Genomic DNA, 115,343 nt, shown 5'->3' with positions numbered 1-115,343 from the left:
GCTGAGGCCTTCAACAGTAACCATACCTTGCGGATTCAGGTAAATGGTATCGGCATAAGTAGCAAGCAGATATTGGTACTGATTGTAATAATTGCCAATAGCGATAATCGGCTTACCACTTTTCTTAAAGTCTTCAAGATGACGGCCTACGGTTTGAAGTTTAGTAATTCCACCGGGAGCCAGATCCGCCAGATCCAATACCAGCGCTTTGATGCGTTTATCGTTGGCGGCACTGTCGATAGTATAAAGCACATCATTGAGCAACAACTCACCATTGGCATCGCGGTCTTGACGCTGTTTCATCAGCGCATCTAGCGGGTCAATCTCTTGTTTCTGATCGACCAGACGGCCTGCCAGATTGAGTACCAGCGCCGAACCATCATCTACCTTGACTTCGTCATTACTGAACAACGCTACCACGAACGCGATCAGTAACAAAAAAAACAGTGGGAAGAACACTAAGTTCAGCACCAACTTACGAATAAAATTGATGACATTCCATATCAATATCAACGTATTTTTGGTTGTCAGAGGTTTCGCGGACATAACCTTTCCTTATTCCTTCGAGTAGGGCAATGCTAACCGAATTTTGGCCCTTGAGCGAAATACATTTGTAAATGATCTTATACATCCACCTAGTTAAAACATGACGATAATGGCCGCTTGAGCTTGAGTCAGGCTCGGGTTATGCTGGATTAAAACACACGTTTAAATAGGGTATTTGAATGGCGGTGCAAAGGCGGATGCTGGAACCATTGGATCTTGGGTTTACTCGCTTGAAAAATCGGGTAGTCATGGGGTCAATGCATACCGGACTGGAGGAGGAGAAAGGCGGCTTTGACAAACTGGCCGCTTTTTATCGTGAGCGGGCGCTAGGCGGCGTTGGTTTGATTGTCACCGGCGGCATTTCACCCAACTTTCGCGGGCGGCTCACCCCCAATGCCACACAGCTGAGTTTCCCTTGGCAAGTGGGTAAACACCGGATAGTCACGCGGGCCGTCCATGATACTGGCAGTAAAATCTGTATGCAGCTACTGCATGCTGGGCGCTATGCTTATCATCCATTTTCCGTTGCACCTTCCAAACTGAAATCCCCCATCACCCCCTTTACCCCCAAGGCCATGTCCGCCCGGCAAGTGCGCAAGACTATCCGAGATTTCGGCAGTAGCGCCAGATTAGCGCAAAAGGCCGGATATGATGGTGTGGAAATCATGGGTTCAGAAGGCTATCTAATCAATCAGTTCATCTGCAGTCGCACCAACCACCGCACGGACGAATATGGCGGCAGCTTTGATAATCGCAGTCGCATTGCAATCGATATCGTTGAGGAGGTTCGCCGCCGCGTTGGTAGCGATTTTATCGTGATCTTTCGCTTATCCATGTTGGATTTGGTTGAGCAAGGCTCTAGCTGGGAAGAGGTGGTATTACTCGCAAAGCGGTTGGAAATGGCGGGAGTGACATTGATCAATACCGGCATTGGTTGGCATGAAGCCCGTATTCCAACCATTGCCACTAGCGTACCTCGGGCCGCATTCAGTTGGGTTACCGCTAAATTGCGACAAGAGGTGTCAATTCCGTTGATCGCCACTAACCGTATCAATATGCCCGCGGTTATTGAACAGATTTTAGACAGCGGTCAAGCCGATATGGTATCAATGGCGCGGCCATTGCTCGCAGATCCTGAGTTTGTTAACAAGGCAGCAGCAATGCAGGATGAGGCGATTAATACCTGTATTGGCTGTAATCAAGCTTGTCTTGATCACACATTCAAATTGCAGCGCGCCACTTGTTTGGTGAACCCTCGCGCTGCATATGAAAAAGAATTGAATTTTATAAAAGCTTATACGCCGAAAAAACTGGCGGTTGTCGGCGCCGGTCCTGCGGGAATGGCGTTTGCCGTGTATGCAGCGCAGCGTGGGCACCAAGTCACACTTTTTGAAGCCCGTAATGAAATTGGCGGCCAATTTAATCTGGCAAAAGAGATCCCTGGTAAAGAGGAATTTAGTGAAACCCTACGTTACTTTCGTTACCAATTCGCGCATCTGCAGGTCGAGCTTAAATTGAATACACCGGTTACGGCAGCGTTGTTGGCACAGCATGATTTTGATGAACTGGTACTCGCTGCTGGCGTCATTCCCAGACAGCTGCAGCTACCAGGATTTGATAGCCCTAACGTGATCAGTTATCAGCAGCTATTACGTGGAGAAGCCCGTGCCGGTAGCAAGGTGGCCATTATTGGCGCCGGTGGTATTGGCTTTGATGTGGCACAGTTTTTAGGTGAAGCCAAGTCGGCCACGCTAAATCCCGCCAGATGGTATCAGCGTTGGGGAATAGACACCGCCTATCAGCAGCGGGGGGGGCTGTTAACGGAAAAGGCAAGAGAAGCTCCACCACGGCAGTTGTGGTTGTTGCAGCGTAAACCAGGGACTCCGGGCAAAACACTGGGAAAGACTACTGGTTGGATCCATCGGGCCATGCTTAAGCTGCATGGGGTAGAAACGCTGTCAGGGGTGAGTTACCAGCGTTTTGATGATGAAGGCTTGCACATTGTGGTTGAGGGGAAAGAACGAGTGCTGCCGGTTGATACTGTAGTGGTCTGTGCGGGGCAAGAATCAAATCTGGCACTGCTGCCTGAATTGCAACAACTGGGTAAACCGCTGCACATCATCGGTGGGGCTAAACTCGCGGCAGAACTGGATGCCAAACGGGCGATCCGCGATGGTGCCGAGTTGGCAATGCGGATCTAGATAACGGAAACCTTCGCAGCAGTAGGGTCTTCCTCAAGGAAGACCCTACTGCTGGCTTTAAGCGTGCCGTTTTTCTCTCAGCAAGGGCATTTCTGCGCCGTTGCAGGACAATTCAAGATCCAGATCGTCATTTGGCACACAGCAACAGGGCAAACACTCGTCTGGTGCCAGTTCCGCTAGCGGTTCGATAAGGTAACGCACTGAACCGCTACGGATCTTAGTCCGACAGCAACCACAGTAACCACTGCGACACTCAGAGAATATTCTGACTTTTTTAGCTTCCAATACCTGCAGCAACGTCTGTGACTGTTGCTGCCAGTTCCACAGCAACAGCGGTTCGCCTTGCAGCAACACTATTGGTCGCTTTTTAAAGATCAAAGTCTGAGAACTCATTTTCATCCACGGCTGAATCAATCTGTCCTACCAGATAAGAGGACACTTCCACTTCCTGTGGCGCGACTTGAACAGCGTCACTTTCTAGCCAGTTTTTCATCCACGGCAATGGATTGCTGCGCTCTGGATAAGGTAACGGCAGGTTGACGGCTTTCATCCGCTGATTGGTAATATATTCCACATATTGGATGAGGATGGTTTCATTAAGCCCAATCATCGAGCCGTCTTTAAAGAGATACTTGGCCCAGTCTTTTTCCTGTTCAGCCGCTCGCAGAAATAGCTCATATGCTTGCTGATGGCATTCTTTGGCAATTTCCCCCATCTCTGCATCATCGCGCCCAGCTTGCATCAGATTGATGATGTGTTGGGTACCATTAAGGTGCAGCGCTTCATCACGAGCGATCAAGCGGATAATCTTGGCATTACCCTCCATGAGCTTGCGCTCAGCAAAGGCAAACGAACAGGCAAAGCTGACATAGAAACGAATTGCTTCCAGCGCATTGACAGACATCATGCACAAATACAGGGCTTTTTTAATGTCACGACTGGTCACAGAAAGTTGCTTACCGGCGATGGTAAACACGCCTTCACCATGCAGATGATACACTTGGGTCAGTTGGATCAGGTGGTCATAATAGTCTGCAATGTCAGTCGCTCGCTTGAGAATTTCCTGATTCACCACAATGTCTTCAAACACAACGGAAGGATCATTCACAATGTTGCGAATAATGTGGGTGTAAGAACGGCTGTGAATCGTCTCTGAAAAAGACCAGGTTTCAATCCAAGTTTCTAGCTCTGGCAATGACACCAGCGGCAGAAATGCCACGTTAGGTGAACGGCCTTGAATAGAGTCCAGCAGCGTCTGGTACTTCAGGTTAGACAGAAAAATGTGCTTTTCATGCTCCGGCAATTGCGCAAAATCAATCTTATCGCGAGAGACATCCACTTCTTCTGGGCGCCAGAAGAACGACAGCTGTTTTTCAATCAGTTTTTCAAACAGTTCGTATTTTTGTTGGTCATAACGAGCCACGTTTACCGCCTGACCGAAAAACATCGGTTCACGGGTGGCATCATTGGGTGTTTGACAGAAAATTGAATAAGCCATGTTTCATTCGTCCAAACAAAGGGGCCGACAGGCCCCGATTCACCTTAAATCTTACAAGCACCACCGGCGCAGCCGTCATCTTCTTTTTCAACACTGAGGTCATCGTGCCGATCAGAAGCACCATCACGGGTATTGTGATAGTACAGGGTTTTTACCCCAAGTTTGTAGGCGGTCAGCAAATCTTTGAGTAAGGTTTGCATTGGCACTTTGCCACTATCATATTTTGACGGATCGTAGTTGGTATTAGCCGAGATAGACTGATCGATAAATTTCTGCATGATGCCCACCAGTTGCAGATAGCCATCATTGCTAGGCATCTGCCATAACAACTCGTATTTATGTTTGAGCTTTTCGTAATCCGGTACCACTTGCTTCAATTGACCGTCTTTACTGGCCTTAACGCTGATCAAACCGCGAGGAGGTTCAATGCCATTGGTGGCATTGGAGATCTGCGATGAGGTTTCAGAGGGCATCAGCGCCGACAATGTAGAGTTACGCAAGCCATATTGCTTGATGTCAGCCCGCAGTTGTTCCCAGTCAAGATGCAAAGGTTCACTGCAAATTTTATCCAAATCACGCTTATAGGTATCAACGGGCAGAATACCCTGGGCATAGGTGGTTTCGTTAAACAGAGGGCAAGCGCCTTTCTCTTTTGCTAAAACCATAGAGGCCTTAAGCAAGTAGTACTGGAAAGCTTCAAAGGTACGATGGGTCAGGGCATTTGCACTACCATCAGAATATTTCACACCATGTTTGGCCAAGTAGTTAGCGAAGTTGATCACGCCAATCCCCAGCGTGCGCCGATTCATTGAGGCAGAGCGCGCAGCAGGAATAGGGTAGTCCTGATAATCCAGCAGGTTATCAAGAGCGCGAACCGCCAGATCCGCCAGCTTTTCCATCTCTTCAAGATTTTCGATAGCACCAAGATTCAGTGCTGATAAAGTACACAGCGCGATTTCACCGTTAGCGTCATTAACATCATTCAACGGTTTAGTTGGCAGCGCGATTTCCAGACATAGATTTGACTGCCGAACCGGCGCTACATGTGGATCAAAGGGACTATGGGTGTTGCAATGATCCACGTTCTGGATATAGATACGGCCAGTAGAGGCGCGCTCCTGCATCATCAATGAGAACAGCTCAACCGCACGTAAAGAGCGTTTACGGATAGTGTCATCCTGCTCATATTTAACATACAAGCGTTCAAATTCATCCTGATCAGCAAAGAATGCATCGTAGAGACCGGGAACATCGGATGGGCTGAACAAGGTGATATTTTCACCCTTGATCAAACGCTGGTACATCAGCTTGTTGATCTGGACTCCGTAATCCAAATGGCGGATACGGTTGTCTTCAACACCGCGGTTGTTTTTCAGCACCAGCAGTGATTCTACTTCCAAGTGCCACAATGGATAGAACAGGGTCGCGGCACCACCCCGTACGCCTCCTTGAGAACAGGATTTTACCGCGGTTTGGAAATGTTTGAAGAACGGAATGCAGCCAGTGTGGAAGGCTTCGCCACCGCGGATTGGACTGCCAAGTGCGCGAATGCGGCCGGCATTAATACCGATCCCTGCGCGCTGACTGACATATTTAACAATGGCAGATGAGGTGGCATTGATGGAATCTAAGCTGTCGCCACATTCGATAAGCACACAGGAGCTGAACTGGCGAGTCGGGGTACGGACGCCAGACATAATGGGGGTTGGCAGCGATATTTTAAAAGTGGAAACCGCATCGTAGAAATCTTTGATGTACTGCAGACGATTGTGACGCGGATAACCCGAAAACAGGCAAGCGGCTACCAGCATATAGAGAAACTGAGCACTTTCATAAACTTCATGGGTGACCCGGTTTTGTACCAGATATTTACCTTCCAGCTGTTTCACTGCGGCATAAGAGAAGGTCATATCGCGCCAATGGTCGATATAGCTATCCATCAAATCCAGCTCTTCTAGACTGTAATCTTCTAGGATATGACGGTCATATTTGCCCATTTCCACCAGCTTGCTGACATGCTCTGCAAGTTTGGGTGGTTCAAACTGGCCGAAAGCCTTTTTGCGTAAATGGAAGATGGCCAAACGCGCTGCTAGGAATTGATAATCAGGGGCATCAGGCGAGATCAAATCTGCTGCGGCTTTAATGATGGTTTCATGGATAATCTCGGTAGGAATACCATCGTAAAACTGCAGATGCGCTCGCAATTCAACTTCGGATACCGACACATTAGCCAAACCGTCGGCGGCCCAAGTGATCACACGATGGATCTTGTCGAGATCAATATTCTCTCTTTCGCCACTACGTTTGGTGACAGTCATATTGCTATTCATTGAAGATAGGCCCTGGTTTTATCATTAATGACGATGGCGCACACCATCAAAACGTCCTTTGTACAACAATCCATCGGCAACTGCTGAACGCTGTATTTAGAGATTCTGAGCAGTCTTTCACTGCCGCATTATGGTATTGCGACTAGTGGCTAGGATTGTTACCTACACACAATATGTGGTGTTTTTGTATTTACAGAGTAACAAGATAGTGAGGCTAGCAACGTTTTGCAAGTGACGATTCGGGGCATATGTTGTGGATATCTCCCCATTCGTTCCCTGACAGATGCGACAAACGCCGTCAATATAGGGATTTGCGACTTTTGTTTAAAATACCAGCAATCAGATTTAAGCAGCGCGATTGCTAAAATATGCAGCGATCGTTAACGATCTATTACGCTGTCTCCGGTAAGAATTGCCGTTAAGTGTGTAGGGTGTTGCAGCATCATATCGGCATGCCACAGTTGCGGGTTATCGTTGGTATTAATGTAGCCCCACAGCGCTGCCGCCGATGGCATATTGGCGGCTTTGGCGGCAATAATGTCGCGCTCGGCATCACCAACGTACAAGATATTATCTGGGTGGGTTTGCAATTGCTGCGCTGCCAGCAACATCGGTGCTGGGTGTGGTTTGCGAAAACGGGTGGTGTCAGCACTGATGACCGATTGCAGTTGATCTAGCAATCCGAGTCTTGATAACAGCGGTTTAGTAAATATCGCCGGCTTATTGGTGACTACGCCTATCGCAATACTATATGTCTTAGCAATGGATAAGAGCTCCGCAAGCCCATCAAACAGGGTTGCCTCCGTACCATTAATAAGTTGATAGTGTTGTAACATTACCTCTCTGAGTGACTCCAGTCGTGGCTCATCTGCATGGGGTACCGCCGCTCTCAGCATCGCCAGTGAGCCGTTCGATGCCTGAGCGCGTAGCGCTGCATAATCAACAGCGCTTTCTATGGCGTTTTGTGCCAATGTGGCATGTACCGCCGCGATCAGATCCGGCGCGGTATCGACTAACGTCCCATCAAGATCAAACAGTAATGCTGACACTGGGCTAGATCGCATGATGTTAGTCCACCCGCTGGCACGCAATCATGTAATTCACTTCCACGCTTGGGGTATAACTAAAGATACCGTTAAGCGGATTGTACTTGATACCTACGGCATCACGGCAGAGCAGGTCGGTATGCTCCACCATTGCTATCAGCTCAGACGGGCGCAGAAACTTACTGTGAACATGGGTGCCAACGGGTAACATTTTCAACAGATATTCGGCACCAACGATGGTTTGCACCCAAGACATCAGATTACGGTTAATGGTCGAGAAAAATACCCAGCCTTGTGGCTTTACCATGGCGCAACAGGCGTTAATAACGGATTGCGGTTCAGGCACATGCTCCAGCATTTCCATACAGGTTATCACGTCATAATAGGCGTGATGGCTAGCGGCATGCTCTTCGGCGGTCTGTTGTTGATAATTGACGGTAACCGCGGATTCCAGCGCATGTAACTTGGCTATTTCAAGAGGTTCATGCCCCATATCAAGACCAGTGACGTTAGCCCCTATTTTGGCCATGCTTTCTGAAAGAATGCCACCACCACAACCAACATCCAGTACCTGCTTCTGAAATATACCTCCAGCTTTCAAGTCGATGTAATTCAGTCGTAGTGGGTTAAGTTCATGCAGTGGTTTAAATTCACCTTGAGGATCCCACCAACCAGCAGCCATGTTTTCAAATTTGGCAATTTCTTGTGGATCGACGTTGGCATTTTCTTGCATGGCAATACCTTAAAAACGAGTAAGAAGACGCGCCATTATAACCACAGTTACACCGGCCGTGGGTACGTTGATTTGTGTGCGCTGATGGTTTTCCTAAAGCAGCATTCAACAACTGGTTATAAATTACTCAACTCAGTGGAATTTATGCAAATTTTGCTATTTTTGGGCGGTATTGCGAGAGGATGATGTAAATGTTGTGTGCAGACCGCTTTCAGGTCTTCCGAGGGCGGAGAACTGTGTTAGAATGCCCCATTACGTTAGTAGGGCTCGACAATGACATGGAACAAAAGTTGTCAGCTTAATATAAGGGGATCGAGCAGTTTATGACTGATCAGGCTTTATCCATTTCGCCAATCAACATTGAAGACGAACTAAGAAATTCCTACCTTGATTATGCCATGAGTGTAATCGTGGGCCGGGCCTTGCCAGACGTTCGAGACGGTTTGAAACCGGTTCATCGTCGCGTGCTATTTGCGATGAACGAGCTGAAAAACGACTGGAACAAACCTTATAAAAAGTCCGCCCGTGTGGTCGGTGACGTTATCGGTAAATATCACCCCCATGGTGACAGCGCGGTATACGACACTATCGTACGTATGGCGCAACCATTCTCACTGCGTTATACCTTGGTTGATGGTCAGGGTAACTTCGGCTCCATCGATGGTGATGCCGCGGCAGCGATGCGTTACACAGAAATTCGTATGCAGCGTTTGGCTCATCATCTGCTGGCCGATCTCGACAAAGAAACCGTCGATTTCGTGCCCAACTACGATGGTACTGAACAGATCCCAGAAGTATTGCCAACCCGTATTCCTAACCTGTTGGTCAATGGCTCCTCAGGTATCGCGGTGGGGATGGCCACCAATATTCCACCCCATAATCTGACTGAAGTCGTTAATGCGTGTTTGGCATTAATTGTTAATCCGGATCTTTCGATAGAAGAACTGATTGAATGCATCCCTGGCCCTGACTTCCCAACCGCAGCCATTATCAATGGACGAAAAGGGATTGAAGAAGCCTACCGTACTGGTCGTGGCAAAGTCATTATGCGCGCCCGTGCTAACTTCGAAACTGAAGATAACGGTCGTGAACGCATTATCGTGACCGAAATCCCTTATCAGGTGAATAAAGCTCGCCTGATCGAAAAAATTGCCGAGCTGGTGAAAGACAAAAAGATTGAAGGGATTAGTGGACTGCGTGACGAATCCGATAAGGATGGGATGCGGATCGTTATCGAAGTCAAGCGCGGTGAAGTCGGGGAAGTGATACTGAACAATCTGTATGCCCAGACGCAGATGCAGTGTTCTTTCGGTATCAATATGGTGGCTTTAGTAAATGGCCAGCCAAAACTGTTTAATATCAAGGAGATGCTGGAAGCTTTTATCCTGCATCGCCGTGAAGTGGTTACCCGCCGTACCGTATTTGAACTGCGTAAAGCCCGCGAGCGCGCCCATATTCTGGAAGCATTAGCGGTTGCACTAGCGAACATTGATCCCATCATTGAACTGATCAAAAACTCTCCTAGCCCAAGCGATGCTAAACAACGCCTGACCGAACAGGGATGGGCTTTGGGCAATGTACAGGCCATGCTAGAGAAAGCCGGAGATGATGCTGCACGCCCAGAATGGCTGGAGCCACAGTTCGGTATCCATGAAGGGCTGTATTTCCTGACCGAACAGCAAGCTCAAGCTATTTTGGATCTGCGTTTACAGAAACTGACTGGGCTAGAACACGAAAAAATCCTTCAGGAATACGAAGAACTGCTGCAGACCATCGCGGGGTTGCTGCATATTCTGCATAGTTCCGAACGTCTGATGGAAGTGATCAAAGAAGAGCTGGAAGAGGTATTAACCCAATTCGGTGATGCGCGCCGTACCGAAATTAATGAATCTGCCGCTGATATCAGCCTGGAAGATTTGATTAACGAAGAAGATGTGGTGGTTACCCTGTCACATCTAGGCTACGCCAAGTATCAACCGTTAACCGACTATCAAGCTCAGCGCCGCGGTGGTAAGGGGAAAGCCGCCACCAGGGTGAAAGATGAGGACTTTGTCGAAAAACTGTTGATTGCCAACACCCACGACACCATTTTGTGCTTCTCTGACTTTGGTAAATTGTATTGGTTGAAGGTTTATCAATTACCATTGGCCAGCCGTCAGGCCAGAGGTCGCCCGATTGTGAACTTGTTACCGCTGGAAGGTGAAGAACGTATCACCGCTATTCTGCCGGTGCGGGAATACGAAGAGGGTAAATATATTATTATGGCCACTTCCAACGGCACGGTGAAGAAAACAGCGCTAACCGAATACAGTCGCCCACGCAGTAACGGCATTATCGCGGTGAACCTCAAAGAAGGCGACCAGCTGATTGGTGTCGACATTACGGATGGCAACAACGAAATCATGTTGTTCTCTGATGCTGGCAAGGTTGTACGCTTTAAAGAAGCAGAAGAGTCACCGATAACTGACGAAGATGGTAATCCAGTATTGGATGAAAACGGCGAAGTGCAGATTAGCTTCAAAGGCGTGCGGCCGATGGGACGTACTGCCACTGGGGTTCGCGGTATTGCGCTGGAAGCTGGGCAGAAAGTCGTTTCATTGATCGTGCCTCACAGCGATGACGCTATTCTTACCGTTACCGCCAATGGTTTTGGAAAACGCACTGCGTTAGATGAGTATCCGGCGAAGAGTCGCGCTACCAAAGGGGTGGTTTCAATTAAAGTCACCGATCGTAACGGCCCGGTAGTGGGGGCGGTACAAGCGGCAGAAAATGATGAAATCATGCTGATCAGCGATAAAGGTACACTGGTGAGAACTCCCGTGTCTGGGGTGTCATTGATCGGCCGAAATACCCAGGGCGTGACCATTATCCGTACCGCTGAAGACGAAACAGTGGTCGGACTGCAGCGCATTGACGAAATTCAGTCTGAGGACGATGATATCCCTGAAGATACCGATGCCGAAGGCATTACCGACGCACCGGAGCTTGAAGGCGACACCGCCGAGGATGAAGATACCGCAGAATAATCTGTGAAAGTTGAAAACGGGCGTCCTCAGTGACGCTCGTTTTGTCTCTATGCTTTTTATGGCCCAAGGAGAAAATGAGTGAGCACCGTTTATAATTTTTGTGCCGGCCCGGCAATGTTGCCCCCACCGGTAATGGCTAAAGCACAAGCCGAGTTGCTTGATTGGCAGGGGCAGGGAGTATCGGTGATGGAAGTCAGTCATCGCGGTGCCCCATTTATTGCCCTTGCCAAAGCATCCGAAGCCGATTTACGGGAACTCATGAATATCCCCGATAACTACCATGTATTGTTTATGCACGGTGGTGGTCGAGGCCAGTTTGCGGCAGTGGTGAATAATTTTCTTGGCAATAACGGTAAGGCGCTTTATTTACTCAGTGGTCAATGGTCAAAATCAGCAGCAGACGAAGCCGTACGTTTAGTGGGCGAAGCGCAGATTGACACCATAGAAATGGTCTCTAAAGTCAATGGATTAAACCAGGTTACTTTACCGGAACTCAATGGCCCAACAACACAATATCGTTACGTCCATTACTGCCCGAATGAAACGGTTGATGGTATCGAAATATTTGAAGAGATTGATGCTCCTTGGCCCGTTATTGCAGATATGTCATCAACGATCATGTCTCGCCAGGTGGATGTCAGTAAGTTCGGTATGATCTACGCGGGTGCGCAAAAAAATATTGGGCCATCAGGGCTGAGCATCGTCATTGTCAGAAAAGATCTGTTGCAACTGCCGCCCGTCAATCCGTCTTCTATTATGGATTACCGCATTGCCGCTGCACACGATTCCATGTTCAATACTCCGCCAACTTTTGCCTGGTATCTAGCGGCAGAAGTCTTTAAGTGGTTGCAACAGTTAGGTGGCGTGGCGGCCATTGAAACACAGAATAAACAGAAAGCTGAATTGCTGTATCAATGTATTGATGAGTTAGCGTTCTACAAGAATGGTGTGGCGCCACAAAATCGCTCGCGCATGAATGTCACTTTTCAGCTGCAGGATGAAGCATTGAATAAGGATTTCTTGGCGGACGCTGAAGCTCTCGGACTGGTTGCGCTGAAAGGACATCGTATTGTTGGTGGCATGAGAGCTAGCATCTATAACGCGATGCCATTGGCAGGAGTGCAAAAGTTGGTTGATTTTATGCGTGCGTTTGCCGAAAAGCACACAGCCTAAATATGCCCAGATAGCAAAAAAGCGACTGCATGCAGTCGCTTTTTTTGTCAGCGCGGCTTAAAGGATTGCCGCTATTGATTGCGCCAGATAATCCACATTGTCTTCAGTGATCCCCGCTACACTCATCCGGCTTGAACCCACCATGTAAATCCCATAATCGCGTTTTAGCTGTTCAACTTGTTCTGGCGAAATCCCTAAAAATGAGAACATCCCTTTCTGCTGTGCAATAAAACTGAAATCGCGGGTCACCCCCGCGGCTTTGATTCTATCGACCAGCATCGCTCGGTTACCGTTGATACGATTACGCATGACCGCCAGTTCTTCCAGCCATTGCTGAGACAGCTCTTCGGAACTCAAAATTGTTTCTACCAGCGCGGCACCATGCGCAGGTGGCATCGAATAATTGGCTCTAATGGCATGCAGCATGACTGACAGTGCAATATCCGCTTTTGCGGAATCTTGGGTAATGACCGCACAAGCGCCAATACGCTCACGGTACAGTCCAAAGTTTTTTGAACAGGAAGCGCACAGCAACATGGCATCGACCGCAGCAGCCATTTTGCGAACGCCATAGGCATCTCGCTCAAGGCTGTCGCCAAAACCTTGGTATGCCATATCAATCAACGGTGTAAATCCGCGTTCAACTGCTACGGCTACTACCTGATCCCATTGGGCTTCCGTCAGATCTTGTCCTGTCGGATTGTGGCAACAGGCATGCAACAACACTACATCATTACCGCCTAATTGCCGCAACGCAGCCAGCATCTCTTCAAATTTTAGCTGATTGTTTTGCTGATCATAATAGGGATAATTCTCCACTTTCAGTCCGGCACTTTTGAACAGGCTGACGTGGTTTGCCCAGGTAGGATCGCTAACCCACATGGTAGCATCCGGGTTGCAACGCTTGATGAAATCGGCGGCTACTTTTAACGAGCCAGTGCCTCCCGGGGTGGAGACGCTACGCACTCGGTTCTGTTCGATGACAGAGTGATCGGCACCAAAAGCCAAATGACAGATGAGTCGGTTAAATTTTTCGCTGCCCGCAGGTCCAATATAAACTTTGGTCGTTTCTGTTGCTGTACGCAGACGTTCTGCCGTTTTTACGCAAGCAAGGATAGGTGTGTTTCCCTGCGGATCTTTATAAACGCCCACACCCAAATCGACCTTTACAGGGCGAGGATCGTCACGAAATTGGCTCAACAGTCCCAGGATCGGGTCGGCAGGCATTGCTTGTAAATGGTTAAACATTGGCACTTCTGTCGTGGTAAGGATAAGTTGGACTAGCATAGCGGCATTTGCTGGCGATGTTAATTCTCCTCAGCACTGTTGTTGTACTGAATCGTAAACACAGGGTTTATTTTCTGAAAACGATAAAACAACGTTAATTTAATGCCGTTGATGCTGGAATTTTACGCAACGTCGAACAAAGATGCTGCAGCATGACGTAAAACGGTTGAACTGCCGTAATCAATCAGTCAATTTATGTCATCAGATTTTCGCCAAGGTCTGTGTGGCAACAACACATCAGAAGATATTGGGGGCGAATGCCATAACGCTCATGCTTGGCGTTCGCATAACAGTTTCCGAGCAGAATACTGCAGTCAATCAAGATAGTTAACTATGAAAGAATTACATCTAGCACACGTTGCTCACTTCAGTGGTGAAGTGAATATTCCCGGCTCAAAAAGCATTTCCAATCGGGCCTTATTACTTGCCGCATTGGCGAAAGGCAAAACTGAACTCACTAATCTGCTGGATTCAGATGATATCCGTCATATGTTAGCCGCACTATCCAAACTTGGTATCGAATATCAGTTATCTGCAGATAAAACCCGGTGTGTTGTCAACGGCAATGCTGGTCCATTCTCAGCCACGGCACCACTGACATTGTTTCTCGGCAATGCTGGCACCGCCATGCGACCATTATGTGCGGCGCTCACATTAAGTGTCGGGCAGTTTGACTTGACCGGAGAACCACGCATGGAAGAGCGTCCAATTGGCGATCTGGTGGATGCATTGCGGCAATTAGGTGCCGATATTGAGTATCTTAAAAATCCCCATTATCCGCCGCTACGGATCAACGGCACCGGTTTGACTGGCGGTACGGTAAAAATAGCCGGTAGCTTGTCCAGCCAGTTTCTCACAGCACTACTGATGGTGGCCCCGCTGGCACAGTCCGCGGTAACGATTGAAGTACAGGGGGAGTTGGTCTCAAAACCTTATATTGATATTACGCTGGCGTTGATGCAAAAGTTTGGTGTTGCAGTAAAGCATCATAACTATCAGCGATTTGATATCGCGGCCGGGCAACAATACATCGCGCCCGGAAAACTGTTAGTGGAAGGCGACGCTTCTTCGGCTTCTTATTTTCTTGCCGCAGGCGCTATTGCTGGCGGAGTGGTTAAGGTTACCGGGGTTGGCAGGCAAAGCATTCAGGGCGATGTAAAATTTGCCGACGCATTAGCCACTATGGGGGCAAAGATTGAATGGGGCGATGATTTTATCATTGCGCGAGGCAGCCAATTACAAGGGATTGACATGGATATGAACCATATCCCCGATGCTGCTATGACCATTGCCACGACAGCAATATTTGCCACAGGGAAGACTCGCCTGAGCAACATCTATAACTGGCGTATCAAAGAAACAGACCGTTTAGCGGCGATGGCAACCGAATTACGCAAAATTGGGGCAGAGGTGGAAGAAGGCCATGACTATATCTGCATTACGCCGCCGAAGCAGGTGCTTCATGCCGCGATAGATACTTATAACGATCATCGGATGGCGATGTGTTTCTCACTGTTGGCATTTGCTGATTGCGGGGTAACAATCCGCGATCCGGACTGCACCTCGAAAACCTTTCCTGGCTATTTCAGCCAATTTGCCGCTTTGTCACGCTAACGTAACAGCATCTGTGATTTGTTTGCGAAATTTCGCCATTCTTGTGGGTCGTATTCATGTATAATACGGCCCGCTTAATTCCCAAGCCCTGTCTTGCATGCTTGGGAACGACACTACACTGTGGAGGATTCTATGTCTGAACGGGCGCCTGTCGTCACTATTGATGGCCCCAGCGGAGCGGGAAAAGGAACCATCAGCCAGATGTTGGCTACCCGGTTAGGATGGAAGCTGCTTGATAGCGGCGCTATCTACCGTGTGCTGGCACTTGCTGCAATTCATCACGATGTGGAGCTGGATAATGAAGAAGCCATTACCTTGCTCGCTACCCACCTTGATGTGCAATTTCTGGCCGCCACTGATAAAGAAGCCACTAAAGTTGTACTCGAAGGTGAAGATGTCACCAACAGTATTCGCTCTCAGGAATGTTCTGATGCCGCCTCCCGAGTCGCGGCCTTTCCGCGGGTACGCGAGGCCCTATTACGGCGCCAACGGGCATTTAATGTTGCCCCAGGGTTAATTGCCGATGGTCGAGATATGGGGACCGTGGTTTTCCCCAATGCCCCCGCCAAATTGTTTTTAACCGCAACGGCGGAAGAACGCGCGCAGCGGCGCTATAATCAGTTGCGAGACAAGGGCTTTGATGTTAACATCGAACGCCTTTTAACCGAGATTAAAGAGCGTGATTTCAGAGACATGAATCGCGCTGTTGCGCCGTTAGTACCAGCAGATGATGCGCTGGTGATTGACACAACCGGTCTTGGCATAGAAGCCGTGTTTCAGCAAGCGCTGAAACACATTGAAGAGAAATTATCCGCCACAGGTGTTTGATACCTGTGGATTTTAGTATCTCCGGCAAGGATGCAGGAGATTAGTGAACTGACCCCATGCTCAGGATGTAGTATGGCTTTAATTTTAAAGTAATTAACATGACTGAATCTTTTGCTGATCTGTTTGAACAATCCCTTCAACAACTGGAATTTCGTCCAGGTTCTATCGTTCGCGGTACTGTTGTTGCCATCGAAAACGGCATGGTACTGGTTGACGCTGGCCTGAAATCAGAAAGCCCAATTCCTGCCGAGCAGTTCAAGAACGCCCAAGGCGAGCTGGAAATTGCTGTAGGTGACCAAGTTGACGTAGCGCTGGATAGCGTAGAAGACGGTTTTGGTGAAACCCAACTGTCTCGTGAAAAAGCTAAGCGCCATGAAGCCTGGATCGTTCTGGAAAAAGCCTACGAAGAAAATGCCACCGTTATCGGCATTATCAACGGTAAGGTTAAAGGCGGTTTCACTGTTGAATTGAATGGTATCCGTGCATTCCTGCCAGGTTCACTGGTTGATGTTCGTCCAGTACGCGACACTGCGCACCTGGAAAACAAAGAATTGGAATTCAAGGTTATCAAACTGGATCAGAAACGTAACAACGTAGTGGTTTCTCGCCGCGCCGTTATCGAATCTGAAAGCAGCGCTGAACGTGACGCCCTGTTGGAAAACCTGCAGGAAGGTCAAGCAGTTAAAGGTATCGTTAAAAATCTGACAGACTACGGTGCATTCGTGGATCTGGGTGGTGTTGACGGTCTGCTGCACATCACTGACATGGCATGGAAACGCGTTAAGCATCCATCTGAAATCGTCAATGTTGGTGACGAAATCACTGTTAAAGTGCTGAAATATGACCGTGAACGTACTCGTGTTTCACTGGGTCTGAAACAACTGGGTGAAGACCCATGGTTGGAAATCAGCAAACGTTACCCAGAAAACACCAAGCTGACTGGTCGTGTGACTAACTTGACCGATTATGGCTGCTTCGTTGAAATCGAAGAAGGTGTTGAAGGTCTGGTACACGTATCTGAAATGGATTGGACCAACAAGAACATCCACCCATCCAAGGTTGTTAGCCTGGGTGATGAAGTGGAAGTTCTGGTACTGGATATCGACGAAGAACGTCGTCGTATTTCTCTGGGTCTGAAACAGTGTAAGACTAACCCATGGGAAGACTTCTCCAACCGTTATGCCAAGGGCGATAAAGTTACTGGTAAGATCAAATCTATCACTGACTTTGGTATCTTCATTGGTCTGGACGGTGGCATCGATGGTCTGGTTCATCTGTCTGACATCTCTTGGAACAACAATGGCGAAGAAGCTGTTGGTGAATACAAGAAAGGTGATGAAATCACTGCTGTTGTACTGTCAGTTGACCCAGAACGTGAACGTATCAGCTTGGGTGTAAAACAGACTGAAGACGATCCTTTCAATGCCTACTTGGCAGATAAGAAGAAAGGTTCTATTGTAAACGGTACAGTAACTGCTGTTGATGCCAAAGGCGTGACTGTAGAACTGGCGGACACTGTTGAAGGTTACATCCGTGTAGCTGATATTAGCCGTGAACGTATCGAAGATGCTTCTACCGTATACAATGTAGGTGATAGCATTGAAGCCAAGTTTATGGGTGTGGATCGTAAGAACCGTGCCATCAGCTTGTCAATTCGTGCGAAAGACGAAGCCGAAGAGAAAGAAGTAATGGCAAACCTGAATAAGCAGGAAGATGTCGTTATGACTAACGCTATGGCTGAAGCATTCAAGGCAGCCCGCAAATAATGAACCTTGATGGCAGGGGCTCAGCTCCTGCCCGTTGGTGCCAGTGTTTGGCTTAAAATAGGGGTAGCGAGGATGACAAAATCCGAACTGATCGAAAAACTCGCAGCAGAGCAAACGCAGCTGTCAGCGAAAGATGTGGAAAATGCCATCAAAGAGATGTTGGAGCAAATGGCGAAGACATTGGAAAGCGGTGATCGCATCGAAATCCGTGGCTTTGGCAGTTTCTCACTACACTATCGTGCGCCTCGTGTAGGACGTAATCCTAAAACCGGGACTTCTGTCGAACTCGATGGTAAGTATGTGCCGCACTTTAAGCCCGGCAAAGAGCTGCGCGAACGGGTAGACGCCACTATCGTTTAATTATTGCTGGTATCAAAAGCCTCCTTAACTGGGGGCTTTTTTATATCTGAGCTAAGGCAATGCTGGTCAGTTCCAGCAAATTACTGGATAATCAGAGCATTGAATGCGACGATTCATGGAGTCGAATGTGAAGTCATTTATAGCCACAATTGTCCTCGCGCTGCTGTTTGTGTTGGCGTTGGTATTTGGTTCCCGTAATGAACAGATGGTTACCATTAGTTATTTTGTTGCACAGGGCGAATATCGTCTGCCGATGGTCCTAGCTGTGGTGTTTTTAGCGGGTTTTTTGGTGAGTTGGATCATCGCTTTCTTTTACATTATCCGTCTGAAACTATCACTGAAAAGTGCTCGGAAAAAGCTTATGTCCTTAACTGCTACCCAACAGGAGCACGACGCCTGATATGTTGGAACTGCTTTTTTTGCTGTTGCCTATTGCTGCCGCTTATGGCTGGTATATGGGGCGGCGCAACCTGAGACAAAAGCAGAATCTCAAGCAGAAGCAGTTGAGCCGTGACTATTTCACTGGCCTCAATTTTCTATTGTCCAACGAATCTGACAAAGCGGTAGATCTGTTCATCAGCATGCTGGATGTAGATGATGAAACCATTGACACTCATCTATCGTTGGGCTCTTTATTCCGCAAGCGTGGTGAAGTTGATCGCGCTATTCGCATTCATCAAAACCTGATTGCCAGGCCATCACTCGCTACTGAACAACGGGACTTGGCGATGATGGAACTTGGCAGGGACTATCTTGCCGCCGGTTTTTATGACCGGGCAGAGGAAATCTTTCTTAATCTGGCAGGACAGGAAGATCACTCAGAAGACGCCGAGAAAGAGCTTATTGCTATTTATCAAATGACCAAAGAATGGCAAAAAGCTATCGATATCACGCGCCGTTTACCCCGTAAGAGCCAGCAATCGTTGAAACCAGTTATTGCGCATTTTTACTGCCAGTTAGCGGAAGAAAACGAAGATAAAAACTCACAGATTAAACTGTTGCGACAGGCACTCAAACAAGATTGCGCATGCGGCAGGGCATTGCTGGCACTCTCCAAAATATATCTTGAATTTAAACAGTATGACGAGGTGCACCAGACATTAGAACAACTCTGTACCGCGGATGCAGAGTTATTCGCCGATGCCTTGCCTTTTGCCAAGCGCTTGCTCAAAGCAACTGGCGATAATCATTATTACCAACAGTTGTTGGTCAGTGCGATTGAGAAGGGTGCCGGAGCTTCGGTCATTGTCGCACTGGCGTTGCATATGTTGGACGCCGGTGATGTAAAAGGTGCCGAATCTCTGGTGCTTGACGCATTATATCGTCATCCAACAATGCGCGGTTTCCAGTTATTGATGCAGATGCATATTCGTCAAGCGGAGAAAGGGCAGGCGCGTGACAGTCTGGCGATGCTGGAGCAGTTGGTTGAACAACAGATCCGTTTCCGTCCCAGTTATCGTTGCCGTGAATGCGGCTTTCCGTCACATACCCTTTACTGGCATTGTCCTTCCTGCAAAAATTGGGGCAGCATTAAGCGTATTCGTGGTCTGGATGGTGAATGAGCCATCAAAACTGTTCAGTTGGAGTTCAAATGTTGGAAAATCCCATTGTAGTGGCACTTGATTTTGATAATAAATTTAAGGCACTACAGCTTGTTGATAAACTTGATCCCAGTCTTTGCCGGTTAAAAATTGGCAAAGAGATGTTTACATTGTTCGGGCCTGATTTGGTAAAAGAGATCCAGAATCGTGGCTTTGATGTGTTTCTCGATCTGAAATTCCACGATATTCCAAATACGGTTGCCAAGGCCGTAACTGCCGCTGCGGAGTTGGGCGTGTGGATGGTAAATGTGCACGCCAGTGGTGGCTTTGCCATGATGGAAGCGGCCCGCAAGGCCTTATTACCTTATGGTGAAAATGCACCATTATTAATTGCAGTAACGGTGCTTACCTCTATGAGCAGCGATGAACTCCAATTAGTTGGAGTTCATGCCTCTGCTGCCGAACAGGTTACCCGATTAGCGCAATTGAGTTTTGATGCAGGTTTGAATGGCGTTGTTTGCTCAGCACAAGAAGCTCATACACTAAAGCACCGTTTGGGGGAAGATTTTAAGCTGGTGACACCTGGTATCCGGCCGCAAGGTAGTGATGTTGGCGACCAAAAACGTATTATGACGCCTAAGAGCGCATTAGATGCCGGTGCTGACTATCTGGTTATCGGCCGCCCGATTACTCAGGCCGCTGAACCTTTGGCAGCGCTCGAAGCAATATATCAGTCCATCCGCTAAGGAGTATTTATGGCTAATGCACTCCAAGAGCAATTGTTGAAAGCTGGGCTTACCAGCAAACAGAAGATAAAAGATGTTAAAACCCAGAAAAAACGCAACCGTAAGGCCAACGTTGATGATGGCAGTGAAGCCCTGAAACAACAGGTGGCAATACAAAAAGCGGAGCAGGCAAAACGTGATAAACAACTGAATGAACAACGTTTTGCGGAAGCAAGCGAGAAAGGCCTGGTACGGAGCTTGATCACTGAAATTAAGAAGCAGGCCATTCGCTTACCGAGCGATGGTGAAATCAAGTTTAACTATACACTGCTTAATAAAATCTACCCGTTATATATTACTAATACACTGCAACAACAGTTGCTTAGTGGAAAGTTAGGTATCGTACGCTTAGAAGATCATAGCTATCTGGTTCCTCATCGATTGGCGGAGCGGGTTAACCTGTTGGTTCCCGATTGGGTCGGTTATTTATGGCGAGCCGATACTGACGGACTGCAACCTAAAGATGAAGAAGATCCCTATGCGGATTATGTTATCCCTGATGATCTCATGTGGTAATGAAGAAAGGCTCCATCAGGAGCCTTTTTTACGCCAAGAAATTGCAAATAATGCAATTTTTGTCATTACTTTTCGATGTAGCAACAATCCTCAATAAAATTAGGGATAACCCCAAAAAAATCTCATTTTGTAAAACCCTTAAGCTTAGAGTAGATTATGCGCCTCAAAAACGCCGATAGCGGCGTCATTCAGGTGTTATGTAAGGGTTTATATAGTGGAACTCACTCTCTACGTGAAATTCTTTCTAGGCCTTCTGGCAATTATCAATCCCATCGGGCTGCTACCAGTATTTGTTAGTCTCACTAGCCATCAAACTGCAGCAGAACGGGAACAAACAGCTAAAGTTGCCAATTTTGCGGTAGTAATTATTTTGCTGAGCACTATTGTTGCTGGGCAGTTAATCCTGAATATGTTCAGTATTTCCCTGTCAGCATTTCGTATCGCTGGCGGCACGCTGATTGCTATTATCGCAATGTCGATGTTGCAGGGGAAACTCAGTGAAGTTAAACGTAACCCTGAAGAAGATCGCGAAGCATCCATGATGGACTCTGTAGCAGTAGTGCCCTTAGCCCTGCCATTGATGGCTGGCCCTGGTGCCATCAGCTCAGTGATTGTTTTTGCCGCCGAGCACAAAGGCGTCTTAAACCTGTTAGCAATGTCATTAACTGTGGTGCTGTTTGGTTTACTCAGCTATGCACTTTTTCGTATGGCTAGCGTCATCAACAAATTGTTAGGGAAGACCGGCATCAACGTTATTACCCGCTTAATGGGGTTATTGATGTTGTCCATAGGCATTGAAGTGATGGCTGCCGGTCTTAAAGGACTATTTCCCCACTTGTTAGGCTGATGCCTATATGTGGCTAAACTCCATCAATGACGCTGCCCGAGGGCTGAATAACTGCTGATGCAGTCGGGCAGCAAATTCATCGGTCATTCCGGCAATATAATCGGCTATGACCCGCAAACTATTACCGCCATGCTGCTGTGCTGTCTGCCAACGCTCCTGCGTATTAAACGGCAATAGACGCAGCGGATCAGAGGCGAGCGCTTCAAATAGTTCCATCACTATCTGCTGGCCTTTATATTCGAGCATCTGGATTTCAGGTTTTCGTACCACAAACATCAAGACAAACTGTTTGAGGATCTCCAACATCTCATCATACGGGGCCTCAAGAACAGCCTGGTAGCGCAGCAGTGGCTCGGTAAATAGGTTGTTTTCTCTCACGCAAATTGCGGTTACCAGTGCATTGACCAAAGTACCGATAGCATCTTTGCGGCGGTAATGTTTGCTAGAAAACAGCCTGCCGTCGATATTATCCAGTTGCTCTTTGATCCAAGGGTCTTGCAGGCAGGACAAACGGGGAGCAACAAATTCCAACCATTGCTCACGACTGACAATGCCCATGACGATGGCATCTTCCAGATCATGTACCGCATAGGCGATATCATCTGCTAATTCCATAATGGTACTGTCAAAGGATTTATACAGCGTGCGCTGATGCCCACCAGTACTGGCTTGGCTGCTACGAATAAACTCAGCACGGTCGTGAGCTGTCAAAGGTGCTAGGACCCAGTTAAATACTGCGGCGTCATCATTAAAGATGGCTTTAACTGGTGGCCATTGGCTCGGTTTTAACTGGCGATAATTACTCACCGCTGGTTGCGCATATTTTTGTCGCAGTGATTCCGCTAACGCGGGATATTTCATCACCCCCAACAAGGTTCTGCGCGTCAGGTTCATGCCATAATGTTCAGTATAAGGCTCAAGCTTAGTCAGAATGCGAAATGTCTGTCCGTTGCCTTCAAAGCCCCCGTGATCACGCATCATGTAATTCAGAGCTGTTTCTCCGCCATGACCATAGGGCGGATGACCAATGTCATGGGCCAAACATAGCGCTTCAATCAGACTCATTGAATCGAGCCACGTCAACATTTCTGGGAAACGTTGTTTCAATTGCGCCGCAATACCGGTACCTATTTGTGATACTTCCAGTGAATGCGTAAGTCGGGTGCGATAAAAGTCGTTCATGCCGACGCCCAGCACCTGTGTTTTTGCTTGCAGTCGGCGAAAGGCTGCCGAGTGCATGATCCGCGCCCGATCGCGTTGAAAGGGTGACCGGTAATCATTGCGACGCTGGCTCTGATCGCGTTCCCGGCGTTCTAACCAAGGAGAAGTTTCCATCTAAAGATTCCCTGTTACAACAACTGATTAATTTGATCTAAATCGAGGGTAAAACTGGGAATAAATGCTTGTCGAAAATACTGTACTGCGGGATCTGGATTGTTATCCAGCATCTGTTCAAGCCGTCGTTTAGCCGAGTTGAACTCACTATTACCCGCATGTTTTTCTTCCAAGCATTTAAGATAAGCACATAGCGTATCGGCAGACTTCACCAAGCGCTGGTACTCAACATCATTATCATGGCTGATGAATAAGCTACGATAATCCTCCCGGAAGATTTCCGGCACCATCTGCAGCAGCCGTTCTTCGGCAATTGCTTCGATTTTCTTATATTCGGTCTCAATATCTTTATTAAAATATTTCACTGGTGTAGGTAAATCGCCCGTCAACACTTCGCTGGCATCGTGGAATATTGCCAGTGTAGCTGCGCGTTCAGGAGAATAATGTCCCTGATATAAGCGATTGCTGATAATTGCCAGCGCATGCGCAACCATGGCGACTTGCAGTGAATGCTCCTGCACATTTTCCTGACGGATGTTGTGCATTAAAGGCCAACGTTGGATTAACTTCATTCTGGCGAGGTGGGCAAACAGATGACTCATCTTTTCCTCTTTGATGACTCACAGAATATCCACTACTGTAACGCAAGCGGGCGGTGAATGGCAGTTGCGAAGATAACAATAGTCAGAAGCCGTGACTTGCACGGCTTCTTCATCAGCTTATTGATGGTAATGGCTCAAAAAGTCACCAAAAGCGAACAAGGCTTTTTGGAGATCTTCTTTATAAGGCAGGAACACCACGCGCAGATGATCCGGTGCCGCCCAATTGAAGGCCGTTCCTTGCACCAATAGGATTTTTTTCTCTTTCAATAAATCCAGCACTAACCGTTCATCATCACGAATACTAAAACGCTTAGCGTCGAGTTTCGGAAAGGCATACATCGCCCCCATAGGCTTTTTACAGCTGACCCCAGGGATTTGATTCAGCAGGTCATAACAGGTATCGCGCTGAATCGTCAGTCGGCCTTGCGGTGCTGTCAGTTCATTAATACTCTGGTATCCACCCAAAGCGGTCTGAATACCATGCTGGTTGGGCACATTGGCACAAAGCCGCATGGACGACAGCATTTCCAACCCTTCAATGTAACTCTTGGCCGCTTTAAGATTACCAGAGAGCATCATCCAGCCGATACGAAATCCAGCGGCCCGATAGGCTTTTGATAATCCGTTAAAAGTGACGGTCAGGATGTCATCAGATAAACTTGCCGCGTAAGTATGGTGAGCATCGTCATACAGAATTTTGTCGTAAATCTCATCAGCAAACAGAATTAATGAGTGCTCACGGCAAATCTCTACAATTTCCAACAACAATTCACGGGGATACACGGCCCCGGTAGGATTGTTGGGATTGATAATCACCAGTCCTCTAGTGCGCGGCGTAATTTTACTGCGGATATCATCTAAGTCGGGGAACCAGTCGGCTTCTTCATCACAGATGTAATGCCGCGCTTTACCGCCAGCAAGATTCACCGCAGCGGTCCACAACGGATAGTCGGGTGAGGGCAGCAATACCTCATCATCAGCGTTTAGTAATCCCTGCATGGACATCATAATAAGTTCGGACACACCATTACCAATATACACGTCTTCAATATCCACCCCGTGGATACCTTTAGACTGATAATGCTGCACGATTGCCTTACGGGCAGAAAACAGGCCTTTTGATTCACAATAACCCTGAGAAGATGGCAGGTTCAGGATCACATCACGGACAATTTCTTCAGGAGCATCAAAGCCAAAGACGGCAGGGTTCCCAATATTGAGCTTGAGGATTCGGTGACCTTCATCTTCCAGGCGGCGGGCTTCCTTATGAACTGGACCACGAATGTCATAACAAACACTGTCCAGTTTATGGGATTTAATTACGGGCCGCATATTACCTCGAAGTTGATGGTTTAAAACAATTAGATTGGACGAAGAACAATAGCGAATTTCACCCCATTAAAAAAGAGGGAAATAAAAAAATATCTATATTTTTCAGTCGATTTATCCGTAAAAAAGAAGCATGAAATAATATAGCGATACAAAAAACTGATATTTTTGTTACTTGACATATTTTTCACTTAAAAACTGCCATTGTTGCCCACAAATCAATATTCGTTTACAGCGGATAAATATCTACTAACCAAGCGAGTTATGTTGTCAGTTTAGAGTCCCTAAAAACGATGCTAATAACATGAATTAACTTGTAAAGGGGACATTTCAGTCACAGCTTGAGCAGTTGAGGACGTTAGCATAGATATTTGGTTGACTAGAATTCATAAGCGATTTATTTTCAGCCAGATGTTATTGGAATGGTGTCCGAACAGCTACGACTGAGCTAAAGGCAAAAACCTCCCAGACAGTTAACAGGTGCGATGCAAGTAGAACAAAGCACCTTGGACTATTGGCCATATGGCCGTTTACTTTTGAGGACCTAAGTGCATGTCTGAGCCGACAGCGTTAAGTCTTATTCCCCCTATTGTGGTGCTGGTCTTTGCCATCTGGCTAAGACGGCCCATTCTGGCGTTAATCATCGGTGCTGTTACCGGCTTGTTGTTGGTTGATCCAGCAGAAGTACTCAATAGCTTTGCCGATGCATCATTGAAGGTAATGGGTGATGAAACGATTGGCTGGTTGATCCTCGTTTGCGGTAGTTTTGGGGCGTTAATTGCCTTGTTAGTCCGTACCGGCGGGGCGTTGGCGTTTGGGCGCAATGCGATGCGTTTTGCCACAGGCCCCAGATCATCGCTATTGATGACCTTTGTGCTGGGTATTGTGATCTTCATTGATGATTACCTAAATGCGCTGACCGTTGGCGAAACCATGAAACGGGTCACCGATAGGTTTAAAATTTCTCGAGAAATGCTGGCCTATATCGTTGATTCTACCGCGGCTCCGGTATGCGTTATCGTACCATTGTCGACCTGGGCGGTGTTTTTTGGTGGTTTGTTGGTTGATAACGGCGTAGCCGCCAAAGGTGAGGGGATCCATGTCTACATGCAGGCGATCCCTTATATGCTATATGCCTGGTTAGCGGTATTGATGGTATTGTTCGTCGCTGCTGGTATCGTGCCAGCCATTGGCCCGATGAAAAAAGCCGAACTTGCCGCCAAGGCGGGCACACCAGCCAAAGCGCAAGTTGATCTTGATGAGGTATTAACGTCTGACGAGTATGCACTTAAAGCCATTGAAGAAGAGTTCGAGAATGCGGATAAGCAAGGCAAGCTGCATAACTTTTTAGTGCCTATGTTGTTACTGGTGGCTTTTACTGTTTATTTCGATATTGATGTCTGGAAAGGATTACTGGCCACGCTGGTCGTTACCATTCCTTATTATGCCGTGCAGCGCTTAATGCCGCTGGCCGAAATGATGGACCAGATGATTGATGGCTTTAAAAGTATGTTGCCGGCTATTGGTACTGTGATTGCCGCATTTGTTTTTAAGGATGTGTGCGATCAATTAATGCTGCCACAGTATGTGATTAATGTGCTCAGCCCTTATATGACCGCGCAAATGCTGCCAGCGCTGGTATTTGCAGCGATGGCCATTTTGGCGTTTGCTACTGGTTCGAGTTGGGGGATTTTTGCGGTAACGATCCCCATCGTGATGCCGCTGGCAAAATCGGTAGATGCTGATATTCCATTGGTAATCGGGGCGTTGTTATCCGCCTCATCTTTTGGCAGTCAGGCATGCTTTTACTCCGATTCCACAGTACTGGCAGCACAAGGTTCCGGCTGCAATCTCGTCAGTCATGCAGTCACTCAGTTACCCTATGCCTTAATCGCTGCGGTCATCGCTTTTTTCGGGTTTATTTTGATAGCCTGATAATTGGATTTATGCGAGAGGTTCATATGAACCTCTCGGTTTTCCCCAATAAAAAAGCCAGCAATTTGCTGGCTTTTTCAAATTTGGTCCCGATTACACGCGTTTTTTGAATTCGCCAGTACGGGTATCGATTTCGATCTTGTCGCCTTCTTTAACGAAATCAGCAACCATGATTTCCATGTCGGTACCGATCAGTTTAGCTGGCTTCATTACTTTACCTGTGGTGTCGCCACGGGCAGCAGGTTCAGTGTAACCCACTTCACGAACGATAGTGGTTGGCAGTTCTACAGAGATAGCCTTACCGTTGTAGAAAGTCACCTGACAAACTTCTTCCATACCATCAACGATAAAGTTGATAGCATCGCCCATGTTTTCGGCTTCTACATCGTACTGGTTGTACTCAGCATCCATGAAAACATACATTGGGTCGGCGAAGTAGGAGTAGGTACATTCGAGACGTTCCAACTGGATGTCATCCAGTTTGTCGTCAGCTTTGAACACAGTTTCAGTACCTGAACCTAACAACAGGTTCTTCAGTTTCATTTTACAAACTGCGGCGTTACGGCCTGATTTGTTGTATTCGGTCTTCAGTACAACCATTGGGTTGCCATCAACCATGATCACGTTACCTGCGCGGATTTCCTGAGCAGTTTTCATTACGTAGATTCCTATATTTCACGGTTTTTCAGTTCAGCGCAGCATCTTAGCGGTTTTCAACCATTTTCACTAGCCTGTTTGCAAGATCTGCGTCATTTATTGCGTCAACCGGCCATTGTTTCGCATGTTGCGACAACGGCCCATTGACAAGACCCAATTTTTGCCAGTAATGGCAAACTGCCGGGCCATCTTGTTGATTAAAAGCGAGATTAAGCTGTTGCCAAGCTTCTGCCACGGCTGGAGCGAGATTATGGCAATATCGGCGCATAAAAGCATCCAATTTTATCAGATGTGCATCTTCTTGTTGCGGATAGATATGCCAGATAAAAGGTTTCGCAGCCCACTGCGCGCGCAGAAACGAATCTTCTCCCCGTACGATGTTGAAATCACAACTCCATAGCAGTTGGTCATATCCTTGCTGATCTGTCATAGGCAGTGCATGAATATGAAGATTGTTAATCAAATAACTACTTGGGACAGATGTCGTTACATTACTTTGAGTGTTAAGCCATTGTTTAACGGCGGCTAAGCCTTTACCGCGAGGCACCAGCAGATGCAGCTTGGTAGGGGTATCGCGCCATAGCGCTAATAAGTGATTAAGTGCGGCGTTTTCGTAGCAAAATAGGCTGACGACCATCTCATCAGCGTTGATGTCGGTGAGTCCATAAGATTGCCACAAAGATAATTTGGTTTGTTGAAGGCTCTGCCAACGTTCACGTTTATCAAACAGCCCTTGCTCGCAAATCAAACCACCTGATTTGGCGGTGAAGCCTGGAAAGTAAAAAATCTTTTTGACACCGGGAAGTGCTGGCGAACTCAAGCCGTGACAGTCATCAATCCAGGATTCTGCACTGAGATATTCGAGATTAAACCAGATTGGCGGCGAAGGCAGTTGTGGCAATACTTGCTGTATTTCATCAGGCAATTCACAAGCGAATGCCTCAATAAGCACTGTACCAGGGAGCCATTGCTGCGGTAATGGTTGCGTCCAATGAATGACGGTGACCCCGTAAAATTGTTGAGTCAGTGCCGTTGGAGCGAGTTCCGGTAAGATATGGGCAAAACTCAATAGGTCATCAACCCACAGATTGATATCCAAGTTGTACTCATTTGCCAGCTGTCGTGCCAGACGCCAGGTAACGCCGATGTCACCGTAATTATCGACGACGGTACAAAAGATATCCCAATGTCGTTGAATGGATTGCATGCGTAATTCACCTATAAAAAAGGCGGCACTGTCGCCGCCTTTATCGAAATAGGGGATAAATCAGTCTTCTAACTCGGCCAGACACATTTCGTCGTAGATCTGCTTAACCCAAGCATCTACACGTTCTTCGGTCAACTCTGGCTGACGATCTTCGTCAATCCCTAAGCCGACAAAGTGCTTATCATCCACCAACGCTTTAGACGCTTCAAATTCATAGCCCGCTGTTGGCCAATGACCGATGATAATGGCACCACGTGGCTCGATAATGTCACGTAAAGTCCCCATCGCATCAAGGAAATACTCTGCGTAATCCTCCTGATCGCCGCAGCCGAAGATTGCGACCAGTTTGTCGGTGAAGTCGATCTTTTCCAATTCTGGGAAAAAGTCATCCCAATCACACTGAGACTCACCGTAATACCACGTCGGAATGCCGAGGATCAGCAGATCATAGGCGGCGATATCATCTTTGGTACTCTTGGCGATATCTTTCACCTCAACCATCTTCTCACCCAGTTTTTTCTGGATCATTTTGGCTACAGCTTCGGTGTTACCGGTGTCGCTTCCGAAAAAAAGACCTACAGTTGCCATCGTCTTTCCTTTAATTCAACTAACTAAATTCGTTATACAATCCTGATCCACTATACTTCGAAAATGCTGCTAACACTCTGTTGTAAAATATGCTCGATCAGTTGACTGCGGCTGATGTTACTGGCCGACGCCTGTTCGTTCAAGGCATCATACAAATCTTGTGACACCTTTAACTCTATTCTTTTTAATCCTTTTTCCCTGTCCCGTTTCACCTGATTACGTTTATTCACCCGTAACTGCTGGTCTCGGGGAAGGGGATTACTTCGCGGACGGCCCCGACGCTTCTCATTGGCAAAAAGGTCGATGGTCGTTCTGTCAGATGATTCTTTTGCCATTTATTTGTTCTTTTCATCGGACATCTCGGTCCGAATTTTAACTTGCTGCTGTTGGTAGTCCAACCTGTATTCCATCGCCCGTGGTTGAAAACCAGTACAATCATCCGAAATGACCATGAAAGTCCTTAGAGGTTCCTTCACTATTAACGGAATGTGCGCTCGGGCATAAAAGAGGCGCGACTATAGCATATTGACAATGGTGCCGCTATATCACGGTCACCGCTTCATTGCCCCGAAACATGCTCATTGATGAACTCATGTACAATGCGGTTAAATACCGTTGGCTTTTGTGCATGTAGCCAGTGACCAGTGCCTGCAATAGTTTTGGATACCGCATGAGGAAATTGCTGCACAATTGCTTCTCGATAATCGGCGTTAACATAGGTTGGGTCTGCACTGTGTAGCAACAGAATCGGCCCTGAAAATGTCAGAAAACCGGGCGCTGAGGGTGAATTAAACCAACCAATAATCTGCGGATAACTGTGGATTAATCCGGGCAAATTCAGTTTCCACTCAAATCCTGCGTCATTACGCCGCAGACTTTTCAGCAAAAACTGGGCGGTGGCTTCGTCAACACCTTGATTCAAGAGATGTTGCAGTGCAACCCGGCGGTCTTGGGCGTCCAACGGCAAACTCGTCATGGCAGCAAAGACTTTGTCATGCCGATTGTTATAGGCAACCGGCGCAATATCGGCAGCAACCACAGATAGCACGCGTTCTGGCGCGATTAAGGCAGTTGCCATGGCAATCTTGCCCCCCATGGAATGGCCGACCAGATGCGCTTGTTTAATCTGCAATTGATCTAATAACGCCACCAGCATGTTTGCGACTGTGGGGTAATCCATGTATTCGAGATGTTCGCTACGCCCGTGATTAGGGCAATCCACGCGGATCACGCGGTAGTCGGATGCCAGATCATTGCCTAACGCCTTGAGGTTGTCTCCATCACCGAATAAGCCATGGATGAGGACGACAGGTATCCCATGACCACTTTCGCTAAAAAACATCATTTCTCCTATATTCGGCAATATCTGCAGTGCCGTGGCGAAATACATAGGCACCAAAGACAAAAATTTTGCGGCAAAGCTCACATCATTACAAGCGCCGCTGCTTTCTGCAGCAACAGTTGGTCGCTTTTCAGGCAGGTATGCCTAAAGTGCCAAGCCAGCAAAGTATTTCAGCGTTTTTTCAGCGATTTGCTCTTTTCCCTAGACGGGTTTGTGGCATACTTTTGCCCTGAACGATCGCGCTGGATCGTACCACTTGCTGGGCCTTTTCAGCACCAAATGACAGGAATCATGGCATGAAATATATTGAAGTGGACGAAGAACTATATCGCTTTATTGCCGGAAAGACCGAACGTATCGGCGAAAGCGCTTCGGATATTTTGCGGCGTTTATTAGGGCTGGAATCAGTTAATCTGGAGACGGAAACCCCACCCGTCGCCGTTAGTCATCCGGGCATGGAATCTTCCTATGTTCCCAACAATCTGCCCCCTGTTTCTGATGTTGTCGATTTTGAACAACTGTATGTGCCTAGCGTACTGGAAAGCCAGAAGGGTGCAGTAGGACGTTTTCTGTTTGTGCTTGAAGCGCTTTATCAGCAAATGCCGCAACAGTTTGAAAAAGTGTTGCAGGTTCAGGGCCGGGACAGGTTGTATTTTGCAACATCGAAAGAAGCGTTGTTGTCAGCCAGTCAATCTGCTAATCCTAAGGAGATTGGTAATAGCGGTTATTGGGTTACCACCAATAATAACACGGCTAAAAAACGCGCTATTTTGCTGGAAGCGCTGGAAAAACTTGGTTGTGGTGCTATTCGCGCCAACGCCATTGCCGATGCAGCATTACCATCAGCCTAAACAGCGTAGCACAGTTAACTGACAAGGAGAGCAACCGTGGCAATCCATGAACGTGCAGGCAAACAGGCACAACAGCGTGACCTGGTCAATATTCCTAAATTGATGAGTTTTTATTATCGGTTGATCCCCGATGTTGAAAACCCGGCACAACAGGTGAGTTTTGGTACTTCTGGACATCGGGGCTCAGCCTTTAGCAGTAGTTTTAACCAGAATCATATCTGGGCGATAACACAGGCCATTGTCGATTATCGTCAACAGCAGGGGATTCATGGCACGCTGTTTTTGGGAATGGACACCCATGCGCTGTCGCAGGCTGCTTACGTTTCTGCTTTGGAAGTCTTATTGGCAAACGAAGTGCAAGTGGTGGTGCAGCAAAATGAAAGTTTTACACCGACGCCTGTGGTTTCCCAAGCAATTGTCGCTGCTAACGTTGGTAAAGCAAAAGATGACAGCAACCGCTGCGACGGCATCATTATTACGCCATCCCATAATCCGCCGCAGGATGGTGGTATCAAGTATAATCCACCCCATGGTGGTCCGGCAGAGGCCGCGGTGACGAACTGGATAGAGTCCCGCGCCAACCAATATCTACAACGCCGATTGGAAGGGATTAAAAAGCTCAATTATGGTACGGCAGCAGCCATCGGTTTGATTAAGCAGCAGGATCTCATCACGCCTTACGTTAGAGCTTTGGAACAGGTCATTGATATGGCCGCCATTGCAAAGGCTGGGGTGAATATTGGTGTAGATCCGTTGGGGGGCTCCGGCATCTATTATTGGGAAAAAATTGCCGAAACTTATGGGCTTAAGATCACGCTGGTAAACGATAAAGTTGACCCAACATTCGGTTTTATGCCATTGGACAAAGACGGCAAAATTCGCATGGATTGTTCATCACCATACGCCATGGCTGGGTTGCTGAGACATCAGAACGAATATGATGTCTGTATTGGTAATGATCCTGACTATGATCGTCACGGTATTGTGTGCCCGGGCAGTGGATTAATGAACCCTAATCACTATCTAGCGGTGGCGATTGACTATCTGTTGAGCCATCGGCCGCAATGGTCAGCCGAACTAAAGATTGGCAAAACGCTGGTATCCAGCGCACTTATTGACAAAATTGTCGCCTCTCATGGCCGGGTTTTGTGTGAGGTACCGGTTGGCTTTAAATGGTTTGTCGATGGTTTGGCTGATGCCAGTTTTGCCTTCGGTGGTGAAGAAAGTGCCGGTGCAGCATTCCTAAAACGCGATGGAACAACCTGGTGTACCGATAAAGACGGTATCATTCTGGGCTTGTTGGCGGCGGAAATTATTGCGGTTACCGGAAAATCACCTGCTGAGCGCTATGAAGAGTTAGTGGCAGAATTCGGCCGTAGTTATTATCGGCGCATTGACAGTCCAATCAATGCTAAGCAAAAAGCGCGTTTTAGCCGCTTGAATGCCGATACGCTAGGCGCTGACACCATTGCAGGTGATAAAATTGAAACCGTTCTGACCCATGCGCCGGGTAACAATGCCGCTATCGGTGGTATCAAGGTCACCATCGCAAACGGTTGGTTTGCCGCGAGGCCTTCAGGCACTGAAGCGCTATTTAAAATCTATGCCGAAAGCTTTATCAGTGAACAGCATCTGGACCGGTTAATGAGTGACGCGCAACAGGTGATAAAACAAGCCTTGAAAGGCTAACACTGAGTTATCACTGCAGCCCAAAAACGCACTCAATGATTAGAGTGCGTTTTTATGTGCCGTCTCAATTAATATTCAATGTGGCAACTGGGCAAATCATTCTTACGGATATAATCCTGATGGTATTCTTCTGCTTTGTGGAAGGTTTGCGCGGGGACAATTTCGGTGACAATTTGCCGTAAGCCCCATTTACCACTGCGCATCAACGCCAGTTTTGATGCTTCTGCCTGTTGTTTCTGCTCTTTATCGTGGAAAAACACCACACTGCGGTACTGGGTTCCCATGTCAGCCCCTTGTTGGTTAAGGCTGGTAGGGTTGTGGTTTTTCCAAAATACCTGCAGCAAATCATCATAACTGACTTGCGACGCGTCATATTCAACCTGTACCACTTCCGCATGCCCGGTGGTGCCTTTTTTGACTTGCTCATAGGTTACCGCATTATCGCCACCGCCCATATAACCACTGGTGGCGTTAATCACCCCAGGCACTTGTCGGAAAAAATACTCGACGCCCCAAAAACAACCGGCGCCAAAGGTTGCAATCGCCATAATATAACCCTTATTAGATGTCTAGATGGCTAAAATTATCTTCGAAGCTGCGCGAGCTTGCAATAGCGGGGAAATAATAAGTCATAACGACTTGCCATTAACCACTGTGATAGCATGCAGTAGTAAGGCATCATTGATTTAAGGAGTAAACCGTGCTGCAGCCATTACTGCAACAGGCGAATTTTCTAGCACTGACCCTTGCCAATCCTCTGTTTATGGCGGCCGAACAAGGCGTTATTGCGGATCACACGCAAGTCGAGATCTGGGATAGCGGCGTCTTGGTTTTTACACCACTGACCGCTGAACCAACGAGCGACATCGTTTTGTCGAGTGGTATTCATGGCAATGAAACCGCCCCCATAGAACTCTGCAACCAACTAATCCGCGCCATTCTCCAGCAGCATTTACTGTTGCGACAAAGAGTGATGTTTATCTTCGGTAATCCAATGGCGATGATTAACGGTACACGTTTTGTGACAGAGAACCTCAATCGTTTGTTCAATGGTGAACATGCTAATCCGAATGTTCTGACAAATGGTGAGCGCGCGCGTGCGGCAAAATTAGAGAGTTATATGCAGCAGTTCTTTACCGCAACTGGCCGAAAGCGATTTCATTACGATCTGCATACGGCTATCCGTGGTTCGCGTCATGAGCGCTTTGCTGTGTGTCCTTATCGGCCGGATAAACCTCATTTGAAACAACAAATTGCATTTTTAAGTGCCGCCGGGATTGAAGCGTTTCTGATGCATCATGAACCTACCACCACTTTCAGTTATGCCTCGTCAGCCAATTATCAGGCAGAAGCCTTCACCGTAGAGTTGGGGAAAGTTATGCCTTTTGGCCAAAATGATTTAACCCGACTGGCAGCACTGCGCGCCATGCTGATGGCGTTGCTTGCTGAAACAGCAACTCCAACGCCAGATTTTGCCGCCGATAAGCAAGTGCTTTATCGGGTGTGTCGCTCCATTACCAAACACTTTGCCGACTTCGCTTTTACCTTTGATAAAGATCTGCCCAACTTCACGCAATTTGCCCAAGGTGAAGTACTAGCCCATGAAAATGGTCAGGCTATTGTAGCGGAACAAGAAGGTGAGGCGATTGTGTTTCCTAACGCGCAGATCCCCATTGGTCAACGTGCCGCGCTGTGTGTGGTGGCCGATCCTGGTATTCCGTTAGCCTAATGTAAAGCTAGATATACGCGCTATAGCAATCAAAGTTGATGATAGCCGGATCACAGAGATTGCCAGCCGCTTAAAGTTAACCTAGTGTGCTGGACGAGTATAAGAACCAATAGCAGAACGATTCTGCCTAAACAGAATGAAAGAGCACATCATGAGCAACCCTACGTTTACCCAACAGGTTGTCCATCGTGCAACGTTTCTGGAACGGAATTCGCTGAATATTCCGATCCTGAAATTGTTGCAAGCAGATGGCACCACCTTCGAAAACGCTGTGCTTCCACAGGTTGATGAAGCGCTGTCGCGAAAAATTTTTGATACCTGTGTTTTTATCAGAACGCTGGATGAACGCATGTTGGCAGCGCAGCGTCAAGGACGCATCAGTTTCTATATGACCTGCACAGGTGAAGAAGCTGCTGTCATCGGCAGCGCTGCGGCACTGGAGCCTGAAGATATCATCTTGGCGCAATATCGTGAGCATGCAGCGCTGCGTTATCGTGGGTTCACCACCGAGCAGTTCATGCATCAGATGTTCAGTAATGAAAAAGATCTGGGCAAAGGGCGACAGATGCCGATCCACTACGGCTGCCAGCAACTGCACTTTCAGACAATTTCTTCCCCGCTAGCAACGCAGATCCCGCAGGCATCTGGTGTCGGCTACTCCTTAAAAATGCAGGGTAAGCGCAATGTTGCCATCTGTTATTTTGGTGAAGGTGCGGCATCTGAAGGTGACTTTCATGCAGGCCTGAATATGGCGGCGGTTCATAAAGTTCCGGTAATTTTCTTCTGTCGCAACAATGGTTACGCGATTTCTACGCCCACTGACGAACAATATGCCGGCAACGGTATTGCCAGTCGCGGCTTGGGTTATGGCATGCACACCATTCGTGTCGATGGTAACGATATGTTGGCCGTCCTGGCTGCCACACAGCAGGCCAGAGCTTGGGCCATAGAACATAGTGCTCCGGTGTTGATTGAAGCCATGACCTACCGTTTGGGGGCTCATTCATCTTCAGATGATCCGTCTGGATATCGCTCAAAAGATGAAGAAGCACGCTGGCAGCAGCACGATCCGGTCAAACGCTTTAAATTATGGCTGATCAATAAAGGCTGGCTCACAGAAGATGATGATGCCGAACTGCAAAGCCGTTACCGCCAAGAGGTGCTGGATGCGTTGAAGGTCGCAGAAAAAGTGCCCGCGCCCAAGCTTGACGAAATAATTGAGGATGTTTACGACGTGCCAACCGCAAACCTGAAAAAGCAGCTTGAGGAATTAAAAGCGCATGTAGCTAAATATCCCAAGGCTTATCCCAAGTCATCAGGGAGGTTATAAGCATGGCTAAGATGAATATGCTGCAAGCCATCAATAACGCACTGACGCTGGCGATGACGGCCGATGACAAGATGCTGGTATTTGGTGAGGATGTTGGTCATTTTGGTGGAGTGTTCCGCGCAACCTCTGGGTTGCAGGATAAATTTGGCAAAGAGCGTTGCTTCAACACACCGTTGACAGAGCAGGGCATTGCCGGGTTTGCTAATGGTCTGGCGTCCAACGGCATGACGCCTGTCGCGGAAATCCAGTTTGCCGATTATATATTCCCGGCATTTGATCAGATAGTGAATGAGTCGGCGAAGTTCCGCTATCGTAGTGGCAACCAGTTCAATGTCGGCGGCCTGACGTTCCGTACACCTTACGGTGGTGGTATTGCCGGAGGTCATTACCATTCGCAATCACCAGAAGCCTATTTTACTCAGGTAGCGGGGCTTAAAGTGGTAGTGCCGCGCAATGCTTACCAAGCCAAAGGTCTGTTGTTATCAGCCATTCATGATCCCAACCCGGTGATATTCTTCGAACCCAAACGGCTATACCGTGCCTCAGTGAATGATGTACCGGAAGAGGCCTACGAGTTGCCGCTCGGGAAAGCAGAAGTCGTGCGCGAGGGCGCCAATATTACGTTGTTGGCGTGGGGCGCACAGGTGGAAGTTATCGAAAAAGCGGCTGAAATGGCGCAGGAAGTTAACATCGACTGCGAAGTGATCGATTTGAAAACGCTCGCACCGTGGGATGTCGAAACCGTTGCAGCCTCCGTGCGTAAGACCGGTCGGTTGCTGATCAACCATGAAGCACCGTTAACCGGAGGCTTTGCCGGTGAGATTGCTGCAACAATCCAGCAGGAATGCTTTTTGTATCTGGAGTCCCCCATTGCCCGCGTGTGTGGGCTGGATACTCCATACCCATTGATCCATGAGAAGGAATATATGCCGGATGCGCTGAAAACCTTCGAAGCTATCAAAGCCTCGGTGAACTTCTAGGAGTGGCGCATGATTAAGGATTTTATTTTGCCGGATATCGGCGAAGGTGTTGTTGAATGTGAGCTGATGGAGTGGTTGGTAGCCGAAGGCGAACGGGTTGAAGAAGATCAACCGGTATGTGAAGTCATGACCGACAAAGCCTTGGTACAAATTCCAGCACCATTTCCAGGTGTGATAGCCAAACTCTATTATGCCAAGGGCGAAATAGCCAAAGTGCATTCGCCTTTATATGCCGTCGCCATGGACGAAACCGGTTTTACCGAGCCTGCCACGCCAGTGCCAGCGGCCGAGCAAGTAAAACCTGCGACTGCCGGTAAACAGGTAGAAGATTTTCTGTTGCCTGATATTGGTGAAGGCATCGTGGAATGTGATCTGGTAGATTGGCTCGTCGCTGAGGGCGATCTGATTGAAGAAGATCAACCCATCTGCGATGTGATGACTGACAAAGCTCTAGTGCAGATCCCCGCGATAAAGCCTGGCAAAGTGGTCAAGTTGTACTACGAAAAAGGGCAGGTAGCTAAGGTACACGCGCCTCTGTTTGCCATCGAAACTGACGCAGAGTTCGAGACCTCGTCCCCGGATACTGGAGAGCCAACGGCAGCGGTTATCAGTAACACGCCCACAGCGCCAGTGGCGCAGGGTAAAGCACTTGCCAGCCCGGCGGTGCGTCGTTTGGCGCGCTCTCTTGATGTCAACCTCGCGGAGGTTCCTGGTAGTGGCAAACACGGACGGGTTTATAAAGAAGATATTGAACGCTATGTAAAGGGCGCTTCATCTCAGCCACAACCGGTTGCGATGACGGATACTCCACCAACAGTTGCAGCGCCGACAATAACCGACCCAGTAACCGCCGATAAAGTGGTGCCCATTAAAGGGGTTCAGGCGGTCATGGCGCGGCAGATGATGGATTCAGTATCCACTATTCCTCATTTTACCTATTGTGAGGAGCTGGATATTACTGAGTTGGTGGCTTTAAGAGAGCAACTTAAGCAGAAGTACGCCTCGGATAGTCTGAAGCTGACTATGATGCCATTCTTCATGAAAGCGTTGTCCCTAGCGTTGCTGCAATTTCCTGTCGTTAACAGCCGGGTCAATGCTGAATGTACTGAACTGACTTATTTGTCGCGCCATAACATTGGCATGGCGGTGGATTCAAAAGTGGGCTTGCTGGTACCGAACATTAAGGATGTACAGGCGAAGTCCATTTTGGACATCGCGGCCGAGATTACGCGGCTGACAGAGGCCGCCCGCAGTGGTCGAGTCACCCCGGCAGATCTGAAAGACGGCACTATCTCTATTTCCAATATCGGTGCACTTGGCGGGACAGTGGCAACGCCGCTTATCAACAAACCGGAAGTGGCCATTGTGGCCTTAGGGAAATTGCAGGTGTTGCCAAGGTTTAATGCTAAGGGTGACGTGGAAGCCCGTAAGATCATGCAGGTTAGTTGGTCTGGTGATCACCGAGTGATTGATGGTGGCACGATTGCGCGTTTCTGTAATTTGTGGAAACAGTATCTTGAACAACCGCAAGAAATGTTACTGGCAATGAAATAACCAATAGAAGCCCCGAAAGGGGCTTTTCTCTTTTAGTTAGCGACATACCACTTTGGTCTGAGTAAAGCTGGTTGAGTCACAAAATGGTTACCGAATAATGACGTTTTCCGTATAATAACCGGACAAATTATCGTCCAGTTGTACATTATGCAAAGGTTAGCCATAAACAATTCATATCACTATCCTTTTCCACCGAAACCAGTGTCATTGAGCGATGTTGAAAAACACCGTTATCGAGAACAGATAAAACAACTGTTAAAGCAGAAAAACGCCGTGTTGGTTGCCCACTACTACACCGATCCTGAGATCCAGGCGTTGGCTGAAGCAACCGGTGGCTGTGTTTCTGATTCCCTAGAAATGGCCCGTTTTGGCAAGGAACATCCCGCAACCACCTTAATTGTGGCGGGGGTTAAGTTTATGGGAGAAACCGCAAAGATTCTCAGTCCTGAAAAAACAGTATTGATGCCAACACTAGAGGCGACCTGTTCATTGGATGTGGGATGTCCTGTCGATGACTTCAGCGCCTTTTGTGATGCGCACCCAGATTATACGGTGGTGGTCTATGCTAATACCTCAGCAGCGGTTAAAGCCCGAGCTGACTGGGTGGTTACCTCCAGTATTGCGCTAGACGTGGTTGAATATTTAGACAGTCTGGGGAAAAAAATCATCTGGGGGCCAGATCGTCATCTCGGTGGCTATATCCAGAAGCAAACTGGCGCCGACATGCTCCTGTGGCAAGGTGAATGTGTCGTACATGATGAATTTAAGGCAAATGCCCTCCGGCAATTGAAAATACAATATCCCGACGCTGCCATTCTGGTACATCCAGAATCTCCCGCCAGCGTTGTGGAAATGGCTGATGCAGTTGGCTCTACCAGCCAGCTTATCAGCGCCTCGCAAACCTTACCCAATCCTCAATTCATTGTGGCCACAGACAAAGGCATTTTCTACAAGATGCAACAGGCAGTACCAGGCAAACAGTTGATCGAGGCCCCGACAGGCGGGCAGGGCGCGACATGCCGCAGTTGTGCCCACTGTCCTTGGATGGCCATGAATGGACTTCGGGCAATAGCTGATGCACTGACAGCCACTCAACCACATAACCACGAGGTTTTCGTTGAAGAAGCTCAGCGGCAACAGGCGTTACTGCCACTGACACGAATGCTAAATTTTGCCGCAAAACTAAAATTGCAGATTAAAGGTAATGCTTGATCTAAATTCTTGCGTTAACTGCCCGGTTTATCCGGGTTTTTTATCTCAAAATTTCAAAACCCTGTTGCTTAAAGCTGTCTATACTGAATGCAATAAAAATACTCACTCGATAGCAAGACCAGAGGAGCTATTATGTCTTGGCAATGGATTGGCAATCTTCCACTTCGGTTTAAATTTCTGTTAGTTATCGTCCCTTCGTATCTGTTTGCCATCATTTTTGGTTGTGTACTGGTATTTCAGTTTTTGTCACAAGCAAACAGTGCCAGCCAAGTTATTGCTTTGAGCGAATTGGCAAAGGTGAATAGCAATTTAGTGCATGAACTGCAAAAAGAGCGAGGAATGAGCGCAGGCTTTATCGGTGCCAGTGGCAAGGCTTTTGCTGATAAATTGCCAGAACAGCAACAGTCTACCGACAAAGCGCTTCAGGCGTTCCGAACATTTATCAGCAGCCATGAATTACCTAAGAGCTTTGCTAATGATTTAAACGAAGTGAACAGTCAACTAAGCAAACTGCAAACCATACGCAGCCAAGTTTCAGCACTGACGATAAGCGTTGCGGACGAAGTCGCCTATTATACCCACCTCAATGAGTTGTTGTTATCTATCGTCGATGACACCGTCAAAGCCGGCAGTGATAAAGCCATCGCGGTGAATGCCGCCGCCTTTTCTGCATATCTACAGATGAAAGAGCGAGCCGGTATTGAACGCGCCATTCTCAGTTCTACATTTGGACAGCAGGGATTTAAAGACCGCGTATACACTCGATTTGTTACTTTGGTAGCCGAACAAAGCAGCTTTCAGCAAAGGTTTATGGCGTTGACCAATAGTGCTATGTTGGCACGTTACAAGACCTTGCTGCAGCAACCCGCCATTGCGGAGGTAGAACGTTACCGCACGGTCGCCTTCAATCAACAAGCCGCAGAGATAGCAAAGGAATCACCGGAAGCGTGGTTTGCCGCATCGACTAAACGTATCGAATTGATGCACGATTTTGAAATCACGCTTTCCGATAATCTCATAAGTAAAACCAACTTGCTGCACCGGCAGCTTCTTACACAAAGCTGGCTATTGGGCAGTGGGATGCTCAGTGGTGTATTGTTAGCTGGACTGTTATCACTTTTAGTGCAGCGTTTTATCAGTCGAGGGCTTCACAAAATTCATCTTGGAATGACAACAGCCCGCAAAGAATTTGATCTGTGCCAACGAATAGAACTTCACAGCACCGATGAACTAGGGTCTGTCGCCGCAGCATTCAACGAGATGATGACGGATTTTGAACGGATCATTACCAATGTCCGGGCCAGCAGTAAAACACTGCTACATGTGGTTGATACGCTGAAAGCTCACTCATTACAAATCAATAATGATGTAGCGGTGGGCTCAAGTGAAACCGAGCAAGTGGCGTCTGCGATGACTGAAATGAGTTCCACAGTGCAAGAAATTGCCAATAATGCGGTGCAAGTATCCGATGCCTCGCGCCTAGCATCACAGGAAGCGCAAAAAGGCAACGATGAAGTATTGAAAACGGCTGATGCGATGTCGGAGTTGGCGCAAGAAATTGAAATTGCCGCCACCGCTTTTAGACAGTTGGATGGCGATATTCATGGCATTGTCAACGTCCTGGAAGTTATTAATGGTATAGCAGAACAAACTAACTTATTGGCGCTTAATGCGGCTATCGAAGCCGCCCGTGCAGGCGATATGGGACGAGGTTTTGCAGTCGTTGCAGATGAAGTACGCAATCTGGCCCAGCGTTCACAATCATCTACCGAAGATATCCGCAATATGATCGAACGGTTAAAGCGCGGGGCGGTTAAAGCGCTAGAAGCGATATCCAAAGGGCAGTCCATGGCCAACAACAGTGTGACGGAAGCAAAACAGGCCGGCCTAGAGTTACATAAAATTGTGTCTCATGTGGCATTGATCGAAAGCATGAATGAACAGATTGCGGCGGCCACCCATCAGCAGTCAGTGGTTGCAGAAGAGGTCAATCGCAATGCAATGAAGATCAGCGACATCTACCGCAACACGCAACAGATAGCGACAGAGTTCCAAGAGCTTAATGAATTGCTGGTAAAAGAAGCTGACAAAATGGGGAAAGAAGTGAGTCGATTCAAGGTGTCATAGGATTAAAATCAGCAACTTGTTCAGCAAATACCCAAATGGCAAGGTGACTGAGATTTTCGCTTGACCCTCGAAATGCTTTTGCGTAAAGTACCGCTCCGTTGGCCGTTTAGTCGGTAAAAGACTAGCGTCAACAGATGTTGGATGAGCATCAAAAAAACATCTTGTGGTGAGGTGTCCGAGTGGCCGAAGGAGCACGCCTGGAAAGTGTGTATACGGAAACGTATCGAGGGTTCGACTCCCTCCTTCACCGCCATAATTAAAAGACGGGGATCAGTAACTTACTGGTTCCCGTTTTGCTTTTGGGACATTTTTTGGGCAATTTTTAAGCTAAACGCCCAATTTTTCTCTTCTTCTTTTCTATCCTTGCCGATCCCACACATTATAGGTAGGCGCTCCGTATGCAATGCGTACAGCCTTGGGTATCCATAGACAACTATCGGCGATAAATTTCATAAAAATAGCTCCTGCCATCGTTTGTCTGATGTATTTTTAATAAAAAATGACTATTGATATACTGAATTCAGTTTTTTTGATAATTTTTTGAAAAATGTTTATTTATTGGGCGGCTTGCTCACATAATTTATTGATAGAGCTGTTTCGAGATCGCTGCCAGTGGTATAAATACAGCGATTTCCGCCCTACAATAATTCCAGTCATAAGCAGGTATAAAACATGATTTTCCAGCAGATAAGTCAAGCACCAGCCGATCCGATATTAGGTTTGACCGAAGCCTTTAAGAAAGATCCGCGCCAGGAAAAAGTCAACTTAGGTGTAGGTGTGTATAAAGATGAGTCTGGTCTAACACCCGTGCTGAAGTCAGTGAAACTCGCTGAAGCGAAATTGTTGGATACCGAAACATCAAAAACCTATTTAGGTATTGATGGGGTGCAGCTATACAACAAAGTAGTGCAGGAACTGCTTTTTGGTGCCGACAGTAAAATTGTCAAAGAAGGATTAGCGGTAACAGCTCAAGCTCCCGGTGGTACCGGCTCGCTGAGAATAGCAGCTGAATTTGTGGTTAATAACACTAACAGCAAGACAATTTGGGTCAGTAAACCAACTTGGGCCAATCATCAAAACATCTTTGCAGCGGCAGGCCTTTCAATTAGAGAATATGGTTATTACGATGCTGCCAATCAGTCGCTGAACTTCGAGGCGATGGTTGCAGATCTACAACAGGCTACTACCGGAGATTTAGTATTGCTGCATGGCTGCTGTCATAATCCCAGCGGTATTGATCTGTCGGCAGCGCAATGGACTCAAATTGCACAGTTATGTTTTGCTAAACAACTAGTGCCATTGTTTGATTTCGCCTATCAAGGTTTTGGTGATGGTGTTGAAGAAGATGCATTGGGGCTGCGCACGGTTGCAGCAGTAGTACCTGAGTTGTTGGTCGCAAACTCATTTTCAAAAAACTTTGGACTTTACAATGAACGTATTGGTGCAGTCACGCTAGTTGCGCAGGACGCAGCTACCGCGCAAAAAGCGTTCAGTCAAGTAAAGCGTACAATTCGCGCCAACTATTCCAATCCACCCGCACATGGTGGCTTAATCGTCAGCACAGTGTTGACAGATCCAGAGTTAAAAGCCTTGTGGTTAGAAGAAGTTACTACCATGCGGCAGCGCATTGCTGAAATGCGACAACTGTTTGTTGATACTCTGAAAGCCGAAGGGGTTGAGAAAGATTTTAGCTTTATCTGTCAGCAGAAAGGCATGTTCAGCTTTTCGGGTCTGAATAAATCTCAGGTAGAAAGACTGCGTGACGAGTTTGCTATCTATATTGTTGGTTCTGGTCGTATCAGTGTCGCGGGGATGACCAAAACCAATATTCCGGTTATTTGTAAAGCAATTGCCAAAGTACTGTAGCGAGCATAGGACATTCCTGTAAAAGGACGGTATAAACCGTCCTTTTTTTATGTACCAAAGGTCTCTGGAACATCGCAAATTTTGTGAAACCGTATGCCTGATTTATAATCAACTCCGTTTATTAGTCATTTTCAAAGGAGGCTGTTTGAGAACAGGTCGCTTAGGCTCATCTATTCTGGCTATGGCCGTGGTCATTCTTGCGGTATTGACACTACGGGTCATCTTCATTCCTGTGGCTGAGCAAAATGACATAGGGGCACCCCTAGTAAAGAAAAACCGGTTGGGTGTTAACCTGATCCCTGACTTCAGTGCATTTGATGATGTGAGTGCTAAGAAGCAGGCATTTTTTGATTTCCTGCGCCCGGCGGTAAAAAAACAAAACCGCATTATTACAGAGGAAAGGCGCTTTCTGCTGCAGGTGCAGAATCATCTGAAAAATCACAATGTACTTGATGACGCGGAAGTGTATCGGGTACATAAGCTGGCGGATAAATATGAATATGCTATCCGCAATATTGATGCTGCAAGTCTACGGAGTTTGCTGCGACGGGTTGATGTCATTCCTGAGTCCATGGTGTTAATCCAGGCGGCTAATGAGTCAGGTTGGGGCGCATCGCGTTTTGCCAAAGAAGGTTTCAACTTTTTTGGTCAGTGGTGCTTTAAAGAGGGCTGTGGTCTGGTGCCACAGTCACGTGGGCAAGGTCAGGTTCATGAAGTTGCGGTGTTCAATAGTGTTGAAGACTCGGTGGCTTCCTACATGCGCAATTTGAACTCTAACGCTGCATATGGCTTATTCCGCTCAATTCGCGCTGATTTGCGGGCACAAAAGGAACCTCTCAGTGCTGAAAAACTGGTTTATGGTCTGGTAAATTATTCGGAGCGGCAGGACGCCTACATTGATGAATTGTTGGATATGCTGCGCCATAATCAGGAATATTTGGACGACAATAACGGCGTTAGCAGTGCTGTATGACGGCTCTCCAAGCACAAAAAAACCGGCATTAGTTTGCCGGTTTTTTCTTGCCAGAAGGCTTATTTTTGAGCATCTAGATAGCGTTCAGCATCCAGCGCGGCCATACAGCCGGTGCCGGCAGAAGTAATCGCCTGACGATAATACTGATCCATAACATCGCCTGCAGCAAATACCCCAGGAATACTGGTCTGTGTGGCATTGCCATTGATACCGCTGTTAACTTTCAGATAGCCATGATTCATTTCCAGCTGTCCTTCGAAAATAGCCGTATTGGGGCTATGACCGATAGCAACAAATACACCTGCAACGTCAAGATTACTTATCGAACCATCTTTCACGTTTTGCAGCTTGATACCGGTAACGCCCATATCATCACCAAGCACTTCATCTAACGTACTGTCGAGATGTAATACAATGTTGCCGTTTGCCACTTTATCCATCAGCCGATCAATCAAGATCTTTTCTGAGCGGAAGCTGTCGCGGCGATGAATAACGTGAACTTCTGCGGCAATGTTGGACAAATAAAGTGCCTCTTCAACGGCGGTGTTACCACCACCGATCACGGCAACTTTTTGGTTGCGATAAAAGAAGCCATCACATGTGGCACAGGCTGAAACCCCTCTGCCTTTGAAGGCATCTTCTGACGGTAATCCTAGATAGCGAGCAGAAGCTCCGGTCGCAATAATCAACGCATCACAAGTGTATTCAGCATTGTCACCGACCAATCGGAAAGGACGCTGCTGTAGATCAACGTTATTGATATGATCAAAAATAATTTCAGTATTAAACTTCTCTGCATGTTTCTGCATGCGTTCCATCAATAACGGCCCAGTCAGATCGTCAGGATCGCCAGGCCAGTTCTCGACTTCAGTGGTGGTGGTTAACTGACCACCTTGTTGCATACCGGTGATCATCACTGGCTTCAGGTTGGCACGAGCAGCGTAAACCGCGGCGGTGTATCCGGCTGGGCCGGACCCCAGAATAAGCAGATGACAATGTTTAGCTTGGCTCATAAAGTTCTCCATGCCTTCAAAAATTGTCCGCGATTGTAGGTAATTTGACGCGGGTGGTAAAGCGCCATTCCCTGAATAATCAAGATTGCCTCAATCGATAAAAAAGGAGCCAGCAGGCTCCTTCGATTTCATTAAGACTGCCAGATTATTGTAACAGGCTAGTAGGTGCTGTGTACGCCAAACCGTGCGATTCAGCCACTTCCTTGCAGGTCAATTTACCGTGCATTACGTTAAGGCCTGCTAACAGATGTTTGTCATCCAACAACGCTTCCTTGTACCCCATACGAGCCAATTTTAAAATGTAGGGCAGGGTGGCATTATTCAATGCAAAGGTGGATGTTCTGGCAACGGCGCCGGGCATATTAGCAACGCAATAATGCACCACATCGTCCACAATATAGGTGGGATCTTGGTGAGTAGTCGCGTGGGACGTTTCGACACATCCACCCTGATCAATTGCCACGTCAACAATAGCACTGCCAGGTTTCATCCGTTTGACCATCTCTTTGGTAACCAGTTTTGGTGTCTGAGCGCCAGGGATCAACACCCCACCGATGACCAAGTCGGCTTCTAGAACATGGCGTTCGATGGCATCAGCAGTGGAATAGACCGCTTTAACCGCTGAACCAAACTGCATGTTAAGACGTCGCAATGCATCAACAGAGCGATCCAATACCGTCACATCCGCGCCCATGCCAATCGCAATTTGCGCGGCATTGGTGCCCACCATACCGCCGCCAATAATCACTACTTTAGCGGGCTCCACGCCAGGTACACCACCGAGTAACATGCCACGGCCGCCGTGAGATTTTTCAAGTGCCATAGCACCCGCCTGAATTGACATGCGGCCAGCAACTTCTGACATAGGTGCCAATAACGGTAAGCCACCTTTGGCATCAGTCACGGTTTCATAAGCAATACATACAGCACCGCTCTTGAGCAAATCTTCGGTTTGTGCCAAATCTGGCGCAAGATGCAAGTAGGTAAACAGGATCTGATCGTGTCGTAACATCGCACGTTCAATAGCAAGCGGTTCTTTTACTTTTACCACCATTTCAGCAATGGCGAACACTTCCGCAGCGGTATCTAGGATAGAAGCACCCGCTGCAGTATAGTCGTCGTCAGTAAATCCAATGCCAAGACCCGCATTCTTTTCTATATATACCTCATGGCCTTGCATCGTCAGTTCTCGTACGGATGACGGCACCATGCCAACCCGGTATTCATGGTTTTTTATCTCTTTTGGAATACCAATCTTCATTTTTGAGCCTCAACATAAATTTTCCCAGATACGGGAGTAGGATATTTGTTATAATTGCGTACCTGACACTAAACAGTCAGGAACGTCTAGTATAGTCTGGCTTATGCAGTTTATGCTGCTAAACTTTTAACATACGCAACATAAAAAACCGTTTTAGAAATAAAACAAGGTTAAAAACATGGCTGATAATAAAAAAAATTCCATTAAAGATCTCGATCGTATTGATCGCAACATACTTATAGAACTTCAGAACGACGGCCGCATTTCCAATGTTGAATTATCCAAGCGCGTAGGGTTGAGTCCAACCCCTTGCCTTGAAAGGGTAAAAAGACTTGAGAAACAGGGCTTTATTAGTGGTTATACGGCATTGGTTAATCCGCACTATGTGGATGCGTCACTGTTGATATTTGTAGAGATTACGCTAACGCGTGACACTCCGGAAGTGTTCGACAAATTTAACCGCGCAGTACAGTTATTGGACGATATTCAGGAATGCCATCTGGTCTCTGGTGATTTTGACTATTTGTTAAAAACTCGCGTGTCAGATATGTCGGCTTACCGCAAGTTGTTGGGGGAAACCTTATTGAAATTGCCATCTGTGTCTGATACCAGAACGTATGTGGTAATGGAAGAAGTTAAGCAAACCAACCGTATCGCAATTTCTGCCTGATATTAATGATAAAACAGCCGGGATTTGACCCGGCTGTTTTAGTTTATAACGCAACTAAAATGGCTGGCTTAACCGCAGCTGTACCAGTGAATTAACTGTTGATGCATATCTTGTTGATGGCACTGCACATTCAAACAGATTCTGGTATCTTAAGTGCCATTCGTATTTGTTCAGATGGAAGTTTCATTTGTCTCAGGGAAAAAGCGTCAGAACCCTCAGTGGGTTGCAGCGTCTCCAAGAAGGCGGACTTATCCTTTGCTGCATGTTGGCAGTCTACGTATTGCTGGCACTTAGCAGTTTCAATCCGAGTGATCCTGGCTGGAGCCAAACTAATTTTCAGGGCACAGTGAGCAACCTGACAGGGAAGGTTGGCGCTTGGATCGCTGATGTGCTGTTCTATTTTTTTGGCTATACCGCCTTTGTACTGCCGATCGTTATTGCCGCAACGGGCTGGTTGCTGTTTAAGCGCTCACACCAACTGAGTGACATCGACTATTTTTCCGTTGGTCTGCGGTTGGTGGGTTTTTTGCTGATGATGCTGAGTCTTGCCGCCATTGCCAGCATGAATGCCGATGACATCTATGAATTCTCTGCCGGAGGCGTTGCTGGTGATGTTATTTGGCAAGGGATGTTACCGTACTTTAATCAGTTAGGTACTACCTTATTATTGCTGTGTTTTGTTGGTGCGGGCTTTACGTTGATGACGGGCATCAGTTGGATAACCATTGCTGAAATGCTGGGACTTTCAACCTTGTGGTGCCTGAAAAAACTTTGGCATTTCCCTCAATGGTTCCAGCGCCGTGGCGATAGCGATGACACACAGGGTTTTATGTCGGTTGTAGATAAATACCGACAGCGCCGAGACAACGAAGCAGACACTGCTGACGTTGCTGAAAATGACGATGATGAAGATGACGGTGAGCCGTACACCCAACCACGTAAACTACTAGCACGATTTCGTAAAAAGGCGGCTATTGATAACACCGAAGAAGAACATGGCAGAGTGGAGCCACTGATCCATTTTGCTGAACATTCACAAGATGAACTTAGTGATGATGACATTTTCGCAGTCTCTCCAGTTAACGATAATGTCTCAGCGGCAAAGGCCAAGCGGCAACAGCTGCAATCACAAAAAGCCCGAGTGGAAAATGGCATTATCGTGTTGCCAGGACAGGTGCCTGACACCCCTAAAAAAGCGATGGAGCCGTTGCCAAGCGTTGATTTGCTAAACGTGCCTGATCGTAAGAAAAATCCGATTTCAGAGGAGGAGTTACAGCAGGTAGCGCGATTAGTAGAACTGAAACTGGCTGACTTTAATATTGAAGCCAAAGTCGTTGGTGTTTATCCTGGCCCCGTGATCACCCGTTTTGAGTTAGAGCTGGCTCCAGGGATAAAAGCTTCAAAAATTTCAAACCTATCCAAAGACTTAGCACGGTCATTGTTAGCTGAAAGCGTACGTGTGGTCGAGGTTATTCCGGGGAAAGCATATGTTGGACTGGAGTTGCCAAATAAGTTCCGTGAAACCGTATTCCTGCGTGATGTTCTCGATTGTCAGGCGTTCAAAGACAACAAATCGACCCTAACGATGGTGCTTGGGCAGGATATCGCCGGTGAACCTGTCGTCGTAGATTTGGCTAGAATGCCCCATTTGCTCGTTGCGGGCACCACTGGCTCCGGTAAGTCTGTTGGGGTAAACGTCATGATCACCAGTTTGCTGTATAAGTCTGGGCCTGACGATGTACGCTTTATTATGATCGACCCCAAAATGCTGGAACTTTCTGTTTATGAAGGGATCCCGCATCTATTATGTGAAGTCGTTACCGATATGAAGGAAGCCGCCAATGCTCTGCGTTGGTGTGTCGGCGAAATGGAGCGCCGCTACAAGCTAATGTCTGCTGTTGGTGTGCGTAACCTCAAGGGTTATAACGCTAAAGTCGCAGAAGCAAAAGCCGCGGGAGAACCTTTACTCGATCCTTTATGGCGAGAAGGGCAGAGCATGCAGGAAGCCCCAGATGAGTTGGATAAACTACCATCAATTGTGGTGGTGGTTGATGAATTTGCCGATATGATGATGATTGTCGGTAAAAAAGTGGAAGAGTTGATCGCCCGTATCGCGCAAAAGGCCCGAGCGGCAGGCATCCACCTGATTTTGGCGACACAAAGGCCGTCGGTTGATGTGATAACCGGCCTGATTAAAGCGAACATTCCAACCCGCATCGCCTTCCAAGTGTCTTCGCGTATTGACTCTCGGACCATTCTCGATCAGCAAGGCGCGGAAACGCTGTTGGGGATGGGGGATATGTTATATCTGCCACCAGGAACAGGTGTGCCTATTCGTGTTCATGGTGCTTTTATCGGTGATGACGAAGTACACAACGTTGTCGCGGATTGGCATGCCCGCGGTAAGCCACAGTATATTGAAGAGATTTTACAAGGCTCCAGCGACGGTGAACAGGTCTTGTTGCCTGGTGAGGCGGCTGAGGCTGGTGATGAAGAATTTGATGAGCTTTATGATGAAGCTGTGGCTTTTGTAACCGAAACCCGTCGTGGTTCCATCTCCAGCGTGCAACGAAAATTCAAAATTGGTTACAACCGTGCTGCCCGAATCATCGAGCAAATGGAGATGCAGGGCGTTGTTAGCGCGCAGGGCCACAATGGCAACCGTGAAGTTCTCGCGCCGCCACCAAGATAAGCAATTATAGAGGTATTGATGAAAAAATTGTTGTTGTCTGCCTTGCTGTTGACCTGCATGCAGGCGCAGGCACAAACCGCGGAGCAGACGCTTAAAGTCAAACTGGATGCTAATCCGGCGTTAAAAGCCAGTTTTACCCAGACGGTCACAGATATAAATGGTAAGCAAATTCAGTCGGGTAGCGGAACCTTAGCGTTGTCTCAGCCCAATCGTTTTTACTGGCATCTCACACAGCCAGACGAGTCATTGATTGTCGCAGATGGCAAAGATGTATGGATTTATAATCCCTTTGCCGAAGAAGTCAGTGTCCTGGGGCTGCGAGATGCGATTGCGGCGTCGCCAATCACCTTATTAGTACATCGCGATAAAAGCACCTGGGCCAAATTTACTATACGCGCCAAAGGTAAGTGTTTTGATATTCTGCCCAAGGCTGCCGATACTGGCATACAACAGGTTGAAGTGTGTTTTGATGGCAATACATTGACGCGGCTCAGTCTCGATGATACTCAAGGCAATAACAGTGTCTTTGAACTGTCCAACCAGCAGTCATTAACCAATGAAGACAACACATTGTTTTCATTCACGCCTCCTGAAGGGGTGTCTGTGGATGATCAACGTCCACATGATGGCCAGTAACCCATGCCAAGTATGAGTTTTGATTTTGCGCCGGACTTCCGCCCTTTGGCCGCGAGAATGCGGCCAACGGCATTGGCAGATTATATCGGCCAAAAGCATTTATTAGGTGAAGGTCAACCACTACGTAAGGCGTTGGAAGCTGGCAAAGCCCATTCGATGATGTTGTGGGGGCCACCAGGAACTGGCAAAACCACACTGGCAGAACTGATAGCGCAGTACACCAACGCCCATGTTGAAAGAATTTCAGCGGTCACATCTGGCGTGAAAGAAATCCGAGCAGCAATTGAACACGCACAGAATGTGGCGCAATCGCGTGGGCAACGCACGTTGTTGTTTGTGGATGAAGTACATCGTTTCAATAAAAGTCAGCAAGACGCTTTTCTGCCGTTTATTGAAGATGGCACCGTGATTTTTATTGGTGCAACCACCGAAAATCCATCGTTTGAAATCAATAATGCGTTATTGTCCAGAGTCAGGGTTTATCTGATCAATAAACTGGCTGATACAGAAATTGCCGAGCTGGTGCAGCGAGCGCTAACCGATAACGAACGTGGTCTGGGAAAACGTCAACTCACCATACCCGCAAGTGTGTTATCCCAACTGGCGAATGTCGCCGATGGTGATGGCCGTAAGGCGCTGAACCTACTGGAACTGATGAGTGATATGTTGCCTGATGGCGGCGAATTCTCAGAGGAATTGTTGGTACAGGTATCGGGGCAACAGCTGGCACGTTTTGATAAAAATGGCGATCAGTATTACGACCTGATCTCCGCGGTACATAAATCTATCCGCGGTTCTGCACCTGACGCAGCGCTTTACTGGTATTGCAGAATGCTGGAAGGTGGTTGTGATCCGCTATATGTTGGACGGAGGTTATTGGCGATTGCTTCAGAAGATGTTGGTAACGCCGATCCTACAGCGATGACTGTCGCCTTAAATGCTTGGGATTGCTTCCACCGTGTTGGACCAGCTGAGGGCGAACGTGCCATAGCTCAGGCCATCGTTTATCTGGCGCTAGCCCCTAAAAGCAATGCAGTATACACCGCATTTAAAGCGGCTCGGCAATTAGCCAGAGAAAGCGGTAATGAAGCAGTGCCGATGCATCTGAGAAATGCCCCGACAAAATTGTTGGAAGAGTTGGGCGCAGGGAAAGAGTACCGCTATGCCCACGACGAACCCAATGCTTACGCCGCTGGTGAAAACTATTTTCCGGAAGCGTTGAAAAACACTCGCTTTTATCACCCAAGCGAGCGTGGTTTTGAAAAACGCATGGCCGACAAATTACAACAATTACAGTTACTCGATTTGCACAGCGAGCGCAAACGTTATGAATAATCTATTGTGGGTCGCACTTGGCGGCGCAACTGGCGCTGTTTTACGCAATCTTATTTCGTTATTTATGATCCAGCTATTTGGCAGTGCATTTCCTTTTGGTACACTGACAGTTAATGTACTTGGCTCTTTTCTGATGGGAGTCGTCTTCGCACTGGGGCAGTTGAGCCACGTCAGTCCGGAGATAAAAGCGCTGATCGGTGTTGGTTTTCTCGGAGCACTGACCACCTTTTCCACGTTCTCTAATGAAACCTTGCTGCTGATCCAGGGCGGTGAATGGCTCAAGGCATTTTTAAATGTGGTGTTGAATCTGGGGATCTGTCTGTTGATGGTATTCCTAGGGCAGCAACTGATTTTTTCACGCGTTTAATAACTAAAGACAAAAAAGATGTTAGATCCTAAATATCTGCGTAATGAACTTGCCACCACCGCTGAGCGGCTGGCGACCCGTGGTTTTATTCTCGATGTTGACCGGCTAACCCGGCTGGAAGAAAAACGTAAGGCTCTGCAAGTAGAAACTGAAGAGCTGCAGGCCAGTCGCAATGCCATGTCGAAATCGATTGGTCAGGCGAAAGCGAAGGGTGAAGATGTCTCCGAAATCATGGCGCAGGTCAATGATCTCGGTAGTAAGCTCGACACCAAAAAGCAGGAATTGTCGCAGTTATTGGATGAATTGAACGCAATCGCCATGAGCATGCCCAACCTGCCGGATGAATCCGTTCCCGTAGGTACTGATGAATCACAGAACGTTGAAGTGCGCCGTTGGGGTACACCAAGAACTTTTGATTTTCCGATCAAAGATCATGTCGATCTTGGAGAACAGGCCAAAGGCTTGGACTTCAAGAGTGCCGTTAAACTCACTGGGGCCCGTTTTGTGATCATGCAAGGGCAAATCGCCCGACTGCACCGTGCGCTGGCGCAGTTCATGTTGGATCTGCACACCCAGGAACATGGCTATACCGAAACTTATGTGCCGCTGTTGGTTAATGATGCCAGCTTGTTAGGAACAGGTCAGTTACCTAAATTTGCTGATGATCTATTTCACACCAAACCAGCGACCGAAGAAGGTCAGAGCCTGCACTTGATCCCAACGGCTGAAGTACCGCTGACAAACCTAGTACGCGATAGTATTGTTGAAGAAGACGAACTGCCGATTAAACTGACGGCAGAAACCGCGTGTTTCCGTAGTGAAGCTGGTTCTTATGGTAAAGATACTCGTGGTTTGATCCGTCAGCACCAGTTCGACAAAGTGGAATTGGTCAAGCTGGTGAAGCCAGAAACCTCTATGGATGAACTGGAAAGTCTCACCAAAGATGCAGAAACTGTGCTGCAAAAGTTGGGTTTACCGTATCGAGTGATAGTACTTTGTACTGGTGACATGGGCTTTGGCTCATCCAAAACCTATGATATTGAAGTTTGGTTGCCAGCGCAGAACACCTATCGTGAGATCTCTTCCTGCTCCAATATGAAGGATTTCCAGGCGCGACGCATGCAAGCGCGTTATCGCAGTAAAGACGATAAAAAACCGAAGTTGTTGCATACGTTAAACGGCTCAGGTCTCGCCGTTGGCCGGACGCTGGTTGCCGTTCTAGAAAATTACCAGAATGCCGATGGTAGTGTAACCGTACCTGACGTACTGCGGCCATATATGGGTGGGTTGGAAAAAATAGGTTAGTTTTCAGGGTCATATATGAATAATAGCGGGCGCTATCTGCGCTGGCTGACTTATGTGGCCGTGATAGCCGTTTTTACGGTGTTGGCACTGGCAACGATAGGGAAAGCCGCCATTTTGGTTTATCAACATCTTGTGTAAAAAAGCCCCTGCTACAGGGGCTTTTTGTCATTTGATTGTTAGATACACTTGGCTGGTTTTGGCAGACCTGCAATCTTGGTGGCCTGTTTGGCTGGTCCGATAGGAAAGAGGGTATAGAGGTATTTTGAATTACCTTTATCAGGCCCAAGCTTTTGTCCTATCGCCTTAACAAGCACTCGGATCGCCGGACTGGTCTTATACTCTAGATAAAACTCTCTAACAAAATTAATCACTTCCCAGTGCGCATCAGTAAGCAATATCTGTTCGCCATCGGCAATGATAGGTGCTAACGCCGGTTCCCAGTCATTGACATCCAATAAATACCCCTGAGTATCAGTCGCTATCTGTTTTCCATTAAATTCGATCATAATTACCACGAGATTACTTTATGATGTGTTAATGTCAGCGCCACAAATTCCGCATAATCAATTTGCCGAAAACGCGTTAACTGAGTCATTAATCCTCTGGCTTCCACATCAGCCTTCATCAAACAAAGATCATATCCATCCATCGCATTAAGCCAATGCGGCAGCAACGCAGCGGTAACCGCATTCCCTGCCAGCAACAGCGTATCCTTGGGTCCAACAAATCTCAACGCGCAGGCGAGGGCATTGCTTTCTGACGGCGAGCTGCAGATATGATGTAAGATTTTCAAAATACCAGTACCTCATCTACCTGCTCTAATAGTTGACGGATTTGGCCATCATCAGCCACTGTAGCGGGGTAGACCAATGCCGTTTTATCCAGCCCGAAGCCACAGAGCGACACTTCACTGACGATCACCGATGCGACTTCGTACAAATCCAGTGCTTTAAACGTGGCAATATAATCTTTACAGCCAATTAGCTCCGGTTGTTGATTACCCAAAAGATTGAGTACGCCTTCGTCAATAAATATCAGGTGAACCTGTTGTTCATAAGTAGCGGCCATCAACGCGAGATCCAGCGCTTCACGTCCAGCAGCATTACCGTGCGGGCTTTGACGGAATATGATTGCAATCGCTTTCATTAGAAACTCACCACCCGGTCTGCCTGTTCGATGCCCGTTACCAACTCTCCTAGTCCGCCCATAATAAATGGTTCTGCTAGATTATGGCCTGTTCTCCCGTTCTCTTTAGCATCGTCTGCCGACATAATGCCTCGACGCCAAGCGGCAGAAACACAGTTAATCAATGGCACATGATATTGATCTGCTATTTTTTGCCACTCTCGCAGCAGGTCGGTCTCGTCTGAAGCGGGGCAAACTAACGCGTTGGATTGCGTTACGCCATTTCTGAAAAAAAATACGCAATGAATTTGTTCGCCAGCGGCTAATGCCGCTTGGGTAAATTGCAATGCATGCCAACCACTGGCCGGGCCGTAAACCTGACCAGTAACTAAGATGATTAGTTTACTCATAAAATAAAAATGACCCTGATTAACAGGGCCATTCTACCTAAAACTATTACCTTTGGCGCGGACTAATCATCACTACCTGCACCAAGCAAATGCAGCAGGCTAACGAACAGGTTAAGAAAATCCAGATACAAGGAAATCGTAGCGCGAATATAATTGGTCTCACCACCGTTGACGATCCGGCTGGTATCAAACAGGATAAACCCGGTCATCAGTAAGGCCACCCCCGCATTTAACGCCATAAATACCGCGCTATTACCGAGGAAAATATTCACAATACCAGCCACCAGTACCACTACGAGTCCGGCGATCAGGAAACCACGCATAAAGGAAAAATCTTTTTTGGTGGTTAATGCATAACCAGACAAGGCCACAAAAATCGCCGCCGTTAATCCTAATGCCTGCATGATGAGCATTGGGCCATTCGCCATTCCAGCATAATGGTTAAGGATGTAACCCAACGATGCACCTTCCATCCCGGTGAAGGCAAATACCCATAGCAATCCCGCTGCTGATTCTGCTTTACGCAGTGTTACGAACAACAAAATCAGACCACCGATGGATAATCCCAAGGACATTAATGGTGAAATCTGCAACGCCATGGCAATACCAGCACAGACCGCAGAAAACGCCAATGTCATTGCCAGTAACATATAGGTGTTACGTATCATCTTATTGACGACGACACCAGATGCGCGTGAGGGATAAAGGATTTCCTGATTCATATACTTCTCCAAAATACTGTAATCATGCCAGGATATGAACTTTAGACGTTGCTGCTAACCAGCAAGTTCCGCCTGACATATCAACTTGCGCCATTTTATCACATAGTTTCATGAATCTATGCTGAATGTTCATCTATCCAGTAATGACGCAGTTGCTGTTCATCCCCTAAATACTGCAATAGCCATTGCATCGCCGGAGACTGGCAACGGTTGTTCCACACCAATGCACAATCACTGTCCGGTAACGGATTGACGACAGTTTTCTCAATCAAACTACCGGATTTGATAAATCCTTGAGCCAAATGGCGCGGAAGCCAACCGATGCCGAGCCCGGAACGAAATAGATTAACTGCCTGCACCCAATCAGGAACTTGAATTCTTCTTTGTTGTGGTAACACCGAAAATTCACGAGCAACAAATTGCCAGCTAGTGTCCGTCAAACACACTGCAGGATAGGGGAGTAATGCCTCGTCGAGCAGCGGCACATCAATGACGGCTAAGGGATGATCAGCGGCAACTACAAAACACCAATGCAGTTTCCCCATTGATTTAGATAAAAATGGGCCACCAACGGGAATACTAGCGGTAGCGCCCAAGGCCATATCACAGCGACCGCTGACTAAAGACTCCCATACACCATTAAAATTTTCCTTGCGAATGACCAATTCGACATCAGAAAAATGAGCATAAAAATCCCGGATCAGATAAGCCATCCGATCTGCGCGAACCACACTATCAAATGCTATTGACAGTGTTGGACGCCAGCCGTTGGCCACTTTAACAGTGTCCTGTTTCAACACCGCCATTGCCTTCAAAACCTGGCGCGCTTCTTCAACAAAATAGCTCCCTGCAGGCGTTAGAGAAACACTGCGATGATGCCGTTCAAATAGCACTACATCAATTTCGTCTTCAATTTGTTTGATAGCATAACTCACCGCCGAAGGAACTTTGTTCAAATGGTTAGCTGCTGCGGTAAAGCTGCCTAGTTGCGCTACCAGATCGATCAATTCCAAAGATTGTTCCGAGAGCATAGTAGACCGGTCCTTTGAGTCTTTTTGAAGACACAAAGGTAAAATAATAGTGGTAGGTGACACAAGTCATATGGTTAATTTTTGTTATCACTGCAAAATTAATATGCAGCTTGTGCACTGAATGAACAAACGGTATGGACTTATCACAAATTATATTTACAGCCATCCGGGTTGACGCTAATATTTCGGCCGTTCGGAGGGGTGGCAGAGTGGTTTAATGCACCGGTCTTGAAAACCGGCGTGGGTTTACCCCCACCCAGGGTTCAAATCCCTGCTCCTCCGCCAAATTTCTGGAAGCCCGCTGTATCATCTGCAGCGGGCTTTTTTCATTTTTAGCCCTAAAACCCAACCGGTGGTTTTCATTGATAAAGGGCTTTATCTCTATGCCAAATAAGTAGGGTGAATCCGCTTTCATTCCAGGATTGCTTGAGTAAAAGTGATCGCTACATGAGTTTCTAACACACTCTGAAACTTAAGCGGCCCATTTTTTGACTGTGACCTTATATGATCTCGAAACTAAATTTTATTACCATAGACGCGTTTTCTATAAGGTAGGAGCGGAAGGACATGAGCACAGTGGCGGCAATTTTTGATATGGATGGTCTTCTGATTGATTCTGAACCATTTTGGGCGAAAGCGGAGAGAAAGGTGTTTTCATCCATGGGTGTTGAACTGTCAGACCCATTATGTCGTGAAACCGCCACCATGACGACTCGAGACGTTACCGAGTTTTGGTATCAGCGTTTCCCATGGAAACGAAAATCTATTGAAGATGTTGAAAATGATGTCATTGATTGCGTAGATGAATTGATAAGAAAACACGGTGTGCCTATGCCGGGTGCTAAACAGATAATCGATTCCTTTTGTAGCAGAAATTATAAGGTAGGATTATCGACAAACTCTCCCTACCGTTTGATTAACACAGTTTTAGAAAAACTTGATATTGCTCAGTGCTTTGATGGCATTTCGTCATCTGAACATATGGAACATGGTAAGCCACATCCCGCTGTCTATTTCTCAACGTTGCAAAAACTTGGAGTGACTGCGAAACACTGTATTGCTTTTGAAGACTCGGTATCTGGAATGAAAGCTGCAAAAGCCGCCGGCATCAAAACCATTGTTGTACCGCCAACATATGATTTTGATAATCCAGACTATTCCTTGGCTGATAAAAAATGGCGATCTTTGTACGAGTTCATGAAGGAAACCTTATAACGTGTAGCGGTCCTCAGTTGGGAGCGACTAGCCTAATGGTTTCGTGTGTCAACAGTTTACTCAGATCCTGAGCCGCAGGAGACGCATTTGAAGAGACAAGCAGCTTGAGTGCAATGGCTGGAAGTTGTGGAAGATCCAATGTCTTATCAACGCACCGAATGTCATGGGGCTTGCCATGTTCTGTGCGTATGGCAATTCCGAGGTGTGAACGCAAAGCAGCCCAAATTCCCGGCAAACTAGGGGTTGTAACCGCCACTCGCCATCGTTTATTTGCTTGTTCGAGTGCAGTAAGTGCCGATTGTCGAAACAAACAAAGGTGATCAAACAGCACCAAAGGTAATCGCGCATCTGAGCAATCTAGTACAAAATTTTCGTGTGCCATCCAGTGCATAGGTAGCTTGCCGAGTAGATAACCTTCGCGTCCTGAAGCGTTTTCTGGATAGAATGTCATAGCAACATCCAGCCGTCCCGCTCTAATTTCCTCAGCAAGAATATGATTCGGACCGGCCTGAACCTCAACATGAACCCCTGGATGCGTGCGGGAGTATTCAAATAAGGTTGCCGGCATTACATCTTCAAAAAAATCCTGGGGCAGTCCAAGTCGAACGCTAGCCGTAGTGGATGTTGCGCCAAGCGCAAGTGCAGCTTCATCATTGAGTGCGATGATACGTCGTGCATAAGCAACCAACGTCTCGCCCGCAGCGGTGAGAACTAGGGTTCTGCCTTTGCGAACTAACAGTTGACTGCCAGCTTGTTGCTCTAGTTTCTTCAACTGCATGCTGATCGCCGATTGAGAACGCCCGAGTTGTGTAGCTGCACGGGCAAAACTACGGAGGTCAATGCCGGCCACAATAGCGCGAAGCGCATTAATATCGAAATCTGTATTCACTTCATAATTCCAAAACTATAACTTCAAATTTATTCGATTTTAAAAAGTATAAACAGCTGTTAGCATTTCCACACTGGTCAATTGTTCAAAGTAGTGCTGGCGATGGCTGCAGTTTTCTTCATCGGTAGCTTTGGTCCTACAACGTTGAGCCACAGGTATTAGTTCCGAATACCGTTATCCGGTTGCGTCGGCCCAACATTTATTAACCAACTCATTTATGATGAGGAATGAAAGATATGTCTGGTTTATTCATCGTTGGTGGAGGAGCCATTGGGTTTTCTCTCGCAGCTCACCTTAATGCTTCTGGTAAGTTGGCTGAGGTGCTCCGAATACATACTTCTGCGGTAAGTGTTACTCAAAAGATAACCGTAAAGTCCAGTGATGGTTGTGTTCTTGAACAAAGCGTAATATCTAAGCCGCTGTCTTCAATGAGATCGATTAAAGGACTTCTGCTCATAACGGCGAAAGCCAATGCTAATGAATATTTAGCTGACGTTTTATCCAATAATGCAAGTGCAATAGATATAGTGCTTATGCAAAATGGAATTGGTATCGAACGTCCGTTCCTGAATAAAGGTTTTCGTAGTGTATCGCGCTGTGTTGTGTATATCACTGCAGAAAAAATACAAGAGGGCACCTATACAGCTCGCATGGTTAAACCATCGCCGATTGGTTTACTTGAAGGTATTGATGAGAAAACAACTAACATTGCAGACGTAATCAATACTAAAGCGCTGTGTTTTTACAATGCGTCTGATATTCAATATCAAGTTTGGAAAAAGGGCATAATCAATGCGGTGTTCAATTCTATTTGTCCACTGCTAGACACGGATAATGGTATTTTCGATCGTGATGAAGCAATTATGGCGTTAGCGGCAAATGTTGTAAAAGAATGTGTACCCGTTGCAAATCAAGCAGGTATTGAAATTAATCAGGAAGAAATTATTGAGGGAATACATGCTATTAGTAAAATATCAGCTGGACAGTTGATTTCGACGCTTCAGGATATCAAAGCACATCGAGAGACTGAGATGAATTATTTCAATATGGAAATCTGCAGACTTGCAGAAGAGTTGAAGATGAAAACCGATCTTTCTTTAACTCGTGTGTTAGGAGTTTTGACGATAAAAAAAGCAGCGATCGCAATTAACGATTTAAGCGTTGAAAAGTGATTAGGTAGCGCATGGTCTGCATTAGTTCAGATTAAATAATCTGTTCCTGTATCCTGTAGATCACACCGAGCAGAAAACTCAGCGTGAAAGAGTGAACATAACTAGGTATGAGCAGAGAAAAGGTGATTGTAATTGGTTATATGTAATTTAACATAATATACATTGTACGCATTTATAAGTGAGGCTATTTGCGTGCTTAGCTGGATGGCTGTGTGATTTTGGCCGTTGCCAGTGCTGGCCGCTCCGCTGTGCTCAGCCTTCGCTGGCATCGCAGTCAGCACCGGCGACAACATCACTGGCCAACATCTGGGCATACAGTTCAGACGTCAACGGGATGATTTCAACTTCACCGTATTCACTGTGCAGTTATGAGGTCATCTGGTCTTTAGATTTGAACGTATCGCAGCCGACACCTGCGATAAAAGTCTGGATATACCGATTGGCTGAATGTCATCGATGGCAGCAAATATGGCTCAAGACTTCTAGTCAAGATATTTTTGTCTAGGTAAAATACGGTTGATATGTAGCATTCTCGTTGAGGATACAGGAATTGACCATAAACATCATGTACATAATTTTGCCCTTGGTAATGCTGCTGGTGCTTATTGGTTTAGGGCTGCTTTTTTGGCTTAAGGCAGGTGTAAAATCTAAAACTACAGAGTTGATAGAGCCTGATGATGGTTCTAACTCCCTTTCAAAAAAACATGATTTAATAGACAAAAATCATTATTAATCATATATTTATCAGAAATATGGCTTTATAAGTTGGTCTTATTCTCTCCTCACTCTCTCACGTAACCGTTAAGCTTAGTCACAACTTGCATCACGTCGTATTTTCGTAAAGGATTTTATTCGCTGACTGGTAGTGCTGCTGGTTTTTGGTTAACATGGCAGCGGCAGTTTTATACGAGAACGAATATGGCTATTGATAGTAATAAACTCCGCCGTCCTGCAACCGGGGGCTGTGCAATTCATTGTCATGACTGCAGTATGGGGACACTTTGCATCCCGTTTACGCTCAACAACAATGAATTGGATCAGCTCGATAATATTATCGAGCGCAAGAAACCGATTCAAAAAGGCGAGCAATTGTTTAAGTCCGGGGATTCACTGAAGTCTCTGTATGCCATTCGTTCTGGAACCATTAAGAGCTATACCATTACTGAACAAGGTGATGAGCAGATCACCGGATTTCATCTTGCAGGCGATGTTATTGGTTTTGACGGCATTCACGCGCAGCAGCATCAAAGTTTTGCGCAAGCGTTAGAAACATCCATGGTATGCGAAATTCCCTTTAACACCCTAGATGAACTGTCTGGCACCATGCCTAAACTACGACAACAGATCATGCGGATGATGAGTAGTGAAATCATGACAGATCAAAGCATGATCCTACTGCTCAGCAAAAAGAATGCTGAAGAACGGTTAGCTGCTTTCATTGGTAATTTGGCGATTCGTTACGGAAACCGTGGATTTTCTCCGCGTGAATTTCGCTTAAGCATGACTCGTGGTGACATTGGTAACTACTTAGGTCTTACTGTAGAAACTATCAGTCGACTATTAGGCCGTTTTCAAAAATCAGGATTGATTGAAGTTAATGGTAAATACATCACAATTGTTGATTCGTCAGCGCTATACGAACTTGGGGGTATAGCCCACTAACCCTGTAGCCAATATCATTTTTTTGATCTTCAGCAAGACAAATTACCAGTGATAGCACATGATATAGTTGTGTCATCTGGAAAAAGGAAAACCGCCATGATGGACTATAAAAAATTGTTGGTTGTTGTTGATCCCACCTCTGACGTGCAATCTGCCTTAGCAAGAGCGGCTGAGCTTGCTAGTCGCACGAATGCTTCTGTCACAGCGTTCTTATCTATCTTTGATCTCTCATACGAAATGACTTCTATCCTGTCGAACCAGGAACGGGAAGCCATGCGACTCGGTGTTATCAACCAGCGTAAGGCCTGGCTGGCAGATATGATTAAGCCCTATCAGGAAAGGGGGATAGATGTTAAGTCCGAAGTCGTGTGGCATAACCGTCCGTTTGAAAGCATCATCAAATTTGCGATAGAGGGGAAATTTGATCTGCTGGTTAAAGGTACTCATGAACACGACAAGTTAAAGGCGGTTATCTTTACCCCGACAGACTGGCATTTGTTACGTAAGGCCCCCCTGCCCGTGTTATTGGTAAAAGAAAAAGCTTGGCCGTTGGATGGAAAAATTCTATGTGCGGTCAATGTCGCGTCTGAAGATGAAGATCATTTATCGTTGAATGGCAGGATTATTGAACATGCACAGGTGCTAGCTTCTAAGTTTAATGCTGAGGTTCATCTGGTGAATGGCTATCCGGGAACGCCGGTGAATCTGGCAATAGAGCTGCCTGATTTTGATGCCCATACCTACAACGAAACCATCCGTATGCAGCATGAGCAGCGTGTAAACTACCTTGCCAACAATTATGGAATCGATTGCAAGAACTGCCATGTAAAAGAAGGTTTGCCTGAGGATGTGATCCCCGAAGTGGCGGAAAAAATTGATGCTGAACTGGTAATTCTAGGGACTGTTGGTCGAACAGGCTTTTCTGCTGCCCTGATAGGCAACACTGCCGAGCATGTCATTGACTCTATTAATTGTGATTTACTGGCGATTAAACCTGATGGCTACAAGTCGCCGTTGGAAGATTAACCCTTTACGCTAAAAACATTAGCTGGAATAATACGCGCCCTGACTTAAGCAGTAACTGGGCGCGTTTTTTTATGGCTGAAACAACTGAACTCGATAAAAAACAGATAACTCGTCTCAACAAATTACAGAAACGCTTGCGCCGTGAAGTAGGTAGTGCCATTGCCGATTACAATATGATTGAAGAAGGTGATCGGGTAATGTGTTGTTTGTCCGGAGGTAAAGATAGTTATGCTATGTTGGACATTCTGCTTAATCTGCAGCAGCGGGCTCCGGTAAATTTTGAAGTTGTTGCCGTGAATCTTGACCAAAAACAGCCAGGATTCCCGGAAGACATACTACCGGCCTATTTAGATAACCTAAACATCCCCTATCATATTCTCGAGAAAGACACCTATTCCATTGTGAAGGACAAGATCCCTGAGGGGAAAACCACCTGTGCTTTATGCTCGCGCTTGCGTCGAGGGACACTCTATGGTTTTGCACAGCGGATTGGTGCGACCAAAATCGCACTGGGGCATCATCGGGATGACATCATTGAGACGCTGTTTCTCAATATGTTTTATGGCGGCAAAATGAAAGCCATGCCCCCCAAGCTATTATCTGATGATGGTGCAAATGTGGTGATCCGTCCCCTCGCCTATTCCCGAGAAAAAGATATCGCTGAATACGCTAAACTTAAGCGCTTTCCTATTATCCCCTGTAATCTTTGTGGTTCTCAGGAAAATCTTAAGCGAGCCGAAATTAAGAACATGCTCAAAGTATGGGATAAACAGTTCCCTGGTCGCATTGAAACGATTTTCACAGCCATGCAAAACACTGCACCATCGCAAGGCGTGGACCGTAACGCTTTTGATTTTGTATCGCTGCGGCAAGATCCCAATGCCGAAATCTCTGGTGAGGTTGCTGAGGCAGATTTACCCGCATTTGACTTCATGGACGTTGAAAATCGTGGGCGCATTGACCTCGATAAAGCATCGAAGCAGCACCGCATTGATGTGGTAGGAATTTACACGCCTTAACGGTTATCGGTACTAAATTTGCTAATGCAAATTTCTACAAGCAGTAAAAAAGGGACCATTGGTCCCTTTTTAATGCAACAACAACTAATTATTAGTTAATTAGTTTGCCAGTGCTTCTTTCGCTTTTTCTACTAAAGTTGCGAATACAACTTTATCGAATACGGCGATGTCTGCCAAAATCTTACGATCGATTTCGATAGACGCTTTCTTCAGACCGTTGATGAAACGGCTGTAAGACAGACCATTCTGACGAGAAGCCGCATTGATACGTGCAATCCACAGTTGACGGAATTGACGTTTTTTCTGGCGACGGTCACGGTAGGCATACTGACCAGCTTTAGTTACCGCTTGAACCGCTACACGATAAGTACGTGAACGGGCACCGTAGTAACCTTTGGCAAGTTTCAGAACTTTCTTGTGACGAGCACGTGCAGTTACACCACGCTTAACTCTTGGCATCTTTCAATCCTCCTACTAAGCGTATGGCAGCTGGCGTGCGATCATTGGCACGTCGACTTTTGCAACTAAACACTTAGCGCGCAGGTGACGCTTACGCTTGGTGCTCTTCTTGGTCAGAATGTGACGCAGATGGGCTTGTTTGCGTTTGAAACCATTAGCGGTTTTCTTGAAACGCTTAGCCACACCGCGGTCAGTTTTCATTTTTGGCATTACTAAAAACTCCGCATTGGGATAATTAATAAAACGTAAGGCGAGTTTGGAAAAACTTCCTCACTACTTTGTATGCCCTACTATTTTTTCTTCGGCGCCAGCACCATCACAGCCTGACGACCTTCCATTTTCGGGAAAGCCTCCACCACTGCAACTTCATCAAGATCGGCTTTGATACGGTTCAATAGTTCCATACCCAGCCCTTGGTGTGCCAGTTCACGCCCGCGGAAACGCAACGTAACTTTCGCTTTGTCTCCGTCTTCTAGAAAACGAACCAGGTTGCGTAGTTTTACCTGATAGTCGTTTTCATCAGTACCAGGGCGGAATTTGATTTCCTTCACCTGGACCTGTTTCTGCTTCTTCTTCTGTTCTTTTTGGGCCTTCGCCTTGTCGAACAAAAACTTACCGTAGTCCATGATACGGCATACAGGCGGCTCGGCATTTGGGCTAATCTCAACCAGATCTAATCCGGCCTCATCAGCTTGTTCTTGGGCTTGTCTAATACCAACAACTCCAAGAGCCTCTCCTTCAATCCCTACCAATCGTACTTCTGATACGCCGGTAATTTCATCATTGATTCTGTTCGGGGCCGCCTGACGGCCTGCTGTTTTTTTGATCTTTATGACCTATTCCTCCAACAATTCAAGACTACGGAGCGAAATCTGTTTAGTTACTTGGGCTGCAAAAGCCTCTATGCTCATTTTGCCTAAGTCGACCCCGTCCCGGGTGCGTACTGCGACTTCCCGATTTTCCATTTCCTGATCGCCTACAACCAGCAAATAGGGAACCCTTCGCAATGTGTGCTCGCGTATTTTAAAGCCAATCTTCTCATTCCTCAAGTCTTTACAAGCTCTAATGCCATGAGACTTAAAGAAACCAACGACTTCTTCAACGTAATCAGACTGCTTATCCGTGATATTCATCACCACAACCTGTGCAGGTGCCAACCATACTGGGAATTTACCGGCATATTCTTCGATCAAAATACCAATGAAACGCTCAAGCGACCCTAAAATGGCGCGATGGATCATCACCGGCACCTGGCGACTATTATCTTCAGCCACATAAGTTGCGCCCAGACGCCCCGGTAATGCGTAGTCCAACTGTACGGTGCCGCACTGCCATGCACGATCTAGACAGTCATGTAAGGTAAACTCGATCTTAGGACCGTAGAAAGCGCCCTCGCCCGGCAGGATTTCATATTCGATATGGTTGTTGGTCAGTGCCTGTTTTAACGCAGCTTCCGCTCGGTCCCACATCGCATCGTCTCCAATCCGTTTTTCGGGACGAGTGGACAGTTTGACCACAATATTCTGGAAGCCAAATGTCGAATAGATGTCATACACCATCTGGATACAACTGCTTACTTCCTGTTGTACCTGTTCTTCAGCACAGAAAATATGAGCATCATCTTGAGTAAAACCGCGGACCCGCATCAGACCATGCAGGGAGCCTGACGGTTCATTACGGTGGCAGCTACCGAATTCAGCCATGCGCAATGGCAGATCACGATATGACTTAAGCCCTTGATTAAAAATCTGTACATGCCCCGGACAGTTCATGGGCTTAATCGCATATTCACGGTTTTCACTGGAGGTGGTGAACATGGCTTCAGAGTACTTGTCCCAGTGACCAGAGCGCTCCCACAGGACTCGATCCATCATGAATGGACCTTTCACTTCCTGATAATCATATTCATCCAGTTTGGTGCGAACAAAGCGCTCAAGTTCACGGAAAATACTCCAGCCATCATGGTGCCAGAACACCATACCGGGGGCTTCTTCCTGCATATGATACAAATCAAGCTGCTTGCCAATCTTACGATGGTCGCGTTTTGCGGCTTCTTCCAAACGCTGTAAGTACGCCTTGAGAGCCTTTTTATCCCCCCAAGCGGTGCCATAAATACGTTGCAGCATTTTATTGTCGGAATTACCACGCCAGTAAGCTCCGGCAACATTCATCAATTTAAAATTATGACAGAGGCGCATGTTAGGCACATGGGGGCCGCGGCACATATCAGTGTATTCCTGATGATGATACAACGCCGGATGATCGTCCTTGCTGATGTTCTCATCAAGAATCGCCATTTTGTATGGCTCACCTCGTTGCGCAAACGCATCACGCGCTTCTTGCCAACTGACGACGCGCTTGATGACGTCATAATCAGTTTTTGCCAAATCGAGCATCCGCGCTTCCAGCTTGTCCAGATCTTCCTGGGTCAGCTTATGTTCCAAATCCACGTCATAGTAAAAACCGTTGTCGATCACTGGACCAATGGCCATTTTGGTTTCTGGCCACAGCTGTTTAATGGCATGGCCTAACAGGTGCGCACAAGAGTGGCGAATAATCTCCAGCCCTTGTTGATCTTTAGCGGTGATGATAGAGAGTTCAGCGTCTTCGGTAATCAGATCACAAGCATCTTTTAACTGACCATTTACGCGTCCAGCAACACAAGCTTTAGCAAGGCCAGGGCCGATATCGGCAGCAACATCTAGCGTGGAGACAGGATTAGCAAATTCGCGTTTGCTTCCGTCTGGCAGAGTAATTACAGGCATGAATAATCCTTAGTCCAGTGGTGACCCACACGCAGGGCCACTTGGCTGATTCTGTATAAATAAAAGTGAGAACGTGTGCATTTTGCGGAGTAAGACAATACAAGAGCCTTGTGGTCCACAAAACGAACTGATGATTTTAAAGGATAAGCCTTTGCTGGCGCAACTAAATCAGGCCATTTAACTGTAATTAATTAGCACTGTTTTTGTTCATTGATGCCACGGCTTTGATGAGATAAAAGTCAATATAATCGATTAATCATTATTTTGATTTTTATAATATTTCTTATATTTTTTCATTTATAAAATAATTTTGATTAATTCTATTGATATGAAAATTACTATTTAAAGCACAGTTATATGCATCAACTATAATTTAACTGAACTATCCACCGCAAACAGAGAGACTGGCGATGAAACAACAAACCATCTGCTGCCCCCACTGCGGTCACCAACAAACACTTGAACTTGACTCAAGTGCAGGTGATCAGGAGTTTTACAGTGATTGCCGGATATGTTGCAACCCTATCCACATCCGGATGCACATCGATCATCAGCACCAACGCATCGAACTGCATGTCGATGCTGATGATGAGCAATTTTATTAGCTTGTTTTACCCAAGCGCTTTTTGGGCAAGTACCCGTTCTACCGTATCCACGATAGTTTGGGTCTGGCTGTCTACTTCGATATTAAAGTACATTCCGGGCTGATAATCCCCGAGATTAGTCAGACGCAACGTTTCTGGGATCAGATGCAAGCTAAAGCGATTTTGCTGAATGTCGCCAACGGTCAAACTGCAGCCATTAATGCCGATAAATCCTTTATATAGCACGTATTTCATCCATTCTGCCGGAAGTTCAAGCAGCATGTCATAATGGCTGTTAGTGTGGTCAACTTCGATAAGTTTTGCTTGAGTATGGATGTGACCAGATAGGATATGACCTCCAATCTCTTTACCAAATTGCAGTGACCGTTCGATATTAACTTCATCGCCTGCTTGCAAGGTCCCAAGATTTGTTAGCTTTAATGTCTCTTCCATTACATCAAAAAACGCCCTATCATGCCCCACCTGCGTCACGGTCAGGCAAACGCCATTATTGGCTACACTGGCCCCGGTCTGTAATCCTTCCAGTAATGCCGGTGTTAACGCAATCTGCAGGGTGTGTAACCCTGGTTTTTTCTCAACGGCCAGCACCTTGCAGCGGGCCTGAACAATACCTGTAAACATGCTTTTCTCTCTGGTTCAAAGGACAGTGATGACTCAGTCAGCTTTTCACGCCAAACGTATTATTCAATTGGCATTGCCAGTATTGGTGGCACAAGTTACCCAAACCATGATGGGATTTATCGATACTATGATGGCTGGTCGTGTCAGCGCTACCGATATGGCCGCGGTGGCAATAGGCACCAGTTTATGGCTACCGGCAATACTGTTCGTCAATGGGCTGTTGCTGACATTTACTCCGATGATCTCACACCAATTTGGGGCTGGTCACATTGATAAAATTCGACCATTAGCGTACCAAGGCGTCTATATTGCCATAATTGGTGCTATCGGTGTGATGCTGTTTCTCGATTCTGCCAGTTTCATTCTGGATCACATGGCGTTGGAGCCAGCGCTCTATCAGGTAACAGAAAAGTACATTCACGGCATTTTATGGGGGGCACCCGCATTTTTAATTTATCAGGTATTGCGTAGTTGCAGTGAAGGCATCTCCTATACTATGCCTGCGATGATTATTGGCTTTGTCGGTCTGGCGGTTAACATTCCTGCCAATTACATTTTTATTTATGGACAGTTTGGTATGCCTGCCATGGGCGGGGCCGGGTGTGGTGTGGCAACCTCTTTAGTGCTCTGGGCAATGTGTCTGACAATGTTTATTTATATGCAGTGGCATCCCAAATTTAAGGCTATCCGTTTACCCGATGTTTTTCAGCGGCCGCAATGGCACACTATTGTCCAGATGAGCAAGCTCGGCATGCCAGTGGCAATGGCGCTATTTTTTGAAGTGAGCCTATTTTCAATTATCGCGCTGTTGCTTGCACCGCTGGGGGCAAATGTGGTTGCCAGCCATCAAATAGCACTGAATTTTTCCTCCATCGTGTTTATGGTGCCGCTGTCGATTGGTATCGCGGTATCGATTCGGGTTGGCTATTATCTGGGCCGTAACGAACCAGCACAGTCGGCATCTGTTAGTAAAATCGGCTTGATGCTCGGTTTTTCTCTGGCATCTGTTACTGCTTTGCTGACCGTGCTGATGAGAAAAGATATCGCACTGTTATATAACACCAATCCGCAAGTGGTATCTTTGGCATCAGGACTAATGTTTATGGCAGCGTTATATCAGTTATCTGACTCAGTTCAGGTAATTTCTGCTGGTGCACTAAGAGGTTACAAAGATACTCGTAGCGCATTTTATATTACCTTGTTGGCGTATTGGGGCATTGGTATGCCGCTTGGCTACATACTAGCGTATACCGAATGGCTAACTCCAAAACTTGGTGCTTACGGCTTTTGGGGGGGACTCATCGCCGGTTTAACCAGTGCTGCACTGCTTTACGCATGGCGCTTGCGGGTGGTTCAACGTCGGATCCGTCAAGGTAATCTCATTGAATTATGACGTTTTATTAGATTATTTTTGCTAAATAGTGAAAGTTGCACAGCAAATCACCATCCGATAACAAAAAACGTTTTTTCACTTGCCAGGATCTGTAACTGGACTTTAATATAGCGTCCGTCCTGATGTTCATGCATCTGACAATATAACGTACACCCGTAGCTCAGCTGGTTAGAGCACTACCTTGACATGGTAGGGGTCGGTGGTTCGAGTCCACTCGGGTGTACCAAATTGATAAAGTCCAGTCATACACCCGTAGCTCAGCTGGTTAGAGCACTACCTTGACATGGTAGGGGTCGGTGGTTCGAGTCCACTCGGGTGTACCAACACAATTTTCTCTTCCTGTTTCTAAAACATCGATATTGCTGTTTGTAACGTACTGCCGATTCTCCCCCTCGGCTTATTGATGACTCCAGAAATAAAAATGCTGTTTCAGGCACTAGCCTGTGTTGCGCATAATCACTTAAGAGCCAAGATATCAAAAAGATTCCATCTGGTGGACCAACGTATCAATAAGGAAAGCGGATTAGGTCTTTGTCTTCGGGTTATACCGCATGGCTTCGATAAATAACGAAAAAGCCTGCGAACGCTGATGCCGGCTTGGGTAGTACAAATAGTATCCAGGGAATGGCTGACACCAGTCTTTTAAAATCTGTACCAATGACCCATCAGCAAGCTGCTCGCTTATCAAATCGCTTAAGGTATAACATATGCCCATACCGCTTTTTGCGGCTTGCAATGCCGAAATTGTCGTGTTGAGGATTAATGTCCCATTGGGTCGGATATTGCAAACTTCACCGTCCTTTTCAAATTCCCATACCATAAGGCCACCGCTGGTAGGCAATCGCCAGTTAATACAACGATGATATTGCATCAACTCCTTTGGATGCTTGGGCGTACCATGTTTTGCGAGATATTCAGGTGATGCAACAATAGCGCCTTCCATTTCAGGGCCGATGGGCAAAGCAATCATATCTTTTGCCAACATCTCGCCCAGTCGCACGCCAGCATCAAAACGCTCACCAACCAGATCGATCAGGCGGTTATCAGCGTTCAGCTCTATCGTAATATCTGGATACTGCAGCATGAAAGCCTGTACTTTGGGCCACAATATGTAGTCTACGGCGTGCTCTGTGGCCGAAATCCGAATAAACCCCGTTGGTTTATCCCGCAGTTCACTTAGATTTTCCAATTCCTGACTGACATCTTCAAATAAAGGTGCCAATTTGCTGTATAGCCGTTCTCCGGCATAAGTAGTTGATACACTGCGGGTAGTGCGAGAGAGCAAACGGATCCCCAAGCGTTTTTCTAAATTTCGTAAGGTTTGGCTAAGCGCCGATTGGGAAACACCTAGTCGTGCTGCTGCTTTGGTAAAACTGCCTTCGCGGGCCACCCAGATAAAGGCATGAAGGTCGTTAAAGTTTTCCTGAGCCATAATTAATTAGACATACTTATAACTAAATCCCGATTATTCCATCTAATCAAATAACTCACAATATGTAAACTAGCGCCATATCCCACTACTACAACCAACTCCACGAGCTGGTCGTCGGCGAGAGTTTATGATGCGTAATATCCTGATTTTGGGCGCTGCCGGTCTGATAGCACAGCAGGTTATCTATAGATTGCTAGAGCAATTGGATGTGAAACTGACGCTGTTTCTACGCGATGAACAACAGTTGCATCATCTGTCTGGACATCCTCGGATATGTTTATTCGCTGGAGAGGTCGAAGACCAAGAATCCTTATATGGTGCAATGTCCGGCCAGGATCTGGTATATGCCAACTTATGCGGCAATATGGCAGCACATAGTCAAGCGGTGGTGCAAACCATGCGCGATACCGGTATCCGGCGCTTGGTCTTTGTCACCTCTATGGGGGTTTACGACGAAATTCCGGGCGCACCGTTTGGTAGCATTTTGCAACCCTACCGCGATGCCACGCAGATCATTGAGCAGTCTGGACTGGACTACACCATCATCCGCCCGGCATGCCTCAATAACCGGGATGAAATCAGCTATGGCACGACTCAAAAAGGGGAAGCCTTTATTCACCCAGATGCCACCGTATCACGTAAGAGCGTTGCTGATCTCATCGTCCAGGTGATCAGTGCCGATTATCAAAAATATGGTGAAAGCATAGGCGTTCACAAACTGTAATTTTCCAGAGGTCCGAGGGGCCTAGTCATCACCTACTGAATTAACGCTGGCGGCAATAAGCGCCGACAGCAGGGTAACTATTGTCTGTTTGAGAGAGAAAAACTATGAATCCCATCGCTTTAATAACCAGACGTCGGTATCTGACGGCCATGACTGCGATAGCCTTCGCCGTCGGGGCACCAACGGTAATCTCGCTGATGTCACAACAAGCTGCAGCCAACAGTGCTGAAACCATGTCGATGCCCGCCGTAACGGTAACGGCTGTAAACATTGAGCCTCAGAGCTTCATGGAATGGCATCAGTATTCAGGTAATGTTGCCGCTATCCACAATGTAGAGGTACATGCACGAGTATCGGGCATGTTGCAAAAGGTTCATTTTGAAGAAGGCAGTTATGTGCAGCAGGGTCAGTTATTGCTGACGCTGGATCAAGCCCCTTATATTGCCGAAGTTGATCGCGCAGCAGCTAACGTAGCCGCGGCTGCAGCCCAAAGTGCGCAGGCGCATCTTGAGTATCAAAGGTCAAAACGCTTATGGAAACAACAACTCATTGCTGAAACGGCACTGGAGCAATTGAAAAATAATGCCGATGCCGCGTTGGCTAATCTACACGCCGCTAGAGCTGAATTGCAGGTTGCTAAGTTAAATTTATCATACACCGAGATCCATGCCCCTGTGGCCGGACGAATCGGTAAACTGGCCATCACCGAGGGTAATCTAGTGGCGGCGGGCAGTAATACCACTGCCCTCACCTCCATAGTGTCCGTCTCCCCCGTCTATGTGAACTTTGATGTAGACGACGCCACCGCTGCGGCGCTATTGGCCAATATTGACCGCCAACAACCATTGGCAAAGCAACTCGCAGCAATCCCAGTAGAAGTCAGTACCAGCAGTGGTAATAACCTCCGCGGTCAACTGCAGCTTATCAATAACCGCATCGACAGCAGCAGTGGCACTCTCAATATGCGGGCGATTTTTGCAAACGAAGACGAACAGTTAATTCCCGGTCAGTTCGTCAGGTTAAACCTGGGGCAAGCACAGCTGAGTCAAGGCGTGTTGCTGAATGAAAGCGCTATTGGCACCGATCAAGAAAACAAGTTTGTCATGGTGATCAATAGCCAGCAACAAGCAGAATATCGCGCAGTCACCCTCGGGGCTGTTGTCAATGGCAAACGGGTGATCACGGCTGGGCTCAATAGCGGTGATCAAGTGATTGTTAATGGTTTGCAACGGATCCGACCAGGGATGACAGTAACCACCACTCGTGACAATAAGGGTGCATAACCGATGAACATTTCGCGCTTTTTCATCGACCGCCCGATTTTCGCTGGCGTACTGTCGATGTTGATCTTTCTGGCAGGCATTGTATCGCTACCCATGCTACCGATTTCTGAATACCCAGAAGTGGTTCCCCCAACTGTGGTGGTGAAAGCCTCATATCCGGGAGCCAACCCTAAAGTGATTGCTGAGACGGTGGCAGCGCCGCTGGAGGAATCCATCAACGGTGTTGAAGGCATGTTATACATGAACAGCCAGGCAACGACCGACGGGGCTTTAACGCTGAACGTAGTTTTCGCTTTGGGTACTGACCCAGACAAAGCACAACAGCTGGTTCAAAACCGTGTAGCGCAGGCAGAGGCGCGGCTGCCGGAAGATGTACAGCGTCTGGGCGTCTCGACCATCAAAAGCTCTCCAGATCTGACCATGGTTGTACACCTGCTTTCACCCAATGATCGTTATGGGATGGATTATTTGCGCAACTATGCTTTGTTGAATTTGCGTGATCGTCTGGCGCGAATCAAGGGCGTAGGCCAGGTAAGTATTTTTGGTGGTGGCGAATACGCGATGCGGGTCTGGTTAGATCCACAAAAAATGGCGCAACTCGGGTTAGCGGCAGGCGACGTTGTTACCGCTATCCGCCAACAGAATATTCAGGCTGCGGCAGGGACGATAGGCGCTTCTCCGGGACAGCCAGGTATTGCGTTGCAATTATCCGTGAATGCCAAAGGTCGGCTGTCTACGCCAGAAGAGTTTGGCAACATCATCGTCAGAGCCGGGGATGACGGCGCCATCACGCGCCTGAAGGATGTCGCACGCATTGAACTCGGTGCCGCCGACTACTCACTGCGCTCTTTACTGAATAACAAAGCTGCTGTGGGAATAGGCATCAACCAGACACCTGGCGCCAACGCACTGGAAATTTCAGAACAGGTACGCGCGACCATGAAAGAGGCAGCGCTCAACATGCCAGAAGGTGTCAGTTACCGTATTGCTTACGATCCAACACAGTTTGTGCGGGCATCAATCGAATCCGTCATTCATACATTGTTGGAAGCAATATTGTTGGTGGTGCTGGTGGTGGTGCTGTTCTTACAAACCTGGCGCGCCTCAATTATTCCTTTGCTCGCGGTACCGATTTCCATTGTTGGAACCTTTGCCGTACTGAATCTGCTCGGTTTTTCCATCAACGCTTTGAGCCTGTTTGGGCTGGTGCTGGCAATCGGCATCGTGGTGGATGATGCGATTGTGGTAGTGGAAAACGTTGAACGCAATATTGATGCAGGGTTGTCCGCCCGCGATGCAACCTATAAAGCGATGCGAGAAGTTTCTGGTCCGATTATTGCCATTGCCTTAGTGTTGGTTGCCGTGTTTGTGCCGCTAGCGTTTTTTAGCGGTCTGACCGGACAATTTTATCGGCAGTTTGCCGTGACCATTGCGATTTCAACCGTGATATCGGCCTTTAACTCGCTAACGCTGTCGCCGGCATTAGCAGCACTGTTGTTGCGTAGCCATGATGCCCCCAAAGATTGGCTGAGCCGACTGATGGATAAGCTGTTTGGGCGTTTTTTTGCTCTATTCAATCGTATTTTCCATCGTGGCAGTAATAACTATCAGGTTGGTGTTGGACGGGTGTTATCTCACAAAGGTGCCATGATGACGTTGTTTCTGGTATTAGCAGGACTTACCGGACTACTGCTCGACAAAGTGCCGACCGGTTACGTCCCGGCCCAAGACAAACAGTATCTGGTGGGCTTCGCACAGTTACCCGATGGCGCGACATTGGATCGTACCGAAGCCGTTATTCGGCGCATGGGGGAATTGGCAGCTAATAACCCAAACGTTGAAGATACGATAGCATTTCCAGGTCTGTCGATCAGCGGGTTCACCAACAGTCCAAACTCTGGCATCGTGTTTGTAGTACTGAAACCTTTTGCCGAACGGCAACGGGCTGATCAGAGTGGCAATGCGGTTGCTCTGCAACTGAACCAAACTTTCAGTGGTATCCAAGATGCATTCATTGCCATGTTTCCGCCACCACCGGTAATGGGACTAGGCACTACCGGCGGCTTCAAGCTACAGCTGGAAGATCGCGCATCACTCGGTTTTGACCAGATGGACAAAGCAGTTAATGCCTTTATCACCAAGGCAGCCCAGACGCCGGAATTGGCTGGGGTATACAGCAACTGGAAACTGAATGTACCGCAGCTATTTGCCGATGTGGATCGCACCAAAGCACTGCAACTAGGGGTGTCACTCACAGATGTTTTTGATACCTTGTCGGTATATCTCGGCAGTGCCTATGTTAATGATTTCAATACCTTTGGTCGTACTTATACGGTAAGAGTACAAGCCGATGCGCCCTACCGCGCGCGGGCCGAAGACATCGGTAAACTGAAAGTGCGTTCCAAAAATGGTGAAATGATCCCGTTATCGGCGCTGTTGCAGGTAGATGCCAGTTACGGACCTGAGCGAGTGATGCGTTATAACGGCTTCCTGACCGCCGATATCAATGGTGGCCCGGCGGCAGGTTTTTCCTCTGGACAAGCCCAACAAGCGATTGAGCGGATTGCCGAGGAAACATTGCCACACGGCATCAGTTACGAGTGGACTGAGTTGACTTACCAGCAGATCCTCGCAGGTAACTCCGCGATCTGGTTGTTTCCTCTAACCATTCTGCTGGTGTTTTTGGTATTGGCCGCACAATACGAGAGCCTGACACTACCGCTGGCGATTGTACTGATTGTACCGATGAGCGTCCTTGCGGCGATGACAGGTGTTTGGCTGAGTGGCGGTGATAACAACATCTTCACCCAAATAGGTTTGATGGTATTGGTGGGGCTTTCAGCGAAAAATGCCATTCTGATTGTTGAGTTTGCCAGAGAGTTGGAATTTACCGGCCAGTCTCCGTTGCAAGCGGCAATTGAAGCCTGTCGTCTACGATTGCGCCCAATTCTGATGACCTCTATTGCTTTTATCATGGGGGTACTGCCGCTGGTATTATCTCAAGGTGCTGGCGCAGAAATGCGTCAGGCAATGGGAATTGCAGTATTCAGTGGCATGATTGGTGTCACCTTCTTCGGTCTATTCCTGACGCCAGTGTTTTATGTGGTATTACGCAAACTTACCGGTAATCGGCCGCTGCGGTTTCACGGCGAACAACCGCCACTGGTATAAGTTTCCTATGACCAATGCGTTGAAGTAATTTATCCATACTGCAAAACAAGGAGTTCAAAACAAAATAACCTCTAGGTAAGACCGACGACTGACACCACCGCGAACATCGCTTCCCGACACAGATTATCAAGGTGGTGTCAGTCTCTTCCAAATCACAGGATTTTCCATAAACGTCTTATTCGACTTCATGCCTGAATTAATTACTGTCACTTGGGGGAAAATGCGTATGCTTCAAGTTGGCCTACTCTTGCCCCAGTTTCAGCCTGATTACTCTATGCTAAGGCTCAAGATGATAAAAGCTGTTGTTTAGAAGAATTTCCCTACCGCTAACATCAGCGATTTTTCAGGAATACGTTGAGCACACGGCAACCCTGCTAGGCTTTTGTTACGGCGAATGCAGTTATCCAAACAATGTGACCTTTGGTGTATTGTTGTAACATCATCGCTATGAAATCATAAGCGTGGGACTTCCCCTAGATCACGGAGTTGACACCATGAGCCAGCGCAGTATCCGCAATCTGTTTACCCCAAAATCTATCGCCGTTATCGGCGCGTCTAACTCTCCTACCCGCGCTGGCTGTATTATGATGAAAAACCTGCTCGGCAGCGGTTTTGATGGCCCGATCATGCCGGTTAATCCCCATGCCACCTCGGTTATGGGCGTGCTGGCCTATCCCAATATCGAATCACTTCCAGTCAAACCCGATTTGGCCATCATCTGCACTCGGGCGGAGCGCGTACCACAAATTGCCGAAACGTTGGCACAATTTGGTTGTAAAACGGCAGTGATTATTGCCTCGGGTATGACCCAAAGTATTGCCGACGATGGGCAAACACTGGCCCAGAAGATTAAAGACAGCGGTAAACGTTATGGTATGCGGATCCTTGGCCCCAATAGCCTTGGCATGATCCTGCCTAATCTGGGACTGAATGCCAGTCTGGCACACACCAATGCCCAACCAGGGAAAATCGCTTTTGTTTCACAGTCTGCCGCCGTTTGTACCACAGTACTTGATTGGGCGAATAACAAAGGGATTGGTTTTTCATCATTTATTTCGTTAGGCGATGCGAGCGATATCGATTTTGATGAACTGCTCGATTATCTCGGCCGCGATTCCAAGACATCCGCCATTATGCTGTATATCGACTCGATTAACGATCGGCTACGTTTTTTGTCTGCGGCCCGAGCGGCCTCCCGCCATAAGCCGATATTGGTGATTAAATCAGGACGCAGCGTTGAAGGGGGAAATGCCGCCAGGCATCACACCGGGGCCAGTTCAGGGAATGATGCTGTGTATGAAGCCGCATTTCGGCGTGCGGGGATGTTGCGCGTAACGGACCTAGTGGAATTATTTGCTGCCGTAGAGAGCCTAGCGCACTTGAATCCACTGTATGGTGAGCGATTGTGTATTCTCAGTAATGGTGGAGGTCCGGCAGTGCTTGCGGTCGATGAATTAATCGTTAAGGGCGGAAAGTTAGCGCAGCTATCTGAAGAGATTAAAGCAAAACTCGCCGCAGTCTTGCCAGCCACTTGGTCACAGCAAAATCCCGTTGATATTATCGGTGATGCTGACAGCGACCGTTATGCCAGAGCGCTGGATATATTGATGGGTAGCGACGAACTGGATGCCGTGCTGGTATTGCATTCACCATCGGCGCTAGGCAATGGCAATGCCATTGCTGACGCAATCATCAACTGTGTCAGCAAACATCCCCGTAAACATCGGGTTAATGTGCTCACCAACTGGAGCGGTGAAGATTCCGCCTATGAAGCGCGCCGCCGTTTCTCACGCGCGGGGCTCCCAACCTATCGCACCCCAGAAGGTGCAGTTCGCGCCTTTATGCATATGGTAGAGTTTCGTCGCAACCAGAAATTACTGCAGGAAGTGCCGCAGTCAATCGTCAATAATTCCGATACCGCCACCGCAAGACGGCTGCTGGAGCAAGCGCTACAGAGTGGTCGTAAAGTACTGGAAACTCACGATGCCAGAGCAGTATTCAGTGCTTATGGTCTGAAAACCATAGACACCTGGTTTGCAAATGATGCCGATGAAGCAGTAGCCATTGCTGAACATGCCGGTTATCCGGTGGCGCTGAAAATTCAGTCACCGGATATTCTGCACAAATCAGATGTTCATGGCGTGATGCTGAACTTAGCGGATGCCAAAGAAGTCCGTCATGCAGCGGCGGCTATCACTAGCCGTGTGCGTTTAGCCAACCCGGCTGCGCGGATTGAAGGCATGATAGTGCAAAAAATGGCGTTGACCGCTGGTGCCCAAGAGCTGCGCGTAGCAGTGCTTAATGACCCCGTCTTCGGTCCCGCCATTATGCTCGGTGAAGGCGGTTCAGAGTGGGAACCCACTCGAGATGCCGCGGTAGCACTGCCGCCATTAAACATGGCACTGTCGCGCTACATGGTGATCCAAGCCTTAAAAACCGGCAAGATCCACGATCGCCACCTGCCAAATGGCCTGGATATGCAGGCGTTGTGTCGCATGCTGACGCAAATTTCCAATCTGGTGATAGATTGTCCGCAAATAGACAGTCTGGATCTTAATCCGGTTCTGGCGTCAGGTGACAATATTACCTTGCTGGATATTAACCTGCGGCTAACTGACGATGTCAAAGACAATGCTGCCAGATTAGCTATCCTGCCCTACCCGAAGGAATTGGAAGAAACCGCCATTTTGCGAAATGGCTTAAAAGTGATGTTGCGGCCTATTCTGCCGGAAGATGAGCCTAAACACCTCGCCTTTGACAGCTCACTCTCTGATGAAGACAGATACAAGCGCTATTTTGGTGTCCGGTCACAAATGACCCATGAAGAGATGGCAGTGTTGACCCAAATTGATTACGCCCGAGAAATGGCCTTTATTGCCACCATTAAAGATGAGTCAGGCGATGATATAACGCTAGGCGCCGTGCGTGCATCGATTGATCCCGACAATACTGAAGCAGAATTTGCAATGGCAGTGCGCGGTTCCCATCAAGGTATTGGGATTGGTAAGTTGCTGTTGGAAAAGCTGATCCATTATTTCCGCAATGCCGGTACGCCAGTGCTGACCGGGTACACTATGTTTGAAAACCGCAATATGGCCAGTTTAGCGAAGAGTCTAGGGTTTGCGGTAACCTTTGATATGGAAGAGCGCCTAATCCATATGCAAATGGAACTGACCCCACCCTCAGACTAATGGATCTTATAATCCTTCAATAATAAAGGCTGCCTAGGCAGCCTTTATATCTGACAAAAACCTCAGCTACGACATTGCTGAAACACGTCTTTATCTGGCTGATAAACACTGCTGTGGATGTTAAACAGCCCCAGCAAAGTATCGAACAGATTGTCCTGCGAATAGCCGCCCCGTTGTTGCAATCCCGCCAGACAAGCGGTTTTCAGCCCATTATCATTGGCGTAGCCTTCAGAAATCCACGACAACCACGGCACAGTGGTTTGTTCCGCTGGCGCAATACTATAAGGTGTGCCGTGTAGATACAGCCCCTTCTCTCCCAACGATTCACCATGGTCAGATAAATACATCATCGCGGCTGCGTAAGTTGTTTGCTGCTGTAACTGCTTCACAATTTCCGACAGAATAAAGTCGGTATACAAAATAGTGTTATCGTAGGTATTGACTAATTCGTTGTGGCTACAGTTTTGAATGTCGCTACGTGGGCAATCTGGGGTGAATTGCCGATGATCTTCTGGATAGCGGCGATAATAAGTTGGGCCGTGGCTACCAACAATATGTAACACAATCAATCGATCATGCTGAGGTTGGTCTTTCGCCGACAATAATTCTTTGAGTTTATCCACCATCACCTGATCTTGACAAAACTCACCATCACACAACTTGTCATCCATATTGACGTCGATAGTATAGTTGGGCACCCGGTCACATACGCCTTTACAGCCACTGTCGTTGTCCACCCAAAAAACATTTATCCCGGCATGATGCAGCACGTCTACGGCGGTATCCTGTGCGCGGGCATGACGGGCATCATAATCTTTGCGATCCATGCGCGAAAACATACAAGGCAAAGACACCGCCGTGGCCGTACCGCATGACTGTACGTTATTGAATGCAATCAGCCCCAAAGGCTGTGTGTATTGATTGGTTGGGCGGTTATAACCGTAATACTGATAATTCATCGCACGGGCGGTTTCGCCGACGACCAATACCAACAACTTCGGCTTGGTTTCGATAGCGCCTGCCGGTTCAGTGACTTTGGCATCAGTGCCCAACTGCTGATAGGTTATCGGTGCCTGTAAGTAAGTCTGATAAATATACTTGGAGGCCGACCCAATAAAATACGTAGGCACTATGTAATGTTTTATCTGATCGTTATTTCGGACAAAGGACGCATAATTCTGCATGTAAACAAAAGCAATCGTCACTACAACGGCCAAATTGGCCAGCATAAAGACTATCTTACGCAACATCTCTTTGGTAAATGGCCGATATTCAATATCCGCCTTATACAACAAAAAGGCGGGTACCAGACCAGTTAGCGCAAAGCTAGCCAACGATGCCCAGTTAACATAAGTCAGCGCTTCTGCACTGTTAGTCTGAAATGTGTTTTCGATCATCCCGGTGTCAAACACTACCCCATATTTGTAGGCAGCAAAAAACACTCCAGAAGATAACAGAATAAGCACGATGAAAAACGGTTTCAGCAGATACTTAACACTGAAAAAGGAAAACAGGAAACCAAGTGCTGCCACCAGAAAAACCGGAATGGTTGCAACGAAGATAGGATCTACATGTGATTGATGTTCAAGCCCTTTCTTAACAATAGAAAAAAATGGAATATTGAAGATCATGACGAAAAACAACGCCAGCAAGAAAGTGACGCGGTTTACGGATAACGATTTCAGCACCTTGGCTCCAACGAATGTGATTATCTTGGTCTGCAATGAGCAGACGCTTTACGTACAAACACTGAGCGTGGTTTATAACAACTGCTACTTAAGATTTGCTTAAGCATAACAAATGTTGGCTTAATATACCGTCACCGCGGCTCGTTAGAAAGTGCTATTAAGGCGGGCTAAAAAACGCAATAACTGCTGGCGTTCTGCGTCATCAAATACTGCGGTCATCTCTCGGGTAAGTTGCAGATGTAACTGATCATGTTCAGCAAACATCTGCTGGCCCTTTTCTGTTAACTGTACTTCAACTGAGCGACGATCATTGACCGAGGACTGGCGTACCACCAGTCCTGCTTTGACCAAACGATCGACCTGTACCGTTAAGGTGCCTGTGGTGATCCCCAACTTATCAGCCAATTCCTTCATTCGCATCGCACCATTGGCACCTAAAATTTCTACTGTATGTATCTGGGCCAAGGAGGCCCCTTGATCGCGCACAACACTCTGCTCCCAGGATGACAGGCGTTCATAGAATTCTATAATCGCGTGGTTGATATCCTGATCCAACTGGTATTCGGCGCTCATCAGATACTCCGGTTCCTAATAATTAATGACGGTGGTGCGCATGGTCATGGTCATGGTCATGGTCATGGTCATCAGCATGACAGCATCCGTGCCCGTTGCAACTGTTACGTGGTTGTGTCGCGTCGGCACAGTTGTCACAGCGATTAACTTCAACGGTCAAGTGATCAATTTGGCCGAAATCTGCCAGCAGATCATGATAATAATCGGTATCTTTCGGTTGGTGACTGACCAAAGAGATCATTGCGGCATGGTGATCGGCGCTGACTTTCCACACGTGGACATCAGTCACTTTGTGATCACCTTCGGCCTCAATTCGCTGTACTAATTGCCGCACATAGCTAGGTTCTGCGCTAGCATCCAGCAAGATAGGACTGGTTTGCCGAATAAGTCCCCAAGCCCAACGACTGATAATAATTGCACCGACAATACCCATTATTGGATCTAACCAGTTAGCGCCCATATATTTCCCGGCTAACAACGCACCAATCGCCAGCAACGACGTCAAGGCATCGGCCATCACATGAAAGTAAGCAGCTTTAAGATTGTGGTCATCATGCCCCTGATGGTCATGGTGTTCATGATGGTGCCCATGCTCATGACTGTGGTGATCTTTCAGCAAAAAGACGCTGATAATATTCACCGTAAGACCGATAACGGCGACCAGGATTGCCTGATTAAAATGGATTTGCTCCGGTGACAGCAGTCTTAGCACCGACTCAACCGCCATGACTAATGCCACCAGTCCCAAGGCGACGGCACTGGTGAACCCACCCAGTACACTCACTTTACCAGTGCCAAAGGCGAAACAAGGATTGGTAGCATTTTTGCGCGCATAGGCATAAGCAAATAAGGTTAGCATGAAGGCGGCGGCATGGGTGCCCATATGCCAACCATCGGCTAACAACGCCATAGAACCATAAACTGTACCGGCAATAATCTCTGCCAGCATCGTAATAACCGTCAGCGCCAGTACGAGTTTGGTACTGCGTTCACCACCTATATTTTCTTTACTAAAATCATGATCCTGTTGCCAACGAGCGATACTATGAAATTCAACGGTCATACCATGCGTCCACATTGTTTGATAATCAAATTACTTGATTTGCAAACTATCTGATCTGCTGGCAGCAATTGCAAGCGATAATTGTTATTACTTCACAAAATTTGCACCATCGCACATTTTCCTATAAAGACATATCGATGCCCTACTGGGTGCCAATAGCGTATAATCTTCAGTCTCGTAAATTTGTGGAAATGGACCGATGCAACTCAGTTTTGTTCTGGTGTCCCCTGCCCGCGCGGCTAATATTGGGGCCGCTGCCAGAGCCATTAAAACCCAAGGTTTTGATTCGTTAATTGTGGTGCAATCACTGGCGCACCGCGAAGATGAAGCCGCCTGGGTCGCCTGTGGCGCAGTAGATGTACTGGAAAATATTCGCGAAGCACCATCTTTGAGTGCAATTGCCAATGAGTTTGACTTATTGATTGCCACCACCGCACGTGAGCGCGGCAATCCACGGCAATATTTAAGTCCGACACAAGTAGTGCAATCACTCAATGCCCAGCAGCAATCACTACAAAACGTCGCCATTGTTTTTGGCTGTGAAGCCAGTGGACTCAGTAACAGCGATTTAGAGTTGTGCGATTTGCTCAGTTATATTCCTATCGCTCAGGAATACCCGTCACTTAATTTGGCACAAGCGGTGTTGGTTTATGCCTATGAACTCGGGCAGGCTTTCCTCTCGGCGGAGCACCTGCCGGGAATACAGCAATCCACCGCCGATGCGCTGCAACTTAAAGCACTGTTGGAGAAGTCAGCTTCTTTACTACAAAAGTTGCAGGTTGATGATGATCAAAAATTGCAGCGTTGGCTGCAAGAAACCTTAAGCCAATTTGGTGACCGGGATGTCAAAATGGCCCATCAGCTACTGGGCGATATACTGAAAAAACTGCCCTAACAGTGATGAGCACTAACGATAGGAAAGGAATAACGATTCATACTGATCACCACCACCAAGTCTGAACCGAGTTGCAACCGAGTATTAAAGTATCATTCTGGCTGTCACTCGGTTTTGGACATTTCCTAGTTAAAGTCTTAACTCTAACTCGTCAGCTTCGGATAAAAATATCTATGTGTTAACGCCCTGCTAATGGGCAAAAACCAAGCCATTACACCCAACCTGACCAGCCGGAACCTCAAAAGCAAACCGAACCCAAAGTACTACGCGTTTTTTTCCCGTTAAGCAGTTTGTTATGTGCGTGCTCGACTCAAGCGACCTGATACATGTTGTGGATAATTCCCAGTGAAATACTCAACGATCAACGGATTTCCTGTTAAGAAATGTCCCGTTAATTCCAACCAAATATCTTTGCTGATTTTCCCATCAAGTTTGAATACTTTTTGAGATTTTGCTTTAACCAGATTTGTATTTTTGTTGGCAAAATTAAAGTCTAAATTCCTTCTTGAAAAATACTCTTCGTGTGTATAAAAATGAACCGCACCATCAAAATGACGAAATGAGTTTGATTGAAGATCAAATTCTGCATGGATATACTTTGCTGGGTAATAAGTATTATTTTGAAACTCAATTATCACATTTTCATTACTAAACTCCAGCGCCTGGAACGTTTTAATCTTTCCTTTCGTGCTCCACTTTATATCAAGACTGTATTTGTCATTAAAGATAAAATTTATAAGCCTTTGTTCAATATCCATCGGAGGTCTTAGCTTTGATATACCGTCTTTGATACTTGAAATATCATCTTCAAAAGGAGCGCCAAACCAAGTATCGAGTTCAGCATAGCCAAAATCACTTACATCAAGTTTTGCACGGTCATAATCCAATGCTACTGAGGCTTCAATCCCCTCTAAGTCCAGCTCCCACATTTTCGCTACAAATAATGGAGCCCAATTATTAACTGGATGCATACCTCTTCTGAGTAAAGGCGTCAGCATGAGCATGTAATTATTTGTATATAAATAACCTTCTCTCGCTTTTTTTTCGTAGATCTGGAATAGTTGCTTTAACTTTACTAAATCATCTTTGTCACGATTAAGCTCAGGAGCCAATATAGACACCAAGTTTTTAAAAAAAACAGTCAAGCCAACAGAATCTGAGTATTCAAAATTCTCCTCTGACAGAGAATACCCACATTTCTCTAGAGTATCCGATATTGACTTAGCATTAGCAGAGTGTTTATCAAGGAGGAACAACTTCATTTTCTCTCTTTGACGATAGTACTGTTCCATCATTTCATCTTCTGTCACAACCTTTTCCTTCAAAGCACATAACGCCGCCAGCAGGGGCCAGAAAACCAGAGAGAAGCGGCGTTTTTTTGGTCCCTCTGGCTGGCCTTGTTAGAGCTTTCATAGGTAAGGCTCGACAACTTCATGCGGGGTAGGATACTTGTCATTTAATGGCGGCTCAAATTTGTTAATATAGTAAGATTCTATAGCCTCAACGAATATTTCCGGCATGCCGCCAAAGCACCAATAGTGTGTGAATGGCATTTTGTTTTTGTGGTGCTGTATAAGCCTGCGATATATTGCGTTTGATACACCTACATAAGCAATTCGACCTTGGTTAATTAAGAAATACACCCCACCTTTATTTGGTCCGTCATTCAGCTCATAAGGCACCGAGTTTTGAACAATGTGTTCAGGCGCATAAATAAATCTTGGGAAATTATCCTCAAACCACTCAATTGGAGCCTGCCCGGTCTCCTTCCATTGGCCAGGGACAAAAGTTAGATATTCATGCCCTTCGATATCAATATCCATTTAAATATCCATAGGTTGCTATAGTTCTAACGCGCTGTTCTAACGAATCCCTTTGGTATGAGACTGTATTACTGTCCAACGCTACCGTGCGTTAAATTCTGCCAGCAGTGCTTGCATCCGTGCTAAACATTCTGGTGAGCGGGCGCTACGGCTCCAGAGTGTTGCTTCAACAAAAATGTTGAACCACAGTTGTAATGCCTCAGCATTGGCTTGTTCGCCCCAAACATTAAGTGTCATGGCAGCGACTTCCGCAGTGCCCAACTGAAACTCCCGTTGTCCTTTGCGCAGCTGATACGATGCTAATATCTCTGGATGAAACGAAAGCACTGGAAGTTGCTGCAGATAAGGACTTTTGCGGTACATCTTTACCGCTTCACGCCAACAGCCATCCAGCAGCACAAACAGCGGAACACGTTCTTTGGCAAAACGCGACGCCAATGGCGGCATCTGCGGCTGCACTTCAATTATTTGCTGTCCGGGCAAGGCATAATCACCGGGAAACACCAAAATCGGCTGATATCCGGGATGGTTAAGTAATGCCAACAGTTGTGGATCAGGCTGAGTGCGCGACCATAAAAACGCGTGGGTATCGGGAATAAGATCCGCAATAAGCCGTCCGCTGTTACTGGGTTTCAGCACTTCAGTGTCGTACATGACCAGCGCAAATGCTGTCTGTGACGATAACAGTTTGCGGCTGGCACAGGTACAAATCTGTTGTGGCAACAGACAACTGCCACAACGAACGACTTTCATGCCCCGAGCCGCATAAGGTCGAGTGGCAATCGATTGGCGATAAGCATGCAGACGATGCACCGCATGTAGCACGGGTATCTTGTCAGAAAATGGTGCCGCAATTGTCATCAGAGGATCCGACGTAGCAAGAAATCGGCGCGCAATCGCCGGATCCTGGTCAGAATTTTTTTCACAGCAAGCGGATAGCTCTGCAGTGTTTCTAACTGACTGTAATGGGAGATCTCGCGCGTATATTGCAGCAACTGCTGCTGCTCTTCGCGGAATTTGGAGGCCAGTACCTGTTGATCATCGTGTAGTAAAATGCCGTTTTCCAAATCCAGCGCCCAGGCGCGAGGATTCAGATTACTGCCGGTCAGCAGATGTTTACGCTCATCCATGCTGATCCCTTTCAGATGAAAGCTGTTACGCTCGTGATGCCATAGATGAATTCTTAACAACCCATTGTCAATCGCCCACTGCTGCTGCTTGGCAAATTTTCGCAGCGACTGCTCATACAGGTAAGGCAAGGCACCAATGGTAGAAAACGGCTGATCGCTCGGGATAAAAAAGTCATTGGCGGTCTTGTCACCCACCACAATGTCCAAACCTCGACCACTGCGCAGATGCTTTGCTAACGCCCGCATCAACAAATAAGGCGGATTGAAATAAGGTGTACAAACAAACAACGACTGCCGTGACTCTTTCACTAATTGCAGTACGGTGTTATTCAGAAGATTCTGCTTGCGACCCAGCCCGACCATGGGCGTAAGCCGCAGTGGCGCATGACCATCACGGAACCGATAACGGGCACTGCAGAGTTGTTGTTTCAAGGCCTTAATTTCGTGTCGTTCAGGCAGTTGCTCCTGCAGGCTACTCAAGCTGACAACCGCGCTATTTGACAAGATGTATTCATCAATCATGTTGCGCATGCTGGCGGCCAATTCTGCAGATTTCAGTAAGTAGTAACGGTCGAGCCGATAACGCTCCTGCTGCTGCAAATAGACATTATTGAGGCTTGCACCGCTGTATATCACAGTGTCATCAATCACAAAGCCCTTGAGGTGTAGTACGCCCAAAAATTCGCGGGACTTCACCGGCACCCCATAAATAGTGAACGGCTGTGCTGCATTGGCCATTAACTTGCGATAAAGCTGATAGTTACCACTGTCACCTTTATGCCCAATAAGCCCACGGCGCGCCCGGTGAAAATCGACCAGTACCTTAATATCAAGTGCTGGCCGACGGGCTTTAGCATTAAGCAACGCTGCCAAGACTTCGCGCCCAGCTTCATCATCTTCCAGATATAACGCCGCAATATAGATCACCCGCTGCGCAGCGTTAATGCTATCAATAAGGGTTTCTTTGAAATTTTTGGGGGTCAACAGCCACTGTATCGAATCAGGGCTTATAGCAATGCCACCTAGCTGATCCAGCAAGGCATCCTCCTACAACTCTCTATCCCGAAATCCCGAACCGCATGGTCCCTGTACTTTTGTTCAGGACGCCACGTGAAAATAGCCGCGGTAAAGTTGCGGCTGATTTAAGGCCATAGAACTTACTCACTTGTGACCAACGGAGCAAGCGTTTTCTCCCATAACGAGAAGCAGATGCATTGAAATTGTGCCTATTTTGTACAATTAGTGTGCGCTTGTGTCGTTGTTCACAGTAAAATGATTGCAAAGATGACAAATCATACCAAAGATCCTCGGTTTATCATGTCACTATGACGGGCTCACCGCTGCGACAAAACAGGACTCAACATGAAGCGTAATATCTGGATACCACTGTTACTTACTTTGGCTGCGGCCTGGGGAATTTTCCATTTTAAAGATTGGCTTGGACCGCTGGTTTTGCCACTGTATATTGCCTTGGTTATCTTTGTCACACTGAAATTTTATCGGCTGATGGAAAAGGATGACCAATAAATTAGCTGATGTTAAACACTGGCGACAAAGGCTGATAAGGCTTAGTTGCTTGCTGTTACCGTTAACCGCCAGTGCCGCACCGCTGCCACACTGGTTGCAACCGTTATTGCCAACAGATTCACAAACCGCCTTATGGGTTCAGGACAGTCATAGCGGCGAAGTGCTGATCAGCCATAATGCCGATGTGCTGATGTTACCTGCCAGTACTCAGAAATTACTCACTGCGGTGACTGCCTGGCAAGTCCTTGGCGAAGATTTTCGCTTTCATACTCGCCTGTTTACCACCGGAAATATCAAAAACGGCGTTATCAACGGTGATATCTATTTGCAGTTCAGTGGCGATCCGCGCCTGACGCGGGCACAGTTGGCGCAAATGGCCACCAAATTGGCCGCAACCGGGGTTCAAAAAATCGCTGGCAAGATTCTACTGGTGGGCAATAATGACAGCCAGTGGCAAGCGCCAGGATGGGTGTGGGACGATTTAGGCATCTGCTACGCAGCCCCGGTATCCGCCTTTGTGATAGATCAAAATTGTGTTAAAGCCGTGTTGCTGCAACGCGATAAGATAACTCAGGTAAAACCGCTATTACCTGCCCCGATTTCTATTCGTTCCAGTGCGTATTTTGATCCCCAAAAACGACAGCCGTTTTGCCAACTGACGCTGCAACGGCAACCCGATAATCATTATCTGCTTGATGGATGCTACGGCGGTAGTGCCCCGTTGCCACTGGCGATTGCGATTAATAATCCTCAGCGCTATGCCGCAGATATCGTTGCGGCGGTCTATCAACAACAGTTTGCCTTTAACGGCCAGATAAGCTTTGCCAACACTGTGCCAGCATCGGCCAAGTTATTGCTGGATAACACTTCCGCATCGTTGAGCGAGCTGATCAGTGAAATGCTACTCGATTCCGACAATTTGATTGCCGATACCCTGCTCAAACAAGCTGGTCAGCAACGCTTTGGCAACACGGCCGGATTTGCCGCCGGGGCCATGACTGTGAAGGAAACTCTGGAACAGTTAGGGATTTCAATGACTAGCAGTAACCTTGTGGATGGTTCAGGTTTGTCGCGTTACAACTTACTCAGCGCCAGACAACTCGCGCAGTTGTTGCAGCAGATCCAAACTCGCCCTTCACTGCAATGGTTGATAGGTGTATTGCCAAAGGCGGGCATCAGCGGCACCTTGCAATATAAGCGCCCGTTTAATCACGGTCCGCTACGGGGCTCAGTGATCGCTAAAACAGGCAGTATGAGTGGAGTGCAGAATCTTGCGGGTTTTCTTTCAGGAGATGCCACTCAGGATAAGAACCGCTATCTCTTTGTGGTGCTGGAAAACGGCCTTAACCCTCAGGCGGCAAAAAATAAGCGTAGTTTCATGGCAGCGGTGATGCCCGCGCTACAACAGCAATTGCAAACAGAAGCTAACACAGCGTTATCTCAGCAAAGCAGCGCCCGCTGATGCGGGCACTTTTTCAAACGCTTTCTGACACGTTAGTGAACGACCTTATTAAAACCAATCAGCAGCAGGTTGCATGACGCTGTCATCTCCGGCGGCAACTACCGAAAGATGGGACGCCACTCTAGGTAACAGTTTCGCAAAATAGTAACGACATAATTGCTGTTTGCCACTGACAAAAGCCGCAGGTAATGTTGTCGCTTTAAGCGCACGGTCAGCCATCATCAGCCAAAAATGGCCGTACAGCAGATAACCGAATGCATCCAGCGCATCCACAGCAACCGCATTTATTAATGCGGGTTTATCATGTTTCTGTTGATTAATTGAGGCGATAACATCCAAAAATTGCTGTTGCAATGTCTGTAACTGTTGCAACTCCTGCGCAAAAGCTGGCGCACATGATTGTTGCTGTTGCCGCAACATGGCAAAAAACTCCGTCACAGTGACCAAGTTATCACCAGCCAATTTTCGGCCAAGGAAATCAATGGCCTGGATGCCGTTGGTGCCTTCGTAAATCTGTGCGATGCGGGTGTCTCGAACCAACTGTTCGACACCGGTTTCGCTGATATAACCGTGACCGCCAAAGACCTGTTGCGCCATCACACAGGCATCAAAGCCGCGATCACTGAGAAATGCCTTAGCGACAGGTGTTAACAGTGCCGCAAAGCGAGTGGCTTGCTGCTTATCTGCATCGACTGCGGCGTATTTAGCGCGGTCGAGTTGCATCCCGGTCATCATGGCTAAGGCGCGCCCTGCTTCTGTTAGCGCTCTGATATTCAGCAACATGCGCCTGACATCGCCATGCACTATGAGAGGATCGGCTTGCGCCCCGGTTGGCGACCCTCCGGCCGCCAATCCTTGTAGTCGTTCCTTGGCATATTCAGCCGCCATCTGGTAGGCACTCTGGGCGCTGCCCAATCCTTGAATACCAATCGACAAACGTTCGTAGTTCATCATGGTAAACATGCAGACCAACCCACGGTTAGCACGCCCAATCAAATAGCCTTGCGCATCATCATAATTCATCACACAGGTGGCAGAGCCTTTAAGCCCCATCTTGTGCTCTACTGCGCCAACAGTAACGCCGTTAGCATCACCAAGATCTCCAGCGGCATTGACTTTGAATTTTGGCACTAGGAATAGAGAAATACCGTCGCTGCCTTGGATTTTCGCCAGCACCAGATGAATAACATTACTGGTTAGATCATGATCGCCACCAGTAATGAACATCTTGCTGCCGTTAATACGATAACTGCCATCCGCCTGAGGTACGGCGCGAGTGGCAATATTACGCAAGTCCGAACCCGCCTGAGGTTCTGTCATATCCATCGCCCCGGCCCATTCACCGGAATACAACTTGGGTAGGTATAACGCTTTGAGCTCTTGTGTGCCGTGGGCATGAATACACAATGCAGCCCCCGCCGTCAGCGCACCATAAAGAGTAAAAGCGTTACTGGCGCTGTAACCCATTTCATCCAGCAACACGCCTAGCATTTTTGGCATGCCCATGCCGCCATATTCAGGCTCACCACACAGACCGACCCAGCCGCCTTCGGCATACTGACGGAACACGTTTGGATAACCATCAGGCGTTTTTACCTGTGTACCGTCAAAACACACACCTTGTTCATCGCCTGCGCGATTCAGTGGCTGGATCTGTTCGCCACAGAATTTTGCGCCCTCTTCTAGGATTGCAGCGGCAGTATCTAGATCGAGTAACTCGGCAATGGCAGGTAACGTTTGCCAAACATGGTCGGCTTCAAAAACCTGCTGCAGCAGAAAGTTCATCTCTAATGTCGGGGCTTGAATTGGGTTCATCAGTCAACAGCCTTAATATTTCAAACAAGTGTTTTAATTTATCCTGAAGCCCGCCATTTGGCAAACACCAAAAGCAAAAATAAGCGCACGGCTCACATTCACTATGAACAGAAGTACATGCCCATAAAAAAGCCGACACTGTGGTCGGCTTCTATATCATCGTAAAATTTAGCAGATGCTCACCAAGTCACTCTCTGTATAGGATTTGGGTAAGCGCTGCATAGTTTGCAGCAATAGCGGATTGCCTAAAATATATCCCAGTTCTTTGTTGTCTAGGTTAGCCAATAACGCTTCTTGTGTTTGCGCTTCTTGCACTTTTACTCGGGCAATGGCATCCATCGACTCAATTTTGCCGCCTGGAACATGGGTTGGCAGCTTATCCATAAGTTGCATATGCAGTGCCATCAACTCGGGCTTATCCAGCAACATACGTACATCCCATACCTCTTTGAGCGCTGCCTCATATTGTTCACGGGCAGCAGCGGCGGCGGTCAGAATTTGCGGAGGTTCAATCTCTTCTGGCGTTGATAGCAAACGTTTAGCCCGGAACCATTTGCCCACTTTTTGTGATGCAGTAAAAGCCGACAACGGCACCGCAATCCATAAGCCGATAAGTGCGGGTGACATCCACGCAAGCAACGTCCAAGAGTCCAGATAGGCAGCATATCCCAGCAGAATACCGGCCAAGACGTGATAGCGATGACGATAAATCACATCTGACCAAGGCAGACTGCCGTCATCACGACGTTGCGGTGCCCAACCACTATCCTTTCCCGAAATAATCGCAAATACAGCGCCGCAATGGATAAACATCATGATGGGAGCTATCAACGCTGACACCAGCACTTCCAGCAAAATACTGGCGCCGATACGTAACCTGCCACCAAGCACCCTGACATATTGTTTATCGGTAAGCAGGAGCAGCGAACCAAAAATCTTTGGCCCAAACAGAATCCCCATCGTAATGTAGAACAACCGCAGTGCGCGGTCGGAGTCCATCACAGGCCATTTAGGAAACAGCGAAAATTGGTCGGTGAAATATTCCGGACGAATATAGTGTGCCTGCAATGCCAGCAGCAAACCGGACAAGATCAACAACAACCAAAAGGGCGATGACAGATATGACATAATGCCGGTAACCAGATGCAAGCGGCTGATCCAATGCAGCCCTTTTGCCGGTAGCACTCGGCTGTGTTGCAGGTTTCCTTGACACCAACGGCGATCACGCACTGCCATATCGATGATTGACGGTGGACATTCTTCAAATGAGCCCGGCAGATCTGCAGCGATCTGTACACTCCAACCGGCACGACGGATCAGCGCCGCCTCGACAAAGTCATGGCTCATGATATGCCCACCAAAAGGCGGCTTACCTTTGAGCACCGGCAACCCTGCCGCCTGCATAAATGCCTGCGTACGAATAATGGCATTATGTCCCCAGAAGTTCCCTTCCTTCTGCACCCACCATGCCAATCCGGTCCCGATTACCGGGCCATAGAATCTGGCCGCAAATTGTTGCAGTCGAGCCAACAAGGTGACACCTTTTACCAGATAAGGAATGGTCTGGATCAGGCCAGCATCGGGATCGGCTTGCATGCGCCGCCCAAGTTCCATGATACATTGACTCTGCATCACACTGTCAGCGTCCAAAACCAACAAACTATCGTAGGCGCTCCCCCAACGGGTACAGAAGTCTTCTACGTTGCCCGATTTGCGTGCCGTATTTTTACGACGCCGTCGATAAAACACTCGAGCGCGGCCCGCGAGCCGACGACGTAACAGCCAGAACGCCTGTTCCTCCGCCAGTGCAATACTAGGGTCAGTGGTATCAGAAAGAATAAACCATGAAAAACATTGGTGTTCTTTGCTGTCTTTGGTGTAATTCACCAAATCCAATGCCATGGTTTCCACCGCAGAGAATACCCGATCAGGTTGTTCGTTATAGGTGGGCATCAGAATGGCAACACTGTCTGTCAGCAGTTTAATCTGTGGGGCTTTTGCCCTTACAAAACGTTGTTTTATCAGCTCAATAAAACCCGCGACCCCACTGCAAAACGCCAGTGCAATCCAACAAAAATTGACTGCAAATAACAGCAATACCAAGTATTCCAATGGCGTTACTGCTGCCACACTAAAGACCTGCAACATCTCGTAAATGGCAAATGCTGACAGCAGCAATGCAGAACCGACCACCATCACCCTTGGGGGCAGTTTAGAGGTAACCCCGCCAGGATTAGTGCTTATACGCGGAAAGCCCACCGATAATTCGCTGAGGCTTTGCTGTGGCATGGGGGCTGGCCGCTCCGGCGGCATGGCACTGTCGCCTTCTAACTGAGGATGTTCCTGAGCCAGCAAATTATCCTGCAACATCGGTTTATCCTTGCGATTCATTAACGTGACCAACGATATAACCAGGTTTCAACTTTTCCTGGCGCTGCTGCATCAACACCGGCCGCCGCATCGAACTGCAGCTCAGCACGTAGTTCAGCGACCTGAGCATCTTTAGGATCGAACTGGAATGTCAGACGATAGCCATCGTTATGAGGATTTTCACGGATTTCAACATTGTCAACACTCCCTGATGAGCTCTGCACCTTAGGCACAGGCATCACCGCTGGGCGCTTACCATCGTTTAGCTGGTAATCAATAACAAATAGGCGCTTAGCCGTAGGTTTGGAAATATCAGCCCGACCGCTGGCGGTACGAGCCACTGTCACCGTGCCTGGCTTCACTGCAGGTTCTTCACCCCAACTCAAGCGATAAGCGAAACGGTATTGGCTACCGGCTCGAATTGGTTCTATTGGTCGCCAAAACACCACGATATTGTCATGGATCTCTGATTGAGTTGGAATTTCTGTGAGAATAACCGAACCCTGGCCCCAATTACCTACGGGTTCAACCCACAGACTGGGATGCGTCTGATAAGGGGTACGCAAGTCTTGGTAGGCACTATAGTTACGTTGCCGCTGAATCAAACCGAAACCTTGCGGGGCATTATCCATAAACGCACTGATCTGCAAAGTTTTCGGGTTAGCCAAGGGTCGCCACAGCCGTTCACTGCGACCATTCAACATCAATAGGCCATCGGAGTCATGCACTTCTGGCCGGAAGTCATCGGTATTTTGGCGACCATTGAGCGAATGCATATACATACTAGTGCCCGGTGCTAGTCCGACTTTGTCGAGATCTACGCGAGGAAATAATGTGGCTTCGACGTCAATCTGAGTGTTATCACCAGGACGGACGGAGAAACGATAAGCCCCGGTGACACTGGGGCTGTCCAGCAACGCGTGGATCACCAAAAGATTCGAATCATCATGAGGTTCTTCAATCCAAAACGCCTTGAAAAACGGGAATTCCTCCCCCATCGGATCGGCAGTTCTTAACGCTAAGCCACGAGCAGAAACACCGTAGTTATTGCCCTTGCCCAACGCACGGAAATAGGTCGCGCCCTGGAATACTAGTAATTCATCGAAATAATCCTTACGATTCAAAGGATAATGTAGACGAAACCCCGAATAGCCAATATCGCCTTGGGGTAAAGGTTGGGTAACCGACTTACCGGTCTCAAAATAGTCAGGGTTATAGGCTAAGTGACTTGCCTGATTGCCCCGTACCAACGCTAGCTCCACCAGTTGCTTGAAATAAAACCCGCGGTGAAACAACTGCAACTGGTAAGGTAAGTTCTGATTCTTCCAAATAGCCGCATCTGGCCGAAAACGGATATCTTTATACTGTTCTTGTGTCAGATTTTTAAGAGAATCAGGCAAAGATTCATCGGGGGCGACATAAGGTTTGTCCGCCAACTGTTTGGCCAGTTTAACCACAGAGTCCTGATCAAATATGCCACTTGTCGTAAATTTAGCATTGCTCGCTACCACCGGTTCCGGCGCTTTCTGCTGAGCTGCTGGCGGATTTTTATCCGCGAGTATGGCTTCGACTTTATTCTCTTGGTTTAGAGGTGTCTTAGGATCAGCTGTCACGGCTGCAGATTGCACCAATGCAACTCCTAATAACACAGTCAGGCAAAGCGTTTTTCCAAATCGACTGAGCATGTAGAAACAACCTTATTTATCATTCAAGCAAGAAGCAGGGTTTATATTCAAAAGCTGAGCGCCGCTAAATTATAAACGTCTCTGGAAGGTAAGCTAATATGGATGAGGGCAATAAATTACTACTAAATTCATGACAAAGAAAGCCACTGTATCCATTGTTTTTGCAGCCATTGTTAGCTGTCTCGCGTATCGGATGAAAACTGCGCAGCAGCTTTCATATTTGCCATTGTATCTCTGCCGTTCTGGCCAGTAGACACTCCGCAGACATCGCTAATTTCCGTTCGACGATGGGGGTAAAGCCTATCGCGCTCAAGCGTTTTGAACGTCACTTACCCTGTTGATAAAAATCATAATACAAGCATATGGTTACTTATGAAATATGGCAAAGGAAAGAGACTTGCCACGTGCCCACTGTAAGAAACCCAACCTTAATGGCACTTTAATGAGACCGCCTAAAGAATGGCGACCGCTCAATTATGCCGGACCAGGCTATTAAAAAACGCTAAGGATTAAACCCCATTATCAAAAAAGCCGGCAAATGCCGGCTTCAGATGAATCAAAAAATAGCTGTGATTACTGCGCAGCTTTACCCGTCCAACGATCCATCCAGCTTAACACCTTGCCATACCACTGTTGCAGGTTATCAGGATTGAGGATCCAATGGTTTTCATCTGGGAATACCAATAACTCAGAGGGAATATTGTTGCGTTGCATATAGGAAAATGCTGCCAGACCTTGATCATATGGCACACGGAAATCCTGCTCACCGTGGATCACCAACATTGGCGTTTTCCAGTTTTGCACATAGTTAGCCGGATTGAATTTTTCATACAGATCTTTGGCTTGTTCATAAGTACCGCCAAACTCGTGTTCTGGGAACCACAGCTCCTCTGTTACATGATACATTGAGCGCATATCAAACAGCCCTGCGTGATCAACCAGACACTTGAAACCATCGTTCCAATTACCTTGGATCCAGTTCATCATGTAACCGCCGTAGGAACCGCCCAACGCACATGCATTTGACGCATCAATCCAAGGTTGCTGTTTGGCTACAGCAGCCAAGCCTTTTTGCAGATCTTCCAGTGGCTTACCACCCCAATCGAGGCTGATAGAATCGGTAAATGCCTGACCATAACCAGTAGAGCCATGGAAATCGACCATGACAACGGCATAGCCAGCACCGGCCCACAATTCAGGATTCCAACGGGAACTGAATGAGTTACCAAATGAACCTTGTGGACCGCCATGCACCAAAAACGCTACCGGATACTTTTTACCTTCTTCAAAGTTAGCGGGCTTCAGCCAGTAACCGAACACCTCTTCGTTATTCCAGCCCTTAAAGCTGAACTGCTGGAAATCACCAAATTTGATTTTATTTAGCTTAGCCCGGTTAACGTCGGTCAGACGCTGCAGGTCCTGCCCATCCGCATTCATCGACCAAAGATCACCAGGTTCCACCAATGAAGCATGTCTCACTATCAAGCGGTCACCGGCAAGGCCCACCAAGCTATTGCTGCCATCATTGTAAAGGGTGCGTATATCACCAAATTGGGTGTTGATGGCAAACACCGACACTTGCCCGACATCTTGAGCGGTGACGTACAAGGTATTGTTATCTTTGCCAAAACTGAGCGATGACGGACTGCGGTCCCATAAAGGTGCGACTTCTTTGGTCTGCCCGGTAACAGTATCGCGTAACATAATGCGGTAACGATCGGCTTCAAATCCCGGTTTTTTCATCGCCAAATAAGCGAGATAACGGCCATCGGCTGAATAGACAGGTTGGGCATCCCAAGCTTTGTTTTCCGCCGTTAGGTTAACGGTGTCACCGCCATTTACTGGCACTTGCCACAGATCATAGTTAGTCGTCCATGCTTGATCTTTGGCCGGAGCCTTAGCGCTATACACCACATATTTGCCATCGGGCGTAAAGGTAACTTCTTCCATACCGGAAAATGGTTTGGGTGGTGTTTCGGTATCCAGTCCTTTAGTGACATCGACTGTTTTACCCAACTGACCATGCTCAATAGGGGCAACAATCAGGTGATTACGAGCATGATCGAACCAAGTATCCCAATGCCTTACCATCAGTTGACTGTATTCACGCCCAGTGCTCTTGCGCGCTTTTTCCGCGTCAAATTTCTCCTTGGAGCACTCCAGTGTGTCACATTCAGGGAAAACCCGAATCGACATCACCACCTGTTTGCCATCCGCAGACAACTTATAGCCATCAATATCTAACGGCAGATGTGATACCTGCTGTGCTTCGCCACCGGTTAAGGACAAGCGGTACAATTGACTGCTGCCATCTCGGGCGGCCACGAAATAAATACTGCGGTCATCGGGGCTGAAGCTGACATCATGTTCAGTGCCTTTGGCGGTGGTCAACTGCAGCGGCTTAGCGTCTTTATCAGTCAGATCTAGCAGATACAATTCGGAATCGGTTTTACCGTCTTCCGCAACGGTTTTAACCCCATAGACCAGTTTGCTGCCATCGTTAGACACTGCGGCAGAATGCAGCTTATTGAGTTTCACCAAATCCTGCACAGTAAACGGCTGCTGTTCGACCGCGAGTGCTGGAACGGCAATCCCTGTGGCCAACAGTGCCATACACAAAGTGTTTATTTTCATTTGTTGATCTTCTTTTGATATTGTTCGATGGTTCAGGTTGTCAAAATAACAAAGGGGCCATCACAGGCCCCTCTGGTAACGCTTACTCACGCTTCCTGCGCCTGCTGGATTTTCACTTTCCAGATTGCCGGACCGGTTTCGTGGGCATTCACCCCTTCGGAGTCAACCGCTACAGTAACAGGCATGTCCTTAACTTCAAACTCATAAATCGCTTCCATGCCCAAATCTTCGAAAGCGATCACTCGCGCTTTTTTGATGGCTTTTGAGACCAAATAAGCGGCACCGCCAACAGCCATCAGATATACCGCTTTATGTTGCTTAATAGAGGCAACTGCGGCTGGTCCCCGCTCCGCCTTGCCAATCATTCCCATCAGCCCGGTTTTTTCCAGCATCATGTCGGTGAATTTATCCATGCGGGTGGAGGTTGTGGGACCCGCTGGGCCAACCACTTCGTCGCCCACAGGATCTACTGGGCCGACGTAATAAATAAATTTTCCTTTAAAATCGACACCAGAAGGTAAGCCTTCACCACTTTCCAGCAAGCTTTGAATGCGTTTATGGGCGGCATCGCGACCAGTGAGCATCTTACCTGACAACAACAGGGTATCTCCGCTTTTCCATGTTTCGATCTCTGCTTGGGTTACAGTATCCAGGTTAACCCGGCGGGTATTTTCACCTACGTCCCAAGTAATGGCTGGCCAGTCATCCAGTGAGGGCGGCACCAGCTCCGCTGGGCCTGTGCCGTCCAGATGAAAATGCACATGGCGGGTGGCGGCACAGTTGGGGATCATCACCACGGGTTTGGAAGCCGCGTGCGTTGGTGCAGTTTTAATTTTTACGTCAAGAACAGTCGTCAGACCGCCTAGCCCCTGCGCGCCAATACCGAGATTATTCGCCCGGTTAAAAATATCTACTCGTAATTTTTCTTCTGTCGTTTCAGCTCCGCGAGCCAGCAACTCATGGATATCCACACTTTCCATCAATGCTTCTTTAGCCATCACCGCTGCTTTTTCTGCTGTGCCACCAATACCGATCCCCAGCATTCCGGGAGGACACCAGCCCGCACCCATCGTCGGTAAGGTTTTTTCCACCCAGGCGGCAATATCATCAGAAGGATTCAGCATCACCATTTTAGATTTATTTTCTGAACCACCGCCTTTGGCGGCGATTGCCACATCCACTTTATCGCCGGGCACAGAGACAATGTGCACTACTGCCGGACTGTTATCGCGGGTGTTTTTACGGGTTCCAGCCGGATCCGCCACTATTGAGGCACGTAGCGTGTTAGTGGTATTGGTGTATGCACGGCGAGTACCTTCATCCACCATCTGCTGAATGGTCATATCGGTTTTATCCCATTGCACCCCCATACCAACATACACAAAGCAAGTCACAATTCCGGTATCTTGGCACAACGGGCGATGACCTTCAGCGGACATACGTGAGTTGATGAGGATCTGTGCGATGGCATCTTTAGCGGCCGGATTTTGCTCGCGCGCATAGGCCTCAGCCATAGCGTCGATGAAATCCTTAGGATGGTAATAAGAGATGTACTGCAGGGCATCTGCGATACTGTCGATAAAGTCAGCTTGCTTGATTACAGACATGTTTGCGCTCCAATTGCTCCCTGTCCCCGCGGTAGTGTTTAGCGCTTGTCAATCCACGCGAGATCCAACTACTGCGTCGATGCCCCCATGTGCACCGCAGAAAATCGCCATATTGCTCGATTTCACCTAAGGTCAGGCTGTTATGGTCATTTTTTGGTGGCAAATATGATAACCTTTCGCAGCTTTTGGGGCTACATCACATTTTTTGGAATAATTTGCTAAATGCACATCTCAAACTGCAGCCAGATTGCGCTGTGTGCGTTGGACTGGGACTACACGGTTCCGCAACTTTTTTCGCATTTTGCGGGGCTTCCTTGGGCCGTATTACTGGACTCTGCCGATGCAGCGCATCCCGATGCCAGATTTGACCTTATCAGTGCCTGGCCGTTAGCGACGCTGACAACTCATGGCGATACCAGTGAAATTTGTGATCGGCACGGGCAAAAGCAACTGTCAGCAGTTGAGCCTTTTCAATTGTTGCAGCAATTGCTGGCAGACTGTTTTCCCGATATCAGACCCACAACGCTGCCCTTTAGCGGAGGTGCCATCGGCTGCTTTGGCTATGACTTAGGACGCAAGCTGGAAAAATTACCAGCGCTCGCAGTAGACGATATTGCTTTTCCGCAGTTGGCGGTAGGTATTTACGATTGGGCGCTATTACGTGATAAGCAGACAGGACGCTGGCAGCTGATGCATTACGCTGGTGAGCAGGCGTTATCGGCCATGTTAGCGCGTCTGAATTCGCTGCTGGCAACACCTGCGGCTGCTGTCGGCCAATTTCGGCTTTGTAACGACTGGCAAGCGCAACTGACTAAACCGCAATATCTCGAAAAATTTCAGCGCATTCAGCAGTATTTGCATAGCGGTGATTGTTATCAAATTAATCTGACACAGCGATTCACTGCCGATTATCAAGGCGACGAATGGCAAGCGTATTGCGCGCTACGTCAAGCCAATGCGGCGCCATTCTCAGCATTTATACGGTTGCCTCAAGGTTGTGCTTTATCAATTTCACCAGAGCGCTTCATTAGCGTCAGCTCCGATGGACAAATCCAGACAAAACCCATTAAAGGAACCGCGCCTCGCAGTGACAATGTGGATGAAGATCTGCAATTGGCTGCAGAGCTACAACAGTCAGAAAAAAACCGTGCGGAAAATCTGATGATTGTTGACCTGCTACGCAACGATATTGGCAAGGTTGCCGCGCCCGGTAGCGTTAAGGTGCCATCACTGTTTGCGTTGGAAAGCTTCCCGGCAGTGCATCATTTAGTGAGTACGGTGACCGGCCAATTACCGATAGACGTCCACCCCCTCACCTTGTTGCGGGCCGCCTTTCCTGGCGGTTCAATCACTGGCGCGCCCAAAATTAGGGCGATGGAGATCATTGAAGAGCTGGAGCCGTCAAGACGCAATCTCTATTGTGGAGCCATTGCCTATATCAGTCAGCATGGCACGATGGATAGTAACATTGCTATCAGAACACTTGTGGCGGCCGAAGGTAAACTGCATTGCTGGGCTGGTGGCGGTATTGTGGCAGATTCCGAAGGCACTGCCGAATATCAAGAGAGCTATGACAAAGTTAGCCGTATTCTACCGCTTTTGAGTCAATTCAAGGAGTGAACGTTGGATCTCACCGAACTGCGCTGGCGTTTTGAGCTAGGCGTTGCCGCACCGCTACGGCAACCCCCCGGGACACCGCCCCGACTGCGTAATGCGGCGGTGTTACTGGCCTTTCAGGCTGGCAGTAATGGTGTGGAGCTGTTGCTAACACAGCGCCCCCACCATCTTAAGGCGCATCCGGGTCAAGTCAGCTTTCCTGGTGGCAAACAAGAACCACAGGATCAAAGTCTATTGGATACTGCATTACGCGAAGCTTATGAAGAGATCGGTTTAGCGCCAACCAATGTGGAAATATTGGGAACATTGCCGCAACACCATACGATTACCGGCTTTAATATCATGCCGGTGGTGGGTATTGTGCAGAAACCTTTCAGAGCAATATTAGATCCTGGAGAAGTCAGCGCGCTGTTTACGGTACCACTAACGTTTTTATTGCAACAAAATAATCGGCACGTGATGCAAGTGCAGCGCCGTCAGCAGTCCCATCCGGTCACGTTTATTCCTTACGGTAACCGACTGATTTGGGGGGCCACCGCCGCCATTATCGATACCTTCTGCGCTATCGTCGGCAGCGACACTCAGAGAATCACAAAACGCAAATAAAGTCCGGCGGTAACCGAACTCAGTAACAACAAAGGGATGTTAAACCAGTAACCCATACGGTAATGATTGGCCAGATACCAGTTCAACGCCATACTGGCAAAACTCAGTCCGGCACATACCCAAATGATGTGTTCCAGCAACATGGTTTCTTGCAGATTCCAATTCATTCTTACCGGTGCACCGCGACTAAAGAAATAGCCAACGGCGCGATCCGGCCGTGCATCATGGAACACGGTCAGCGCGTACACGGCTAACGCCCACCCCGCAATTGATAAAATTGCCAAAACTATCTGTAAGAAACGCAGTTTTCTCATTTTTCCGCCTTTCCAATGCAGTCGAATAACAAGATTGGTTCCAGAATACCTTTTTCAACTTGAGAAAAGCCACCAGCAAGGTAATATAAACCTCCAAATTTTCTGTACGATCAATAGGGTCTGGCTGTTTAGGCCGACCAACTACCTTTACCTCTGGGTGTAAGTAGCAAAACGACGTTTCACTGGAGAACAAAGCAATAATGAGCATTGCATCTGTCGCATCTGTATTTAAAGGCGAATATGCGGTCGGTTCTGAAGTTACCGTCCGTGGCTGGGTCAGAACCCGCCGGGATTCCAAAGCCGGTATTTCTTTTCTTGCTGTCTATGACGGCTCCTGCTTCGACCCGATTCAGGGTGTAGTTCCCAATAATCTGCCCAATTACAATGATGAAGTGCTCAAGCTAACCGCTGGCTGTTCAGTGATTGTTACCGGTGACGTAGTTGAGAGTCCAGGTGCAGGTCAAGATTACGAATTGCAGGTCACTAAGGTGGAAGTGAGCGGTTGGGTAGAAGATCCTGAAACCTATCCAATGGCCGCTAAACGCCATTCTGTGGAATACCTGCGGGAGCTGGCGCATCTGCGCCCTCGTACCAACCTGATTGGTGCCGTCGCACGAGTCCGTAACTGCTTATCACAGGCTATTCACCGCTTTTATCATGAAAATGGTTTTGTGTGGGTATCAACCCCGCTGATCACCGCATCTGACACCGAAGGCGCTGGCGAAATGTTTCGGGTTTCCACGCTGGATCTGGAAAACTTGCCACGAACAGAAGCTGGCAAGGTGGATTACGATCAGGATTTCTTCGGTAAGGAAGCATTCCTAACCGTGTCAGGTCAATTAAACGGCGAAACCTACGCCTGTGCGCTATCAAAAATTTACACCTTTGGCCCCACATTCCGTGCCGAAAATTCCAATACCAGCCGCCACTTGGCAGAGTTTTGGATGGTAGAGCCAGAAGTTGCCTTTGCCGATCTGAATGATATCGCCGGGCTGGCGGAAGCAATGCTGAAGTATGCATTTAAAGCGGTATTGCAAGAACGTATGGATGATATGAAGTTCTTCGCCGAACGAGTGGATAGTGCTGTGATTGAACGTCTGCAGCGCTTTGTCGACAGCGATTTCGCTCAGGTAGATTACACCGATGCGGTTGAAATTCTGAAAAACTGCGGTAAAGAATTTGAATTCCCCGTTGAATGGGGCACAGATCTGCAGTCTGAACATGAACGTTATCTGGCGGAAGAACACTTTAACTCGCCAGTTGTGGTTAAAAACTACCCCAAAGACATCAAAGCCTTCTACATGCGCCTCAACGAAGACGGTAAAACTGTAGCGGCCATGGACGTGTTAGCACCTGGTATCGGTGAAATCATCGGCGGCTCACAACGTGAAGAGCGTTTGGACGTACTGGATCAGCGCATGGACGAGATGGGCTTGGCAAAAGAAGATTACTGGTGGTACCGTGATTTGCGTCGTTATGGCACCGTTCCTCACTCAGGCTTCGGTCTGGGCTTTGAACGACTGGTCTCGTACGTGACTGGGGTGTCCAATATCCGTGATGTTATTCCGTTCCCACGGTCACCTCGTTCAGCTAATTTCTAAGTCCATACCCTTAAAAAACGCGCGATTAAGCGCGTTTTTTAAACTGATTTTAAAGGCGGAACAGGCTTAAAGGGAGAGCATGCAGCGCCCTCTCCCGCCTCCCCATGCTCCGCCATCGTTCCTCCGGGCTCACGTTCAATCAACACCTCCAAACGATGGCAAGCAGATATGATGCTGCCGATATTTTTGTTCCTAAAAGTAGCAGTTGCAGTTAAGCAATCTGAATATCAGTAAAATCTGAGAAAGCCGAGTTGGATCACGCCCAGATGAACAGTCATGGACAATTTGTAACAGGTTAATGTATAAGAATATTTATTCTGGCATTTGTTGTGAGGTTACATCATGAGCAATGATGAAACACTACGTTTTACCGTTTCCCTGCCCCAATCACTGTTTGAGGAAATTGAAGCCGACATCGAGGCTCGCGGTTATCAATCCCGTTCTGAATATATCCGCGATCTGTTTCGAGACCGTATCGTCGATAAACAGTGGAACAATAGTCTGGAAGATGTGGTAGGGGTACTTACCGTGATTTTTGACCATCACCAGCGCGGTTTATCTGAAAAGCTGATCGAGATCCAGCACGATCATCTCGTGCATATTCTGTGCAGCACCCATGTGCATATTGACCACCATCGCTGCCTCGAAACCATTATTCTCAAGGGACAGGCAAGTCAGGTGAATCAGTTGGTAAATAAAATTGCCGCACTAAAAGGTGTGAATCTGGCGCGGCTCAGCCGCGCAGGTATTGTTTGAGTAGTGCGGCCACGATTTAACGATGTTTGTTTGATTGTGGCAGTACTACCCGCACATCCAACCCCTTGGGTTTTCCCGGCTGAATAATTAAGCGCCCTTTGTGTAACCCCACAATATGGGCGCAGATAGACAGCCCCAACCCTGAGCCAGCAACATTTTCATTGGCGACCCGAAAAAAACGCTCTGTCAGCTGGCGACAATTCTCTTCATCCAAGCCCTCTCCGGAATCAATGATTTGCAATACCGCTTGACCTTGCTGTGGTTCTTCCCAGACATTAAGCTGGATTGGCCCTGCATTTCCCGAGTACTTGCAAGCATTGTCGATAAGATTTTTTAGTACCAGTTTCAGATAAAACGCATCGGCATCCACCTGGATTTTTGCGGGTAGATGCAACTCCCACTGATAATCTGCAATCAGTGGCAGCATATCGTTCAACACCTGCCGCACCAGTTCGCCTAAATCCACCTCGGCAACATTCAGTTGTTCTAGGGACTCAACTCGGGAGAGCAACAGCATTTGTTCAACTGTATGAGCGATTTGATCAATGCCTTTATCGATTGCCTGATGGTGTAATTGCAGCTCGGCAGGATTAGCTGATTCCAGCAGTCCCTGATGATGCAGCTTGATCACCGCCAGTGGGGTTTTAAGTTCGTGTGCCGCGTCGCCACTGAATTTCCGTTCACGACTCATGGCGGCGGCAACTCTGGCAATATAGGCATTGATTGCATCTCTGACCGTCACTAGCTCTGATGGCAAGCGCATATGCAACGGGGTTAAATCACCGGGGTCACGGCGTTTAAGTTTATCTGCCAGCGTTTGTAACGGCTCCAACAGCAAATAGGACAGAAAAATCATCAATAAAGCTACTAGCGGAAATACAATCGCGGGCGCAATCAAGCTGTTACCTATGATTTGATCCACCAGCTCTTTACGCACATCATCACGTTGTCCGGTGATGATCCACACCCCTTCCCCTTGTGAATAGTAGCTGTAAATATGCCACAGTCTGCCCTGATACACTTTACGGTGATAACCGACAACAAATTCAGCCATAGGTGCTTCAGCAGTATTAGCTGAACGTACCAATAAGTGACCGTCAGGTTTCCAGATCTGGAATGCCAGCTTTTGCTCATAGGCCAATTGCTCGGCATTGGCATCTTCATCAAAGGTTTCAACTTTGGCGGGTTTTATCTCCAGTAATAGTGGATGCTCAACCAGCAACTCTCGATGTTCCGGCGGTTGTGCACCATAAAACATTTCAAGAATTTTGGCGCTCTGGAGCATCTGAGCGTCAAAGAGTTCTTCAATTTGCTTGTGGGAATCGTGTGTACTGAGCCAACTGGAAATACCGATTGATAGCGAGATGCCAAGCAGCATCACCCCCATCATTAACACCCGTAATGACATGGCTTACTCCACTTCCGCTAATGTATAGCCAATGCCACGCACTGTCTTGATAAGTTCCGATGCGGTTTTTCGTCGCAAATGATGGATATGGACTTCGATGGAGTTGCTGCCAACTTCATCCCAACCGTAGGTGAGTTGCTCTAGTTGCCCTCTTGTGAGTACCCGGCCATTTGACTGGGCCAGTTCCAACAGTAACTGAAACTCGCGCCGCGACAAGCTCACAGGTTCACCACGAAAACTCACCTCATGCACATTCAAATCCATGGTCAGTGCACCAACCACCAGCAGATTCTGGTTCAAACCATGATGACGACGAACAATTGCTTTAAGCCTAGCCACCAGTTCTCTGACATCAAAAGGTTTCGCCAGATAGTCATCTGCACCAAGATCCAAACAGGCAAGTTTGGTATCAAAATCCGTGTTAGCCGTTAGAACGATGGTGGGAATATCAATGCCGCGCTGGCGCCACTGTTGCAATAAAGCACGGCCATTGCCGTCAGGTAACCCCAAATCCAACACGATGGCGCTAATGGTTTCATTGAGAATTGCCGCTTCTGCCTGTTTCACGGTAGCCACATGATCTACCTGAAAATCCAATTTCCCGAGGCTCAGTATGATGCCCTGTGCCAGTAGATCATTATCTTCAATTAAAAGTATGCGCATATAAACGTAATTTCTGCAGACCGCTGATAAGAGTCATATCCGGTAGTGTGATAACTACGGGATCTTAATAGGTTGATTGATAATAACGTTTCCTTACTAACACTCGCTAGTGTTCTGACAATATAGGTAGCATCTCAGTTCCTTTAGCGGCTAACCCTTTGAACAAAGTCAATATTTTTGTTCATTTTTTGTACTGTACACACCACATATTGATTTAGATCAATTTTATGACCGCAATATTGCGTACGCTGTCACGATTTTCACCATTTAATGACAAACATCAATTTTTCAGCCTTTTTGGTAGACCACTCACACAAGGTGGCAGGTGTAGCGTTATCCGTTAACGCCCATATTTTAAGACACAACATTTAGGGTAAATCCATGGAGACTCATTCAGCTCTATATCAGCAAGGACAACAGCGGCTAGCTGCGTTACGACAACTACCCGCACGCCAAGACCAATCATTGGCGGAACGCATGCAGCAATATGGCATCAGTCGTCGTGATTTTATGAAGTGGAGCGCATCGGTCACGGCGTTACTGGCATTACCGCTGCCGTTCAGCAATCTCGTGGCAGAAGCTGCCGAATTGGCGGATCGGGTGCCGTTGGTGTGGTTACATATGGCAGAGTGCACGGGGTGTTCCGAGTCGCTAACACGAGCCGACACGCCCGATCTCGACACGCTGATTTTTGATCATATTTCGCTGGAATATCATGAAACCCTGATGGCCGCCGCAGGCTGGCAAGCAGATGAAAATCTTGAACACGCACTTGAGCATTATAAAGGCAATTATCTACTGGCGATTGAAGGCGCGGTACCTACCGCCAATAATGGTGCCTTTTTGACCGTCGGCTGCAAAGGCCACACAGGTTTGCAATCCGTGCGCGAAGCCGCCGCGGGCGCTGCCGCCATCATCTCTGTTGGTACCTGTGCTTCCTTCGGTGGTGTGCAAGCGGCGGCCCCTAACCCCACAGGGGCGAAAGGGGTTCATGAAGTGATTGATAAAACGGTTATCAATCTAGGCGGCTGCCCTCCCAGTGAGAAAAATATCGTCGGCACGCTGATGTATTTTGTAATGTTCGGGCGTTTGCCAGCATTGGACATGTTTAATCGTCCCAAATGGGCCTACGGTGCTCGGGTACACGATAACTGTGAGCGTCGCGGGCATTTTGATTCTGGTGAATTTGTTGAGCAGTTTAGCGATGACAATGCCAAGAATGGTTACTGCCTATACAAAATGGGCTGTAAGGGCCCCTACACCTACAACAACTGTCCTACTGAACGTTTTAACAGCCATGTCAGTTGGCCGGTACTCGCCGGGCATGGCTGCATCGGTTGTTCTGAACCCAACTTCTGGGACGATATGGCGGATTTTGAGAAACCCCTTGGTCGCCAGTTATTACACGGGCTGGATGCCACCGCAGATACCGTTGGCGCTGTCATTTTAGGTGCGGCAGCCGTTGGTATTGGTGCCCATGCCGTTGCCAGTTTGTTTGTCGGTTCCAAGGAGGAGTAATCCATGAACCAACGTGTTGTTATTGACCCTATTACCCGTATTGAAGGCCATCTGCGTATTGAAGTGGAAGTGGATGAGCACAATGTGATTCAAAAAGCTTGGGCCTCCTCTACTTTATGGCGCGGTATTGAAGTGATCCTCAAAGGCCGTACTCCTATGGATGTCGGCTTATTGGTACAGCGGATCTGTGGTGTATGTACCTTTTCTCATTACCGGTGCGGCACCGAAGCCGTCGAAAATGCCCTGGGTGTAAAAATTCCGTTGAATGCCCAGTATTTGCGGTCACTGATGATGACCGCCCTGCACTATCACGACCATATTGTCCATTTTTACCATCTGCATGCCCTGGACTGGGTGGATGTAGTATCAGCCCTGAGTGCCGACCCCGCCAAGGCGGCACAAGTGGCGATGAAATACAGTGATAAGCCATTGGCGGCAGGTGAAGGCGATTTACGGGCAGTACAGGAGCGGGTTCAGGGATTTGTAAATAAAGGCAAGCTTGGCCCCTTTGCCAACGCATACTGGGGTAACAAGACCTATCGTTTCTCGCCGGAGCAAAATCTAATTGCACTGTCACACTATCTAAAAGCATTGGAAGTACAGCGTGTCGCCGCAGAGATGATGGCCATTTTTGGTGGTAAGCAACCACACCCGCAATCAGTCGTTGTGGGCGGTATGACAGCCGTGCGCGATCTGGTTAACCCAGCACGTTTGCAGGAATGGCAAGCCAAACACGACATCGTGACAGACTTTATTGAACGCGCCTATAAGGCTGATATCATCATGGCGGCTGATGCTTTTGGCAAAGAAGCTTCTGTGCTGGGTGGTGTTAATGTTCACAATTTTGTCTGCAGCAATGAATTTATGGGTGCTGATGGTCAATATATCTTTAAACAAGGTGTGGTTCTCAACGGTGATCTCAAGCAAGTCACCGATATTAATCCTGACTTGATTGCTGAGGACGTCACCCATTCCTGGTATAAAGCCGACAAGCCACAGCATCCTTACGTTGGCACGACCATCCCGGAATACACCGGCTTTGTTGAGCGCGATACTGTATACGGTAAATTACCGACAGTGGATGGTGACAAAAAATACAGTTGGGTGAAATCGCCTCGTTATAATGGTGAGCCAATGGAAGTCGGCCCACTGGCATGTCTGTTGGTCAACTATGCCAAGGGCAATCCATTGGTGGTAACTGCGGTTGACGATTTACTGAAACGCACCGGCTTACCGCTGGAGGCGCTGTATACTACCTTGGGACGCACGGCGGCCCGTATGTTACAGACATCAATCATCGCCAAAGAAAGCAACAATATCTTTAATGCACTGATCAACAACCTTAAAAGTGACGAATCTCTGTATCGTAAACCCGAGATAGACCCAAGCAAGGAATATGTCGGACACGCGATTATTGAGGCACCACGAGGCATGCTCAGTCACTGGGTACGTATTAAAGGCGGCGTCGTCGAAAATTATCAGGCAGTGGTGCCCACCACTTGGAATGCCGGGCCAATGGATGCTCAAGGCAAAATTGGTCCCTTTGAAGCATCACTGGTTGGCCTGCAACTGGAAGATCCCACCAAACCGCTAGAGGTCCTGCGGATCATCCATTCCTTTGACCCATGCATGGCTTGTTCAGTGCACATGATCGATTACAAAGGTCAGTCACTGGGTGAATTCCGTGTAGGTCCCAATGCCTGTTAAGGAGGGAAAACGATGACAACTGCCAATGTTGCCTACAAACAAGAGAAGGTCTTTAGTGCAGCGATCCGCGCTTTTCACTGGCTGAGAGCCTTGTCCATTGTGATATTGGTTGCCAGCGGATTTTATATCGCCTGGCCTTATCTGGTGGGCGCAGACTCAACCGATGTGCTGTTGCAAGGCTGGATCCGTTTCGTGCATCTTGCCTGCGGTTTTACCCTGTGTGCCATTACCATTTCTAGGGCATATCTGTTTTTTTTCGGCAAGAGTGATATTGAGCGTCGCTCTGTTCGGGATGTGATACGGCCTCAAAGCTGGATGGCACAGATTAAAACTTATCTGTGGATGGGCCATCTGGACAAAGCTGGCGTTTATGGCCCCCTGCAATTTATGACGTACTTTGCCATTTCCCTGATGGCAGCTTTGATGTGTATCACCGGTCTGGTGATGTATGCCAATGTCTTCCACCAAGGACTGGGAGGGGCGCTATGGAGTACTGCCAGTTGGATAACTGAGTCCATGGGTGGATTGGCGATGGTGCGCCTCTGGCACCATTACATCACTTGGGGCTTTGTTATTTTCTTAGTGATCCATATATACATGGCCGTTTGGTATGGCATTCGCTTCAAACACAATGCAGTAGATGCCATTGTCTCTGGATATGACTATCATCCAGAGAAACACTAAATAGTATTGGTAGTATTGGGAAAGAGTATTGGGGTCTGTTTTACAGGCCCCTTTAAACGTGACGCAGATCTGATTTTATTGTTTGATTTAGTTGCCATTACACCAAGAAAAAAACGAAAAGTGGTATTTGTTAATGGTTTGTATCACCCACAGACGAAATATCGCTATCATTCATCATCATAAGTATTGAGAAGGTCACAAAACAGTAGCGAAAGATGCAGTTAAAATACCCTAAAATCTGAGCATTATAGAAATTTCAGGACAAATAGACAATTTGTCCAAGTCTTGGATTCAATATTTGATCGTCATCATATTGTGAAAAACTAATTAACTCCGGCTTCTCATCTTTCATTGAAAATTGATACACCTCAACATTTCAACCTTTCTATGACCCTACACTAGCGCTGTTAACTGTGTGAGCTTTAACGCAAATCGCCTTTTAAAAACAACATTAAGGTAAACTCATGGACACACATTCAGCCCTCTATGAACAGGGACGGAAACGGTTGGAGGAACTGCGCCAACTGCCCCCCCGTCAGGACAAATCACTGCAGGAACGCATGTTGGAACACGGCATCAGCCGTCGTGACTTCATGAAGTGGAGCGCATCGGTCACAGCTTTACTGGCTTTACCGCTGCCGTTCAGCAATTTGGTGGCAGAAGCCGCAGAACTGGCTGACCGGGTACCATTAATTTGGTTACACCTGGCCGAGTGTACTGGTTGTTCCGAATCTTTGGTTCGAGCCGACACCCCTAATTTAGATTCATTGATCTTTGATCACATCTCTCTGGAATATCATGAAACCCTGATGGCCGCTGCTGGCTGGCAGGCAGAAGAAAATCTGGAACATGCGCTGAAAACCTATAAAGGCAACTATCTGCTAGCGGTTGAAGGCGCGGTCCCTACCGCTAACAATGGCGCCTTCCTGACTGTTGGCTGTAAAGGTCATACCGGTCTGGAGATCGTTAAAGAAGCTGCTGAAGGTGCTGCTGCCATCATTTCTGTTGGTACTTGTGCCTCCTTCGGTGGTGTGCAAGCTGCGGCGCCTAACCCAACCGGTGCTAAAGGCATCTATGAAGTGGTTGATAAAGCCGTGGTCAACTTGGGTGGTTGCCCACCTAGCGAAAAGAACATCGTTGGTACATTAATGTACTTCATCATGTTCGGTCGCTTACCAGCACTGGATATGTATAACCGTCCAAAATGGGCCTACGGTGCCCGTGTTCATGATAACTGTGAACGTCGTGGCCGTTTCGATTCTGGTGAATTCGTAGAACAGTTTGGTGATGAAGGTGCTAAACAGGGTTATTGCCTGTACAAAGTGGGTTGTAAAGGCCCTTACACCTACAACAACTGCCCAACCGAACGCTTCAACCACCATGTAAGCTGGCCAGTTTTGGCAGGTCACGGCTGCATGGGTTGCTCTGAACCCAACTTCTGGGACGATATGGCAGACTTTGAAAAACCACTTGGCCGCCAGTTACTGCATGGTCTGGATGCCACCGCCGACACTATCGGTGCTGTCATTCTCGGTGCTACCGTCGTAGGTATCGGTGCCCACGCTGTCGCCAGTCTGTTTGCCGGTTCTTCCAAGGAGGACTAATCAATGAATCAACGTGTCGTTATCGACCCTATCACCCGTATTGAGGGTCACCTCCGCATTGAAGTGGAAGTGGATGAAAATAATGTAATTAAAAAGGCATGGTCTGCCTCTACGCTGTGGCGCGGGATCGAAGTGATCCTCAAAGGCCGTACCCCAATGGACGTAGGTCTGATCGTGCAGCGTATCTGCGGTGTATGTACCTATTCTCACTATCGTTGCGGTACTGAAGCAGTTGAAAATGCACTTGGGATCAAAATTCCACTGAATGCCCGTTATCTGCGGTCACTGATGCATACTTCGCTGTTTATGCATGACCACGTGGTGCATTTCTATCACTTGCATGGTTTGGACTGGGTGGATGTGGTATCTGCACTGAGCGCCGATCCTGCAAAAGCTGCACAAGTTGCGCTGAAATACTCAGATAAGCCAATTGCAGCAGGTGAAGGTGAATTGCGTGCCGTACAGGAACGCGTTAAAGGCTTTGTGGAAACCGGTAAACTCGGCCCATTTGCTAACGCTTACTGGGGCAACAAAACTTACAAGTTTACACCTGAGCAAAACCTGATCGCGCTATCCCACTACCTGAAAGCTCTTGAAATTCAGCGTGTTGCTGCTGAAATGCTGGCCATTTTCGGTGGTAAACAGCCACATCCACAGTCTCTGGTGGTCGGCGGTGTTACTTCTGTACGCGACATGCTGAGTCCAGCACGTCTGCAGGAATGGAAGCAGAAACACGATATCGTAACCGACTTCATTGAACGCGGATATAAAGCTGACATAGTGATGGCGGCTGAAGCCTTCGGTGGCGAAGCCTCTGTGCTGGGCGGTGTTAACGTTCACAACTTCATGGCAACTAATGACTTTGTCACTGCTGATGGTGAGTACATCTTCCAGCAGGGCGTCATCATGAATGGCGATCTGAAGAATGTGACCGATATCAATCCTGATCTGATTGCCGAAGACGTTACTCACGCTTGGTATAAGGCGGATAAACCACAACATCCTTACGATGGCACCACTGTACCTGATTACACCGGTATGGTTGAGCGTGATACCGTCTATGGCAAACTGCCAACACTGGATGGTGACAACAAGTACAGCTGGGTGAAATCACCACGTTACAACGGCGAACCCGTTGAAGTAGGTCCATTGTCCTGCTTGCTGGTGAACTACGCCAAAGGCAATAAGGTTGTGGTTGATGCTGTTAACGGTCTGCTGCAACGCACTGGTCTGCCAATCGAAGCTTTGTTCACAACACTGGGTCGCACCGCCGCCCGTATGTTGCAGACATCTATTGTGGCTCAGGAAGGGGTTAAAACTTTCAACGCACTGCTAAGCAACATCCTGAGTGACGAGGCCACTTATGTGAAGCCTGTTATTGACCCTAATAAAGAATATGTGGGTCACGCCATGATTGAAGCACCACGCGGTATGTTGAGTCACTGGATCCGCATCAAAGGCAGTCTAGTAGAAAACTATCAGGCAGTGGTCCCCACTACCTGGAACGCAGGTCCTGTGGATGCCAATGGCAAAGTAGGTCCGTACGAAGCATCACTGTTGGGTCTGAAATTGGAAGATCCAACTAAACCGCTGGAAGTCATCCGTATTATCCACTCATTTGACCCATGTATGGCCTGTGCTGTGCACGTTATGGACTACAAAGGTCAATCACTGGGTGAATTTCGCGTTGATCCCAACGGCCTGTAAGGAGGAAGTGTTATGGCAGCAAGTATTGCCTATAAACAGGTAAAGATCTTCAGTGCCGCAATACGTATCTTTCACTGGCTGAGAGCGCTGGCGATTGTAATGCTAGTGGCCACAGGGCTTTATATCTCCTGGCCATATTTAGTAGGGGCTGACTCTACTGACGTATTGGTTCAGGGCTGGATCCGCTTTACTCATCTGATTTTCGGATTTGTGTTATGTGCGGTAACTCTCGCACGTGCCTATCTGTTCTTCTTTGGGAAAAGCGACATCGAGCGACGGTCCTTCAAGG

The 115,343-nt window shown here is 47.6% G+C and carries 100 protein-coding genes and 4 tRNA genes (2 of these 104 running past the window's edge); 58 read left to right on the top strand and 46 right to left on the bottom strand.

Annotated features, from left to right (window positions below; genetic code table 11):
- Positions 1-546 carry the 5' portion of a signal peptide peptidase SppA gene (sppA, locus tag IE064_RS03505; RefSeq protein WP_133039199.1) on the bottom strand. 1,308 nt of this gene lie to the left of the window's left edge, so the window shows 546 of its 1,854 coding nt (coding positions 1-546); its start codon is at positions 544-546; its stop codon lies beyond the left edge, outside the window.
- A 197-nt stretch (positions 547-743) separates the two neighbouring features.
- Here sppA and IE064_RS03500 point away from each other — a divergent pair, with 197 nt between their 5' ends.
- Positions 744-2,747 (top strand): NADPH-dependent 2,4-dienoyl-CoA reductase, encoded by a 2,004-nt coding sequence (locus IE064_RS03500; RefSeq protein WP_189616429.1) that lies wholly within the window; start codon positions 744-746, stop codon positions 2,745-2,747.
- Positions 2,748-2,804: 57 nt separating this feature from the next.
- On the opposite strand, the gene yfaE is transcribed toward IE064_RS03500, so the two are convergent.
- The 5 genes from yfaE to ubiG all read right to left on the bottom strand — a co-directional run bounded on the left by yfaE (position 2,805) and on the right by ubiG (position 8,354).
- The gene (yfaE, locus tag IE064_RS03495; RefSeq protein WP_373295244.1) at positions 2,805-3,146 is read right to left on the bottom strand and encodes a class I ribonucleotide reductase maintenance protein YfaE; all 342 of its coding nucleotides are present in this window, start codon (positions 3,144-3,146) and stop codon (positions 2,805-2,807) included.
- Positions 3,115-4,245: a class Ia ribonucleoside-diphosphate reductase subunit beta gene (nrdB, locus tag IE064_RS03490; protein ID WP_133039196.1), complete on the bottom strand. Its 1,131-nt coding sequence runs from the start codon at positions 4,243-4,245 to the stop codon at positions 3,115-3,117. The genes yfaE and nrdB overlap by 32 nt, the downstream gene beginning before the upstream one ends.
- A 44-nt stretch (positions 4,246-4,289) precedes the next feature.
- Positions 4,290-6,575: a class 1a ribonucleoside-diphosphate reductase subunit alpha gene (gene nrdA / locus IE064_RS03485; RefSeq protein WP_189616425.1), complete on the bottom strand. Its 2,286-nt coding sequence runs from the start codon at positions 6,573-6,575 to the stop codon at positions 4,290-4,292.
- A gap of 380 nt (positions 6,576-6,955) precedes the next feature.
- Positions 6,956-7,639: an HAD family hydrolase gene (locus tag IE064_RS03480; protein ID WP_189616423.1), complete on the bottom strand. Its 684-nt coding sequence runs from the start codon at positions 7,637-7,639 to the stop codon at positions 6,956-6,958.
- A 4-nt stretch (positions 7,640-7,643) separates the two neighbouring features.
- Positions 7,644-8,354, bottom strand: coding sequence for a bifunctional 2-polyprenyl-6-hydroxyphenol methylase/3-demethylubiquinol 3-O-methyltransferase UbiG (gene ubiG / locus IE064_RS03475; protein WP_189616422.1), 711 nt, complete (start codon positions 8,352-8,354; stop codon positions 7,644-7,646).
- A gap of 323 nt (positions 8,355-8,677) precedes the next feature.
- On the opposite strand from ubiG, the gene gyrA reads away from it, so the two are divergent.
- Both gyrA and serC read left to right on the top strand, forming a co-directional pair.
- Positions 8,678-11,380 (top strand): DNA topoisomerase (ATP-hydrolyzing) subunit A, encoded by a 2,703-nt coding sequence (gyrA, locus tag IE064_RS03470; RefSeq protein WP_189616420.1) that lies wholly within the window; start codon positions 8,678-8,680, stop codon positions 11,378-11,380.
- 78 nt (positions 11,381-11,458) lie between these two features.
- Complete coding sequence (gene serC, locus IE064_RS03465; protein ID WP_189616419.1) at positions 11,459-12,553, top strand: 3-phosphoserine/phosphohydroxythreonine transaminase; 1,095 nt, start codon at positions 11,459-11,461, stop codon at positions 12,551-12,553.
- A gap of 57 nt (positions 12,554-12,610) precedes the next feature.
- On the opposite strand, the gene IE064_RS03460 is transcribed toward serC, so the two are convergent.
- A complete protein-coding gene (locus tag IE064_RS03460; protein WP_189616593.1) occupies positions 12,611-13,801 on the bottom strand; it encodes an amino acid aminotransferase in 1,191 nt (396 codons plus the stop codon).
- Positions 13,802-14,173: 372 nt separating this feature from the next.
- On the opposite strand from IE064_RS03460, the gene aroA reads away from it, so the two are divergent.
- The 9 genes from aroA (at position 14,174) to IE064_RS03415 (ending at position 22,097) form a co-directional block, all read left to right on the top strand.
- Positions 14,174-15,454, top strand: a complete 1,281-nt coding sequence (aroA, locus tag IE064_RS03455; protein WP_189616417.1) for a 3-phosphoshikimate 1-carboxyvinyltransferase — start codon at positions 14,174-14,176, stop codon at positions 15,452-15,454.
- Between the two features lie 132 nt (positions 15,455-15,586).
- On the top strand, positions 15,587-16,282 hold the full coding sequence (gene cmk, locus IE064_RS03450) for a (d)CMP kinase (protein ID WP_189616414.1): 696 nt from the start codon (positions 15,587-15,589) through the stop codon (positions 16,280-16,282).
- Positions 16,283-16,380: 98 nt separating this feature from the next.
- Positions 16,381-18,048, top strand: a complete 1,668-nt coding sequence (gene rpsA, locus IE064_RS03445) for a 30S ribosomal protein S1 (RefSeq protein WP_133039189.1) — start codon at positions 16,381-16,383, stop codon at positions 18,046-18,048.
- Between the two features lie 72 nt (positions 18,049-18,120).
- Positions 18,121-18,408: an integration host factor subunit beta gene (gene ihfB, locus IE064_RS03440; protein ID WP_133039188.1), complete on the top strand. Its 288-nt coding sequence runs from the start codon at positions 18,121-18,123 to the stop codon at positions 18,406-18,408.
- Positions 18,409-18,535: 127 nt separating this feature from the next.
- Positions 18,536-18,808 carry a LapA family protein gene (locus IE064_RS03435; protein ID WP_133039187.1) on the top strand — a complete coding sequence of 91 codons (273 nt, stop codon included), beginning with the start codon at positions 18,536-18,538 and terminating at the stop codon, positions 18,806-18,808.
- Position 18,809: 1 nt separating this feature from the next.
- Positions 18,810-19,970 carry a lipopolysaccharide assembly protein LapB gene (lapB, locus tag IE064_RS03430; RefSeq protein ID WP_189616413.1) on the top strand — a complete coding sequence of 387 codons (1,161 nt, stop codon included), beginning with the start codon at positions 18,810-18,812 and terminating at the stop codon, positions 19,968-19,970.
- A gap of 29 nt (positions 19,971-19,999) precedes the next feature.
- Positions 20,000-20,695 (top strand): orotidine-5'-phosphate decarboxylase, encoded by a 696-nt coding sequence (gene pyrF, locus IE064_RS03425; RefSeq protein WP_189616410.1) that lies wholly within the window; start codon positions 20,000-20,002, stop codon positions 20,693-20,695.
- Between the two features lie 9 nt (positions 20,696-20,704).
- On the top strand, positions 20,705-21,250 hold the full coding sequence (locus tag IE064_RS03420; RefSeq protein WP_189616408.1) for a DUF2058 domain-containing protein: 546 nt from the start codon (positions 20,705-20,707) through the stop codon (positions 21,248-21,250).
- 214 nt (positions 21,251-21,464) lie between these two features.
- Positions 21,465-22,097, top strand: coding sequence for a YchE family NAAT transporter (locus IE064_RS03415; RefSeq protein ID WP_189616406.1), 633 nt, complete (start codon positions 21,465-21,467; stop codon positions 22,095-22,097).
- A gap of 3 nt (positions 22,098-22,100) precedes the next feature.
- Here IE064_RS03415 and IE064_RS03410 read toward each other — a convergent pair whose 3' ends face one another.
- The 3 genes from IE064_RS03410 to IE064_RS03400 all read right to left on the bottom strand — a co-directional run bounded on the left by IE064_RS03410 (position 22,101) and on the right by IE064_RS03400 (position 25,366).
- Positions 22,101-23,432: an anti-phage deoxyguanosine triphosphatase gene (locus IE064_RS03410; protein ID WP_189616403.1), complete on the bottom strand. Its 1,332-nt coding sequence runs from the start codon at positions 23,430-23,432 to the stop codon at positions 22,101-22,103.
- 14 nt (positions 23,433-23,446) lie between these two features.
- The gene (gene yfbR / locus IE064_RS03405; protein ID WP_189616402.1) at positions 23,447-24,034 is read right to left on the bottom strand and encodes a 5'-deoxynucleotidase; all 588 of its coding nucleotides are present in this window, start codon (positions 24,032-24,034) and stop codon (positions 23,447-23,449) included.
- 117 nt (positions 24,035-24,151) lie between these two features.
- Positions 24,152-25,366 carry a pyridoxal phosphate-dependent aminotransferase gene (locus IE064_RS03400; protein WP_133039180.1) on the bottom strand — a complete coding sequence of 405 codons (1,215 nt, stop codon included), beginning with the start codon at positions 25,364-25,366 and terminating at the stop codon, positions 24,152-24,154.
- 549 nt (positions 25,367-25,915) lie between these two features.
- On the opposite strand from IE064_RS03400, the gene IE064_RS03395 reads away from it, so the two are divergent.
- The gene (locus tag IE064_RS03395; protein ID WP_189616400.1) at positions 25,916-27,298 is read left to right on the top strand and encodes a Na+/H+ antiporter NhaC family protein; all 1,383 of its coding nucleotides are present in this window, start codon (positions 25,916-25,918) and stop codon (positions 27,296-27,298) included.
- Between the two features lie 93 nt (positions 27,299-27,391).
- On the opposite strand, the gene efp is transcribed toward IE064_RS03395, so the two are convergent.
- From efp to IE064_RS03370, 5 genes are all read right to left on the bottom strand, one after another.
- The gene (gene efp / locus IE064_RS03390; RefSeq protein ID WP_189616397.1) at positions 27,392-27,955 is read right to left on the bottom strand and encodes an elongation factor P; all 564 of its coding nucleotides are present in this window, start codon (positions 27,953-27,955) and stop codon (positions 27,392-27,394) included.
- Positions 27,956-28,001: 46 nt separating this feature from the next.
- On the bottom strand, positions 28,002-29,162 hold the full coding sequence (gene earP / locus IE064_RS03385) for an elongation factor P maturation arginine rhamnosyltransferase EarP (RefSeq protein ID WP_189616396.1): 1,161 nt from the start codon (positions 29,160-29,162) through the stop codon (positions 28,002-28,004).
- A gap of 60 nt (positions 29,163-29,222) precedes the next feature.
- Entirely contained in the window at positions 29,223-29,750 is a 528-nt protein-coding gene (gene fldA / locus IE064_RS03380) for a flavodoxin FldA (protein WP_133039176.1), read from the bottom strand.
- Positions 29,751-29,800: 50 nt separating this feature from the next.
- Positions 29,801-30,085 carry a LexA regulated protein gene (gene ybfE / locus IE064_RS03375; RefSeq protein ID WP_133039175.1) on the bottom strand — a complete coding sequence of 95 codons (285 nt, stop codon included), beginning with the start codon at positions 30,083-30,085 and terminating at the stop codon, positions 29,801-29,803.
- Positions 30,086-30,309: 224 nt separating this feature from the next.
- Complete coding sequence (locus IE064_RS03370; RefSeq protein WP_189616591.1) at positions 30,310-31,092, bottom strand: alpha/beta fold hydrolase; 783 nt, start codon at positions 31,090-31,092, stop codon at positions 30,310-30,312.
- A 296-nt stretch (positions 31,093-31,388) separates the two neighbouring features.
- Here IE064_RS03370 and seqA point away from each other — a divergent pair, with 296 nt between their 5' ends.
- Both seqA and pgm read left to right on the top strand, forming a co-directional pair.
- A complete protein-coding gene (gene seqA, locus IE064_RS03365) occupies positions 31,389-31,943 on the top strand; it encodes a replication initiation negative regulator SeqA (protein ID WP_189616394.1) in 555 nt (184 codons plus the stop codon).
- 36 nt (positions 31,944-31,979) lie between these two features.
- On the top strand, positions 31,980-33,632 hold the full coding sequence (pgm, locus tag IE064_RS03360; RefSeq protein WP_189616392.1) for a phosphoglucomutase (alpha-D-glucose-1,6-bisphosphate-dependent): 1,653 nt from the start codon (positions 31,980-31,982) through the stop codon (positions 33,630-33,632).
- A 68-nt stretch (positions 33,633-33,700) separates the two neighbouring features.
- Here the strand turns inward: pgm and msrA are convergent, their stop codons facing one another.
- Positions 33,701-34,180 (bottom strand): peptide-methionine (S)-S-oxide reductase MsrA, encoded by a 480-nt coding sequence (gene msrA / locus IE064_RS03355; RefSeq protein ID WP_133039172.1) that lies wholly within the window; start codon positions 34,178-34,180, stop codon positions 33,701-33,703.
- A gap of 152 nt (positions 34,181-34,332) precedes the next feature.
- Between msrA and astE the strand changes: the two genes are divergently transcribed.
- The 9 genes from astE (at position 34,333) to IE064_RS03310 (ending at position 45,403) form a co-directional block, all read left to right on the top strand.
- Entirely contained in the window at positions 34,333-35,361 is a 1,029-nt protein-coding gene (gene astE, locus IE064_RS03350; protein WP_189616390.1) for a succinylglutamate desuccinylase, read from the top strand.
- Between the two features lie 151 nt (positions 35,362-35,512).
- Positions 35,513-36,691, top strand: a complete 1,179-nt coding sequence (locus IE064_RS03345) for a thiamine pyrophosphate-dependent dehydrogenase E1 component subunit alpha (RefSeq protein WP_189616388.1) — start codon at positions 35,513-35,515, stop codon at positions 36,689-36,691.
- 2 nt (positions 36,692-36,693) lie between these two features.
- Positions 36,694-37,671 (top strand): alpha-ketoacid dehydrogenase subunit beta, encoded by a 978-nt coding sequence (locus tag IE064_RS03340; protein WP_133039169.1) that lies wholly within the window; start codon positions 36,694-36,696, stop codon positions 37,669-37,671.
- Positions 37,672-37,680: 9 nt separating this feature from the next.
- On the top strand, positions 37,681-39,225 hold the full coding sequence (locus IE064_RS03335; RefSeq protein WP_189616386.1) for a dihydrolipoyllysine-residue acetyltransferase: 1,545 nt from the start codon (positions 37,681-37,683) through the stop codon (positions 39,223-39,225).
- Positions 39,226-39,372: 147 nt separating this feature from the next.
- Positions 39,373-40,437 carry a quinolinate synthase NadA gene (gene nadA / locus IE064_RS03330; RefSeq protein ID WP_189616383.1) on the top strand — a complete coding sequence of 355 codons (1,065 nt, stop codon included), beginning with the start codon at positions 39,373-39,375 and terminating at the stop codon, positions 40,435-40,437.
- A 132-nt stretch (positions 40,438-40,569) separates the two neighbouring features.
- Positions 40,570-42,564: a methyl-accepting chemotaxis protein gene (locus IE064_RS03325; protein ID WP_189616381.1), complete on the top strand. Its 1,995-nt coding sequence runs from the start codon at positions 40,570-40,572 to the stop codon at positions 42,562-42,564.
- A 165-nt stretch (positions 42,565-42,729) separates the two neighbouring features.
- Positions 42,730-42,817, top strand: a tRNA-Ser gene (locus IE064_RS03320).
- Positions 42,818-43,236: 419 nt separating this feature from the next.
- Positions 43,237-44,430: an amino acid aminotransferase gene (locus IE064_RS03315; protein ID WP_189616379.1), complete on the top strand. Its 1,194-nt coding sequence runs from the start codon at positions 43,237-43,239 to the stop codon at positions 44,428-44,430.
- Positions 44,431-44,575: 145 nt separating this feature from the next.
- A complete protein-coding gene (locus tag IE064_RS03310) occupies positions 44,576-45,403 on the top strand; it encodes a glucosaminidase domain-containing protein (RefSeq protein ID WP_133039164.1) in 828 nt (275 codons plus the stop codon).
- Positions 45,404-45,462: 59 nt separating this feature from the next.
- Here IE064_RS03310 and trxB read toward each other — a convergent pair whose 3' ends face one another.
- Together trxB and ald are read right to left on the bottom strand one after the other, a co-directional pair.
- Positions 45,463-46,416 carry a thioredoxin-disulfide reductase gene (gene trxB, locus IE064_RS03305; protein ID WP_189616377.1) on the bottom strand — a complete coding sequence of 318 codons (954 nt, stop codon included), beginning with the start codon at positions 46,414-46,416 and terminating at the stop codon, positions 45,463-45,465.
- A 145-nt stretch (positions 46,417-46,561) separates the two neighbouring features.
- Entirely contained in the window at positions 46,562-47,677 is a 1,116-nt protein-coding gene (ald, locus tag IE064_RS03300; protein ID WP_189616375.1) for an alanine dehydrogenase, read from the bottom strand.
- Between the two features lie 178 nt (positions 47,678-47,855).
- On the opposite strand from ald, the gene lrp reads away from it, so the two are divergent.
- The 7 genes from lrp to IE064_RS18225 all read left to right on the top strand — a co-directional run bounded on the left by lrp (position 47,856) and on the right by IE064_RS18225 (position 54,820).
- The gene (gene lrp, locus IE064_RS03295) at positions 47,856-48,347 is read left to right on the top strand and encodes a leucine-responsive transcriptional regulator Lrp (protein WP_133039161.1); all 492 of its coding nucleotides are present in this window, start codon (positions 47,856-47,858) and stop codon (positions 48,345-48,347) included.
- A 187-nt stretch (positions 48,348-48,534) separates the two neighbouring features.
- Positions 48,535-51,039: a DNA translocase FtsK gene (locus IE064_RS03290; RefSeq protein WP_189616373.1), complete on the top strand. Its 2,505-nt coding sequence runs from the start codon at positions 48,535-48,537 to the stop codon at positions 51,037-51,039.
- Positions 51,040-51,057: 18 nt separating this feature from the next.
- Positions 51,058-51,675 carry an outer membrane lipoprotein periplasmic chaperone LolA gene (gene lolA / locus IE064_RS03285; RefSeq protein ID WP_189616366.1) on the top strand — a complete coding sequence of 206 codons (618 nt, stop codon included), beginning with the start codon at positions 51,058-51,060 and terminating at the stop codon, positions 51,673-51,675.
- A 3-nt stretch (positions 51,676-51,678) separates the two neighbouring features.
- Entirely contained in the window at positions 51,679-53,010 is a 1,332-nt protein-coding gene (locus tag IE064_RS03280; protein WP_189616364.1) for a replication-associated recombination protein A, read from the top strand.
- Positions 53,003-53,377: a fluoride efflux transporter CrcB gene (gene crcB / locus IE064_RS03275; RefSeq protein WP_189616362.1), complete on the top strand. Its 375-nt coding sequence runs from the start codon at positions 53,003-53,005 to the stop codon at positions 53,375-53,377. The genes IE064_RS03280 and crcB overlap by 8 nt, the downstream gene beginning before the upstream one ends.
- A gap of 18 nt (positions 53,378-53,395) precedes the next feature.
- A complete protein-coding gene (gene serS, locus IE064_RS03270) occupies positions 53,396-54,682 on the top strand; it encodes a serine--tRNA ligase (protein ID WP_189616361.1) in 1,287 nt (428 codons plus the stop codon).
- A gap of 15 nt (positions 54,683-54,697) precedes the next feature.
- Complete coding sequence (locus IE064_RS18225) at positions 54,698-54,820, top strand: hypothetical protein (protein ID WP_268244727.1); 123 nt, start codon at positions 54,698-54,700, stop codon at positions 54,818-54,820.
- Positions 54,821-54,858: 38 nt separating this feature from the next.
- Here IE064_RS18225 and IE064_RS03265 read toward each other — a convergent pair whose 3' ends face one another.
- The 6 genes from IE064_RS03265 to punR all read right to left on the bottom strand — a co-directional run bounded on the left by IE064_RS03265 (position 54,859) and on the right by punR (position 57,970).
- On the bottom strand, positions 54,859-55,188 hold the full coding sequence (locus IE064_RS03265; protein ID WP_283166073.1) for a TusE/DsrC/DsvC family sulfur relay protein: 330 nt from the start codon (positions 55,186-55,188) through the stop codon (positions 54,859-54,861).
- A 2-nt stretch (positions 55,189-55,190) separates the two neighbouring features.
- Complete coding sequence (tusB, locus tag IE064_RS03260; RefSeq protein ID WP_189616357.1) at positions 55,191-55,475, bottom strand: sulfurtransferase complex subunit TusB; 285 nt, start codon at positions 55,473-55,475, stop codon at positions 55,191-55,193.
- The gene (gene tusC, locus IE064_RS03255) at positions 55,472-55,828 is read right to left on the bottom strand and encodes a sulfurtransferase complex subunit TusC (protein WP_189616355.1); all 357 of its coding nucleotides are present in this window, start codon (positions 55,826-55,828) and stop codon (positions 55,472-55,474) included. Before tusC ends, tusB begins: the two co-directional genes overlap by 4 nt.
- Positions 55,828-56,217 (bottom strand): sulfurtransferase complex subunit TusD, encoded by a 390-nt coding sequence (tusD, locus tag IE064_RS03250; RefSeq protein WP_189616352.1) that lies wholly within the window; start codon positions 56,215-56,217, stop codon positions 55,828-55,830. Before tusD ends, tusC begins: the two co-directional genes overlap by 1 nt.
- A 62-nt stretch (positions 56,218-56,279) precedes the next feature.
- Positions 56,280-56,939: a Bax inhibitor-1/YccA family protein gene (locus IE064_RS03245; RefSeq protein WP_133039151.1), complete on the bottom strand. Its 660-nt coding sequence runs from the start codon at positions 56,937-56,939 to the stop codon at positions 56,280-56,282.
- Positions 56,940-57,055: 116 nt separating this feature from the next.
- Positions 57,056-57,970, bottom strand: coding sequence for a DNA-binding transcriptional activator PunR (gene punR, locus IE064_RS03240; protein WP_189616351.1), 915 nt, complete (start codon positions 57,968-57,970; stop codon positions 57,056-57,058).
- A 195-nt stretch (positions 57,971-58,165) separates the two neighbouring features.
- Between punR and IE064_RS03235 the strand changes: the two genes are divergently transcribed.
- Together IE064_RS03235 and hxpB are read left to right on the top strand one after the other, a co-directional pair.
- Positions 58,166-58,255 (top strand) — tRNA-Ser (locus IE064_RS03235).
- 282 nt (positions 58,256-58,537) lie between these two features.
- A complete protein-coding gene (gene hxpB, locus IE064_RS03230) occupies positions 58,538-59,185 on the top strand; it encodes a hexitol phosphatase HxpB (RefSeq protein WP_189616349.1) in 648 nt (215 codons plus the stop codon).
- A gap of 13 nt (positions 59,186-59,198) precedes the next feature.
- On the opposite strand, the gene IE064_RS03225 is transcribed toward hxpB, so the two are convergent.
- The gene (locus IE064_RS03225; protein WP_189616347.1) at positions 59,199-60,074 is read right to left on the bottom strand and encodes a LysR substrate-binding domain-containing protein; all 876 of its coding nucleotides are present in this window, start codon (positions 60,072-60,074) and stop codon (positions 59,199-59,201) included.
- Positions 60,075-60,310: 236 nt separating this feature from the next.
- Between IE064_RS03225 and IE064_RS03220 the strand changes: the two genes are divergently transcribed.
- The 4 genes from IE064_RS03220 (at position 60,311) to ttcA (ending at position 64,953) form a co-directional block, all read left to right on the top strand.
- Positions 60,311-61,246, top strand: a complete 936-nt coding sequence (locus IE064_RS03220) for a ketopantoate reductase family protein (RefSeq protein ID WP_189616345.1) — start codon at positions 60,311-60,313, stop codon at positions 61,244-61,246.
- A gap of 918 nt (positions 61,247-62,164) precedes the next feature.
- The gene (gene etrA, locus IE064_RS03215; protein WP_189616343.1) at positions 62,165-62,908 is read left to right on the top strand and encodes an electron transport transcriptional regulator EtrA; all 744 of its coding nucleotides are present in this window, start codon (positions 62,165-62,167) and stop codon (positions 62,906-62,908) included.
- 96 nt (positions 62,909-63,004) lie between these two features.
- Positions 63,005-63,934, top strand: coding sequence for a universal stress protein UspE (gene uspE, locus IE064_RS03210; RefSeq protein ID WP_189616341.1), 930 nt, complete (start codon positions 63,005-63,007; stop codon positions 63,932-63,934).
- 71 nt (positions 63,935-64,005) lie between these two features.
- Positions 64,006-64,953 (top strand): tRNA 2-thiocytidine(32) synthetase TtcA, encoded by a 948-nt coding sequence (ttcA, locus tag IE064_RS03205; RefSeq protein ID WP_189616339.1) that lies wholly within the window; start codon positions 64,006-64,008, stop codon positions 64,951-64,953.
- 99 nt (positions 64,954-65,052) lie between these two features.
- On the opposite strand, the gene rplT is transcribed toward ttcA, so the two are convergent.
- The 4 genes from rplT to thrS form a co-directional block, all read right to left on the bottom strand.
- Positions 65,053-65,412: a 50S ribosomal protein L20 gene (gene rplT / locus IE064_RS03200; protein ID WP_133039520.1), complete on the bottom strand. Its 360-nt coding sequence runs from the start codon at positions 65,410-65,412 to the stop codon at positions 65,053-65,055.
- A gap of 15 nt (positions 65,413-65,427) precedes the next feature.
- Positions 65,428-65,622 carry a 50S ribosomal protein L35 gene (rpmI, locus tag IE064_RS03195; RefSeq protein WP_133039519.1) on the bottom strand — a complete coding sequence of 65 codons (195 nt, stop codon included), beginning with the start codon at positions 65,620-65,622 and terminating at the stop codon, positions 65,428-65,430.
- Positions 65,623-65,702: 80 nt separating this feature from the next.
- Complete coding sequence (infC, locus tag IE064_RS03190; RefSeq protein WP_189616589.1) at positions 65,703-66,245, bottom strand: translation initiation factor IF-3; 543 nt, start codon at positions 66,243-66,245, stop codon at positions 65,703-65,705.
- Between the two features lie 3 nt (positions 66,246-66,248).
- Complete coding sequence (gene thrS / locus IE064_RS03185; protein WP_189616338.1) at positions 66,249-68,177, bottom strand: threonine--tRNA ligase; 1,929 nt, start codon at positions 68,175-68,177, stop codon at positions 66,249-66,251.
- A 404-nt stretch (positions 68,178-68,581) separates the two neighbouring features.
- Between thrS and IE064_RS03180 the strand changes: the two genes are divergently transcribed.
- Positions 68,582-68,782 carry a CPXCG motif-containing cysteine-rich protein gene (locus IE064_RS03180; protein WP_133039516.1) on the top strand — a complete coding sequence of 67 codons (201 nt, stop codon included), beginning with the start codon at positions 68,582-68,584 and terminating at the stop codon, positions 68,780-68,782.
- A gap of 6 nt (positions 68,783-68,788) precedes the next feature.
- On the opposite strand, the gene IE064_RS03175 is transcribed toward IE064_RS03180, so the two are convergent.
- On the bottom strand, positions 68,789-69,403 hold the full coding sequence (locus tag IE064_RS03175; protein WP_189616336.1) for a riboflavin synthase subunit alpha: 615 nt from the start codon (positions 69,401-69,403) through the stop codon (positions 68,789-68,791).
- 28 nt (positions 69,404-69,431) lie between these two features.
- On the opposite strand from IE064_RS03175, the gene IE064_RS03170 reads away from it, so the two are divergent.
- From IE064_RS03170 to IE064_RS03160, 3 genes are all read left to right on the top strand, one after another.
- The gene (locus IE064_RS03170) at positions 69,432-70,796 is read left to right on the top strand and encodes an MATE family efflux transporter (RefSeq protein WP_189616334.1); all 1,365 of its coding nucleotides are present in this window, start codon (positions 69,432-69,434) and stop codon (positions 70,794-70,796) included.
- 149 nt (positions 70,797-70,945) lie between these two features.
- Positions 70,946-71,022: transfer RNA gene (locus tag IE064_RS03165), tRNA-Val, on the top strand.
- A 20-nt stretch (positions 71,023-71,042) separates the two neighbouring features.
- Positions 71,043-71,119: transfer RNA gene (locus tag IE064_RS03160), tRNA-Val, on the top strand.
- A 200-nt stretch (positions 71,120-71,319) separates the two neighbouring features.
- Here the strand turns inward: IE064_RS03160 and IE064_RS03155 are convergent.
- Entirely contained in the window at positions 71,320-72,228 is a 909-nt protein-coding gene (locus tag IE064_RS03155; RefSeq protein WP_189616332.1) for a LysR family transcriptional regulator, read from the bottom strand.
- Positions 72,229-72,355: 127 nt separating this feature from the next.
- On the opposite strand from IE064_RS03155, the gene IE064_RS03150 reads away from it, so the two are divergent.
- The 4 genes from IE064_RS03150 (at position 72,356) to IE064_RS03135 (ending at position 80,597) form a co-directional block, all read left to right on the top strand.
- Positions 72,356-72,952 carry an NAD(P)H-binding protein gene (locus IE064_RS03150; RefSeq protein WP_207570445.1) on the top strand — a complete coding sequence of 199 codons (597 nt, stop codon included), beginning with the start codon at positions 72,356-72,358 and terminating at the stop codon, positions 72,950-72,952.
- 104 nt (positions 72,953-73,056) lie between these two features.
- Positions 73,057-74,235 (top strand): efflux RND transporter periplasmic adaptor subunit, encoded by a 1,179-nt coding sequence (locus IE064_RS03145; protein ID WP_189616331.1) that lies wholly within the window; start codon positions 73,057-73,059, stop codon positions 74,233-74,235.
- A 3-nt stretch (positions 74,236-74,238) separates the two neighbouring features.
- Positions 74,239-77,406, top strand: a complete 3,168-nt coding sequence (locus IE064_RS03140) for an efflux RND transporter permease subunit (RefSeq protein ID WP_189616329.1) — start codon at positions 74,239-74,241, stop codon at positions 77,404-77,406.
- 494 nt (positions 77,407-77,900) lie between these two features.
- Positions 77,901-80,597, top strand: coding sequence for a bifunctional acetate--CoA ligase family protein/GNAT family N-acetyltransferase (locus IE064_RS03135; RefSeq protein ID WP_189616326.1), 2,697 nt, complete (start codon positions 77,901-77,903; stop codon positions 80,595-80,597).
- A gap of 62 nt (positions 80,598-80,659) precedes the next feature.
- On the opposite strand, the gene IE064_RS03130 is transcribed toward IE064_RS03135, so the two are convergent.
- From IE064_RS03130 to dmeF, 3 genes are all read right to left on the bottom strand, one after another.
- Positions 80,660-82,285: a phosphoethanolamine transferase gene (locus tag IE064_RS03130; protein WP_189616323.1), complete on the bottom strand. Its 1,626-nt coding sequence runs from the start codon at positions 82,283-82,285 to the stop codon at positions 80,660-80,662.
- A 144-nt stretch (positions 82,286-82,429) separates the two neighbouring features.
- Positions 82,430-82,858: a MarR family winged helix-turn-helix transcriptional regulator gene (locus tag IE064_RS03125; protein ID WP_189616321.1), complete on the bottom strand. Its 429-nt coding sequence runs from the start codon at positions 82,856-82,858 to the stop codon at positions 82,430-82,432.
- A gap of 22 nt (positions 82,859-82,880) precedes the next feature.
- Positions 82,881-83,921 (bottom strand): CDF family Co(II)/Ni(II) efflux transporter DmeF, encoded by a 1,041-nt coding sequence (gene dmeF, locus IE064_RS03120; RefSeq protein ID WP_189616319.1) that lies wholly within the window; start codon positions 83,919-83,921, stop codon positions 82,881-82,883.
- A gap of 199 nt (positions 83,922-84,120) precedes the next feature.
- On the opposite strand from dmeF, the gene IE064_RS03115 reads away from it, so the two are divergent.
- The gene (locus IE064_RS03115; RefSeq protein WP_189616312.1) at positions 84,121-84,816 is read left to right on the top strand and encodes a tRNA/rRNA methyltransferase; all 696 of its coding nucleotides are present in this window, start codon (positions 84,121-84,123) and stop codon (positions 84,814-84,816) included.
- Between the two features lie 293 nt (positions 84,817-85,109).
- On the opposite strand, the gene IE064_RS03110 is transcribed toward IE064_RS03115, so the two are convergent.
- The 4 genes from IE064_RS03110 to pssA all read right to left on the bottom strand — a co-directional run bounded on the left by IE064_RS03110 (position 85,110) and on the right by pssA (position 88,807).
- On the bottom strand, positions 85,110-86,126 hold the full coding sequence (locus IE064_RS03110; protein WP_189616310.1) for a hypothetical protein: 1,017 nt from the start codon (positions 86,124-86,126) through the stop codon (positions 85,110-85,112).
- 99 nt (positions 86,127-86,225) lie between these two features.
- A complete protein-coding gene (locus tag IE064_RS03105) occupies positions 86,226-86,639 on the bottom strand; it encodes a GIY-YIG nuclease family protein (RefSeq protein WP_189616308.1) in 414 nt (137 codons plus the stop codon).
- Positions 86,640-86,720: 81 nt separating this feature from the next.
- The gene (locus tag IE064_RS03100; RefSeq protein WP_189616305.1) at positions 86,721-87,500 is read right to left on the bottom strand and encodes a tRNA-uridine aminocarboxypropyltransferase; all 780 of its coding nucleotides are present in this window, start codon (positions 87,498-87,500) and stop codon (positions 86,721-86,723) included.
- Entirely contained in the window at positions 87,500-88,807 is a 1,308-nt protein-coding gene (gene pssA / locus IE064_RS03095; RefSeq protein ID WP_133039500.1) for a CDP-diacylglycerol--serine O-phosphatidyltransferase, read from the bottom strand. The genes IE064_RS03100 and pssA overlap by 1 nt, the downstream gene beginning before the upstream one ends.
- 324 nt (positions 88,808-89,131) lie before the next feature.
- Here pssA and IE064_RS03090 point away from each other — a divergent pair, with 324 nt between their 5' ends.
- Positions 89,132-89,296: a hypothetical protein gene (locus IE064_RS03090; protein ID WP_165900134.1), complete on the top strand. Its 165-nt coding sequence runs from the start codon at positions 89,132-89,134 to the stop codon at positions 89,294-89,296.
- Positions 89,286-90,758: a D-alanyl-D-alanine carboxypeptidase/D-alanyl-D-alanine endopeptidase gene (dacB, locus tag IE064_RS03085; RefSeq protein ID WP_189616303.1), complete on the top strand. Its 1,473-nt coding sequence runs from the start codon at positions 89,286-89,288 to the stop codon at positions 90,756-90,758. The genes IE064_RS03090 and dacB overlap by 11 nt, the downstream gene beginning before the upstream one ends.
- 48 nt (positions 90,759-90,806) lie before the next feature.
- Here the strand turns inward: dacB and IE064_RS03080 are convergent, their stop codons facing one another.
- The 5 genes from IE064_RS03080 to IE064_RS03060 all read right to left on the bottom strand — a co-directional run bounded on the left by IE064_RS03080 (position 90,807) and on the right by IE064_RS03060 (position 100,869).
- Positions 90,807-92,573, bottom strand: coding sequence for an acyl-CoA dehydrogenase C-terminal domain-containing protein (locus IE064_RS03080; RefSeq protein ID WP_189616301.1), 1,767 nt, complete (start codon positions 92,571-92,573; stop codon positions 90,807-90,809).
- A gap of 168 nt (positions 92,574-92,741) precedes the next feature.
- Positions 92,742-94,943, bottom strand: a complete 2,202-nt coding sequence (mdoH, locus tag IE064_RS03075; protein WP_133039497.1) for a glucans biosynthesis glucosyltransferase MdoH — start codon at positions 94,941-94,943, stop codon at positions 92,742-92,744.
- A gap of 20 nt (positions 94,944-94,963) precedes the next feature.
- Positions 94,964-96,628 carry a glucan biosynthesis protein G gene (locus IE064_RS03070; RefSeq protein WP_189616299.1) on the bottom strand — a complete coding sequence of 555 codons (1,665 nt, stop codon included), beginning with the start codon at positions 96,626-96,628 and terminating at the stop codon, positions 94,964-94,966.
- 573 nt (positions 96,629-97,201) lie between these two features.
- Positions 97,202-99,262 carry a S9 family peptidase gene (locus IE064_RS03065; protein ID WP_189616297.1) on the bottom strand — a complete coding sequence of 687 codons (2,061 nt, stop codon included), beginning with the start codon at positions 99,260-99,262 and terminating at the stop codon, positions 97,202-97,204.
- 86 nt (positions 99,263-99,348) lie between these two features.
- A complete protein-coding gene (locus tag IE064_RS03060) occupies positions 99,349-100,869 on the bottom strand; it encodes a fumarate hydratase (protein ID WP_189616294.1) in 1,521 nt (506 codons plus the stop codon).
- A gap of 222 nt (positions 100,870-101,091) precedes the next feature.
- Between IE064_RS03060 and pabB the strand changes: the two genes are divergently transcribed.
- Together pabB and IE064_RS03050 are read left to right on the top strand one after the other, a co-directional pair.
- Positions 101,092-102,489 (top strand): aminodeoxychorismate synthase component I, encoded by a 1,398-nt coding sequence (gene pabB, locus IE064_RS03055; RefSeq protein WP_189616292.1) that lies wholly within the window; start codon positions 101,092-101,094, stop codon positions 102,487-102,489.
- Positions 102,490-102,492: 3 nt separating this feature from the next.
- On the top strand, positions 102,493-103,092 hold the full coding sequence (locus IE064_RS03050; RefSeq protein WP_189616290.1) for a CoA pyrophosphatase: 600 nt from the start codon (positions 102,493-102,495) through the stop codon (positions 103,090-103,092).
- On the opposite strand, the gene IE064_RS03045 is transcribed toward IE064_RS03050, so the two are convergent.
- On the bottom strand, positions 103,068-103,406 hold the full coding sequence (locus tag IE064_RS03045; RefSeq protein WP_133039491.1) for a hypothetical protein: 339 nt from the start codon (positions 103,404-103,406) through the stop codon (positions 103,068-103,070). The two genes, IE064_RS03050 and IE064_RS03045, sit on opposite strands and share 25 nt — an antisense overlap.
- A 200-nt stretch (positions 103,407-103,606) precedes the next feature.
- On the opposite strand from IE064_RS03045, the gene asnS reads away from it, so the two are divergent.
- Positions 103,607-105,007, top strand: a complete 1,401-nt coding sequence (gene asnS, locus IE064_RS03040; protein WP_189616288.1) for an asparagine--tRNA ligase — start codon at positions 103,607-103,609, stop codon at positions 105,005-105,007.
- Between the two features lie 342 nt (positions 105,008-105,349).
- The gene (gene nikR / locus IE064_RS03035; protein ID WP_189616286.1) at positions 105,350-105,763 is read left to right on the top strand and encodes a nickel-responsive transcriptional regulator NikR; all 414 of its coding nucleotides are present in this window, start codon (positions 105,350-105,352) and stop codon (positions 105,761-105,763) included.
- Between the two features lie 16 nt (positions 105,764-105,779).
- Here nikR and IE064_RS03030 read toward each other — a convergent pair whose 3' ends face one another.
- Together IE064_RS03030 and IE064_RS03025 are read right to left on the bottom strand one after the other, a co-directional pair.
- Positions 105,780-107,171, bottom strand: coding sequence for an ATP-binding protein (locus tag IE064_RS03030; RefSeq protein WP_133039488.1), 1,392 nt, complete (start codon positions 107,169-107,171; stop codon positions 105,780-105,782).
- Positions 107,172-107,174: 3 nt separating this feature from the next.
- Positions 107,175-107,834 carry a response regulator gene (locus tag IE064_RS03025; RefSeq protein ID WP_189616284.1) on the bottom strand — a complete coding sequence of 220 codons (660 nt, stop codon included), beginning with the start codon at positions 107,832-107,834 and terminating at the stop codon, positions 107,175-107,177.
- 381 nt (positions 107,835-108,215) lie between these two features.
- Between IE064_RS03025 and hyaA (IE064_RS03020) the strand changes: the two genes are divergently transcribed.
- The 6 genes from hyaA (IE064_RS03020) to cybH (IE064_RS02995) all read left to right on the top strand — a co-directional run.
- Positions 108,216-109,352: a nickel-dependent hydrogenase small subunit gene (hyaA, locus tag IE064_RS03020; RefSeq protein WP_189616282.1), complete on the top strand. Its 1,137-nt coding sequence runs from the start codon at positions 108,216-108,218 to the stop codon at positions 109,350-109,352.
- Positions 109,353-109,355: 3 nt separating this feature from the next.
- Positions 109,356-111,059 carry a nickel-dependent hydrogenase large subunit gene (hyaB, locus tag IE064_RS03015; RefSeq protein WP_189616280.1) on the top strand — a complete coding sequence of 568 codons (1,704 nt, stop codon included), beginning with the start codon at positions 109,356-109,358 and terminating at the stop codon, positions 111,057-111,059.
- 12 nt (positions 111,060-111,071) lie between these two features.
- Positions 111,072-111,743 carry a Ni/Fe-hydrogenase, b-type cytochrome subunit gene (gene cybH, locus IE064_RS03010; protein ID WP_189616278.1) on the top strand — a complete coding sequence of 224 codons (672 nt, stop codon included), beginning with the start codon at positions 111,072-111,074 and terminating at the stop codon, positions 111,741-111,743.
- A gap of 464 nt (positions 111,744-112,207) precedes the next feature.
- Positions 112,208-113,347 (top strand): nickel-dependent hydrogenase small subunit, encoded by a 1,140-nt coding sequence (hyaA, locus tag IE064_RS03005; RefSeq protein ID WP_133039483.1) that lies wholly within the window; start codon positions 112,208-112,210, stop codon positions 113,345-113,347.
- Between the two features lie 3 nt (positions 113,348-113,350).
- Positions 113,351-115,054: a nickel-dependent hydrogenase large subunit gene (gene hyaB, locus IE064_RS03000; protein ID WP_133039482.1), complete on the top strand. Its 1,704-nt coding sequence runs from the start codon at positions 113,351-113,353 to the stop codon at positions 115,052-115,054.
- 12 nt (positions 115,055-115,066) lie between these two features.
- Positions 115,067-115,343, top strand: partial view of a Ni/Fe-hydrogenase, b-type cytochrome subunit gene (cybH, locus tag IE064_RS02995; protein WP_189616276.1) — the beginning only. It continues 392 nt past the right edge of the window; 277 of the gene's 669 nt are visible here — the first part of the coding sequence; the start codon lies at positions 115,067-115,069; the stop codon falls past the right edge of the window.

The organism is Shewanella fodinae (assembly GCF_014651955.1).
GTDB lineage: Bacteria > Pseudomonadota > Gammaproteobacteria > Enterobacterales > Shewanellaceae > Shewanella > Shewanella fodinae.
Note: the sequence above shows the minus strand (reverse complement) of the source record. Positions and strands in the feature narration are given on the sequence as shown.

Excerpts from the sequence above, each read along its gene's own strand:
- IE064_RS03175 (WP_189616336.1), bottom strand. The coding sequence starts at position 69,403 with ATGTTTACAGGTATTGTTCAGGCCCGCTGCAAGGTGCTGGCCGTTGAG.
- ihfB (WP_133039188.1), top strand. The coding sequence starts at position 18,121 with ATGACAAAATCCGAACTGATCGAAAAACTCGCAGCAGAGCAAACGCAG.
- earP (WP_189616396.1), bottom strand. The coding sequence starts at position 29,162 with ATGCAATCCATTCAACGACATTGGGATATCTTTTGTACCGTCGTCGAT.
- IE064_RS03155 (WP_189616332.1), bottom strand. The coding sequence starts at position 72,228 with ATGGCTCAGGAAAACTTTAACGACCTTCATGCCTTTATCTGGGTGGCC.
- nrdB (WP_133039196.1), bottom strand. The coding sequence starts at position 4,245 with ATGGCTTATTCAATTTTCTGTCAAACACCCAATGATGCCACCCGTGAA.
- rpmI (WP_133039519.1), bottom strand. The coding sequence starts at position 65,622 with ATGCCAAAAATGAAAACTGACCGCGGTGTGGCTAAGCGTTTCAAGAAA.
- gyrA (WP_189616420.1), top strand. The coding sequence starts at position 8,678 with ATGACTGATCAGGCTTTATCCATTTCGCCAATCAACATTGAAGACGAA.
- rplT (WP_133039520.1), bottom strand. The coding sequence starts at position 65,412 with ATGCCAAGAGTTAAGCGTGGTGTAACTGCACGTGCTCGTCACAAGAAA.
- IE064_RS03220 (WP_189616345.1), top strand. The coding sequence starts at position 60,311 with ATGTCTGGTTTATTCATCGTTGGTGGAGGAGCCATTGGGTTTTCTCTC.
- aroA (WP_189616417.1), top strand. The coding sequence starts at position 14,174 with ATGAAAGAATTACATCTAGCACACGTTGCTCACTTCAGTGGTGAAGTG.
- hxpB (WP_189616349.1), top strand. The coding sequence starts at position 58,538 with ATGAGCACAGTGGCGGCAATTTTTGATATGGATGGTCTTCTGATTGAT.
- IE064_RS03400 (WP_133039180.1), bottom strand. The coding sequence starts at position 25,366 with ATGCGGCCCGTAATTAAATCCCATAAACTGGACAGTGTTTGTTATGAC.
- IE064_RS03265 (WP_283166073.1), bottom strand. The coding sequence starts at position 55,188 with ATGATCGAATTTAATGGAAAACAGATAGCGACTGATACTCAGGGGTAT.
- dacB (WP_189616303.1), top strand. The coding sequence starts at position 89,286 with ATGACCAATAAATTAGCTGATGTTAAACACTGGCGACAAAGGCTGATA.
- IE064_RS03420 (WP_189616408.1), top strand. The coding sequence starts at position 20,705 with ATGGCTAATGCACTCCAAGAGCAATTGTTGAAAGCTGGGCTTACCAGC.
- IE064_RS03030 (WP_133039488.1), bottom strand. The coding sequence starts at position 107,171 with ATGTCATTACGGGTGTTAATGATGGGGGTGATGCTGCTTGGCATCTCG.
- yfaE (WP_373295244.1), bottom strand. The coding sequence starts at position 3,146 with ATGAAAATGAGTTCTCAGACTTTGATCTTTAAAAAGCGACCAATAGTG.
- hyaA (WP_133039483.1), top strand. The coding sequence starts at position 112,208 with ATGGACACACATTCAGCCCTCTATGAACAGGGACGGAAACGGTTGGAG.
- ald (WP_189616375.1), bottom strand. The coding sequence starts at position 47,677 with ATGAAGATTGGTATTCCAAAAGAGATAAAAAACCATGAATACCGGGTT.
- IE064_RS03410 (WP_189616403.1), bottom strand. The coding sequence starts at position 23,432 with ATGGAAACTTCTCCTTGGTTAGAACGCCGGGAACGCGATCAGAGCCAG.
- IE064_RS03135 (WP_189616326.1), top strand. The coding sequence starts at position 77,901 with ATGAGCCAGCGCAGTATCCGCAATCTGTTTACCCCAAAATCTATCGCC.
- IE064_RS03460 (WP_189616593.1), bottom strand. The coding sequence starts at position 13,801 with ATGTTTAACCATTTACAAGCAATGCCTGCCGACCCGATCCTGGGACTG.
- nikR (WP_189616286.1), top strand. The coding sequence starts at position 105,350 with ATGAGCAATGATGAAACACTACGTTTTACCGTTTCCCTGCCCCAATCA.
- IE064_RS03340 (WP_133039169.1), top strand. The coding sequence starts at position 36,694 with ATGGCTAAGATGAATATGCTGCAAGCCATCAATAACGCACTGACGCTG.
- pabB (WP_189616292.1), top strand. The coding sequence starts at position 101,092 with ATGCACATCTCAAACTGCAGCCAGATTGCGCTGTGTGCGTTGGACTGG.
- yfbR (WP_189616402.1), bottom strand. The coding sequence starts at position 24,034 with ATGAGTCATCTGTTTGCCCACCTCGCCAGAATGAAGTTAATCCAACGT.
- ubiG (WP_189616422.1), bottom strand. The coding sequence starts at position 8,354 with ATGCAAGAAAATGCCAACGTCGATCCACAAGAAATTGCCAAATTTGAA.
- IE064_RS03395 (WP_189616400.1), top strand. The coding sequence starts at position 25,916 with ATGTCTGAGCCGACAGCGTTAAGTCTTATTCCCCCTATTGTGGTGCTG.
- IE064_RS03150 (WP_207570445.1), top strand. The coding sequence starts at position 72,356 with ATGATGCGTAATATCCTGATTTTGGGCGCTGCCGGTCTGATAGCACAG.
- dmeF (WP_189616319.1), bottom strand. The coding sequence starts at position 83,921 with ATGACCGTTGAATTTCATAGTATCGCTCGTTGGCAACAGGATCATGAT.
- uspE (WP_189616341.1), top strand. The coding sequence starts at position 63,005 with ATGATGGACTATAAAAAATTGTTGGTTGTTGTTGATCCCACCTCTGAC.
- IE064_RS03045 (WP_133039491.1), bottom strand. The coding sequence starts at position 103,406 with ATGAGAAAACTGCGTTTCTTACAGATAGTTTTGGCAATTTTATCAATT.
- IE064_RS03370 (WP_189616591.1), bottom strand. The coding sequence starts at position 31,092 with ATGTTTTTTAGCGAAAGTGGTCATGGGATACCTGTCGTCCTCATCCAT.
- punR (WP_189616351.1), bottom strand. The coding sequence starts at position 57,970 with ATGCTCTCGGAACAATCTTTGGAATTGATCGATCTGGTAGCGCAACTA.
- IE064_RS03280 (WP_189616364.1), top strand. The coding sequence starts at position 51,679 with ATGCCAAGTATGAGTTTTGATTTTGCGCCGGACTTCCGCCCTTTGGCC.
- trxB (WP_189616377.1), bottom strand. The coding sequence starts at position 46,416 with ATGAGCCAAGCTAAACATTGTCATCTGCTTATTCTGGGGTCCGGCCCA.
- tusC (WP_189616355.1), bottom strand. The coding sequence starts at position 55,828 with ATGAAAGCGATTGCAATCATATTCCGTCAAAGCCCGCACGGTAATGCT.
- IE064_RS03025 (WP_189616284.1), bottom strand. The coding sequence starts at position 107,834 with ATGCGCATACTTTTAATTGAAGATAATGATCTACTGGCACAGGGCATC.
- IE064_RS03100 (WP_189616305.1), bottom strand. The coding sequence starts at position 87,500 with ATGACAATTGCGGCACCATTTTCTGACAAGATACCCGTGCTACATGCG.
- rpsA (WP_133039189.1), top strand. The coding sequence starts at position 16,381 with ATGACTGAATCTTTTGCTGATCTGTTTGAACAATCCCTTCAACAACTG.
- IE064_RS18225 (WP_268244727.1), top strand. The coding sequence starts at position 54,698 with ATGAATAATAGCGGGCGCTATCTGCGCTGGCTGACTTATGTGGCCGTG.
- IE064_RS03145 (WP_189616331.1), top strand. The coding sequence starts at position 73,057 with ATGAATCCCATCGCTTTAATAACCAGACGTCGGTATCTGACGGCCATG.
- efp (WP_189616397.1), bottom strand. The coding sequence starts at position 27,955 with ATGAAAACTGCTCAGGAAATCCGCGCAGGTAACGTGATCATGGTTGAT.
- msrA (WP_133039172.1), bottom strand. The coding sequence starts at position 34,180 with ATGGCGATTGCAACCTTTGGCGCCGGTTGTTTTTGGGGCGTCGAGTAT.
- seqA (WP_189616394.1), top strand. The coding sequence starts at position 31,389 with ATGAAATATATTGAAGTGGACGAAGAACTATATCGCTTTATTGCCGGA.
- cmk (WP_189616414.1), top strand. The coding sequence starts at position 15,587 with ATGTCTGAACGGGCGCCTGTCGTCACTATTGATGGCCCCAGCGGAGCG.
- IE064_RS03325 (WP_189616381.1), top strand. The coding sequence starts at position 40,570 with ATGTCTTGGCAATGGATTGGCAATCTTCCACTTCGGTTTAAATTTCTG.
- ybfE (WP_133039175.1), bottom strand. The coding sequence starts at position 30,085 with ATGGCAAAAGAATCATCTGACAGAACGACCATCGACCTTTTTGCCAAT.
- IE064_RS03080 (WP_189616301.1), bottom strand. The coding sequence starts at position 92,573 with ATGAACCCAATTCAAGCCCCGACATTAGAGATGAACTTTCTGCTGCAG.
- hyaB (WP_189616280.1), top strand. The coding sequence starts at position 109,356 with ATGAACCAACGTGTTGTTATTGACCCTATTACCCGTATTGAAGGCCAT.
- IE064_RS03065 (WP_189616297.1), bottom strand. The coding sequence starts at position 99,262 with ATGAAAATAAACACTTTGTGTATGGCACTGTTGGCCACAGGGATTGCC.
- crcB (WP_189616362.1), top strand. The coding sequence starts at position 53,003 with ATGAATAATCTATTGTGGGTCGCACTTGGCGGCGCAACTGGCGCTGTT.
- lolA (WP_189616366.1), top strand. The coding sequence starts at position 51,058 with ATGAAAAAATTGTTGTTGTCTGCCTTGCTGTTGACCTGCATGCAGGCG.
- pyrF (WP_189616410.1), top strand. The coding sequence starts at position 20,000 with ATGTTGGAAAATCCCATTGTAGTGGCACTTGATTTTGATAATAAATTT.
- IE064_RS03125 (WP_189616321.1), bottom strand. The coding sequence starts at position 82,858 with ATGAGCGCCGAATACCAGTTGGATCAGGATATCAACCACGCGATTATA.
- IE064_RS03480 (WP_189616423.1), bottom strand. The coding sequence starts at position 7,639 with ATGCGATCTAGCCCAGTGTCAGCATTACTGTTTGATCTTGATGGGACG.
- IE064_RS03070 (WP_189616299.1), bottom strand. The coding sequence starts at position 96,628 with ATGCTCAGTCGATTTGGAAAAACGCTTTGCCTGACTGTGTTATTAGGA.
- thrS (WP_189616338.1), bottom strand. The coding sequence starts at position 68,177 with ATGCCTGTAATTACTCTGCCAGACGGAAGCAAACGCGAATTTGCTAAT.
- fldA (WP_133039176.1), bottom strand. The coding sequence starts at position 29,750 with ATGGCAACTGTAGGTCTTTTTTTCGGAAGCGACACCGGTAACACCGAA.
- etrA (WP_189616343.1), top strand. The coding sequence starts at position 62,165 with ATGGCTATTGATAGTAATAAACTCCGCCGTCCTGCAACCGGGGGCTGT.
- IE064_RS03140 (WP_189616329.1), top strand. The coding sequence starts at position 74,239 with ATGAACATTTCGCGCTTTTTCATCGACCGCCCGATTTTCGCTGGCGTA.
- IE064_RS03105 (WP_189616308.1), bottom strand. The coding sequence starts at position 86,639 with ATGGATATTGATATCGAAGGGCATGAATATCTAACTTTTGTCCCTGGC.
- IE064_RS03345 (WP_189616388.1), top strand. The coding sequence starts at position 35,513 with ATGAGCAACCCTACGTTTACCCAACAGGTTGTCCATCGTGCAACGTTT.
- IE064_RS03245 (WP_133039151.1), bottom strand. The coding sequence starts at position 56,939 with ATGAATCAGGAAATCCTTTATCCCTCACGCGCATCTGGTGTCGTCGTC.
- nadA (WP_189616383.1), top strand. The coding sequence starts at position 39,373 with ATGCAAAGGTTAGCCATAAACAATTCATATCACTATCCTTTTCCACCG.
- mdoH (WP_133039497.1), bottom strand. The coding sequence starts at position 94,943 with ATGTTGCAGGATAATTTGCTGGCTCAGGAACATCCTCAGTTAGAAGGC.
- IE064_RS03115 (WP_189616312.1), top strand. The coding sequence starts at position 84,121 with ATGCAACTCAGTTTTGTTCTGGTGTCCCCTGCCCGCGCGGCTAATATT.
- IE064_RS03090 (WP_165900134.1), top strand. The coding sequence starts at position 89,132 with ATGAAGCGTAATATCTGGATACCACTGTTACTTACTTTGGCTGCGGCC.
- ttcA (WP_189616339.1), top strand. The coding sequence starts at position 64,006 with ATGGCTGAAACAACTGAACTCGATAAAAAACAGATAACTCGTCTCAAC.
- IE064_RS03060 (WP_189616294.1), bottom strand. The coding sequence starts at position 100,869 with ATGTCTGTAATCAAGCAAGCTGACTTTATCGACAGTATCGCAGATGCC.
- lrp (WP_133039161.1), top strand. The coding sequence starts at position 47,856 with ATGGCTGATAATAAAAAAAATTCCATTAAAGATCTCGATCGTATTGAT.
- cybH (WP_189616278.1), top strand. The coding sequence starts at position 111,072 with ATGACAACTGCCAATGTTGCCTACAAACAAGAGAAGGTCTTTAGTGCA.
- serS (WP_189616361.1), top strand. The coding sequence starts at position 53,396 with ATGTTAGATCCTAAATATCTGCGTAATGAACTTGCCACCACCGCTGAG.
- IE064_RS03335 (WP_189616386.1), top strand. The coding sequence starts at position 37,681 with ATGATTAAGGATTTTATTTTGCCGGATATCGGCGAAGGTGTTGTTGAA.
- IE064_RS03500 (WP_189616429.1), top strand. The coding sequence starts at position 744 with ATGCTGGAACCATTGGATCTTGGGTTTACTCGCTTGAAAAATCGGGTA.
- hyaB (WP_133039482.1), top strand. The coding sequence starts at position 113,351 with ATGAATCAACGTGTCGTTATCGACCCTATCACCCGTATTGAGGGTCAC.
- hyaA (WP_189616282.1), top strand. The coding sequence starts at position 108,216 with ATGGAGACTCATTCAGCTCTATATCAGCAAGGACAACAGCGGCTAGCT.
- lapB (WP_189616413.1), top strand. The coding sequence starts at position 18,810 with ATGTTGGAACTGCTTTTTTTGCTGTTGCCTATTGCTGCCGCTTATGGC.
- asnS (WP_189616288.1), top strand. The coding sequence starts at position 103,607 with ATGAGCATTGCATCTGTCGCATCTGTATTTAAAGGCGAATATGCGGTC.
- nrdA (WP_189616425.1), bottom strand. The coding sequence starts at position 6,575 with ATGAATAGCAATATGACTGTCACCAAACGTAGTGGCGAAAGAGAGAAT.
- tusD (WP_189616352.1), bottom strand. The coding sequence starts at position 56,217 with ATGAGTAAACTAATCATCTTAGTTACTGGTCAGGTTTACGGCCCGGCC.
- IE064_RS03315 (WP_189616379.1), top strand. The coding sequence starts at position 43,237 with ATGATTTTCCAGCAGATAAGTCAAGCACCAGCCGATCCGATATTAGGT.
- IE064_RS03170 (WP_189616334.1), top strand. The coding sequence starts at position 69,432 with ATGACTCAGTCAGCTTTTCACGCCAAACGTATTATTCAATTGGCATTG.